105 protein-coding genes, 1 tRNA gene and 1 riboswitch (2 of these 107 running past the window's edge) are annotated in these 115343 nt (G+C 41.4%); of the genes, 61 read left to right on the top strand and 45 right to left on the bottom strand.

What is annotated here, in order from left to right; all coding sequences use genetic code 11:
- On the top strand, window positions 1–232 hold the 3' portion of the coding sequence (locus ACLOAU_RS01250) for a DMT family protein (protein WP_427860005.1). It extends 140 nt beyond the left edge of the window; 232 of the gene's 372 nt are visible here — the last part of the coding sequence; its start codon lies beyond the left edge, outside the window; the stop codon is at window positions 230–232.
- Between the two features lie 7 nt (window positions 233–239).
- On the opposite strand, the gene ACLOAU_RS01245 is transcribed toward ACLOAU_RS01250, so the two are convergent.
- The 3 genes from ACLOAU_RS01245 to ACLOAU_RS01235 all read right to left on the bottom strand — a co-directional run bounded on the left by ACLOAU_RS01245 (window position 240) and on the right by ACLOAU_RS01235 (window position 4958).
- A complete protein-coding gene (locus ACLOAU_RS01245; protein ID WP_427860004.1) occupies window positions 240–2912 on the bottom strand; it encodes a hypothetical protein in 2673 nt (890 codons plus the stop codon).
- Window positions 2913–2924: 12 nt separating this feature from the next.
- Complete coding sequence (locus ACLOAU_RS01240) at window positions 2925–3869, bottom strand: NAD(P)H-dependent flavin oxidoreductase (RefSeq protein ID WP_427860003.1); 945 nt, start codon at window positions 3867–3869, stop codon at window positions 2925–2927.
- Between the two features lie 99 nt (window positions 3870–3968).
- Entirely contained in the window at window positions 3969–4958 is a 990-nt protein-coding gene (locus ACLOAU_RS01235) for a sugar phosphate nucleotidyltransferase (protein ID WP_427860002.1), read from the bottom strand.
- Between the two features lie 263 nt (window positions 4959–5221).
- On the opposite strand from ACLOAU_RS01235, the gene glyA reads away from it, so the two are divergent.
- The gene (gene glyA, locus ACLOAU_RS01230) at window positions 5222–6502 is read left to right on the top strand and encodes a serine hydroxymethyltransferase (RefSeq protein WP_427860001.1); all 1281 of its coding nucleotides are present in this window, start codon (window positions 5222–5224) and stop codon (window positions 6500–6502) included.
- Window positions 6503–6586: 84 nt separating this feature from the next.
- A complete protein-coding gene (locus tag ACLOAU_RS01225) occupies window positions 6587–7006 on the top strand; it encodes a DUF4293 domain-containing protein (protein WP_427860000.1) in 420 nt (139 codons plus the stop codon).
- A gap of 67 nt (window positions 7007–7073) precedes the next feature.
- Here ACLOAU_RS01225 and ACLOAU_RS01220 read toward each other — a convergent pair whose 3' ends face one another.
- Together ACLOAU_RS01220 and ACLOAU_RS01215 are read right to left on the bottom strand one after the other, a co-directional pair.
- Window positions 7074–7529, bottom strand: a complete 456-nt coding sequence (locus tag ACLOAU_RS01220) for a DoxX family protein (protein ID WP_427859999.1) — start codon at window positions 7527–7529, stop codon at window positions 7074–7076.
- A 49-nt stretch (window positions 7530–7578) separates the two neighbouring features.
- Window positions 7579–8145 carry a Crp/Fnr family transcriptional regulator gene (locus ACLOAU_RS01215; RefSeq protein ID WP_427859998.1) on the bottom strand — a complete coding sequence of 189 codons (567 nt, stop codon included), beginning with the start codon at window positions 8143–8145 and terminating at the stop codon, window positions 7579–7581.
- Window positions 8146–8238: 93 nt separating this feature from the next.
- Between ACLOAU_RS01215 and ACLOAU_RS01210 the strand changes: the two genes are divergently transcribed.
- The 3 genes from ACLOAU_RS01210 to ACLOAU_RS01200 are packed head-to-tail and all read left to right on the top strand — an operon-like array spanning window position 8239 to window position 10650.
- Window positions 8239–9114 (top strand): carbon-nitrogen hydrolase, encoded by an 876-nt coding sequence (locus tag ACLOAU_RS01210; RefSeq protein WP_427859997.1) that lies wholly within the window; start codon window positions 8239–8241, stop codon window positions 9112–9114.
- Between the two features lie 60 nt (window positions 9115–9174).
- Window positions 9175–9528, top strand: a complete 354-nt coding sequence (locus ACLOAU_RS01205; RefSeq protein WP_427859996.1) for a four helix bundle protein — start codon at window positions 9175–9177, stop codon at window positions 9526–9528.
- Window positions 9529–10650, top strand: coding sequence for an agmatine deiminase family protein (locus tag ACLOAU_RS01200; RefSeq protein ID WP_427859995.1), 1122 nt, complete (start codon window positions 9529–9531; stop codon window positions 10648–10650).
- 173 nt (window positions 10651–10823) lie between these two features.
- Here ACLOAU_RS01200 and uvrA read toward each other — a convergent pair whose 3' ends face one another.
- Window positions 10824–13649 carry an excinuclease ABC subunit UvrA gene (gene uvrA / locus ACLOAU_RS01195; protein ID WP_427859993.1) on the bottom strand — a complete coding sequence of 942 codons (2826 nt, stop codon included), beginning with the start codon at window positions 13647–13649 and terminating at the stop codon, window positions 10824–10826.
- A 296-nt stretch (window positions 13650–13945) separates the two neighbouring features.
- On the opposite strand from uvrA, the gene ACLOAU_RS01190 reads away from it, so the two are divergent.
- Complete coding sequence (locus tag ACLOAU_RS01190; protein WP_114788908.1) at window positions 13946–14515, top strand: RNA polymerase sigma factor; 570 nt, start codon at window positions 13946–13948, stop codon at window positions 14513–14515.
- 215 nt (window positions 14516–14730) lie between these two features.
- On the opposite strand, the gene ACLOAU_RS01185 is transcribed toward ACLOAU_RS01190, so the two are convergent.
- From ACLOAU_RS01185 to ACLOAU_RS01170, 4 genes are all read right to left on the bottom strand, one after another.
- Entirely contained in the window at window positions 14731–15177 is a 447-nt protein-coding gene (locus ACLOAU_RS01185; protein WP_427859992.1) for a hypothetical protein, read from the bottom strand.
- A 92-nt stretch (window positions 15178–15269) separates the two neighbouring features.
- Entirely contained in the window at window positions 15270–15803 is a 534-nt protein-coding gene (locus ACLOAU_RS01180; protein WP_427859990.1) for a hypothetical protein, read from the bottom strand.
- Between the two features lie 105 nt (window positions 15804–15908).
- Complete coding sequence (locus ACLOAU_RS01175; protein ID WP_427859989.1) at window positions 15909–18179, bottom strand: aconitate hydratase; 2271 nt, start codon at window positions 18177–18179, stop codon at window positions 15909–15911.
- 219 nt (window positions 18180–18398) lie between these two features.
- On the bottom strand, window positions 18399–21170 hold the full coding sequence (locus tag ACLOAU_RS01170; RefSeq protein ID WP_427859988.1) for a bifunctional aconitate hydratase 2/2-methylisocitrate dehydratase: 2772 nt from the start codon (window positions 21168–21170) through the stop codon (window positions 18399–18401).
- Between the two features lie 431 nt (window positions 21171–21601).
- Here ACLOAU_RS01170 and ACLOAU_RS01165 point away from each other — a divergent pair, with 431 nt between their 5' ends.
- Window positions 21602–21823, top strand: coding sequence for a PspC domain-containing protein (locus tag ACLOAU_RS01165; RefSeq protein ID WP_114788913.1), 222 nt, complete (start codon window positions 21602–21604; stop codon window positions 21821–21823).
- A gap of 554 nt (window positions 21824–22377) precedes the next feature.
- On the opposite strand, the gene groL is transcribed toward ACLOAU_RS01165, so the two are convergent.
- Window positions 22378–24018: a chaperonin GroEL gene (gene groL / locus ACLOAU_RS01160; protein ID WP_427859987.1), complete on the bottom strand. Its 1641-nt coding sequence runs from the start codon at window positions 24016–24018 to the stop codon at window positions 22378–22380.
- Window positions 24019–24106: 88 nt separating this feature from the next.
- On the bottom strand, window positions 24107–24388 hold the full coding sequence (locus ACLOAU_RS01155; protein WP_240853048.1) for a co-chaperone GroES: 282 nt from the start codon (window positions 24386–24388) through the stop codon (window positions 24107–24109).
- Between the two features lie 469 nt (window positions 24389–24857).
- Here ACLOAU_RS01155 and nusB point away from each other — a divergent pair, with 469 nt between their 5' ends.
- The 6 genes from nusB to ACLOAU_RS01125 all read left to right on the top strand — a co-directional run bounded on the left by nusB (window position 24858) and on the right by ACLOAU_RS01125 (window position 29459).
- Window positions 24858–25784: a transcription antitermination factor NusB gene (nusB, locus tag ACLOAU_RS01150; RefSeq protein WP_427859986.1), complete on the top strand. Its 927-nt coding sequence runs from the start codon at window positions 24858–24860 to the stop codon at window positions 25782–25784.
- Window positions 25785–25866: 82 nt separating this feature from the next.
- Window positions 25867–26322 carry a DUF1573 domain-containing protein gene (locus tag ACLOAU_RS01145; protein WP_427859985.1) on the top strand — a complete coding sequence of 152 codons (456 nt, stop codon included), beginning with the start codon at window positions 25867–25869 and terminating at the stop codon, window positions 26320–26322.
- Window positions 26323–26343: 21 nt separating this feature from the next.
- Window positions 26344–26676 (top strand): preprotein translocase subunit YajC, encoded by a 333-nt coding sequence (gene yajC, locus ACLOAU_RS01140; protein WP_427859984.1) that lies wholly within the window; start codon window positions 26344–26346, stop codon window positions 26674–26676.
- A gap of 76 nt (window positions 26677–26752) precedes the next feature.
- Window positions 26753–27346: a dephospho-CoA kinase gene (coaE, locus tag ACLOAU_RS01135; RefSeq protein WP_427859983.1), complete on the top strand. Its 594-nt coding sequence runs from the start codon at window positions 26753–26755 to the stop codon at window positions 27344–27346.
- A 29-nt stretch (window positions 27347–27375) separates the two neighbouring features.
- Entirely contained in the window at window positions 27376–28290 is a 915-nt protein-coding gene (locus tag ACLOAU_RS01130; protein WP_427859982.1) for a glycosyltransferase family 2 protein, read from the top strand.
- On the top strand, window positions 28287–29459 hold the full coding sequence (locus ACLOAU_RS01125) for a glycosyltransferase family 2 protein (protein ID WP_427859981.1): 1173 nt from the start codon (window positions 28287–28289) through the stop codon (window positions 29457–29459). The genes ACLOAU_RS01130 and ACLOAU_RS01125 overlap by 4 nt, the downstream gene beginning before the upstream one ends.
- A 259-nt stretch (window positions 29460–29718) precedes the next feature.
- Here the strand turns inward: ACLOAU_RS01125 and ACLOAU_RS01120 are convergent, their stop codons facing one another.
- The gene (locus tag ACLOAU_RS01120; protein WP_427859980.1) at window positions 29719–30450 is read right to left on the bottom strand and encodes a 4'-phosphopantetheinyl transferase family protein; all 732 of its coding nucleotides are present in this window, start codon (window positions 30448–30450) and stop codon (window positions 29719–29721) included.
- Window positions 30451–30576: 126 nt separating this feature from the next.
- On the opposite strand from ACLOAU_RS01120, the gene recF reads away from it, so the two are divergent.
- Window positions 30577–31659, top strand: a complete 1083-nt coding sequence (recF, locus tag ACLOAU_RS01115) for a DNA replication/repair protein RecF (protein WP_427859979.1) — start codon at window positions 30577–30579, stop codon at window positions 31657–31659.
- Window positions 31660–31691: 32 nt separating this feature from the next.
- Window positions 31692–31973 (top strand): DciA family protein, encoded by a 282-nt coding sequence (locus tag ACLOAU_RS01110; protein WP_427859978.1) that lies wholly within the window; start codon window positions 31692–31694, stop codon window positions 31971–31973.
- A 173-nt stretch (window positions 31974–32146) separates the two neighbouring features.
- Here ACLOAU_RS01110 and ACLOAU_RS01105 read toward each other — a convergent pair whose 3' ends face one another.
- The 3 genes from ACLOAU_RS01105 to ACLOAU_RS01095 are packed head-to-tail and all read right to left on the bottom strand — an operon-like array spanning window position 32147 to window position 34949.
- Window positions 32147–33274: an ABC transporter permease gene (locus ACLOAU_RS01105; RefSeq protein WP_427859976.1), complete on the bottom strand. Its 1128-nt coding sequence runs from the start codon at window positions 33272–33274 to the stop codon at window positions 32147–32149.
- A gap of 14 nt (window positions 33275–33288) precedes the next feature.
- Window positions 33289–34395, bottom strand: a complete 1107-nt coding sequence (locus ACLOAU_RS01100) for a BT_3928 family protein (RefSeq protein WP_427859975.1) — start codon at window positions 34393–34395, stop codon at window positions 33289–33291.
- Between the two features lie 5 nt (window positions 34396–34400).
- The gene (locus ACLOAU_RS01095) at window positions 34401–34949 is read right to left on the bottom strand and encodes a DUF1599 domain-containing protein (protein ID WP_427859974.1); all 549 of its coding nucleotides are present in this window, start codon (window positions 34947–34949) and stop codon (window positions 34401–34403) included.
- Between the two features lie 219 nt (window positions 34950–35168).
- Here ACLOAU_RS01095 and folP point away from each other — a divergent pair, with 219 nt between their 5' ends.
- On the top strand, window positions 35169–35945 hold the full coding sequence (folP, locus tag ACLOAU_RS01090) for a dihydropteroate synthase (RefSeq protein ID WP_427859973.1): 777 nt from the start codon (window positions 35169–35171) through the stop codon (window positions 35943–35945).
- Here the strand turns inward: folP and ACLOAU_RS01085 are convergent.
- Both ACLOAU_RS01085 and ACLOAU_RS01080 read right to left on the bottom strand, forming a co-directional pair.
- Window positions 35929–36642, bottom strand: a complete 714-nt coding sequence (locus ACLOAU_RS01085; RefSeq protein WP_427859972.1) for a hypothetical protein — start codon at window positions 36640–36642, stop codon at window positions 35929–35931. The two genes, folP and ACLOAU_RS01085, sit on opposite strands and share 17 nt — an antisense overlap.
- A 24-nt stretch (window positions 36643–36666) precedes the next feature.
- Entirely contained in the window at window positions 36667–37425 is a 759-nt protein-coding gene (locus tag ACLOAU_RS01080) for a lysophospholipid acyltransferase family protein (RefSeq protein WP_427859971.1), read from the bottom strand.
- Window positions 37426–37542: 117 nt separating this feature from the next.
- On the opposite strand from ACLOAU_RS01080, the gene ACLOAU_RS01075 reads away from it, so the two are divergent.
- The 3 genes from ACLOAU_RS01075 (at window position 37543) to fbaA (ending at window position 40535) form a co-directional block, all read left to right on the top strand.
- Window positions 37543–38637, top strand: coding sequence for a hypothetical protein (locus ACLOAU_RS01075; RefSeq protein WP_427859970.1), 1095 nt, complete (start codon window positions 37543–37545; stop codon window positions 38635–38637).
- 12 nt (window positions 38638–38649) lie between these two features.
- Complete coding sequence (locus tag ACLOAU_RS01070) at window positions 38650–39363, top strand: DUF4919 domain-containing protein (protein ID WP_427859969.1); 714 nt, start codon at window positions 38650–38652, stop codon at window positions 39361–39363.
- Between the two features lie 101 nt (window positions 39364–39464).
- Window positions 39465–40535 carry a class II fructose-bisphosphate aldolase gene (gene fbaA, locus ACLOAU_RS01065; protein ID WP_427859968.1) on the top strand — a complete coding sequence of 357 codons (1071 nt, stop codon included), beginning with the start codon at window positions 39465–39467 and terminating at the stop codon, window positions 40533–40535.
- 52 nt (window positions 40536–40587) lie between these two features.
- Here fbaA and ACLOAU_RS01060 read toward each other — a convergent pair whose 3' ends face one another.
- From ACLOAU_RS01060 to ACLOAU_RS01045, 4 genes are all read right to left on the bottom strand, one after another.
- On the bottom strand, window positions 40588–40965 hold the full coding sequence (locus tag ACLOAU_RS01060; RefSeq protein WP_427859967.1) for a septal ring lytic transglycosylase RlpA family protein: 378 nt from the start codon (window positions 40963–40965) through the stop codon (window positions 40588–40590).
- Between the two features lie 239 nt (window positions 40966–41204).
- On the bottom strand, window positions 41205–41684 hold the full coding sequence (locus ACLOAU_RS01055; protein WP_427859966.1) for a DinB family protein: 480 nt from the start codon (window positions 41682–41684) through the stop codon (window positions 41205–41207).
- 143 nt (window positions 41685–41827) lie between these two features.
- Window positions 41828–43138, bottom strand: coding sequence for a 30S ribosomal protein S12 methylthiotransferase RimO (rimO, locus tag ACLOAU_RS01050; RefSeq protein WP_427859965.1), 1311 nt, complete (start codon window positions 43136–43138; stop codon window positions 41828–41830).
- A 137-nt stretch (window positions 43139–43275) separates the two neighbouring features.
- Window positions 43276–45570 carry a glycoside hydrolase family 20 protein gene (locus ACLOAU_RS01045; protein ID WP_427859963.1) on the bottom strand — a complete coding sequence of 765 codons (2295 nt, stop codon included), beginning with the start codon at window positions 45568–45570 and terminating at the stop codon, window positions 43276–43278.
- A gap of 108 nt (window positions 45571–45678) precedes the next feature.
- On the opposite strand from ACLOAU_RS01045, the gene ACLOAU_RS01040 reads away from it, so the two are divergent.
- The 4 genes from ACLOAU_RS01040 to ACLOAU_RS01025 all read left to right on the top strand — a co-directional run bounded on the left by ACLOAU_RS01040 (window position 45679) and on the right by ACLOAU_RS01025 (window position 49409).
- Window positions 45679–46302 carry an ABC transporter ATP-binding protein gene (locus ACLOAU_RS01040; RefSeq protein ID WP_427859962.1) on the top strand — a complete coding sequence of 208 codons (624 nt, stop codon included), beginning with the start codon at window positions 45679–45681 and terminating at the stop codon, window positions 46300–46302.
- Window positions 46295–47413, top strand: coding sequence for a hypothetical protein (locus tag ACLOAU_RS01035; protein ID WP_427859960.1), 1119 nt, complete (start codon window positions 46295–46297; stop codon window positions 47411–47413). Before ACLOAU_RS01040 ends, ACLOAU_RS01035 begins: the two co-directional genes overlap by 8 nt.
- Before the next feature lie 80 nt (window positions 47414–47493).
- Window positions 47494–48147, top strand: a complete 654-nt coding sequence (locus tag ACLOAU_RS01030) for a FadR/GntR family transcriptional regulator (protein ID WP_427859959.1) — start codon at window positions 47494–47496, stop codon at window positions 48145–48147.
- Window positions 48148–48188: 41 nt separating this feature from the next.
- Window positions 48189–49409 (top strand): MFS transporter, encoded by a 1221-nt coding sequence (locus ACLOAU_RS01025; RefSeq protein WP_427859958.1) that lies wholly within the window; start codon window positions 48189–48191, stop codon window positions 49407–49409.
- A 108-nt stretch (window positions 49410–49517) separates the two neighbouring features.
- On the opposite strand, the gene ftsY is transcribed toward ACLOAU_RS01025, so the two are convergent.
- The 4 genes from ftsY to rpmB form a co-directional block, all read right to left on the bottom strand.
- Window positions 49518–50483 carry a signal recognition particle-docking protein FtsY gene (gene ftsY / locus ACLOAU_RS01020; protein WP_427859956.1) on the bottom strand — a complete coding sequence of 322 codons (966 nt, stop codon included), beginning with the start codon at window positions 50481–50483 and terminating at the stop codon, window positions 49518–49520.
- 150 nt (window positions 50484–50633) lie between these two features.
- Window positions 50634–50807, bottom strand: a complete 174-nt coding sequence (locus ACLOAU_RS01015; RefSeq protein ID WP_018628658.1) for a DUF4295 domain-containing protein — start codon at window positions 50805–50807, stop codon at window positions 50634–50636.
- A gap of 84 nt (window positions 50808–50891) precedes the next feature.
- Window positions 50892–51080, bottom strand: coding sequence for a 50S ribosomal protein L33 (gene rpmG, locus ACLOAU_RS01010; RefSeq protein WP_114788943.1), 189 nt, complete (start codon window positions 51078–51080; stop codon window positions 50892–50894).
- 20 nt (window positions 51081–51100) lie between these two features.
- Window positions 51101–51337 carry a 50S ribosomal protein L28 gene (gene rpmB / locus ACLOAU_RS01005; RefSeq protein ID WP_114789674.1) on the bottom strand — a complete coding sequence of 79 codons (237 nt, stop codon included), beginning with the start codon at window positions 51335–51337 and terminating at the stop codon, window positions 51101–51103.
- A gap of 185 nt (window positions 51338–51522) precedes the next feature.
- On the opposite strand from rpmB, the gene ACLOAU_RS01000 reads away from it, so the two are divergent.
- Both ACLOAU_RS01000 and ACLOAU_RS00995 read left to right on the top strand, forming a co-directional pair.
- Complete coding sequence (locus ACLOAU_RS01000) at window positions 51523–52032, top strand: DinB family protein (protein ID WP_427859955.1); 510 nt, start codon at window positions 51523–51525, stop codon at window positions 52030–52032.
- Between the two features lie 9 nt (window positions 52033–52041).
- A complete protein-coding gene (locus ACLOAU_RS00995) occupies window positions 52042–52911 on the top strand; it encodes a sugar phosphate isomerase/epimerase family protein (RefSeq protein ID WP_427859954.1) in 870 nt (289 codons plus the stop codon).
- Between the two features lie 511 nt (window positions 52912–53422).
- Here ACLOAU_RS00995 and ACLOAU_RS00990 read toward each other — a convergent pair.
- Entirely contained in the window at window positions 53423–54373 is a 951-nt protein-coding gene (locus ACLOAU_RS00990; protein WP_427859953.1) for a bifunctional helix-turn-helix transcriptional regulator/GNAT family N-acetyltransferase, read from the bottom strand.
- A gap of 350 nt (window positions 54374–54723) precedes the next feature.
- On the opposite strand from ACLOAU_RS00990, the gene lpdA (ACLOAU_RS00985) reads away from it, so the two are divergent.
- From lpdA (ACLOAU_RS00985) to ACLOAU_RS00965, 5 genes are all read left to right on the top strand, one after another.
- Entirely contained in the window at window positions 54724–56127 is a 1404-nt protein-coding gene (gene lpdA / locus ACLOAU_RS00985) for a dihydrolipoyl dehydrogenase (protein ID WP_427859952.1), read from the top strand.
- A gap of 124 nt (window positions 56128–56251) precedes the next feature.
- Entirely contained in the window at window positions 56252–57091 is an 840-nt protein-coding gene (locus ACLOAU_RS00980; RefSeq protein ID WP_427859951.1) for an alpha/beta hydrolase, read from the top strand.
- Between the two features lie 67 nt (window positions 57092–57158).
- Window positions 57159–57593: an energy transducer TonB gene (locus ACLOAU_RS00975; RefSeq protein WP_427859950.1), complete on the top strand. Its 435-nt coding sequence runs from the start codon at window positions 57159–57161 to the stop codon at window positions 57591–57593.
- 148 nt (window positions 57594–57741) lie between these two features.
- Window positions 57742–59295 (top strand): signal peptidase I, encoded by a 1554-nt coding sequence (gene lepB / locus ACLOAU_RS00970; RefSeq protein ID WP_427859949.1) that lies wholly within the window; start codon window positions 57742–57744, stop codon window positions 59293–59295.
- Window positions 59296–59628: 333 nt separating this feature from the next.
- A riboswitch (TPP riboswitch) is annotated at window positions 59629–59734 on the top strand.
- Between the two features lie 77 nt (window positions 59735–59811).
- The gene (locus ACLOAU_RS00965; protein ID WP_427859948.1) at window positions 59812–62058 is read left to right on the top strand and encodes a TonB-dependent receptor; all 2247 of its coding nucleotides are present in this window, start codon (window positions 59812–59814) and stop codon (window positions 62056–62058) included.
- A 70-nt stretch (window positions 62059–62128) separates the two neighbouring features.
- On the opposite strand, the gene ACLOAU_RS00960 is transcribed toward ACLOAU_RS00965, so the two are convergent.
- The 4 genes from ACLOAU_RS00960 to ACLOAU_RS00945 all read right to left on the bottom strand — a co-directional run bounded on the left by ACLOAU_RS00960 (window position 62129) and on the right by ACLOAU_RS00945 (window position 64847).
- Window positions 62129–62440, bottom strand: coding sequence for a rhodanese-like domain-containing protein (locus ACLOAU_RS00960; protein ID WP_427859947.1), 312 nt, complete (start codon window positions 62438–62440; stop codon window positions 62129–62131).
- Window positions 62441–62468: 28 nt separating this feature from the next.
- Window positions 62469–63299: a PASTA domain-containing protein gene (locus ACLOAU_RS00955; protein WP_427859946.1), complete on the bottom strand. Its 831-nt coding sequence runs from the start codon at window positions 63297–63299 to the stop codon at window positions 62469–62471.
- A 100-nt stretch (window positions 63300–63399) separates the two neighbouring features.
- The gene (locus tag ACLOAU_RS00950; RefSeq protein ID WP_427859945.1) at window positions 63400–64386 is read right to left on the bottom strand and encodes a D-alanine--D-alanine ligase; all 987 of its coding nucleotides are present in this window, start codon (window positions 64384–64386) and stop codon (window positions 63400–63402) included.
- 113 nt (window positions 64387–64499) lie between these two features.
- Window positions 64500–64847, bottom strand: coding sequence for a 4Fe-4S dicluster domain-containing protein (locus ACLOAU_RS00945; RefSeq protein ID WP_427859944.1), 348 nt, complete (start codon window positions 64845–64847; stop codon window positions 64500–64502).
- 162 nt (window positions 64848–65009) lie between these two features.
- Between ACLOAU_RS00945 and ACLOAU_RS00940 the strand changes: the two genes are divergently transcribed.
- The 3 genes from ACLOAU_RS00940 (at window position 65010) to ACLOAU_RS00930 (ending at window position 69459) form a co-directional block, all read left to right on the top strand.
- Window positions 65010–66014: an acyl-CoA reductase gene (locus ACLOAU_RS00940; RefSeq protein ID WP_427859943.1), complete on the top strand. Its 1005-nt coding sequence runs from the start codon at window positions 65010–65012 to the stop codon at window positions 66012–66014.
- Window positions 66015–66221: 207 nt separating this feature from the next.
- Window positions 66222–67778: a trypsin-like peptidase domain-containing protein gene (locus tag ACLOAU_RS00935; protein ID WP_427859942.1), complete on the top strand. Its 1557-nt coding sequence runs from the start codon at window positions 66222–66224 to the stop codon at window positions 67776–67778.
- 103 nt (window positions 67779–67881) lie between these two features.
- Window positions 67882–69459, top strand: a complete 1578-nt coding sequence (locus ACLOAU_RS00930) for an IS1182 family transposase (RefSeq protein ID WP_427859941.1) — start codon at window positions 67882–67884, stop codon at window positions 69457–69459.
- Window positions 69460–69623: 164 nt separating this feature from the next.
- On the opposite strand, the gene ACLOAU_RS00925 is transcribed toward ACLOAU_RS00930, so the two are convergent.
- On the bottom strand, window positions 69624–70472 hold the full coding sequence (locus tag ACLOAU_RS00925; RefSeq protein ID WP_427859940.1) for a DUF4886 domain-containing protein: 849 nt from the start codon (window positions 70470–70472) through the stop codon (window positions 69624–69626).
- 156 nt (window positions 70473–70628) lie between these two features.
- The gene (locus ACLOAU_RS00920) at window positions 70629–72017 is read right to left on the bottom strand and encodes an alpha-amylase family glycosyl hydrolase (protein WP_427859939.1); all 1389 of its coding nucleotides are present in this window, start codon (window positions 72015–72017) and stop codon (window positions 70629–70631) included.
- Window positions 72018–72117: 100 nt separating this feature from the next.
- Between ACLOAU_RS00920 and ACLOAU_RS00915 the strand changes: the two genes are divergently transcribed.
- Window positions 72118–73344 (top strand): 4-hydroxy-3-methylbut-2-enyl diphosphate reductase, encoded by a 1227-nt coding sequence (locus tag ACLOAU_RS00915; RefSeq protein WP_427859938.1) that lies wholly within the window; start codon window positions 72118–72120, stop codon window positions 73342–73344.
- Between the two features lie 19 nt (window positions 73345–73363).
- Here ACLOAU_RS00915 and ACLOAU_RS00910 read toward each other — a convergent pair whose 3' ends face one another.
- Entirely contained in the window at window positions 73364–75997 is a 2634-nt protein-coding gene (locus ACLOAU_RS00910; protein ID WP_427859937.1) for a response regulator, read from the bottom strand.
- A gap of 191 nt (window positions 75998–76188) precedes the next feature.
- Between ACLOAU_RS00910 and ACLOAU_RS00905 the strand changes: the two genes are divergently transcribed.
- On the top strand, window positions 76189–76371 hold the full coding sequence (locus ACLOAU_RS00905) for a hypothetical protein (RefSeq protein WP_427859936.1): 183 nt from the start codon (window positions 76189–76191) through the stop codon (window positions 76369–76371).
- Window positions 76372–76484: 113 nt separating this feature from the next.
- Here the strand turns inward: ACLOAU_RS00905 and ACLOAU_RS00900 are convergent.
- Window positions 76485–76558 (bottom strand) — tRNA-Arg (locus tag ACLOAU_RS00900).
- A 377-nt stretch (window positions 76559–76935) separates the two neighbouring features.
- On the opposite strand from ACLOAU_RS00900, the gene ACLOAU_RS00895 reads away from it, so the two are divergent.
- Window positions 76936–77532, top strand: coding sequence for a TetR/AcrR family transcriptional regulator (locus tag ACLOAU_RS00895; protein WP_427859934.1), 597 nt, complete (start codon window positions 76936–76938; stop codon window positions 77530–77532).
- Between the two features lie 145 nt (window positions 77533–77677).
- Window positions 77678–79081, top strand: a complete 1404-nt coding sequence (gene lpdA, locus ACLOAU_RS00890) for a dihydrolipoyl dehydrogenase (RefSeq protein WP_427859933.1) — start codon at window positions 77678–77680, stop codon at window positions 79079–79081.
- Between the two features lie 169 nt (window positions 79082–79250).
- On the opposite strand, the gene ACLOAU_RS00885 is transcribed toward lpdA (ACLOAU_RS00890), so the two are convergent.
- Window positions 79251–80759 (bottom strand): trypsin-like peptidase domain-containing protein, encoded by a 1509-nt coding sequence (locus ACLOAU_RS00885; RefSeq protein ID WP_427859931.1) that lies wholly within the window; start codon window positions 80757–80759, stop codon window positions 79251–79253.
- Between the two features lie 228 nt (window positions 80760–80987).
- Here ACLOAU_RS00885 and ACLOAU_RS00880 point away from each other — a divergent pair, with 228 nt between their 5' ends.
- On the top strand, window positions 80988–81617 hold the full coding sequence (locus tag ACLOAU_RS00880; RefSeq protein ID WP_427859930.1) for an MgtC/SapB family protein: 630 nt from the start codon (window positions 80988–80990) through the stop codon (window positions 81615–81617).
- 17 nt (window positions 81618–81634) lie between these two features.
- On the opposite strand, the gene ACLOAU_RS00875 is transcribed toward ACLOAU_RS00880, so the two are convergent.
- A complete protein-coding gene (locus ACLOAU_RS00875) occupies window positions 81635–83812 on the bottom strand; it encodes an ATP-binding protein (protein WP_427859929.1) in 2178 nt (725 codons plus the stop codon).
- Window positions 83813–83880: 68 nt separating this feature from the next.
- Window positions 83881–84576, bottom strand: coding sequence for a LytR/AlgR family response regulator transcription factor (locus tag ACLOAU_RS00870; protein WP_427859928.1), 696 nt, complete (start codon window positions 84574–84576; stop codon window positions 83881–83883).
- A gap of 233 nt (window positions 84577–84809) precedes the next feature.
- Here ACLOAU_RS00870 and ACLOAU_RS00865 point away from each other — a divergent pair, with 233 nt between their 5' ends.
- From ACLOAU_RS00865 to ACLOAU_RS00820, 10 genes are all read left to right on the top strand, one after another.
- Window positions 84810–85004 carry a hypothetical protein gene (locus tag ACLOAU_RS00865; RefSeq protein ID WP_427859926.1) on the top strand — a complete coding sequence of 65 codons (195 nt, stop codon included), beginning with the start codon at window positions 84810–84812 and terminating at the stop codon, window positions 85002–85004.
- Between the two features lie 53 nt (window positions 85005–85057).
- Window positions 85058–85828: a polysaccharide deacetylase family protein gene (locus tag ACLOAU_RS00860; RefSeq protein WP_427859925.1), complete on the top strand. Its 771-nt coding sequence runs from the start codon at window positions 85058–85060 to the stop codon at window positions 85826–85828.
- 139 nt (window positions 85829–85967) lie between these two features.
- Window positions 85968–86324, top strand: a complete 357-nt coding sequence (locus tag ACLOAU_RS00855; RefSeq protein WP_427859924.1) for a hypothetical protein — start codon at window positions 85968–85970, stop codon at window positions 86322–86324.
- 71 nt (window positions 86325–86395) lie between these two features.
- Window positions 86396–88990, top strand: a complete 2595-nt coding sequence (locus tag ACLOAU_RS00850; protein WP_427859923.1) for a phosphatidylglycerol lysyltransferase domain-containing protein — start codon at window positions 86396–86398, stop codon at window positions 88988–88990.
- A gap of 2 nt (window positions 88991–88992) precedes the next feature.
- A complete protein-coding gene (locus ACLOAU_RS00845; RefSeq protein WP_427859922.1) occupies window positions 88993–89685 on the top strand; it encodes an AcvB/VirJ family lysyl-phosphatidylglycerol hydrolase in 693 nt (230 codons plus the stop codon).
- Window positions 89686–89789: 104 nt separating this feature from the next.
- Window positions 89790–90476 (top strand): VIT1/CCC1 transporter family protein, encoded by a 687-nt coding sequence (locus ACLOAU_RS00840; RefSeq protein WP_427859921.1) that lies wholly within the window; start codon window positions 89790–89792, stop codon window positions 90474–90476.
- Window positions 90477–90609: 133 nt separating this feature from the next.
- Window positions 90610–91416 carry a CPBP family intramembrane glutamic endopeptidase gene (locus ACLOAU_RS00835; RefSeq protein WP_427859920.1) on the top strand — a complete coding sequence of 269 codons (807 nt, stop codon included), beginning with the start codon at window positions 90610–90612 and terminating at the stop codon, window positions 91414–91416.
- A gap of 6 nt (window positions 91417–91422) precedes the next feature.
- Window positions 91423–92244, top strand: a complete 822-nt coding sequence (locus ACLOAU_RS00830; protein WP_427859919.1) for a CPBP family intramembrane glutamic endopeptidase — start codon at window positions 91423–91425, stop codon at window positions 92242–92244.
- 18 nt (window positions 92245–92262) lie between these two features.
- On the top strand, window positions 92263–93366 hold the full coding sequence (locus ACLOAU_RS00825; protein WP_427859918.1) for a sensor histidine kinase: 1104 nt from the start codon (window positions 92263–92265) through the stop codon (window positions 93364–93366).
- A complete protein-coding gene (locus tag ACLOAU_RS00820; protein WP_427859917.1) occupies window positions 93363–94073 on the top strand; it encodes a LytR/AlgR family response regulator transcription factor in 711 nt (236 codons plus the stop codon). Before ACLOAU_RS00825 ends, ACLOAU_RS00820 begins: the two co-directional genes overlap by 4 nt.
- A 219-nt stretch (window positions 94074–94292) precedes the next feature.
- Here the strand turns inward: ACLOAU_RS00820 and ACLOAU_RS00815 are convergent, their stop codons facing one another.
- Both ACLOAU_RS00815 and ACLOAU_RS00810 read right to left on the bottom strand, forming a co-directional pair.
- Window positions 94293–95090, bottom strand: a complete 798-nt coding sequence (locus tag ACLOAU_RS00815; protein ID WP_427859916.1) for a sulfite exporter TauE/SafE family protein — start codon at window positions 95088–95090, stop codon at window positions 94293–94295.
- Between the two features lie 62 nt (window positions 95091–95152).
- On the bottom strand, window positions 95153–95776 hold the full coding sequence (locus tag ACLOAU_RS00810; RefSeq protein ID WP_427859915.1) for a Crp/Fnr family transcriptional regulator: 624 nt from the start codon (window positions 95774–95776) through the stop codon (window positions 95153–95155).
- Window positions 95777–95981: 205 nt separating this feature from the next.
- Between ACLOAU_RS00810 and ACLOAU_RS00805 the strand changes: the two genes are divergently transcribed.
- Both ACLOAU_RS00805 and ACLOAU_RS00800 read left to right on the top strand, forming a co-directional pair.
- Window positions 95982–96800, top strand: a complete 819-nt coding sequence (locus ACLOAU_RS00805; protein ID WP_427859914.1) for a universal stress protein — start codon at window positions 95982–95984, stop codon at window positions 96798–96800.
- Window positions 96801–96868: 68 nt separating this feature from the next.
- Window positions 96869–97705 (top strand): universal stress protein, encoded by an 837-nt coding sequence (locus ACLOAU_RS00800; protein ID WP_427859913.1) that lies wholly within the window; start codon window positions 96869–96871, stop codon window positions 97703–97705.
- A gap of 296 nt (window positions 97706–98001) precedes the next feature.
- On the opposite strand, the gene ACLOAU_RS00795 is transcribed toward ACLOAU_RS00800, so the two are convergent.
- Both ACLOAU_RS00795 and ACLOAU_RS00790 read right to left on the bottom strand, forming a co-directional pair.
- Window positions 98002–98673 carry a BON domain-containing protein gene (locus ACLOAU_RS00795; protein ID WP_427859912.1) on the bottom strand — a complete coding sequence of 224 codons (672 nt, stop codon included), beginning with the start codon at window positions 98671–98673 and terminating at the stop codon, window positions 98002–98004.
- Window positions 98674–98769: 96 nt separating this feature from the next.
- Window positions 98770–100068, bottom strand: a complete 1299-nt coding sequence (locus ACLOAU_RS00790) for a L,D-transpeptidase family protein (protein ID WP_427859911.1) — start codon at window positions 100066–100068, stop codon at window positions 98770–98772.
- A gap of 475 nt (window positions 100069–100543) precedes the next feature.
- Between ACLOAU_RS00790 and ACLOAU_RS00785 the strand changes: the two genes are divergently transcribed.
- The 3 genes from ACLOAU_RS00785 to ACLOAU_RS00775 all read left to right on the top strand — a co-directional run bounded on the left by ACLOAU_RS00785 (window position 100544) and on the right by ACLOAU_RS00775 (window position 105130).
- On the top strand, window positions 100544–101602 hold the full coding sequence (locus ACLOAU_RS00785; RefSeq protein WP_427859910.1) for a response regulator: 1059 nt from the start codon (window positions 100544–100546) through the stop codon (window positions 101600–101602).
- 282 nt (window positions 101603–101884) lie between these two features.
- Entirely contained in the window at window positions 101885–102589 is a 705-nt protein-coding gene (locus ACLOAU_RS00780; protein WP_427859909.1) for a DUF1003 domain-containing protein, read from the top strand.
- A 30-nt stretch (window positions 102590–102619) separates the two neighbouring features.
- Window positions 102620–105130, top strand: coding sequence for a cation-translocating P-type ATPase (locus tag ACLOAU_RS00775; RefSeq protein WP_427859907.1), 2511 nt, complete (start codon window positions 102620–102622; stop codon window positions 105128–105130).
- Between the two features lie 237 nt (window positions 105131–105367).
- Here the strand turns inward: ACLOAU_RS00775 and ACLOAU_RS00770 are convergent, their stop codons facing one another.
- Window positions 105368–106261 carry a polysaccharide deacetylase family protein gene (locus tag ACLOAU_RS00770; protein ID WP_427859906.1) on the bottom strand — a complete coding sequence of 298 codons (894 nt, stop codon included), beginning with the start codon at window positions 106259–106261 and terminating at the stop codon, window positions 105368–105370.
- A 262-nt stretch (window positions 106262–106523) separates the two neighbouring features.
- On the opposite strand from ACLOAU_RS00770, the gene ACLOAU_RS00765 reads away from it, so the two are divergent.
- Window positions 106524–106679 carry a hypothetical protein gene (locus tag ACLOAU_RS00765; RefSeq protein WP_427859905.1) on the top strand — a complete coding sequence of 52 codons (156 nt, stop codon included), beginning with the start codon at window positions 106524–106526 and terminating at the stop codon, window positions 106677–106679.
- 89 nt (window positions 106680–106768) lie between these two features.
- On the opposite strand, the gene ACLOAU_RS00760 is transcribed toward ACLOAU_RS00765, so the two are convergent.
- Both ACLOAU_RS00760 and ACLOAU_RS00755 read right to left on the bottom strand, forming a co-directional pair.
- Window positions 106769–107227 (bottom strand): pyridoxamine 5'-phosphate oxidase family protein, encoded by a 459-nt coding sequence (locus tag ACLOAU_RS00760; RefSeq protein WP_427859904.1) that lies wholly within the window; start codon window positions 107225–107227, stop codon window positions 106769–106771.
- 313 nt (window positions 107228–107540) lie between these two features.
- Window positions 107541–107981: an Hsp20/alpha crystallin family protein gene (locus ACLOAU_RS00755; protein ID WP_427859903.1), complete on the bottom strand. Its 441-nt coding sequence runs from the start codon at window positions 107979–107981 to the stop codon at window positions 107541–107543.
- Window positions 107982–108240: 259 nt separating this feature from the next.
- Here ACLOAU_RS00755 and ACLOAU_RS00750 point away from each other — a divergent pair, with 259 nt between their 5' ends.
- The 6 genes from ACLOAU_RS00750 to ACLOAU_RS00725 form a co-directional block, all read left to right on the top strand.
- The gene (locus tag ACLOAU_RS00750) at window positions 108241–109284 is read left to right on the top strand and encodes a zinc-dependent alcohol dehydrogenase family protein (protein ID WP_427859902.1); all 1044 of its coding nucleotides are present in this window, start codon (window positions 108241–108243) and stop codon (window positions 109282–109284) included.
- Entirely contained in the window at window positions 109281–110081 is an 801-nt protein-coding gene (locus ACLOAU_RS00745; protein WP_427859901.1) for a hypothetical protein, read from the top strand. The genes ACLOAU_RS00750 and ACLOAU_RS00745 overlap by 4 nt, the downstream gene beginning before the upstream one ends.
- 95 nt (window positions 110082–110176) lie before the next feature.
- Window positions 110177–110467 carry a hypothetical protein gene (locus tag ACLOAU_RS00740; RefSeq protein WP_427859900.1) on the top strand — a complete coding sequence of 97 codons (291 nt, stop codon included), beginning with the start codon at window positions 110177–110179 and terminating at the stop codon, window positions 110465–110467.
- Between the two features lie 1190 nt (window positions 110468–111657).
- Window positions 111658–113496, top strand: a complete 1839-nt coding sequence (locus ACLOAU_RS00735) for a GEVED domain-containing protein (RefSeq protein WP_427859899.1) — start codon at window positions 111658–111660, stop codon at window positions 113494–113496.
- A gap of 914 nt (window positions 113497–114410) precedes the next feature.
- Window positions 114411–114743: a type II toxin-antitoxin system RelE/ParE family toxin gene (locus ACLOAU_RS00730; protein WP_427859898.1), complete on the top strand. Its 333-nt coding sequence runs from the start codon at window positions 114411–114413 to the stop codon at window positions 114741–114743.
- 11 nt (window positions 114744–114754) lie between these two features.
- Window positions 114755–115343 carry the 5' portion of a HigA family addiction module antitoxin gene (locus tag ACLOAU_RS00725; protein WP_427859897.1) on the top strand. Its footprint extends 500 nt past the window's final position, so the window shows 589 of its 1089 coding nt (coding positions 1–589); the start codon lies at window positions 114755–114757; its stop codon lies off the right edge, out of view.

Raw genomic sequence — 115343 nt, 5'->3', positions numbered from 1 at the left:
GGGCATTGCGTTTTTTGAATACTGCCTGCAGGTGCCTGCTAACCGGCTGGGCTCATCTGAAACCGGGGGGCCTTTTTCATTAGTACAGTTGAAAGTTTTGCAGGAAGTAATCACACTGGTGGTGTTTATTATTTTTTCTAAGCTGATGTTTGATAATTTCCAGCTCTCCTTAAATCATTTAATAGGCTTTGTGTTTCTGGTAGCAGCCGTATACTTCATCTTTAAAGGATAAAATTTACCTATTCACGTTCTGCATCTATTTTTAACGGGGCAATCAAAGTGCCGAAACTTCCTTTCAAATCAGTTCCCTGAACAATGATCAGGTAACTTCCCTTACTCTCCGAAGTATAAAAAGATAGTTTTGCTTCACCATTTTTATGGGTAATAATATCTGAATTCCAGTAAATGGTTTGCCTGAGATCAGGGAAGATGGTTTCCTGGTCGGGCGAAGTGTATCGGGGACTGTAAAACCGGCGTCCTACAAAAGGAGCATCAGGCTTCAATAAATACATACCCGGCATTTTTTTTAGGAAAGGGCCCACTCCACCATGGGTTGTAATTTCAACATAAATAGGCGGATCCATAAAATCTACCTTTCCTTCATTAAACCGCACCTGGTATTGCATAGAGTACCGGGGACTTCTCATCACTTCAATACCTTTAACATCTTCTGCTGAATAGTATTGTAAAACATCGATGGGATTCATTTCAAAAAACTTCAGGTCCATCCCATCTATCACAATTTCTATCCGGCTTCTGCCAATAGTAAAAGGCATGCCTCGCATACGTGGAAAGCCAGGTATTTGCTTACTCAACACCGTAAGCAAATCATCTTTGGGCGTTTGTTCCAATACCGACTGCGTGATGGTTTGATCAGATCCGCCATCCTCGTTCAGGTTTTTTGAGCCAGGTATACGAGCTTTCGCAGTCACAATCACTTCCTCAAGGTAACGGCCATCTCTTCTCAATTGTTCCATTACTGCAGACCGCCTGTCAATTGCCCTTTTGGCTGCCGTATCAAATAAGATGCTTCCCGGATCAAATATCGCTTCAGGCACGGGTATTCCCGGGTATTCTTTATTAAATACCTCCACACCTACTCCAAAAGATTTATCCCTTTTATTTACTGCTTTTATAAGCGTGCTCACACTATCGGTTACGAACAGCGGAAAATTCCTGAGATAAAACTGACCTTCATTATCGGTGAGTGTATCTTTAAAAAAGATGCCATTACGACCATCGCGACCAAATAAAGTAACATTAGTGTTGTCAGAAGGCTTGTTTAAGATATTAGTAACCTTCCCTCTTATTGCAAACTCTTTTTCATAACCATATTTTCCAGGAGTGTTCCCAAAATCATATTTCACCCAGCCTTGCGTCAGCATCAACGCATCTGTTGCTTTACTCCGCGGATTCTTTATAAAATAATAAGGCGTTTCAACCGATCCCTTCAAATCCGCGCTTAAAGCCATGTAGCTTACAATGTTTTCGGCGTTCATATTAAATGATACCTGGCTTGTATCCAATACAGCCAAAGAAAAGCTTCCTAATACAGGTTCGCCCGCATCATTTTTCACAGTCAGGGTCAATGCAACGCTGTCTTTATTACTGTAAACATTCTTTGCCGTAGTTAACTGTAACTTCAAATCATCATCATGCCACACCCATAATGCTCTTTCATTAACCGGAACTCCATTTGCATTGTACAAGGTAACCCTGGCAACGCCGCTGGGGAAAGTAGATGCGGGTAGTCTTAACTCATGATGTTGTTTCTTCCGTAAACGTCCCTTTAGAAAATTATAACCTCTTGTTTCACCGGTAATAAAACAGCCGGCTGTATCCGCGGGATCATTGGTATCAACTTTAATAACAATACTGTCCCCCTGCCCGGTGTAACCCACCTGCAAAGCCCATCCCCGAGCTGCTGCGGGCAGAATTTTATAATTCGATCCATTATCCAGCGAGGCCGTGTATGTTTCACCCGGCAGCGGCGTCATCTCCACTATGCCCATCCCCTTGTATACAGATTCAAAAGACGTCAAAATATTACCCTTGCTATCTTTAATAACACCTTTCACATCCACTCCTTTACCATAAATATTTAGTGCCTTAAAACCCAGCCTTTGTTGGTACCCCACAATAAAACTCCCTCCTTCCGGTAAAAACTGTAAATCGATAGGCTGATTATTGTCAGGTAACGGAATTTTAAGGTCCAGGTCTTTATTGGTTATTTCAATGTGAAAATTCTTTTTATCAGACTGATTTTTTAACAGGGTGTCGATATAAATATTACCGCCTGCATCTGTGATCATTCGTTTACGGAATACTGTTTTATTTTTCGATTTCAGTGCTACAGTAACCCTGCTGTTCAATAACGGAGCTTGCTCATTGGCACGCAGGCCCGCTGCAATAAAAAGTCGATCATCAATAAAACTCAACTCGTTTAAAGTCGCTTTCCACATTTCAGCTTTGGGATTAATAATTTTAAACGATGTTTGAAAAAACAAGGAATCACCAAAACTACGCATACGCTCTGTGTAGGCCCGCAAAATATAATCTCCCTGGGGGAATAACTGATCACCTAAAGTTATGTTGCTGTAAAAAAGACCCAAATCACATGTAGCACTGATAGGTTTTACCAGCTGACCGTTAACATCAATAAATTCTATATAAGCAATACGGCTGCTATCGTTCACCATATTCATATTGCCGGATACGATATAGCCCTTCAGCCACATCGTATCATTTATTTGATATTGAGGTTTATCAAAATGGATAAAGATCTTTTCTCTTCCATGAAAAGTAGCCATACTGTCCCGGGTTTCCATCTCATGCTGAAACCGGTCGAACTGCGCCTGTACCTCACCAAGAACTAAACAAAAACAAAAGCTTAGGAGAAAGTATTGCTTCATAGGAGCCGGATATTAAAGATGCGCTATTCTATTTTTTTCACTGAGAAATTCGTTCCAGACAGTTGATATAATTGTTGCCGCCGATGGCATATCGTTGAGCAAGGCGCTTACCTGGCCTATTTCGAGCTCTCCCTCCTCCAGATCTCCTTCAAACATACCCTGCCTGGCACGTCCCTTTCCTAATAAGACAGCCAACTCTTCCCGCGACACACAACGGTTTTCTGCAGCTTCTATTCTATCAGAGAAATTATTTTTAAGCAATCGTACCGGCGTTAATATTTTCATGGACAGCCGTGTATCTCCCTCCATCGCATTTATTACCTTGTCTTTAAACCGAACGTGTGAAGAAGCTTCAATACATGCTACAAACCGGCTTCCCATCTGCACAGCTTCGGCACCTAAAGCAAAAGCCGCCAGCATCTGCCGGCCTGTAGCAATACCACCAGCTGCAATAACCGGTATATCCACGGCCGCAGCTACCAATGGTATCAATACCATCGTTGTCGTTTCTTCACGACCGTTATGCCCCCCGGCTTCAAAGCCTTCGGCTACTACAGCATCGCAGCCAGCCTGCTGCGCCTTTAAAGCAAATTTGCTGCTACTGACAACATGCACCACAATAATGCCGGCCTGCTTAAAAATAGCGGTCCAGGTTTTAGGATTACCGGCGCTTGTAAAAACAATGGGAACTTTTTCTTCTATGATAGTTTGCACCTGCTGATCAATATCATGATACAACAGAGGCAGGTTAACAGCAAAAGGCAAGCTGGTGGCGGCTTTGCATTTTTTTATATGTTCTTTCAGCAAAGCAGGATTCATTGATCCGGCCCCTATAATACCCAGACCGCCGGCATTGCTTACAGCGCTTGCAAGCTTCCATCCGCTGGCCCACACCATCCCAGCCTGGATAATGGGGTACTCAATATTGAAAAGTTGGGTAATTTTTGTTTGAAACATAATTCATCCGGTTCAGGCAATTTACCGGAAGATACTATGTTTATTGCATAATTAATACAGCGGTGCCCTTTACGACTGCCTGCCCTTCAGATGATTGCACTATCCCAGGTCGATACTGGTATTATCTCCGATATTGAGGCTTCTTGACTCTCCTTTTAAACTGGTATCGCTTCCAATAAGAGAGTCTTCTAAAACAATATCGTATAGGTTGGAATAAGCGCCGACAATTGAGTTTTTAACAATAGATTGCGCCATATTAGTGTATTCGCCCAGGGTAACATTAGGACCAATAATACAGTTTTCTATAGAACAACCTATACCTATGCTTACGGGCGGGATCAAAACGGTATTCGGATATTTTGAGGGATCAGCTTCTACACCAAACTTCTTTAACAGGGTAGCATTCGATTTCAACAGGGTGTCCTTATTTCCGGCATCAAACCAGTTATCAACTTTGAATGACCTGAAAGTAACGCCCTTTTCAATCATGCAATGAATGGCATCTGTGATGCTAAACTCGCCATGGGTTAATAAGCCTGCTGTTATATTTTTTTCGAGACAGGAAAAGAGAACATCTGTTTCCACAATTTTATACACCCCTACCATGGCCATGTTAGACTTGGGAATATGCGGTTTCTCAATTACCGATTCGATAATGCCGTTACTGTCTATTTCCGCTACACCAAAGTCCCGTGGATTATCAACTTTGCGAACACCGATATAAGAACCTTCCGCCCGTAGAACCTCGTTCACATCATACTCACAGATCGTATCTCCAAGAGTGATCAATATTTCATCACCTTTAACCAGGTCTTTTGCCAAGCTAATGGCATGCCCAACGCCTCTCCGATCTTCCTGTCCAACAAAATGAGCAACGATATCGCTATGTTTATCTTTGATATAATGATAAATCTTATCGCCCAGGTAACCTATGATAAAAATAAATTCGTCAACGCCGGCATCTTTGAGCTGATCAACGATAATGCTCAAAACAGTTTTGTCCGCCAATGGTATCAACGCTTTGGGTTGCGTATAGCTATGGGGTCTCAATTTAGTTCCGGTACCTGCAACAGGGATGATTGCCTTCATATATAACAAACCCCGGGATGGGGAAAATAGTTTACTCTATGTTATAAAAAAGTGAAGGTAAGCAAAAAATGAAAAATCAGCTGCTGTATTCATGTTCCAACTTCTTTTTCTTGATCGCGGCTAAACAAGCCGGTCATTTGCACAGGTATAGATTTCCTGTGTATTTCCATCCTGTAAGGCTAAATTTATCATTTACACATAAAAACAAGGTTCTTGTGGGTAAAATATGCCGATAAAAATTTGTATAACCTTAATTTTGCGCCATGCAAAATGATACTATCCTCTTTGAACTGCTCAATAAAGAATTAGAGCGACAGCGCAACGACATTGAGTTGATTGCCTCAGAAAACTTTGTTTCTTACCAGGTATTACAGGCAATGGGTAGCGTGCCCGCCAATAAATATGCTGAAGGTTATCCCGGACGCAGGTATTATGGTGGTTGTGAAGTAGTTGATGAAATTGAGAACCTGGCTATCGACAGGTTAAAGCAAATATTTAATTTAAGCTGGGCTAATGTGCAACCACACAGTGGTGCGCAGGCCAATGCAGCCATCTTCCAGGCTGTTTTAAAGCCCGGTGATACTATAATGGGACTGGACCTGAGCATGGGTGGACACCTTACCCATGGCAGCCCCGCGAATTTTAGCGGTAAGCATTACAAGGTTATTTCTTACGGAGTAAATAAAGAAACAGGATTAGTTGAGTACGAAGACCTGGAACAAAAAGCATTGGCCGAAAAGCCTAAAATGATTATTTGCGGCGCTTCTGCCTACAGCCGTGACTGGGACTATGCCCGCATTCGTGCGGTTGCCGATAAAATCGGCGCTATAGTTTTGGCTGATATTGCACATCCGGCAGGGTTGATTGCAAAGGGTTTATTGAACGATCCTTTCGATCATTGCCATATTGTAACCAGTACCACTCATAAAACATTGCGCGGCCCGCGCGGAGGTGTTATTATGGTACGCCACGATTTTGAAAATCCATGGGGTATTAAAGATCCTAAAGGAAACACACGTACGATTACTCAATTGTTAGACCTGGCGGTATTCCCCGGTATACAGGGAGGTCCGTTGGAGCACATCATTGCTGCTAAAGCAGTAGCTTTTGGCGAGATATTAGATGACAGTTTTACTGCTTACGCTCAACAAATTGTGGCGAATTCGCAAGCTATGGCTAAGGCTTTTGTGGCTAAAGATTATAACCTGATCAGCGGTGGCACCGATAACCACCTGATGCTGATTGACCTTCGCAACAAAAATATCACCGGTAAAAAAGCACAGGAAACTTTAGACAAGGCCTTTATCACCCTGAATAAAAACGCTGTACCATTCGACGATAAGTCTCCTTTTGTTACATCAGGTATCAGGATAGGTGTTCCTGCGGTAACTACACGGGGGTTGAAAGAAGATCACGTAATACAGGTGGTGGACCTGATAGACAGAGTGCTTACTAACGCTGATGACGAAAAGCTGATTGGCGATGTAAGAGAAGAGGTAAAAGCTTTCATGAAGCAGTTCCCGTTGTATCCGGAGCTTGGATAAGTAGTTCACCGTTGAAAAGTTGATGAGCTAATAAAGGCTCCCCTTGCAGACTTGTCAACTTGTTTAACACTTCAACTTATAAAGATGATTCAAAGAAAACAAACACTGTGGTTATTGCTTTCTGCTATCAGCAGCGGATTGACTTTTAAACTTCCATTTTACAGTGGCGTTGTAGCGCCCGGAACTACTGGTGTAGAGGGCCCTGAGCTAACAGCCACAGATAATATATACTTAATATTATTGACGGTGTTAGTATTGGGCTTATCTGCTGTAACCATATTCCTGTTCAAAGACCGCAAGAAGCAAATACAATTAAGCATTTTAGGATTGATCGCTTCTTTGGGGCTGATCGCTGTATACTGGATTTATAGCCAGAACTTTTCTGCGGGCAACATAGCTATTACAGCATTACTCACTTTATTGATTGTAATAGGCTTTTTCTTTGCGATACAGGGTATTAGAAAAGACCAGAAACTGATCAAAGATCTGGACCGTCTCAGGTAAAAAAAGCAAAAAAATATACAAAATGCGGAGCCGAAAAGTTCCGCATTTTTTGTGCCAGGCAAGCTGATCACTGATTAATGATCGAAAAGAAATAAACCCAGGCTATAAAAAACAATTGTAATGGTACCCTAAACCAAAGATAGCGGGCAGAAGGCCCCCTCTCATTTGGGTTTTCGTAGTTTACTTTTTGAAGAGCTGCATAAATATTAGCCGGCAATACCAAAACAAAGAAAAGGATAAGCGACCAGGCCACCGGTACGCTTACACTATTACAAAGCAAGCCGGCCGCTGCAACTATTTCAAAAATGCCGGTTGCATAAACAATAGCTTTTCGGAACGGAATAAAAGCAGGAAGCATGGCTGTCATGCCCGCATTAAACCTGAAATGGGCTGCTCCCGTAAATAGCAACATAATAGCCATAGCTGCCTTCCCCGCCAAAGGCACATTCCAGGCACCCTCGTAAATACGTATTCCCAGGCCGGTTAGTAAGAAACATATCAGAAGTAAGATCAGTGGTTTCATTTTTTCAACAAATATCAAATCAATTGCTGTTAACAAAAATGAACCCGGGTTAAGAAATCCTTTTCCTGATCCTGCTTAATGCCTGTGGTGTTATTCCAATATAAGATGCAAGATATTTTAATGGTATTTGCTGAATTAAATGGGGTTGCTCAGACAATAGCTTCAGATACCGGGTTTCGGCGTTATCATACAATAATGACATTTCTCTTTGAGACTTCTTGAGAAACAGTCCCTCTGCTGCTTTTCTTCCTATGATATTTCCGGCATCAGTTTGTTCGTATACCTCCTGCAGGTCGGTAATGTTTATTCGCCATAAAGTAGATTCAGTCAATGTTTCCACCTGATATAAACTTGGCATTGCTCTTAAAAAAGAATCGTAAGCGCTGACAAAATTATTTGCAAAGGAAAAAGAGAAAGTTAATTCCCGGTCTTCCTGGGGTATATAAAACCGAACGATGCCTTTTTCAATAAACGAAAGGTATTGTTCCACCTGACCTTTTTTCAAAATAACGGTACGTGCGGGATAGTTAATGCATTCGAGTTTTGACCGAAAAAAGTTCCAGTCGTGCGTGTTTTGTACCTGTAGTTCATCAAAATACTTCTTTATCAGTTCCATACCATTCTTTTTATAAAGATAAAAAGGCTATATCCATTTTGTAACCTGTACTGATTTTTTGAAGTACCTTTGCACCTTCTATAAAAAAACGACATGGCAAAAGTAAAAATAGGCATGGTTCAGATGAGTTGTACTGCAGATAAGCAGGAAAATCTGGACAAAGCAATTGAAAAAACAAGGGAAGCAGCTGCTAAAGGCGCACAGATTGTATGCCTGCAGGAGCTGTTTACTTCATTATATTTCTGTGATGTAGAAGATTATAATAACTTTTCTCTGGCTGAGTCCATTCCCGGCCCTTCTACCGAAGTGTTGGGTGCTTTGGCTAAAGAACTGGGCGTTGTCATTATCGCCTCACTTTTCGAAAAAAGAGCTGAAGGCTTGTATCACAACACAACTGCTGTGCTGGACGCAGATGGAACCTACCTAGGCAAGTATCGTAAAATGCATATCCCGGATGATCCCGCTTATTACGAAAAATTCTACTTTACACCAGGCGACCTCGGCTATAAAGTATTTAAGACCAAATTTGCAACTATTGGTATATTGATCTGCTGGGATCAATGGTATCCTGAAGCGGCCCGTATCACGGCGTTGATGGGTGCTGAGATCTTGTTCTACCCTACTGCAATTGGTTGGGCAACGGAACAGGATGAAGAAACTAATAAAGACCAATACAATGCCTGGCAAACGATACAGCGCAGCCATGCTGTTGCTAACGGCATTCCGGTAGTAAGCGTGAACCGTGTTGGATTTGAACAAAATGGTGCGATGAAATTTTGGGGTGGCAGCTTTGCTACCAACGGGCAGGGCAAACTGATTTACCTGGCATCGCATGATAATGAAGAAACTGAAGTGGTTGAGTTAGACCTGAAGGAAGCAGATAATTTCCGGATGCATTGGCCTTTTCTGCGCGACAGAAGGATAGACAGTTATCAGCCTATTACAAAGCGTTACATAGACGAGAATTAAAGTCAGTAAGTTCGTAAGTCAGAAAGTCTGTAAGATCAATCAAACTATAATTATATTAATTTGTCTTTCAAATTTGAAAAACTAATGGTTTGGCAGAAAGCAGTTGACCTGTCTTTTGAAGCGGATTGTCTGGCCAGACTATTTCCTATAGACGAGCGGTTTGCATTAGCTTCTCAGATAAGAAGGGCAGCAGATTCTGTTTCCCTTAATATTGCGGAAGGCTCAACAGGCCAAAGTAATGCAGAATTTAAACGGTTTTTGAATATTGCACTTCGATCCAATATAGAAGTAGTAGGATGCCTTCATTTAGGTAAGAGAAGAAATATCATCCCTGCAGACAGCTTTAATTCTCTTTACAAACTATGTGAAGAAATACTGGTTATGATTAATGCCTTAAAAAATTCTTTAAAATAAATGACATCTAATACATCCGGCCTTCCGAACTCCCCGACATCCGGACTTCCAGACTCTCCGACTTTTCGACTTCCCGACTTATCAACACCCAAACAACTTGGCTATTCTTTTCCCGCCGAATGGCACCAGCATGAGGCTACCTGGCTGAGCTGGCCTCATAAAGAAGCGTCGTGGCCGGGCAAGCTCAATACGATATATCCATACTATGCACACTTCATTAAAGAATTAGCAAAACACGAACTGGTGCGTATTAATGTGGCAGATGAAAAAATGAAATCTTTTGCATTAAAGCATCTCCAAAAACAAGGTGTTGATCTTACTAAAGTTGCGTTCTATTTTAATGAAACCAACGATGCCTGGTGTCGGGATCATGGACCAGCGTTCCTCATCAACCCTAATGCAAAAGAACATAAAAAAGTGGTGGTTGACTGGGGATATAACGCCTGGGGCGATAAGTATCCTCCCTATGACCTCGATGATGTGGTTCCGACAAAGATTGCACTGCAATTCGGATTACCGGTTTTTAACCCGGGAATCGTTATGGAAGGCGGGTCTGTTGAATTTAATGGCAATGGCACTATACTAACTTCTACTGCCTGTCTCTTAAACAAAAACAGGAACCCACACCTGAATCAGCAGCAAATAGAGGAATATTTATACAATTACTATGGCGCAGAGCAGGTACTTTGGGTAGAAGATGGTATTGTAGGCGATGACACTGATGGACATATTGATGATACGGTTCGTTTTGTAAATGAGGATACGGTGCTAACTGTTATTGAAGAAAATAAAAACGACGAGAATTACGAATTGCTTCAAAATAACCTGAAGCAACTACAACAAATGCGTTTATTGAACGGCAAACAGCTCAATATTATTGAACTACCCATGCCTGATGCGGTAGTGTATGAAGAGCAGAGATTGCCGGCATCCTACGCTAATTTTTACATTGCTAATAAATCGGTGATAGTACCTACTTATCGTTGCAGTAAAGATGATGCTGCGTTAAAAATTATACAGGAGCATTTTAAAGACAGAACGGTTATCGGTATTGATTCTACTGAAATCATCTGGGGCCTGGGAAGCTTTCATTGCTTAAGCCAGCAGGAACCTGCTATATAACTTCATTTATATTTTTAACAAAAGAGGTTGATCCGTCCGGATCAACCTCTTTTGTTTGCTTTCTGTTGTTATTATTTTAACCATTAAGGAATTAAGTGACATTAAGAAATAGTCCCCTTAATCCTTAACTCCTCAATGCTTTTTTTAAAACACTTCCAGGATAAACGTCATTCCTAAATATATTTCGAAGTATAACTTTCTTTTACTTTTTTGATATCAGTTGGTTTCCCCGCAAATACTAACTCACCGCCACCATCGCCTGCATCGGGTCCCAGTTCAATCAGCCAATCCGCACTTCTTATTACATCTATATTATGTTCTATCACCAGTATAGAATGTCCCTGTTCAATCAACGCATTAAAAGAAGCCAACAGCTTTTTAATATCATGAAAATGAAGACCCGTAGTAGGCTCATCAAAAATAAACAGCACTTTATTACTGGCTTTGCCCTTACCCAGGAACGAAGCCAGTTTTACCCTTTGCGCCTCACCGCCCGATAAAGTATCTGAAGACTGCCCCAATTTAACATAGCCTAATCCTACATCGCTCAATGGTCTGATTGCATCTGACAATTTTCTTTCATCTGCAAAAAAGTCAATGGCTTCATCCACGCTCATTTCGAGCACATCGAAAATACTCTTGTCTTTGTATTTAACTTCCAGTATCTCTTCTTTGAAACGTTTACCGCCGCAGCTTTCGCAAACCAGGTGCACATCGGCCAGGAACTGCATTTCAACAATTTGTTCGCCTTCTCCTTTACAGGTATCACATCTGCCCCCATCTACGTTAAAAGAAAAATGTTTGGGTTGAAATCCCCTCATCTTACTTAACGGCTGCTTTGCAAAAAGATCCCTGATCTCATCGTAAGCTTTTATATAAGTAACCGGGTTACTTCTCGAAGATTTACCAATCGGGTTCTGATCCACCATTTCTATCTGCTGCACGCTCTCCACATCACCTGTAATGGCTTTATGAAATCCTACTTTATCGCCACTGAACTCGCCCTTCATTTTTTGTAAGGCCGGGTATAAGATCTGTTTTACCAGCGTGGTTTTTCCGCTACCACTAACGCCACTTACCACACAAAGCACATTGAGTGGAAACTCCACCGTAATATCCTTTAAGTTATTATGTCTCGCTCCTTCTACCTTGATTGAACGATTCCATTTACGCACTGTTTTGGGCGGCGCAATAGAAAACTCACCGCTTAGATACTTACCTGTTAAACTCTCAGGGTTTTTGATCAGGGTTTTAAAATCACCTTCAGCCACTACCTCTCCTCCTAAATGGGATGCCAAAGGTCCCATATCGATAATATGATCCGCATGCTGCATCACCATTTCATCGTGCTCCACTACCACTACCGTATTATTTAAATCGCGCAGCTCTTTCAATACTTTGATCAGGTTGCTGGTATCGCGCGAATGCAAACCGATCGATGGCTCATCCAGTATATATAGCGAGTTGGTTAAGTTACTACCCAAACTACGGGTTAACTGTATGCGCTGGCTTTCGCCACCACTCAATGTATTGGCCACCCTGTTCATGGTCAGGTATCCTAATCCAACCTTCAATAAAGTATCGAGGCGATTATTAACCTCTAATAAAATACGTTTCGCTATTTCTTTTTGATGACTGGTTAGCTTTAGCTGATCAAACCAGGTTTTTAAATCCCGTGCCGGCATTTCGCAAAGCTCTCCGATATTCTTTCCTCCGACCTGAACGTACAATGCTTCTTTGCGGAGACGATAACCGTTACAATCAGGACAGGTAGTTCGCCCTCTATAGCGGCTTAATAAAACACGGTACTGTACCTTGTATAAATTCTGCTCTACTTCTCTGAAAAAATCATTGATGCCACCTCTTGTTTTCCATAAATAATTGTATTGCTCTTTGGTAAGATCTGCCACCGGTTTATGCACCGGGAAATTATCTTTAGCCGCAGCTCTTACAAAAGCATCTTTCCGTTTACCCAATTTCTCCCCTTTCCAGGGAGCCACGGCACCCTCATAAACACTTAATCTTTTATCAGGTATTACCAGGTCGGTATCAATACCTAAAACCAGGCTAAAACCCTCGCAGGTAGGACAAGCGCCCAAAGGATTATTAAAAGAAAAAAGATTAGGCTGTGGCTCTTCAAACACAATACCATCCAGCTCAAAACGACTATTAAAATTCAGCAACTTCTTCTTCCCGCTTTTCGGAATTACTTCAACATACACATCCCCTTCACCCTCGTAAAACGCCGTACCAATCGAATCTCCAAGGCGATGAATATCATCTTCATCAAAATCTTTTGCTACAATACGGTCTATCAAAATATAGGCGCTTTCTTTTTTGCCTCTACCTGCCTGAAACTGTTTGGTTATAGCAGCAGCATCCATTTCTAAAAAGTCCTCGATCCGTTTTACCGCCATTCCCTCACCGGCATCATTGCTATCCATTGCAATCCGGCTAAAACCCTTTTGCATTAATATGTTCAGTTCTTCTTTGATATCCCGGTTACGATGCTGTTTAAATTTAACCAGGATAAAAACCTTATCTCCTTCCTGCAGTTTCCGGATAGCGCCCACCACATCAGCAACATCATCTTTTTTAACTTCCTGTCCTGATACAGGCGAAATAGTTACACCGGCCCTTGCAAACAGCAATCTTAAATAATCATAGATCTCCGTCATCGTACCAACTGTACTACGGGGCGTACGGGTAATTACCTTTTGCTCTATAGCTATGGCGGGGCACAATCCTTTAATATAATCTACCTCTGGTTTATTCATGCGGTTTAAGAATTGCCTTGCATAAGCACTAAGACTTTCAGCATACCGCCGTTGCCCTTCAGCATACAAGGTGTCAATGGTCAAAGAAGATTTTCCCGAACCAGAAACACCTGTAACCACAATAAATTTATTTCTCGGAATACTAACAGTTACATCTTTAAGATTATGAACTTTCGCCCCTTTTATCAGTATTTCGCCGCTTGATTTTTTCTGTGCCGCCATTATTAAATTTTACCTGTACAGCTTACAAAAGTAGCTGCAAAATTGTTTAGAAATACTTGTTTTTCGGGCTTTTTAGCCGGTTTTCGAAATAGAGATCACATTACCCTAAGCACCACGTCATTAAAAATATTATTATTGATAATCAACAGTTTGTTAACAAATAATTGTAACTTTAACAAAATTTTTAACACTTTTGGGCAATTTTTTGGGTGATTTGCATCCGTAGCAGTAATAGAGAGAACGGTACATGGGGAGAAACAGAAGAGCTACAACCATTTTAATCATTTCAGAAAGTAATGACTACAGATATAAAAAAGAGCGACAACGAGCTTATACACTTGTTTACAAGTGGTAACGAATCGGCCCTCGATTCATTACTGGAGAGGTACAAGGACAAGCTTTTTAATACGATACTTTTTATTGTCAAGGATAAATACCACGCGGAAGATATTTCGCAGGATGTTTTTATTAAGATTATAGAAACCCTTAAAAGTGGTAAATACAAAGAGGAAGGTAAGTTCCTGCCCTGGGCGATGCGTATTGCCCATAATTTGTGCGTTGATTATTTTAGAAAATTGAAGCGTTTTCCCTTTGCAAAAAGCAATACAGATAATGAAGTGCTGGACACTATTAACTGTACCGAACAAAATGCCGAAGACAAGATAATCAAAGTTCAAAGTATGGGTAAGGCTAAAGACCTTTTGGAACAGTTACCCGAAGAGCAAAGGGAAGTAATCATATTGAGACATTTTGCGAACCTTAGCTTTAAAGAAATTGCAGACATGACCGGATGCAGTATTAATACAGCATTGGGCAGAATGCGTTACGGATTAATGAACTTAAGAAAACTAATGACCGGGAAATAGTTTTAACAATTATTAAAGCATTGTTACTAAAACATTTCCAACATAATATTCGTTAGTATAGGAAACAACGACGACCGATAGTTTAAGATATTGTCATCTTGTGTTTCCGATAGGACAAAAGAAATTCGCTAAATCCTTGTGAATTATTCTTGCCGAAGCCAACCGGTTTACACAGGATGACGACTAATTGAAACCGCTGATTTGATCAGCGGTTTTTATTTGTCTATAACAATCTTTGTATCGCCGGATACCAGGTTAATATGACAACAGTCATGTGCTATTTTAAATACCCCATTTGCAACGGCCTGGTTATCCAAATACCCCTTAAATACAAAGTCCTCACCGCAAACCGAAGTTTCGTCCCTATAGGCATCCGAATACACCAAATAAGCACCCGGCATATAAGAAACACCAGGCGACGGTTGCCATTTGCTATTGTCAAGTATTATTTTTTGATCGCTTACTCTTATCACTTTAAAACTATCCAGCTCCACTCCCGCATAAGAACGGTTAATTACCTGCACCATTAAACTCCTGAATTCTTCAGTGCATACGCGGTTGGGTTTGCAGCCCGATTCGCAGTCATCGTTAACCCGGGAGTTTTTATTACATGCCAATATTACCAGGCCAATGAAAAGTATACTAACAATTGAAAACCTCATCGCAGTATGAATTTAAAAGTATATTATTAAAAACGCAGGCAATTACTATTTCGCAACAGCTAACCAATAAGCAAAGTCGCTATTTCAAAAAATTATCTCATTTCCGCCATATCAGACTCGTCTATTACATATTCTCTCCGTATAATATTTCCGGCAGCATCCTTGGTTTTAACCCATTGTTCATCTTTAAAAAGATTGGCCACGTCGGCTTCGCAGGTTGTCTTTCTTTCAGCATCCGGAAAAAGCCAATAATAAACGCTGCACAAGGTGTCTATTTTCTCTTTGCCACTTATAGTTACCTTAACGAGGTTTTTCTGATAACGGGGATCTGACTCGCTCAGAAATTGGGGCCCGCAATTAGCCGTACATATAAATACCGAAGTCTCATAAGCCTTTCCAGGTTCGATTACTATTCCCTGGCCGATAAACCCCGTAGTATCCTCCTTAACCGGCTGTCTTTTCAATCGCAAACCGTATTGAATGGTTACAGGCACCGCAAGCGTATTTTTATAGGCGGTTGTTACGTAATAACCCTGCTCTCCGCTACTTTCTTTTTTACAGGAACTGATGAATACCAGGTATATTGAGGTTAAGAAAAAGCAGGCCAGAGCAATACTTCGTTTCATTTACAATTATGTTTTGTACTTAAAACGTGTTGCTGTTGAATAACGCAACAAAAAAGGTGTTATTCTTTTAAAGAATAACACCTTTGAACATTTTATTGATCAATGCTAGTTCTTAGCAGCGAACTCTTTCCTTATAATATTCAGCGCGCCGCCGGCTTTAAACCATTCGATCTGTTGCTGATTATAAGTATGATTCACCTGGATGTTTTCAGCGGTACCATCAGCGTGGTGTAGTACCAGTGTTAAGGGTTTGCCGGGAGCGAATTCGGTTAAACCAATAATATCCACCACATCATCCTCCTGTATTTTATCATAATCATCCTTATCAGCAAAAGTCAATGCCAGCATACCCTGTTTTTTCAGGTTAGTTTCATGAATACGTGCAAATGATTTTACCAGAACAGCACGCACGCCCAAATGACGGGGCTCCATGGCGGCATGTTCGCGGCTGCTACCTTCACCATAGTTCTCATCACCCACTACAATACTACCAATTCCAGCCGCTTTATAATCCCGCTGGGTAGCCGGTACTGCACCATACTCCCCGGTCAGTTGATTCTTGATATTATCAGTTTTATCATTAAAAAAGTTCACCGCCCCAATCAGCATATTATTAGATATATTATCCAGGTGTCCGCGGAATTTCAACCAGGGACCAGCCATAGAAATATGATCCGTGGTACATTTGCCTTTAGCCTTAATCAGTAATTTCAATCCTTTCAGGTCTGAACCTTCCCATTGGGCAAACGGATCTAATAACTGCAAACGCTTACTGGCCGGATCAACGATTACCTGAACACCACTGCCATCTGCAGCAGGAGCCTGATATCCGGGGTCATCTACCGCAAACCCCCTGGCCGGTAATTCTTCGCCCGTTGGCGGGTCCAGTTTCACTGTTTCTCCCTTCTCATTAATCAAAGTATCTGTAAGCGGATTGAATGTTAAGTTGCCCGCAATAGCGAGCGCTGTCACGATTTCGGGAGAAGCAACAAATGCATAGGTATTCGGGTTACCATCGGCGCGTTTGGCAAAATTTCTATTGAACGAATGAACGATTGTATTTTTCTCCTTCTTCTCAGCGCCTACCCTGTTCCACATGCCAATACAGGGCCCGCAGGCATTAGCAAATACGGTAGCGCCAATTTTGTTGAAAGTATCCAGGAATCCATCCCGTTCGATGGTGTAACGCACCTGTTCAGAACCTGGAGTGATTGTAAACTCTGCTTTTGTTTTAAGCCCTTTTTCATTCACCTGTTTGGCCAGGGAAACAGCGCGGCTGATATCTTCGTAAGAAGAGTTGGTACAGCTGCCGATTAGTCCTACTTCCACTTTTGTGGGCCAGTCATTAGCCGCCGCTACTTCTTTCATTTTAGAGATCGGCGTAGCCAGATCGGGCGTAAAAGGGCCATTCAGATGAGGCTCCAGCTCATCCAGGTTAATTTCGATTAACTGGTCAAAATATTGTTCCGGGTTAGCATATACTTCTGGGTCGGCTGTTAAGTGTTGAGCGATAGCATCTGCTGCTGCAGCAATTTCTTCACGACCGGTGGCTTTCAGATAACGGCTCATGCTATCATCGTAACCAAAGGTTGAAGTAGTAGCACCAATTTCGGCACCCATATTACAAATAGTGCCCTTACCCGTACAACTCATAGATATAGCCCCTTCTCCAAAATATTCCACAATACAGCCGGTACCTCCTTTAACGGTTAAGATACCGGCTACTTTTAAGATCACATCTTTAGGAGCCGTCCAGCCATTTAATTTTCCGGTCAGTTTAACACCTATCAGTTTAGGCATCTTTAGCTCCCAGGGCAAACCCGCCATTACATCGCAGGCATCAGCACCGCCTACGCCAATAGCCACCATTCCCAAACCACCGGCATTTACCGTATGGCTATCGGTACCAATCATCATACCTCCGGGGAACGCGTAGTTTTCTAAAACCACCTGGTGAATAATACCGGCTCCGGGCTTCCAAAAGCCAATTCCATATTTGTTAGATACGGAAGCTAAAAAATCAAACACTTCTTTACTTTCTGTATTGGCATGTTTTAAATCAGCCTCAGCGCCTGTTTCAGCCATAATAAGGTGATCGCAATGCACTGTTGACGGCACCGCCACCTTAGCCCTGCCGGCCTGCATAAACTGCAATAGCGCCATCTGGGCTGTGGCATCCTGCATAGCTACCCTGTCAGGGGCAAAGTCTACATAGTCAACACCCCTGTCGTATGCCCTGGTTGCAGGATTCGTCAAATGTGCATATAGTATTTTTTCGGTGAAAGTTAAAGGACGACCCAGTAACTGGCGCGCATCGTTTACTTTTTGTTCAAATTCAGAATAAACTTTCTTAATCAGATCGAGATCAAATGCCATGTCTACTAATTTTTTTGTAGTAAAAAATTATGATTTGCGAGAGGATACAAAGTTAAGGATTGTAGGTTGCGATTGGATATTTCCCAAAGCGAAAACCAACTCCACCCCAAGGGTTGCAGAAATAGGGCCAAAACCAGTTAAACTCAACATATGCATAAAGAAAAACCCCGCTCTGCTCAAACAGAACGGGGTTGATTATATTAAATCCTAGCTGTGATTTTAGGCGGTTAACTCTTTTACCGAAGGAACAAACTTGGTAAGGTTGATGCCTTCTACAGCAGCCTTGTATTCGTCGATGCTGGGAATTCGTCCCAGGATAGCCGATAACACCACTACCGGGGTTGATGCCAGTAAAGACTCCCCTTTCTTACGCTCAGAGTCTTCTACCACACGTCCCTGGAATAAACGGGTTGAAGTGGCCATCACAGTGTCGCCTTTTGCTGCTTTTTCCTGGTTACCCATACAAAGATTACAGCCTGGACGCTCCAGGTACATCATATTTTCATACTCAGTGCGGGCGGTACTTTTAGGCAACAGATCGCTAAACTCAAAGCCCGAATATTTTTGCAACAGATCCCAGTCTCCCTCTTCTTTCAATTCATCAATAATATTATAAGTAGGTGCAGCTACTACCAGCGGCGCGTGAAACTCTACTTTTCCTTGTTGTGCTTCAAGGTTTTTCAACATTTGAGAAACAATCTTCAAATCACCTTTGTGCACCATACAAGAACCAACAAAGCCTAAGTCTACTTTTTTATCACCGGCATAATGAGATAAGGCGCGGATCGTATCATGCGTATAACGCTTAGACACATCTTTGTTATTCACATCCGGATCAGCGATCATGGGTTCTACGATAACATCCAGGTCAATCACTACTTCCGCATAGTATTTCGCATTGACATCAGGTGTAAGAGCAGGTTTTTCACCCGATTTAATTTCAGCAATACGTTTGTCTGCCTTATTAATTAATCCCTGCAACACCTGCTTGCTGTTATCCATGCCTTTATCGATCATAATCTGTATCCTGCCTTTGGCAATCTCCAACGATTCAATCAAGGTATCGTCTTCAGAAATATTGATAGAAGCTTTGGCTTTCATTTCCGCAGTCCAATCTGTAAAAGTAAAAGCCTGGTCTGCCGGAAGCGTACCGATATGCACTTCAATAATTCTACCCTGGAACACATTCTCCCCACCGAATTGTTGCAGCATTTGCGCCTGAGTAGCGTGTACTACATCACGAAAATCCATATGCTCCTTCATCTCACCCTTGAAGGTTACTTTCACTGATTCAGGTATGGGCATAGATGCCTCACCCGTAGCCAACGCTAACGCCACCGTTCCTGAATCGGCACCAAAGGCTACACCTTTAGACATCCTGGTATGAGAGTCACCACCAATGATAATCGCCCACTCATCTACCGTAATATCATTTAATACTTTATGAATTACATCTGTCATGGAATGATACTCACCTTTAGGATCGCGGGCAGTGATCAAACCAAACTCATTCATAAACTTCATTAGCTTAGGAATATTAGCCTGGGCTTTTTTATCCCATACAGAAGCAGTATGACAACCTGATTGATAAGCACCATCAACAATCGGAGAAATTACGGTAGCAGCCATCGACTCCAGTTCCTGTGCTGTCATCAGGCCAGTAGTATCCTGCGAACCAACTATGTTCACTTCTACCCGCACATCAGAACCCGCATGTAAGATCTTACCCGGCGTAATTCCAACCGCGTTCCTGTTAAATATTTTTTCTACCGCAGTAAGGCCCTGTCCTTCGTTTGAAATTTCTTTGGAAGGAGCAAATACCGCAGTTGGTTCAATACCCAAAATTTTAGCTGCAACAGTCTGTATTTTTTTACCAAATACAATGGCGTAAGAACCGCCGGCCCTGATGAATTCTTTTTTCTGAGGTGTAAGCGCCTTGGCGATATCAATCAACTCCTGTTCACCATTATATAATTTTTTCGTTTTAGTATTAATGGTCAAAACAGTACCAGTTGCCACTGAGTATACTTCTTCCAAAACAGGATCACCATTTTCGTCGCGAACCACATTACCTGCCGCATCAGTTTTCTTCACCCAGTTTTTAAGATCAATACCAATACCCCCTGTTACATCAACGGTAGTAAGGAAGATAGGTGAGATACCATTGGTGCCACCAACAATCGGAGCAATATTAACGAAAGGAACATAAGGACTTGCTTGTTTACCCGTCCAAAGTGCCACGTTGTTCACACCCGACATCCTGGATGATCCTACACCCATAGTACCCTTCTCCGCAATTAACATGACACTCTTATCGGGATGCTGTGCCTGGAGCGTCCTGATTTCTTCCTGTGCTTTTGGTGTGATCATACACTTACCATGTAACTCACGATCGGAACGCGAGTGTGCCTGGTTACCGGGAGACAGCAAATCTGTAGATATATCACCTTCACCCGCAATAAATGTTACGATCTGGATTTCTTCCGGAACCTCCGGCAATTTAGTAAAGAACTCCGCCTTAGCATAGCTTTCCAGTATATCTTTGGCAATTTCGTTATCGTTCTTAAATGCTTCTTTTAAGCGGTCTATATCTGCATCATAAAGGAAAACCTGTGTTTTAAGAACAGCAGCTGCCTGTTGCGCTATAGTTACATCATTACCCAGGGCCAGATCAAGCAGTACTTCAATAGAAGGCCCACCCTTCATGTGTGATAACAATTCAAAAGCGAAAGCAGTTGATATTTCATCTACCACCGACTCACCCAGGATAATTTCTTTCAAAAATTGGGCTTTCACACCAGCTGCACTTGTTGTACCAGGTAAAGTATTATAAATAAAAAATTTAAGAGAATCTGCACGGTCCGCGTTAGCCGAATCCCTGATTTGCGCGATAATTTCGCTTAGTAACTCAGCACCATCGATAGGTTTCGGATGAAGCCCCTGGGCCTTTCTTTCTTCAATTTCCTTAATGTAATCCTTATACATGTTCATAACAGAATTCTTTTCAATATGAAGGCAGATTTAAAAACAGTCGCTGGTACTGCCATTTATTTACCAGCCTGTGTCGATATACATTCTATTTAATGCCGGAGATCACTTTACCCCGAGCAAAATCTACATAACTTTACCACTATTACAGACAATAACTGCGAGCATATTTTTTTCGGGGGCAAGGTGTAAAGTTTTCGCTTTCAGATCAGAAGGTGTTTTAATAGTTAACGGCCATCGCTAGCTTTTGTTCAATTTCAAAATGAATTTCCGCAACCAGTTCGAGATCAAATGCCATTTTAATATATTTATATTAGTAATACCTTCATTAGCAGTGGCGCGAATTTACAAAAAATAAGGGTTCTAATTGATAGAACCTGATGAAATTATCGGCAGATTTGGTAATTTTGCAATGTAAACCAACTATAGTAAGTATGAATCGCCTAAAAAATTTTGTGGAGTGGAATGCTTTTGGAGTTTGCTCCTCTATTGGTGACAGGTTACATATTTCACCTTGTCGCATCAGGCAATATTTTATTTATTCTTCTGTATTAACCATGGGGTCTCCTATTATCGTTTACATGGTACTGGCCTTCTGGAAGAATATGAAAAACTACATCTCTTCTTCGAAGCGCAATCCGTGGTACTACCTGTAGTGCAAAATTGGTTATTGGCTTGTCGTTTTATTGTTTAAAAATATTTATACGCCCGGTTATAGAAAGGAGTTAGTAGTTAATCTTGCTAAGATGCGTGAAATATCCCGCCCGGAAATATACAGCGCTGCTTTGCTTACTACTTTTCCGCAAGCGGAATGGATGCTTCATGTAAACCTGTTGATATTGTATCTGTGGGTAATGCGAGAGATATATGCAAAAAAGAGGGGTCAACCATACCTGGAAAGGTGTCGTTGCCCACTCTAGCCCTCTAAACCGTAATAAAGATATATAGCGAAATTGCTATACAGAGCACTAATTCGCCGAATACCCCTATTTATTAGATGAATGCCTTCTTTTATTCGATGAACTCCCGAAACTCCACCTATTCACTCTTTCTCTTTGATATACCCAAAGGGATGAGAAGTAGACCAATGCCAATCACGGTTCTCATTTAATCCTTCAACACATAAAAGTCCCGCCTCGAAACCGAAGCGGGACTTTTTATATTTAACGGCCAACAGCTGTCAACCGTCATCTTTAAACCATCAACTAAATTAATAGCCCATGCCACCCATATCAGGACCACCTGGCATTGCAGGAGCCGCAGATTTAGGTTCTGGTTTGTCAGCGATTACACACTCAGTAGTCAACAACATACCAGCGATAGAAGCTGCATTTTCCAATGCTACACGGCTAACTTTAGTTGGATCGATAACACCGGCTTTGAACAGGTTTTCGTAAGATTCTGTTCTTGCATTGAAACCGAAATCACCAGTACCATCTTTAATTTTCTGAACAACGATAGAACCATCGATTCCTGCATTGTCAGTTAAAGTGCGGATAGGTGCTTCCAAAGCACGTTTTACGATAGCCATACCAGTTTGTTCGTCTTCGATCTGACCTTTTACTTTAACATCTAAAGATGCTACAGCACGGATGTAAGCTACACCACCACCAGGTACGATACCTTCTTCAACAGCCGCGCGGGTTGCATGTAAAGCATCATCTACACGGTCTTTTTTCTCTTTCATTTCAACCTCTGTAGCAGCCCCTACATATAATACAGCAACACCACCGCTTAATTTAGCTAAACGCTCCTGTAATTTTTCTTTATCATAATCAGAAGTAGTAGACTCGATCTGAGCTTTGATCTGGTTTACACGACCTACGATATCAGCCTTTTTACCTTTACCACCAACAACAATTGTGTTGTCTTTATCGATAGTAATAGAAGCCGCCTGACCTAAAGCTGAAATATCGGCACCTTCTAATTTGTGGCCCATATCTTCAGAAATAACAGTACCACCTGTTAAAATAGCGATGTCCTGTAACATTTCTTTTCTTCTGTCGCCAAAGCCTGGAGCTTTAACAGCAGCTACTTTCAAAGTACCACGTAATTTATTTACTACCAGGGTAGCCAATGCTTCACCTTCTAAATCTTCAGCAATAATTACCAAAGGACGACCGCTTTGAGCTACTTTTTCCAGGATAGATAAAATATCTTTCATTGCACTGATCTTCTTGTCGTAGATCAGGATATATGGACTTTGCAATTCAGCCTCCATTTTTTCGCTGTTGGTAACAAAGTATGGAGAGATATAGCCACGGTCAAATTGCATACCTTCAACTACATCTACAGTAGTATCAGTACCTTTCGCTTCTTCTACAGTGATCACACCTTCTTTACCTACTTTACCAAAAGCCTGAGCAATCAGATCACCGATCTGATCGTCGTTGTTAGCGGAGATAGAAGCAACCTGTTTGATTTTTTTGCTATCGCTACCTACAGTCTGGCTTTGCGCTTTCAGGTTCTCTACTACTAAAGAAACTGCTTTATCAATACCACGTTTCAGGTCCATTGGGTTAGCACCTGCAGCTACCATTTTCAAACCTTCACTGATGATAGCCTGAGCTAATACAGTAGCAGTAGTAGTACCATCACCTGCAATATCAGCAGTTTTAGAAGCTACTTCTTTTACCATCTGAGCGCCCATGTTCTCAATTGCATCTTCCAGTTCGATTTCTTTTGCAACAGTAACACCATCTTTAGTTACGGCAGGGGCACCAAATTTTTTCTCGATAACTACGTTACGGCCTTTAGGACCCAGCGTTACTTTTACGGCGTTTGCTAAAACATCAACGCCTTTTTTCATTTTATTTCTCGCTTCAATATTGAAGTGTAATTGTTTTGCCATCTCTATTTAGAATTTAAAATATTGAATAAATATTAAATGCAGAATGATATGTATTACATATTCATCACCTTACATTTATTATTTTACATTAAACAATAGCGAGTATATCGCTTTCACGCATAATTAAAAGATCCTGTCCATCGATCTGGATTTCAGTACCTGCATATTTACCGTACAATACAGTGTCTCCGGTTTTTACAGTTACCGGTTCGTCTTTTTTACCAGGACCTGCCGCGACTACAGTACCGCGTTGTGGTTTTTCTTTTGCTGTATCAGGAATAATGATACCGCCTGCTGTTTTTTCTTCAGCTGCTGCTGGTTTTACAATTACCCTGTCATGTAAAGGGGTAACAGTCGATTTTTTAGCCATTGTTTATCTTTTTAAAAAATTTGATTATTTAATAGTGAGTATATACACTCACTAAATGGTTGGCAAATGTACCCTAAATAACATGCCATGGTCAGCAAACATGAAATTTTTTCAGGTTGATGACAGGCTAAGGCTATCCTCCCGGCCCGAATGACAAGATGGCAACGTTCGTTGATCGCTGATTAAGTGAACACGTTTAAAGGTTGACAGGTTGGCAAGGCTGCTATTTATTAGTTGACTGGTTGATTAGTTGACAAGGTACTTTAAATTTATAGCCCTTGTTTAGTTTTATTACTCCCTGCTCAACAAATCAACCAGTTCACTGATTACCATTCTTCAGTCATACAGCCGACCCGGTTAACTCATCAACTATCAACCTGTCAACCATCCTCCCCGTCAACCAGCAATTTTTCAACCTGTCAACTAATAAAAGCCTTATCTTCGCCGGTTCAAAATAGTTCTTGATTCAATGATTAGCAGAAGAAACATAAGGGTAAAAGTGATGCAAACCCTTTATTCGTACACCTCCAGTCTGGATACCGACAAACCCCTTGATCCGCAAAAAACGCTTAGACAACATTTCAGCCAAACACGCTCTTTAATGGTGTATGTGGTGCATTTTTTAACCGAAATAGCCCGCTATGCCGAAAAAGACGCCTTCCGCAAATCGCATAAATATATACCGAGCGAAAAAGATCTGAATGTTAACACCAAACTGGCAGGTAGTAACCTGCTTTGGCAGATACTCGATCTCAACGAGGTTAAACTGGCTTTTAAGAACGAAAAAACCGAGCAACTGATAGATGAAGAGCTGGTGAGAAAAATATACATGCAGCTCACCACTTCTCAGCAATATCTGCATTATATAAATATACAGCAACAAAGTCTGCAGGAAGACCGCAAAATATTTGAGTATATTTTTAACGATCTGATGCTGGGTAATGAGGAGTTTGTAGCGCATGTCGAAGAAATATTCAGCAATTGGGACGACGACGGCGAAATGATTGTGCAAAGTGTTGCTGCGTTTATACGGAAACCACAAGCAACAGGCTTTCAACAAATTATTACTTCCGATAAGGAGCAGTTTGCCGTAAATTTGTTAAAAACAGCGATTGATAAGGAAGATTACCTGTTAACATTGATTACTCCCAAGTTAAAAAACTGGGATCCCGAACGTATTGCCCTTCTGGATATGGTGCTGATGAAACTGGGGGTAGCTGAGTTTTTATATTTCGAAACTATTCCACCCAAAGTAACCATCAACGAATATATCGACCTGGCAAAAGACTACAGTACGGCTCAAAGTGGTCATTTTGTAAATGGCATTCTCGATAATATTCACAAAGAGCTGGTTGAGGAAGGAAAGCTGAAGAAAAAGGATTTTCGAAAATCCTGATTTTAAGGCAATATTTTTCGCTGGGTTTGAATATTGATCTACATTCGCACTGCAAAAATTAATTAAAATCAATCTGGATAACATGAAACGTTTAGTACTGATTATTTCTGCTGCTGCTGCATTAGTTGCCTGCAATAGTAATGGTGAAAACAAAACAGCCTCAGATGCACCTTTAACAGATTCCTTAAAACAGGAGGCATTAAAGGATTCATCTAATTTTACCACAATAAGCTGGGTAGACTCCACTTTTAAAAACCTGGGAGACGTAAAAAAGGGACAGGTAGTAGAAATTCCTTTCGTGGTTAAAAACACCGGGGACAAACCTTTGATTATTTCAAGCGTTCAGCCAGGTTGCGGATGTACCGTAGCAGAAAAACCCGAAAAACCTGTTTTACCTGGAAAAGAAGAAAAAATTGTAGCCAAGTTTAACAGCGAAGGTCAAAGTGAAGGTACACATACTAAAACTGTTGTGGTAACTGCCAACACCAAACCTTTCACACAGCACACATTAACATTCCAGGTGAATGTTACCAAATAATTTTTATACAGTTAATAAATAATGATGCATTACATTTTACAAGCACAGGGACAAGGCGCCGGATCGTTTCAATTGATTTTTTTAGTAGGTATGGTTCTCGTATTCTGGCTGTTCTTTATCCGCCCTCAGGCTAAAAAAGCAAAAAATCAGAAAAAGTTTATCGAAGATTTACAGAAAGGTGATAAAATTGTTACGATAGCGGGTATACACGGAAAAATTCAACAGGTAAACGAAGATGGTACATTAAACATCGAAATCAGCCCTGGTAATTATATTAAAATTGAAAAATCGGCTATCAGCATGGATTGGACAGCACAGATCAATAAGCCTGCTGCTGTTACGCCAGCTAAATAGTTTAAAAGTTTAAGGTTTAACATTGAATATTAAACCTGCAACCTGTCTGCCGACAGGCAGGCACCAAACTTATAATATGTTACGAATTGGCCTTACAGGCGGTATTGGCAGTGGTAAAACAACCATTGCCAATATTTTTTCTACCCTGGGCATTGCTATTTATGATGCCGACAGCGCTGCCAAAAACCTGATGAACACCAACCTTCAAATAAGGCAGCAACTAACGAACCTCTTTGGAACGGATACCTATAAGGACGGCCAGTTGAACAGAGCTTACCTCTCATCAAAGGTTTTTAATAATGCTTCCCTGTTGGCACAGTTAAATGCTATCACTCACCCTATAACCATAATGGATTCTATAGACTGGTTCTCCAGGCAGCAGGGATCGTATGCTATAAAAGAAGCAGCATTAATATTTGAAAGCGGAAGTGAGAAGCATCTGGACTATATCATAGGTGTATGGGCAGAAAAAGAGTTGCGCATCAAAAGAGTACTTCAACGTGGCGGAGGCATGGATCGCGCAGCCATTGAAGCGCGCATGGAAAAACAAATGGAGGAGTCCGAAAAAATGAAGCGCTGTAATTTTGTTATAGACAATAATGGTAAGACATCTGTGATCAGGCAGGTTTTCGAAATACATCAGACTTTACTAAATTTAGCGAATGGTTGATTGCCAAAAGATTTTATCTTCGTAACGTAATGCCTCTAACTTCAATAATAACGGTAAACTACAACCAACCAGCCGTTACTATAGATTTTTTAAAATCGGTGAAACGATTTACCAATAGTGACGAAGTTGAAGTGATACTCGTGGATAATGCTCCTGTGGAGAACAGGATGACGGATTTTGCAGCTGCATATCCGGGCCTTATCTATATCCATTCCTCTAAAAATCTGGGATACGCGGGCGGCAATAACCTGGGCATTAAAAATGCCAAAGGTTACTACCTTTTACTACTTAACAATGACACTGAAATAACGGCAGGCTTTGTAGAAGCATTGGTTAAGGAAATGGAGCAGCATCCTTCTATCGGGTTATTGTCTCCTTTAATAAAATTTCATGAGAACAAGAAACTCATTCAATATGCCGGTTTTACAGCAATGAATTATATCACCGCGCGAAACGGTGCTATCGGAGATAAAGAAATTGATACAGGGCAATATAGTAACGACAGCCGGGAGACAGGTTTTTGCCATGGTGCTGCCGTGATGTGCCGCAGAACCGACCTGGACCAGGCCGGCATGATGGATGAACGGTATTTTTTATATTATGAAGAGCTGGACTGGTGCGAAAAATTTAAAAGAATCGGTAAAAAGATCTGGTTTACAGGAAAAGCAGTTATTTATCATAAAGAGTCGATCAGTGTAGGAAAAGCCAGTCCCATTAAAGCGTTTTTTATGACGCGCAACCGCATGTTGTATATCAGGAAAAATACCAACCTTACTAACACAGCCTTATTTTCGGCTTATTACATTTTTATAGCCACACCAAAACAGCTTTTGATACATTTGAGAAATGGCAGGACCGATTTGGCGGCCCAAACATTTAAAGGCATTTGGTGGAATTTAACCCATTCTGCAAACAGCAGTTCATTAGGATATTTTATACCATGATTATTCTGTTCTGGATCAGCCTTTTTATTGTTTTTTATGCATTTGCCGGTTATGGCATTTTTTTATACGCGCTAATAAAGCTGAAACGAATTATCGGCAAGAAGAAGCAGACGATTACTTTGAATGAACAACAGTTACCAACTGTAGCTTTGCTTATAGCGGCTTACAACGAAGAGGCCTACATCGAGGAAAAAATTCAAAACTGCCTGGAACTGGATTACCCGTCTCATCTTTTCAATGTCGTTTTTGTAACAGACGGCTCTAATGACCGCACGCCGCAGAAAATACAAAACTATACCCAGGTGAGGCTATATCATAAAGACGAGCGGGGCGGTAAAATGGCAGCTATAAAAAGGGTAATGCCTGAACTAACCAGCGATATTGTTGTGTTTACAGACGCCAATACTTATCTGAACAAGGAAGCTATTAAAGAACTGGTTAAACACTACCAGGACCCTAAAGTGGGTGCCGTAGCAGGTGAGAAAAAGATAATGGTTGCCGATAGCGCAGATGCCAGCTCAGCAGGTGAAGGATTCTACTGGAAATACGAATCTGCCTTAAAGAAATGGGATTACGAATTGTACAGTAATGTGGGCGCCGCAGGAGAACTATTCAGTATCAGGAGATCATTGTACCAGCCGGTTGAAACCGACACCATCATAGATGATCACATGATTGCAATGCGTATTGCTGAAAAAGGATTTGTAATTGCCTACGAACCTAAGGCTTATGCTATGGAAACTGCATCTGCCGATTCAAAAGAAGAGCTGAAAAGGAAGATCAGGATCGCTGCAGGCGGTATCCAGTCTATATTCCGGTTGAAAAAGGCCGCTAATCCATTCCGTAACCCTGTACTTACTTTTCAATATATCAGTCACCGCGTTTTACGATGGACGGTCACTCCTTTTCTGATGATACTAGTTTTCATACTCAATATCTTCATTGCTTTGCAAACTCAACACCCGTTATATATTGCATTACTGACCGGGCAAATTCTCTTTTACGGCTTAAGCCTGGTGGGCTATTTTTTGGAAAAAAGAAACCTCAAAGTAAAAGCCTTTTTTATTCCCTACTATTTCTGCCTGATGAACTATGCAGTGATTGCCGGCATGAACCGCTACTTTAAAAAATCGCAAAGCGCTGCATGGGAAAAATCGAAAAGAAAGTAAGTCCTGACAATTAAACAAAGGTAGCCTATTACCGCAGAGCACATTTCTTCGCGGTAAAAGATTTACCGCTGAGAACGGGGAGTTAAAGCGGAGTAGTTTGCGTTACATATTCCAGGTTTTACTTCGCCAGAATCAGGCTACATCTCTGCGTATCCTTTGCGTCCTTATTTCTTTGCGCCTGCCCGACTGCAACAGGCGGGGTTAAGATATCTGCAGTGTAATCAGTTTTAAATATAACCTAGAAATGACATCGGCTAATTTATAATTGACTTAACAATTCATTAGTTAATTCAATAAACCTGAGGGAGTTGTTTTGAGGATAACAAATACTGGCAAAGTACTGCCCGTATTCGTCATTCACGGCAAAACTAAACAATGCCAGTTGCTGGTAAGTAAACGCCTTTACAAAATCAGCATCTACCTTTTGGCTGATATCAATGGTGCGAAGGTCATCCAGAAGGCCCACTCCTACACTCTTTAGTAATGCCTCCTTACGGGTCCACAGCTGGTAGAACATGTTAATACTATTATCGGCCGTATTGAATAAATGAAGTTCCTCCGAAGAAAATACCGTCTCTGCCAGGACTTTCAGTTCTACATTTTTAACCTGCTCGATATCGATCCCTACCGGGTCATTACTGACAGCTATCAACACCTTATTACCCGAGTGGCTGATATTAAAAAATGGTAGTACTGCCGGGGTATCTGAATAAGCTATAGGTTTCCCATTATCTCCCGGTTTAATAATAATTGCTGAAGGATCCATTACGCCATAATACGCCAAAAGTTTTTTAGTAATAACCCGGCCGGTACTGAACCGATCTGCATCAGCCTGTTGCCGGAAAGATTTAGCCCTGGTTAATTCTTCTTTTGTTAATAATGGCAACAGGTCTTTAATATCCAGTGTTGCTATATCGCAGGCATATACATGCACCTGGCCATCTAAGAGGCCGGCAAGATCTGTCCATGTTATCTCCGTGCTATATTCCACTAGTTGGGTTATTTATCGCTATTTGAGACCTGCAAAATACCCATTTTGAACTTTCAAAGCAACACCACTGGTTATGATCGCCAGGGCACTTGCATTTTGTACCAGCCAAAGCCTATTTTTGTGTAAATGCTGAGGCTGAATTCCATATCATTATTCCAGTTTAAAAACTATACTAACAAAGTTTTTAACTTCAGTAAAAACGTAATTGGCATTTGTGGGAAGAACGGTGTGGGTAAAACTAATATCCTGGACGCCATTCACTATCTCTGCTTTACCAAAAGTTATTTTAGTACAACTGACACTGTTAATGTACACCAGGGCTCAAAGGGCTTCAGGCTGGAAGGCCGGTTAACTAAGGATGATGTTGAAGAAACAGCAACCTGCATCCTGAGAGAAAATAATAAAAAAGAGTTCCTCATTAATGGTAATGCCTACGAAAAGTTTTCACAACATATTGGCCGTTACCCTTGTGTGGTAATTGCCCCTGATGACGCTGTATTAATTACAGGAGGCAGCGAAGAGAGACGTGGTTTTCTTGATTCCCTGTTATCGCAGCTCAATCCTGAATACTTACAGAAGCTTATTCAATATAATAGGATTTTACAGCAACGCAACTCCCTTCTTAAATCAGCAGCCGAAACCGGCCGGCTGGATGAAGCACTACTGCAGATATTAACGGAACAATTGATTGTACCCGGCAACTATATTTTTGAGCAAAGAAGCCAGTTCCTGGTTTCATTTTTACCCAAAGTAAAAAGATTGTACACCGAGATCGCGCAAAAGGAAGAAAACTTATCGATACTGTACGATAGCCGGTTACTGGAAACCTCTTTTGAAGAACTATTATCGGCTACCCAGAGTAAGGATCGCATGCTACAGCGTACCACCGCTGGTGTACACCGCGATGATATCATCCTGCAGCTTAATCAACAGCCCTTTAAGAATATAGCTTCCCAGGGGCAGCGTAAAAGCCTGCTTTTTGCCTTGAAACTAACAGAGCTGCAGGTTATTACACAAGAGAAAAAAGTAACTCCTTTTCTATTGCTGGACGATGTTTTCGAAAAGCTGGATGAAGAACGCATCAGCAACCTGTTACAGAAAGTTTGCATGGAAAATGACGGCCAGGTTTTTATCACCGACACCAATCACGAACGTTTAATAAAACACCTCGAAACTTTAAATGCCGACTTTGATTTGATATCTTTGTAAGCTGGTTGAAGCGTTTGATTAAAATTTAAAGTATGGGCGAGTATTCTTTAGGCGAAGCATTAAAAGAGTTTTTAAAGAAAAGTCGTATTCGCGGCGATATACAGGCATTAGAGATCGATGCTATATGGGAGAACATCATGGGTAAAACAGTAGCCCGTTACACAGACAAATTACAGATTATCGGGGATAAGTTATTTGTTTATACCTCAGTAGCACCTCTTAGACATGAGTTAGTTTATCAGCGATCCAAGATCATTGAGCGGGTAAATGAAGCACTGGGTGGAAAAGTGATCAAAGAAGTGATTGTGAAGTAGGTTGGATGCTGGATACTGGATGCTGGATGTAAGACAACCATCGTATTCCGCCGGTATAGTGTGTACGATGTAAGTTGCACGGCGTACGGTTGAACTTTGAATATTGAACATTAAATCTCATCACCCACCAGCTATCTACCACCCCCCTATTTCCCATTCACTATTTACTATCCCTATTTCCTCACCCTCGGATCAAACACACCATACAGCAAATCAGCAATAATATTCATCAATACAAAAAAAGTAGCAGATATTAACACCGAGCCCATTACAACCGGGTAGTCCAGTTTTTCCAAAGCATCTACAGTTACTTTACCTATACCCTGCCAGCCGAATATATACTCAACAAAAAAAGCTCCGGCCAATAACTCAGCAAACCAACCGGTGATAGCTGTAATAACGGGGTTCAATGCATTTTTTAAAGCATGCCTCCACACTACTATCCATTTGCTTAAACCTTTGGCATAAGCAGTTCTTATATAGTCCTGATCCAGTACATCCAGCATGGCACTACGGGTAAGCTGTGTAATTATTGCCATCGGACGGATACCCAATGTAATAGCGGGAAGCAATAAATTTTTAAAGCTGAAAATGCGTTCACCAGTCACTTCATCTATATCAAACCAGTTACCACTAATCTGCAGCCCTGTATATTTAGTCCATACAAAGCCGAAAAGATAAGCAATGACGATTCCCATAAAAAAGGAAGGCGCGGAAATGCCGATTATACTCGAAAAGATAGCACTGGTATCGAGCCAGGTATTTTGTTTAACCGCTGCTACCACACCCAGTGGAATACCTATTACTACCGCAATAGCCATTGCAGCAATGGTAAGCATAATGGTTCCGGGTAAGGCCTGCATCAATATAGAGCCTACTTCCCGTTTGCTTTGATAAGATCTTCTTAGGTATGGAAGTTTTATGCACAGCTTACGCTCGCCTCCTATAAAAACACCCTTGAGTTGTTTGGCACTGATCTCTTCCTTTGAGTGAATGGCTATCGGTGACACGTCATTTACATATAACAGGAACTGCTTCCACTTGGGTTGATCCAGGTATAGTTCTTTCCGGATGTTCTCCTGTGTTTTGGCATCCCCTGTCTGCCCCATCACCAGGCGCGCCGGATCTCCAAAACCCTGGAATAAAAAGAATACCAATACTACCACACCGGCTAAAACCAGTATACTGTAAAGGATCTTTTTAATAAGGTATTGCACCATGGGAGATGTATGATTATGGTGTACAATATACGATGTATGGTGTACGATAATATCTTCATCGTCAAATCGCACATCAAACACCCGACAACATATACTTACAAACTTACTTTATCAAAGTTTTTATAACTCCATTTACCTTCGATCGTTCCTTTGCTCAACACATAAACGGTAGGATTAGTACGCGCGGCTGTCCGAATCATAGTATTGTCACCGCTTAAAATCTCTACCGCATTAAAGGCCGTTTTATCAATGGCCGGCTTTAAACGCGCGGCCGCACTGCTTACTATATATACAGGCACATTCTTTTTCTGCGCATCGGCTACAATCCGGGCAAATCCTTCCTGCCATTTTTCCAGCGGTGTTTCGGCGCCTTCAACAAATAGCAATACTACTTTTCCAGCATTAAGAATTTCCTGTGTTATATCTTTTCCATCTGGTGCAGTGAGGCCAAAGGCCTTAATGGGTGGTTCGTTGTTAACCCCGGGCCTGATCACTTTATCATAACGATCAACAAATTTATAAGTACTATCATCAAAATCTTCGGGGAATGTTTCGGCTGTAAACTCAACCTTCTTACCAGCCTTTTCATATACAAATGTGATGATGGTGCTATCGGGTATAGCATTCGCAGGCATTTGCATTTGCTGAGGTATATTATTTCCCTTTTTAAAAGGTAAACAATCTGCCACAGGCAGGTATTTTAGCGTATACCACTGTGCTGCAAAGCTGAATACCGTTGCCAGCAGCAACAAGATGGTGGTTGCTCCCCTTGCAAATACCGGCTTAATATATTTTGTATTAAAAAAGATCAGCAGTATTAGCACCAGTAAAATAATATCCTTGATAAAAGAAGTTTGCGCGGTGATAGGAATACAATCGCCAAAACAACCGCAGTTTTTAAACTTACCAGACAAGTGTGCATAGCCCGTTAAGAAGGTAAAGAAAACGATCAGCAATAACAACAGCCAGCTTACGGTTTTAATGCGCCAACCCAACAGTAAGGCAACTCCGGCGATGATCTCAAAAGCGATCATAATAACTGAAAGTGCGAGGGAAATTCCATCCAAAAAACTGGTACCCCAAACCAGGAAAAATTCCTGCATTTTATAACTAAGCCCTATAGGATCATTGGCCTTTACCAGGCCTGAGAAAATAAAGAGAATACCCACTATAACACGGGCAACATTTACAATTACCTTCATGGTATTTATTTATGTCCGGCTTCGCTGTCAAGTATCAATGCGAACACCGAATAGTTAATAATATCGTGATAATTGGCATCAATGCCCTCACTGATCAATGTCTTACCATCATTATTAATGATTTGTCGTATACGAAACAGTTTCATCAATATCAGGTCTGTAAGCCCCTCCTGGCTCATGCTGCGCCAGGCTTCCCCGTAATCATGATTTTTGCTTTGCATCAACTCTTTGGTAGCTGCTATATGTTTTTTATAAGCTTCCACTACCTGATCTTCCGGCAAATCCCAGGGTGCATCCGCAGGTAATTCCAGCTGTATTAATCCTATAACGGAATAATTGATCATCCCTAAAAACTCACCCGCAATATCGTCAGCAATCAGTTGCTGTTTTTTTTCTTGGATGGTTCTGATACGTTGCGCCTTAATATAGATCTGGTCAACAATGGAGATCGTGCGCAGCACACGCCAGGCTGTTCCGTAATCTTTATTTTTTTTGAAGAAAACGTTTTGACAGGATGCGATCACCGCATCATATTGTTCGTTTGTTTTTATCATGTAATGTATTTGATGGAGCGGGCACCTGGTAAGTAAGTTAAAAGCCTGCCGGTTGCGAAGCGCTAACAGTTAACTTTTCAACCAATAAACTTGTCAACTTTTCAACCAATCCCTACCTTAGCTTCTAAAGAAGCAATTCCGACAAAAATAGCAAAACAAATATTGATGTTCACACTTAATTGTAAAGGCAAGTTACTCACTATCAATAAACCCATTGTTATGGGTATACTGAACATCAACGAAGATTCTTTTTACAGCGGTAATCGCTATACTGCCGACGGCGAGTTATTGCTCAGAGCGCAGCAAATGATCGCAGATGGCGCGGCTATACTGGATATAGGCGGGCAAAGCACCCGACCGGGCAGTGAAGTCATATCGGCAGACGAGGAGTTAGCCCGTGTGATACCCGCTATAGCATCTATACACAAAATTTTTCCTGAAACGATCATTTCTGTTGACACGTTTTATGCAAAAGTGGCAAAGGAGGCTGTGCAGGCAGGCGCATCCATTATAAACGACATCAGCGCCGGCAGCCTTGATGAAGAACTGATCGATACGGTAGCTTCACTAAATGTGCCCTATATTTTAATGCATATGCAGGGCACTCCGCAAACCATGCAAAATCATCCTCAGTATGAAAATGTATGCAGGGAGGTTCTTGATTTTTTAATTCAAAAAATCGCTTTATTAAAAAGTAAGGGAATAAAAGACATTATCATTGATCCGGGCTTTGGCTTCGGAAAAACCGCCACCCACAACTTCACATTGCTAAACAACCTGGGACTCTTTAAAATGCCAGGTCTCCCGGTACTCCTGGGTGTAAGCCGGAAAGGATTTATTTACCGCACCCTGGGCACTGATGCGGAAGAGGCACTTAACGGAACTACTGTTCTAAATACAATAGGGCTGATCAATGGCGCTGATATTTTGAGAGTACATGATGTAAAGCAGGCAGCGGAGGCCATTCGGCTTACAAGCGCTATAGATCCTTGTTAACAATTTCTTCAATCGCTGTTTCGCCGGTCATTTCTGCCAGGTTCAGCAGGCGTAAATTCTTTATCTTTTCCCATTTTTCAACCGGTTTAACTTTAGTTTCTTCAAACTCATTCATACCGGTAATCGTTTGTTTTTTGCGCGTAGAAAAATTATAGCTGGTAATAGAAGACTCTCCAGATGCCCGATGGAAAGACGATACATCAAGACCAATCAATTCAAATTTTTTATTCTGATAACGGAAAATATAATCATAGTCGGTTACATACCAACTACCGCAACTTAACCAATAGTGTAAACGGATCTTCAATAAACCCTTGGATATTTCTATCCCGCCTTCAGAAAAGGGGTCTTCCAAACAGGTACTTTCCTCATCATTTATAGAAGGAAGAAAAACATCAGAAGCCAGTTCCTTTGTATAACCGGTTCCTGTTTTAAAAAGTATAAGTAGCCTGCGTGGATTCAGATCCAGTTGACCCATACCCAAACCATCATTCTTTTTTAAATTTGACGGATCTGTATTCCTCAAAACCAACACCACATCTGCTTGCTGATCTTTATTCAAATCGCCTTTTAGTGCTGTATCCAGCACCCACCCTTTGGGAATATAATTGTGAAGTTCTTTTTTATACGAACCAAGCTGGGCTTCCGATGGCGCAGCTATCAAACATGCAAGAAAAAAAAGAAAAAAATATTTCATAACGATATAGGAAGCATAGGCCCTCTAGTGACGATCAGCCGTCAATACCTCAGGCATAAATTTTTTGCTTTGCTCAATTGCATCCATCAATTGCTCGGTTATTTCCTGTGCCGAAGCGTCATAATCTATTTCAAGGGGCTCTTTAAAAGTCACCGTAAGCAGGGTTCCTTTTTTACGAAGCGTTACCCCTGTTTTATTAAATGCTTTAGAAAAACCATTAATCACAACCGGTATTACAATAGGTTTATGATGTTTAATAATAAGCGCGGTTCCCTTTCTTGCAGGTGCATAAGGTGTGGTAGTTCCCTGGGGGAAGGTAATGATCCAGTTATTTTTAAGTGACCTTTCTATCTTACGGGTATCGCTGGGATCCAGGCCCGCCCGTTGCTCTTTGCTGCTCTCATTCCAGGTACGGCGTACCGTGAGCCCGCCCGCCAGTAAAAACAACCGGCTCATCCAGCTGCTTTTCATAGTTTGCTCGGCTGCTACATAATTAACCCGGGTAAAAGGATTCAACATATAGGAAGGAAAACCGAGTCGTTCTCTTTTACCCCATTTAATAGCCGAAAAAATATGGAACATGGTAATCACATCCAGGAAATAGGTTTGATGATTACAAACAAACAGCACATTGGTCTTAGGCAAAGCCTTTACTTTATCTGAGCCGTGAATACGCAACTTGTTTATAATAGCGATCCCGGGATAAGTGCATATCCCTACCAGTAGGTGTACCAGCTTTTTTACCAGGCTCGTACTCTTTAATCTATCTGTAAACTTTCCCATTAGCGCTGGCAAAATAACGGTTTAAACTAATTAATTATTCATTAACAGCATTTTTTTTATACATAGTCCTATAATAAAAATTAAGTTTTTATCATATTGCTTTCCTAATTTGTGGTTATGAATGATTTGGAGATACTTAATAACCGGCCATCCAAGAAAAAGATTCTTTACCCGGTTAACAATGAACTGGCCAGCTACCTGGTGCGCCAGGGAAGAGAAGTAAGCCTGCCTGTATCGCATACTGATTTGCTAAATTTCACCTGGTCGATACCTATAAAAGATGAACAGGGCAACAGTACCTACTGGGAAAAAGCTATATATGACAAAAGAGACTGGGACTACCTGCGCGAGGGACTGGTAAAGATCTATGCAATACTGCGAACCGAGGGCGACATGAGCTTTGCCGACCAGCTGGATGTGGCCAGGATTGACTATTGTTCATTTGGCAATTCGCTCCCCTTTCGCATCAGGATCGTTAATAAGTTCAACTCCAATTTTGACCACTATTATATTAAGATCACCGATGCCTCCCGGATTTACGGCCTGGAACTGGAGCATTTTCTATCTCCTAACCGGCTTACTTTTTATACAGACAGAGGCACACTGGTGGAAGAACATATTCCAGGGCTGCCGGGAGATGTTTTCCTGGAACAATACCTGGATAGAAGTGAAACAAATAAAACCCGGCTTGCAAAAGAGTTTGTTAAATTTAATGAGCGCTGCTTTGTACGTTTGCTGGGAGATATGCGGGCCTATAACTTTGTAGTAGTGGCTACACCTGACATTGAAAGTTACCAATATCGTATCAGGGCTATCGATTTTGATCAGCAATCTTATGAGGGTAGGAAAAATCTTTATATGCCCCAGTTTTTTAAAGAAAACAATGCATTCGTAACTACGGTAATCAGCCAGCTAAATACAGAGTCCATTGAACAGTACAAGGCGGAAGAGTGGTCAGCTATGGCCTACCGCGTGGCTGTAACAAGGTTCAGACTGATGGAACTATTAAACATCATGTCGCGGGACACAGTAGCCCCTCCCGAAAAACAACAATTGCTGATCGACCAGTTAAATGAGCATTTCAAAACACCGGCTTTTAGCAGGTGCAAATCAATGGGGCAAATATTGAAGCTTCATTTAAAATATATGCTTCGCGGTAACCTGAAACTGATACAGGAAAAAACCAGGAGCCTGGTAAAGCGGATCAATTAAAGAAACACTATTATGTATCAAAAACACATTCTTACGCTAACCTTCGTCATTACTGCTGTACTATATTCATTCGCACAAAACTCAACCGAATTCAATACCGCAGCCTTGAGAAAAGCGGTTCAGGACACAACTTCACCAGAGGGTTATCAAGCGCTGTTGAAAAAATTTAATGAAACGCCACAATACCTTTATGCAAACGAGGGTGCGATTATTTACTATGCAAAACTTTTCCAGAAGGGACCTGATCAATTTCAAAGGGTCGCCGCAAAAAAGACATTTAATGAGCTAATGCTGCAAAAAAAGTTTGACGAAGCGATCATTGAAGGAGAACGATTGGCAAAAATAAACCCGGTTGATTTAAAGCTGCTGGTAATGTTGATGGCAGCTTATATCGAAACTAAAAGGGAGGCGGAAATTAACTTAACCAAAGCTAAATTACAATTACTATCAAATGCTATTCTGTCTAAAGGACATGGAAATACAGATGCTACCACTTTAAAAGTTACCAGCGTGGAGGATGAATATACCATTATGGCTATGCTTAAATTAAATGGCAAATCAAGGAGATCGGAAAGCCGGAATAATTCCAATATCGACCATTGGACTATAGTAAAAAAATATTACAGTCCCCGATGGGGGTTTATAGAAGATAAAAACGGGCAATCAGAAGACAAAGAGAGCAGCTTATTTGTAGAAGTGCTAAGGGCGCCCAATCCGGGCTATTAGCACCTAGAATTTATCCCCCTTCGTGTATGTATCACATATTATTATTATCTTAGCGAGCCTGCTTTAAGGTATATATTATTAATAAAAACAATAAGAACAAAATGGCCAAGTACACAGCCGGAGTATTACACGGCAAGGAGCTTGAAGCTCTTTACAACGATGCTAAAGACAATAATTTTGCCCTGCCTGCAGTAAATGTGGTAGGAACGGATAGCGTAAATGCAGTATTGGAAACCGCTGCGAAAGTAAACTCGCCGGTAATGATCCAGTTCAGCAATGGCGGCGCACAATTTTTTGCCGGAAAAGGCATGCCTAATAAAAATCTTGAAGCTAATATTTACGGTGCTGTAAGTGGTGCGCTTCATGTACATACGGTAGCCAAATACTACGGCGTACCTGTGGTTTTACATACAGACCATGCTGCTAAAAAATGGTTACCGTGGATTAGCGCTTTGATTGACGAAGGAGAAAAATTTTATAAAGAGAAAGGACAGCCGCTGTTCAGCTCTCACATGTTGGATTTGAGTGAAGAGCCTATTGAAGAAAATATCGCTACTTCCCTGGAGTTCTTCAAACGTATGGATCCATTAGGTATGAGTATTGAAATTGAGCTAGGCGTAACTGGTGGTGAAGAAGATGGTGTTGATAATACTGATGTTGACAACTCTAAATTATATACACAGCCGGAAGAAGTAGCTTACGCTTACGAACAACTGAGCACGGTGAGCAATATGTTTACCGTAGCAGCAGCTTTTGGTAATGTACATGGCGTTTACAAACCAGGTAACGTACAGTTAACGCCTGTGATTTTAGACAACAGCCAGAAGTACATCGCAGAGAAGTTTAAAACAAGCAGCAACAAACCAGTTTATTTTGTGTTCCATGGTGGTAGCGGTTCTGAGCAAAGCCAGATTCGTGAAGCAATTGGTTATGGTGCTATTAAAATGAACCTGGATACTGATATGCAGTGGGCGTTTGCTGAAGGTGTTTTTGACTATTACAAAAAGAACGAAGCATACCTGCAAGGCCAGTTAGGTAACCCTGAAGGTGACGACAAGCCTAACAAAAAATACTACGATCCGCGCGTATGGTTACGCAAAGGTGAAGAGACTTTTGTTAAACGTCTTGAAGTTGCTTTTGAAGATCTGAACTGTATCGGTAAAAATGCATAAGCAATAAAAAACCCCGCAATGCGGGGTTTTTTATTAAACATTTAAGTAATTCTTATAAAGAATTATTGTCATCTTTTTTGCCTTCTAATATTTTAACTTCTACAGGAACCAAACCATTGCCTGCATGGGCAATTTTCTGAAAAGCAGATTTGCTTAAATCTACCCTCCCCTTTACATGTGGGGCCATCCTGTCGTTCACTACAACCTGTACACTTTCTCCGGTCTTTTTATTAGTAACCAATAAACGTGTACCTAATTTGTAGATATTAGATGCTGCTGTCAAAAGATAGTCTCTGTATATATCACCTGTTGCGGTTTTACGACCATTGAACTTACTGTGATAATACGATGCTTTTTGCGAAGTACTTTGAGCGAAGCTTTTAGCATAACTGAAAATAAAAGCAAAAAACAGAACTAACCATTTCTTCATGTGAGATATTTTAGTTAAACAATAAACGCTGAAAAACAAATTTTATTTTACAACGCCCTTATAACGTTATTTTACTAACATGCAAAATACGGTTGCAAAGGTAGGACGAAACGCGCTTACAGCCTGCCAATATGGGTGACAATCTGGCTTAAAATTATCATAAACAATTGAAAATCAATATGACGATCTAACAAAACAGGAAGCTACGCTATTTTATGAAGCATTTTTAACCCTAAATCTTAGAAAACTGAAGACACTGAAATAAGTTTCCTGATCAGCACAATTTGCCCCAAATGATAATAACTATGCTCCAAAACACCTTGTATATTCCTAAGGTAAGTGTCGTATTTTTTGTCTACAAATACCTGGTCAAACAGTTGGTCATCCATTGTAGCCACTGCATCGGCAAATTTTCCTGCATGATCCAGGAGTGATTGTACCAGGCTTTCCCAATCAGCATCGGTTTCAATTGGGGGTAGATCAAAACTATACTGATCGCTTATCTCCAGTCGTCCGCCATTAAAAACATTCAGGATACCCTCCAGGTAATAGTTAATATGATAGGTTAACGCAGCGATGGTATTTAAGTCGCCTATTTTTTGAACAGCCTGCTCCCGGTTTACTGATAGCAACTGGTCTTTATAATTGGTATTGGCAATCCATCGGCCGTCTAAATAAACTTCTCTGAGCCGGTTGGCGAAGAAAACATTTCTTTCCATACTTATATTATTTTATGCAAAGTACGCAAAGAAAAAAGACGTGGTATACACGTCTTTTATTTGTTGCATTTAAACCTGATTCTTAAAATTTGACTCCTGTTAATTCCTACTCCCTATTCACTATTTTCTACCCCTTCTTCCTATCACGGCACTACCACTCCTTCCAAATCATAATCATATGCCTTTTCAATCCTCACGTTGTAAAACTCACCGATCTTTAATCTCTGCTCGCTGGTAATGATTACTTCATTATCTACTTCAACACTATCAAATTCAGTACGGCCAATATAACGACCGGCTTCTTTTTTATCGATGATGGTTTTGAAAACCCTGCCTATTTTTTCCTGGTTCAATTCGTAAGAGATTTCTTGCTGATGCTCCATCACTTCCTGGGCCCTGCGCTCTTTTTCTTCCTGTGGTACATCATCTTCAAACTGGTAGGCGCCCGTATTTTCTTCATGCGAATAAGTAAATACGCCTACCCTATCAAAGCGGTGTTTATCAAGGAAAGATTTTAATTCGTTAATATCTTCCTGCGTTTCACCCGGGAAGCCTGCTATTAAGGTAGTGCGCAAACAAATACCCGGAACTTTTTCCCTTATGGTCGCAATCAACTCATCCATCTCTGCTTGTTTGATCTGCCGTTTCATCGCATCCAGCATACGGTCAGACGCATGTTGCAATGGTATGTCGAGGTAATTACAAATATTATCGCGTTCGCGCATTACATCGAGTATCTCCAACGGAAATTTAGTCGGATAAGCATAATGCAGCCTGATCCACTCCAGCCCCTTCACATCTGCCAGGCGATGTAACAATTCAGACAACATTCTTTTTTTGTAAATATCCAGTCCATAATAGGTTAGCTCCTGCGCAATCAGCATCACTTCTTTCACCCCCATACGCACCAGCTTTTCGGCCTCCATCACCAGCTCGTCAATTGGTTTGCTGATATGTTTACCACGCATTAACGGAATGGCGCAAAATGTACAGGTACGGTTACATCCTTCAGAAATTTTCAGGTAAGCATAATGTTTGGGAGTGGCCAACAGGCGCTCCCCTACTAATTCTGTTTTATAGTCTGCTTCAAATTGTTTTAAGATAGAAGGCAGTTCCATAGTACCGAAAAAGGCATCTACTTCCGGGATCTCTTCTTCCAGGTTATTTTTGTAACGTTCGCTCAGGCATCCGGTTACATACACTTTATCAAGGCGGCCGCGTTTTTTCAGCTCCACCTGCTCCAGAATTGTATTGATGCTTTCCTCTTTGGCTTTATCTATAAATCCACAAGTATTAACTACCACTATATTATGATCCCGCTTCGTATTCTCATGCACTACATCAATATCATTAGCCAGCAGCTGACCGCTCAGCACCTCGCTATCCACCATGTTTTTGCTACAACCCAGCGTAATGATGTTGACTTTATCCTTTTTTAGCGTTCTTACTTTCAATATCTGTTTTTTTAAGGAATGCAAAGGTACATCATTTATCAGACTCGCTGGCCAATCGCCCGGTTGGTCCCGATCAATATCGCAGTTCGCTCATTATCAACGATATTTTACCCGCTCATTAAGTTCCGACATCGTCATTAGTCTATCATCAGTTCGTCAGCAAATATCCACCCCGGAGCTCCTGCTCCCGGATGATCGGGAGGACAGTTATTATTTTTCGCCGTAACCCTGATAAACCTTGCGGATGTATTACCCAGCGATACTTTAAAATCATACTGAAGGTAATTATCGTGAATATCAAAAGGTGTGTTTACTGTTTTAATTTCCGTAAAATGTTCACCATCAACAGATACTTCAAACCTTACCCACTGGGGCAGAAAAATCCAGCTTCGGTAAGATTGCAGGCAACCCAAAGAAATTCGGTGCAGGCTCACCGTTGCACCTAAATCAACGGTGGCAATGAGATCATCTCCGCTGAAGCCATGCCAATACTTTCCCGGGGCCGCAGTTCCTTTAATTCCGTCCAACAATGAATTAGGACCATTTGCGGGGTAGAATTTCGAAGGCTGATGAACGTAAGTAATGCTTTTTCCAACTCCCTTGTGTATTACAAAAGACTGTTTGGAGGCCTGTACATTTCTTACCTGCTGATCGGTCACCGTAGATGCTTTTAATACCATCGAAGCCTCGATCAGCAAAGGTTGAGTATAAGCAGCTGAACCCACAACAGGTTCATTGCCATCTGAAGTATAAACAATGGTACTTCCGGGAATTTCATTAGACAATTCAACAAACAACTTCCCATCCTTGATTACAGGATTAATAGCTACGGCAAAATTACCAGCGCTGTAACGAAGTCCCAGCTGTTCATATCGTTTATAATGATGGGGTATCCTGCTCATAAATGATGATAAGCTGCGGCCTTCTTTAGGAGTCCAGACTGCTTCGGCCAACGCCGGCATACGGGGTAAAACCATGTATTCGATCCCCTCCGGCTTTGTAATGAATTCAGTCCACAGGTTGGCCTGTGCGCCTAAAACAAATTTACTTTCTGCTTCGGTCAATTCTTTAGAAACCGGTTCGTAATTATATACGTTCTTCAGGCTGTTCATACCGCCAAAAGCCAATGGTTCTCCTTCAGGCCCCGCCTGGTAATGATCAAAATACAAGGGGTAATCAGGAGTCATAATCACATCATGCTTCATCTTTGCAGCCTTTATTCCACCTGCCTCTCCTCTCCAGCTCATGACCGTTGCATCCTCAGCCAGGCCGCCTTCCAGTATTTCATCCCAACCAATCATTTTCTTGTGTTGGCTGTTTATAAATTTGCCGATACGCTTAATAAAATAGCTTTGTAATTCTTCTTCATTTTTTAGTCCTTCTTTTTTGATCCGTGCCTGGCAGCGTGCACAGTTTTTCCAGGGAGTCTTATCTACCTCATCTCCGCCAATATGAATATAAGGCGACGGAAACAGGTTGGTCACTTCCCGCAATACGTCCTCCAGGAAATGAAACACAGAGTCGTTGCCCGCACAGTAATTGGATGAGATCCCGTTATAGTTTCCTCCGGTAAGTGATAACTGAGGTTGTTGTGCACAACTCAGCCAGGAGTAAGAGGCTATTGCTGAAGCCACATGACCAGGCATTTCAATTTCAGGAACCACCATTACATTTCTTTCTGCAGCATAGCTAATAATGTCTTTTACCTGCTCCTGTGTATAATAGCCGCCATAAGTGGCGGCCTCTCCGGGCTTTGCCTGCGGACGCACACCCCATACCAGGTTATTTTGATCTACCCTCCACGCACCTGTTTTAGTAAAATCGGGATATTTTTTTATTTCAATACGCCAACCCTGGTCATCTACCAGGTGCCAGTGAAAACGGTTCATTTTATAAGAAGCCAACAGGTCTATATACTCTTTTACCAACTCAGGACCGAAAAAATGGCGGCTGACATCCAGGTGCATTCCCCTCCACTGAAATCGTGGATAATCCGTTATTTTCATACAAGGTACCTGTAAAGGAGCATTGGTACGAATAGCAGGCAGGGTCTGCAACAAAGTCTGAATGCCATATATAATCCCGGCCTTTGTATTAGCTTTCATTGTAATAGAAACAGGCTTAATATCAAGCAGGTACCCCTCTCTTCCAATTGTTTCTAAAGGGGCAATAACCAATTCAATTTTCCGGCTGCCGTTTGCACCTGCTTTTAAATCGATACCCGAAACCCTTTTAATATGAGCCTTTAGAAAAACTGCAGCGGATTGTAATTCTTGATCAGCTGAATTATATAGTAACACCGTAGATTGATCTATAATGAAGGTCCCGGTTCCCTTTTCCAAAGAAACCGGCTTAGGGATCAGGTTGAGTGCCTGCTGGCCAAATAAATAAGTAGTTATCAAAAGAAAAAAGATCAGTAAGCTTTTCTTCATACCATTTTATTTGGGGATAAATATACAAGGAAGTTACCGGCTTAAAAGCTGCCTTATTTTCTTTTAAAAAGTGGCCCCTGATCGTATATTTACATATAAAGTGTCGAAATGCTGCTTATACGGTCTTTAATTAAATCTTACGGCAATTACGAAGTGTTGAATATGGCAGACATTCATTTTCCCAAAGCAAGCTACTGGATAAAGGGTGCTAATGGAAGCGGGAAGTCAACCTTCTTGAAAGCCATTGCCGGCATTACTCCATTTAAAGGTGATGTATTGCTGAATGGGAATATCTCTCTACAAAAAAATCCCGTAGCATACAGAGCGGCCATTAGTTATGCACCTGCCGAACCTGCTTATCCTTCATTTTTAAAAGGCGAGGAACTGGTTCAATATTATATGCACACGAAAGGTGGTAACCGGTCTCAGGTCGCAGATCTTAAGTCTACGCTCAATATTGATAACTACCTGGGCAATCCTTGTGGAAGCTATTCAAGTGGCATGTTGAAGAAACTCTCTTTATTGCTGGCTTTCCTGGGCATCAGCGAATGGATCTTCCTCGATGAACCTTTTACTACCCTGGATGCAGCAACACAACTTTCGCTACAGCAACTCATACAAAACAGTACAGACAAAGGTTTTATCATTACCTCTCACCATGACATTCCGGTCGATGCAATTTCCTTTAAATCTATTTACGGTATTCACCATAAAACACTAAAACTTGAATAGCATCTCTCACATACTATACCGGTCTGTCGTCACCCCTTTCTATAAACAAATAGCGGGCGCCATTTACTTTTTGTTTTTTGTGCTGTTTGGTATACAACCCAACTTTAAGCAGGCACTGGATACCCATTATTATATCATCCAAAGTATCGCGTATAACCCAACCGCTTTCAGCGTATTTATATTATTATGTTTATTGTACTCTTTTAAATGTATTTCTTTTTACGCCGGCAGGATCCTCAAAAGCGAATACCTGTTTTTACAGGTCATTAACGGCATTCCTTTTAATAAACGGGTTCGTCATTTTTATTTCACAGCGTTAATACTATTACTCCCTGTTATACTATATACTTTGTGCATTGCAACCGTTTGTATATGGCAACAACAATGGTTGAATATAATAGCCCCGGCTATTTTTTTATTGTTCCTCCTGGTAATAGTTACGCTTTCTTTTGACAGACTCACGAGTAAACCTGCCTTATTGAAAGAGATTTCATTACCCGGTATTATCACCTTTCCGCCAAGGCTTTGGCAATTTATGTTGCGTTATATCTTCTATGAACAATTTTGGGCATTATTAATTCTCAAGCTACTTGGTTTTTGTTGCCTGTATTTTTTTGTCATTACGGATGCTTCCGTTTTTGAAGGTCGCATGTTATGGCTCATTTATACACTTTGTCTTGCGGGGCATTGTGTCATTATTTACAAAACTTTTTACTTTTTAGAAAATAAATTATCCTTTTACCGGTCTTTGCCACTGCGGCCATTTCATATATTAACGGCTCTTTTTCTCTGTTACCTGGTATTGCTGTTGCCCGAGTTCTGGGCTTTAAGAGCCCTTGCGCTACAACATCACCAGGTATACGAATATAGCTGCATGCTCATTGCTGGCCCCGCCATTCTCTCTTTATTACATGTTCTGTTATATACAGATGATTTTAAAATGGACGGCTACCTGTCATTGGTATTCCTGGTATGGATACTCTTTTTCTTCTTAAGCTTTACTGAAAACAAATGGTTGTTACCCGTTATTGCCGCGGCTGGCGTATGTATTGTTTTTTGTACGTCGTTCAGGAATTTTGAGAAAAAAGCCGCTATAGAAAAACTGGAGTAATGAAATGATAACAAAAAAGTACTGCCGGATATAAAAAGAATGCTACCTTTGAAGTCATCTGATGATATGATGATTAAATAATGGAACCGATTCAACGTAAATCCCTGGCACAGGAAGTAGCAGACGCTATTAAGGAAAAGATTCAAAAAGGACTTTTCCCGGTGGACGCAAAGCTGCCCACAGAACCCGAACTGATGAAAAGCTTTTCAGTGGGGCGGTCCACTATTCGTGAAGCGACTCGATATCTGGCGCAGTCGGGGTTTGTACAGGTAAAACAAGGCATCGGGAGTTTTGTAATCAGTACGTCGGGCAACCATGGCCTCGATGACAAGATAGAGAAAGCGGGATTTGCAGCCATCTTCGAAGTAAGACAACTCATCGAAATGCAGATTATTGAAAAAGCTGTTAATAACAGAACACAACGGCATTTAGCTGCTATGCGCAAACACCTGAAAGAGCGGGCTATATTTGCAACAGCAGGCGACCTGGCCGCCTGTATAAAAGCAGATATTGCCTTTCATACAACAGTGGCCGAAAGTTGCGGCAACTCTATATTAACTGAATTGTACAAAACGCTATCAACCCATGTATCCAGGTCTTTTTCAGAATCCTACACGGATACGCAACCTTTTATATACTCTCAAAAAGAACATGAAATGCTGCTAAAGCATATAGAAGGCGGCAATAAAACAAAAGCACTCGATTCTGCTAAAAAAATAATTGGACATTTATAATTTTTTAACCTAAGTCATCAGATGACCTGATGTTTAAAATCATGAAAGCAACAACTTCAACCACAGCAACACTAACAGCCAATCAAACAGTTTATCCCATTCTTTTTGCAATCAGCTTGTCTCACTTATTAAACGACCTCATTCAATCGGTTATACCAGCTGTTTATCCGCTGCTTAAAACCAATTATGCTTTGAACTTTACACAAATTGGTATTATCACATTGGTATTTCAGCTTACGGCTTCTATACTACAACCTTTTGTGGGCTCTTATACCGATAAAAAGCCTAATCCTAAATCGCTGGTGATTGGCATGACCTTTTCAATGATCGGGTTATTGTTTATAGCTTTTGCCAGCAACTTCTACTATATCCTCGCGTCAGTGTGTCTTATCGGGATGGGGTCTTCTGTATTTCATCCGGAAGCCTCAAGAGTAGCACACCTGGCCTCAGGTGGTAAAAAAGGTTTGGCCCAATCTATTTTTCAGGTGGGCGGCAACGCAGGAAGTGCTGCCGGCCCCCTACTCGCAGCGCTGATCGTAATTCCATTCGGACAAAAATACATAGGCTGGTTTGGCATATTGGCATTGCTGGCGATTGCAGTATTAAGCTTCGTTGGAAAGTGGTACCAGCAAAATATACAACCTAAGGTTGAAAAGCAATCTGCGTCAATCGCTCCGGGCGCAAATCGGGCTATCTCTAAAAAAAGGGTAATTATATCTATCATTATTCTTCTTGTACTCATCTTTTCAAAGTACTTCTATATGGCTTCCATGACCAGCTATTTTACATTTTACCTGATAGATAAGTTTCATGTAACTGTACAACATTCGCAGATTTATCTTTTTATCTTCCTGGCTTCGGTAGCTGCCGGAACTATTTTGGGCGGACCATTGGGTGACCGCTACGGTCGTAAGCTGATTATCTGGATATCGATACTGGGCGCTGCACCTTTCACGTTGTTACTACCGCATGTCGGTCTCACCGCAACTGTCATTCTTTCTGTACTGATCGGACTGATCATATCTTCGGCGTTCTCTGCCATATTGGTTTATGCAACAGAACTGATCCCCGGAAAAGTTGGGATGGTGGCAGGTTTGTTCTTCGGCTTTGCTTTTGGTATGGGTGGTATTGGCTCGGCAGTGCTCGGTTCGCTGGCTGATAAAACCAGTATAGAATATGTTTTTTCTATTTGTGCCTATTTACCGTTGATAGGAATTATAACTGGTTTTCTGCCCAATATCGAAGGAAGGAAATTTAAATAACAGCATCATTCGGCTATCAATGGAAGGTATTTATTGTGCCTTCTGCGCTCCAACAAAAAGTGGCTGTCCGTTTAACGAGACAGCCACTTACTAATATAGAAATATTGCTTATTGTTCTTTTAAACTAAACAAGCTATCCACGAACTCGTGTTTATCAAACACCAGCAGGTCTTCGGCTTTTTCACCTACACCTATAAATTTAACCGGTATTTTAAATTGATCTGCTATAGCCAGCACTACGCCTCCTTTAGCAGTACCATCCAGTTTGGTAATAGCCATTGCCGTTACATCTGTAGCCGCCGTAAAATGTTTGGCCTGCTCTAAGGCGTTCTGCCCGGTAGAACCGTCCAAAACCAGCAATACTTCATGAGGAGCTTCCGGAATAAACTTCTGGATCACCCTCTTGATCTTATTAAGCTCATCCATCAAATGTGCTTTATTATGCAAACGGCCGGCAGTATCAATCAGCACCACATCACTTTGACGGCTTACCGCACTTTGCGCTGTATCAAAAGCAACAGCTGCGGGATCGCTTCCCATGGCTTGTTTTACAATAGGTACTCCAACCCTCTCACTCCAGATCGTTAACTGGTCAACTGCAGCAGCGCGAAACGTATCTGCCGCACCTAGCAATACCGATTTGCCGGCTTTCTTAAAATTATGGGCCAGTTTGCCAATAGTAGTGGTTTTTCCTACCCCGTTTACGCCCACAACTAAAACAATATACGGTTTAGCAGGCATCGGGCTGTCGAATGTATAACTATCTGCGCTGGGCGCATCCACCAGTATATTTTCGATCTCCTCCTGAAGCATCTTGTTCAATTCAGATGTGCTCAGGTATTTATCGCGCGCTACTCTTTCTTCAATCTTCTTAATAATACGCACGGTAGTTTCCACGCCTACATCAGCGCTCACCAACGCTTCCTCCAGGTTGTCCAGCACTTCTTCATCTACGGTACTCTTGCCGGCAATTGCTTTAGTGATCTTACTAAAAAAGCCTTCCTTGGTTTTTTGCAAACCCTGGTCCAGCGACTCTTTTTCCTTTTTCCCAAACAGCTTTTTTAAGAAACTCATACTATAAGTTTAAAGTTTTCCATTTAAAATTCAATATACAACACTCCTTTCGAAATACTGAATGCAGAACTTTAATAACGTGTTACCGAAAACAACAAAAGCCATCCGCAGTTACGAATAGCCTTGCTAAAATATTATTGTAAGCCAAAATTACTTTTGAGCTAAAAAGTCTTTTACCTTCTCTTTGTGAACAATCTGCTCTTTAAAAGTATAAGCACCTGTTTTAGGGCTACGTATAGCACGAATCACTTTAGTCCAGTTCTTACTTTCTGCTGCTGCTTTGGCGTCTTTTACCTTCGCGTTTTTAGAAGCTGCTTTTGCCATTGTGTGTTAAGTTGAAAAGTTAATATGTTGATATGTTGATAAGGTGTAGCGTTAACTAGTTAACCTGTTAACTTATCAACTAAATTACTTGATCTCTTTATGAACAGTCACTTTCTTTAAAATCGGGTTGAATTTTTTCAACTCCAATCTTTCAGGATTGTTCTTTTTATTTTTTACGGTAATATAACGGCTTGTACCAGGCTGACCGCTGGTTTTGTGCTCTGTGCACTCCAATATTACCTGAACTCTATTGCCTTTCGCTTTCTTTGCCATGGTATGTTGCTTTTAAAAAATTAGATTTTCTCGCCTTTCGCGCGCAGTTGTTTCACTACAGAGTAGAGGCCGTTTTTGTTGATAGTGCGGATAGCATCAGTAGACAATTTCAACGTGATCCATTTATCCTCCTCAACCAGGTAAAACTTCTTAGTCTGTAAATTTGGTAAGAATCTACGCTTAGTTTTAATATTAGAGTGAGATACTTTATGACCACTCACCGGCGTCTTACCCGTAACCTGACATACTCTTGCCATAATAAAAAATTTTTGGATTGCAAAGGTAAGGTATTTCCGGGGGAAACAAATCTATTTTTTATAGATTTTTTTTAACTATTATTCCGGAAGGGTTTTACAAATATAGCACAGGCCTTCGAATGGAACGCATTGTATGTAAACCGATCAGCTATTTAACCCCGTATCTTTTTATATTTACCTAAAAAATGCGTCCTCAAACAGGAGACTACCCCGTTTTTTACGATACATATATCAGCCTTACTACTGGTGCTGATGTACAATATTTGCTTTCTCAATCATTGAAGAACCTGGACGACTTCCTGCACTCCATTCCTGAAAACCTATCCGACTTCGCCTATGCCGAAGGTAAATGGACGGTAAAAGAAGTTGTACAGCATTGTATTGATACCGAGCGCATTTTTGCCTACCGGGCACTATCGCATGCGCGCGGTGAGCGACAGTCCCTTCCGGGCTTTGAGCAAAACGACTACGCTGCAACAGTTGTTGTAACCCAAAGAAGCCTTACCCGCCTGATAGAAGAATTTATATTGGTAAGACGAACCACCCAGCTTTTGTTTGAAGGTTTTTTACAAGCGGACCTCGAACGGGTTGGCATCATTAATGGACAACCCATTAAAACCTTTTGCTGGGGATTTATCATTGAAGGTCACTGGCTTCACCATCAACGCATTCTGAAAGAAAAATACCACCTCTAAACAAACATCATGACAAAAAGGATTGCATGCTTTGTTGCCTGCCTGCTGGCTTCTCCCCTTTTTATGTTCGCACAGGATATGCCCTTGCTGGGTGTTTGCGCCGACCTGGATAAAGCCGCCGTTGTAAAAAAATACAACTACGCATTTTTACAGCCTACAGTAGCCGATGCGTTGCACCCCTTACAGGCAGATAGTATTTTCAACAATGGAGAAAAAATAAGAAGATCCGGCGCCAAAGTATTAGCTGCCAATGTTTTTATTCCCGGTTCTATTAAAACAACCGGGCCCGAAGTAAACGAACAAAGAATATTAGCTTATGCTACCACTGTTTTCGAAAGAGCACAAAGCCAGAACATTCCTGTTATCGTGTTTGGTAGCGGCGCTTCCCGCATGATCCCCGAAGGTTTTTCCAGGGATTCTGCATTTAAACAGTTTGTATCTGTTGGTAAAAAGCTGGCGCCATTGGCCGCCCGGTACAATATTGTACTGGCACTCGAAAGTCAGAATAAAGAAGAATGTAATTTTTTAAATACAGTAAAAGAATGTATTGATGTGGCAAAGGCAGTCAATCATCCCAATTACAAAATATGCGTGGACATTTATCATATGATGCGTGAAAACGAGCCGGCATCCGTAATCACAGAAGGGGGCTCTTTAATTTACCACTGCGATATCGGAGAAAAGGCCACACGCTCTGCTCCCGGTATATCGGGCGATGACTTTACGCCTTATTTCAAAGCATTTCAACAAATAGGTTATAAAGGAATGATTGCCCTCGAATGCCGCTTTACTGACCTGGAGAAGGAACTACCCATCGCCGCTAAAACGATCAGGGAGCAATGGCAAAAGGCGCTAAAGCCGGACTCCAAAAACCTGTAAAATAATCAACACTATGTGTCATTTATTATAGAATGCTGTTAGAAGCCGGGAGCCGGAGCGTGTGCCCACACCTGCTATTCAAAGACGCTCTTTTTTCATGAAATATTTGCATTTTTACCATTTTACAAATCAAGTACCATTTGGATACTGAGGCCGGAGCGCGTGTCCGCACGCGCTATTCAAAGCCTCTGTCTTTCACGAAGTATTTGCAATTTTTTTACCCTCTTACAAAGAGGGTACCATTTGAATATCACAATGCTTGTATGGCATAAGCAATCCCGCCACTTTTTTAATTCCCATTTTAATAATACAGGTTGATAGCCGGCTTTAGTATGGGTGAATAGCTGAAGCGCCCGATTTACGGGCGGTGTTATAACAGGCTGCTCCTATTCAAGCCCCTTTTTGATGTAGTATTTACGTATTTACAAATCAGGAACCATTTGGATATTGGGGCCGGCGCGCGTGTCTGCACGCGCTATACATATACCATCACTTTATAAAAGACCTCTGTTTACAAATCAAGTACCATTTGAATATTACAACGCTTATATGGCGTAGGCAACCCCGCCACTTTTTTAAATCCCATTTTATAATACAGGTTGATAGCGGGCTTCAGCATGGTATTACTTTCCAGGTAAATTGTTGAAGCGCCTGATTTACGGGCAGTGCTTATAACAGCCTGCCCCAATAACCAACCAATACTTTTCCCCTGTGCCTTCGGCGATACTGCCATTTTAGCCATTTCAAAATCATAATCCGAACCATTCATTTTTATCAGGGCGCATACGCCCACCGGCTCCCCCTGGTAAAGCGCTACCAGTATTTGTCCCCCTCTATCTAATATGTATTCTTCAGGATTATCCAAAGCTTTATAATCAGCCTCTTCCATTTCAAAGTAGGTGGAGATCCATTCCTCGTTTAAGGCCTTAAATGCGTCTTTGTATTGCGCTTGGTAGGGAACAATGATCACCTCCTTGCCTTCCCGCAGCTTCTTTTGTTCCTGTACTCTTTTGAATAATGATTTCTGTTCTAATAAAAACTCCCATTCAGCAATAGCCTCCCAAAGATTATGGCTGGCTTCCATCATTAGGTTTTCTACAGCTTCTGCAACATCAGCATTTTGCACCTTCGTTTGCTCTGCAAGCTTTTTTCCTTTTTCAGTAAGTCCGGCAACGTTCTTTCGCTTGTCGTTTGATTTCAGATTATCCTTAACCAGCCCTGCCCGGGCCATTTCCTTAATAATTTTCGTTACTGAAGGCTGGGAATGCCCGATCAGCTCAGCGATTTCGGTAATGGTTTTTGCACCTTCTTCCGATAACACGAAGAAAACGGGAAACCATTTAGGTGAGAAATCAACATTATACAACTCATATATCTTAGAAGCGTCGTCAGTTATCTTCGCCGTCAATAGGCGTAACCTGCTTCCAATAGCCATTTTACCTGTTTTATCAAATATATTCATAACAATATAATAAACTACATAACTAGTTATGCAAACTTACGATTTTTTTCCTTCTGCATGCTTGTTTTTGTTTGGCTATGGCAATTGCGCAGGAAAAAAATTTTTTCTTCCAGGCATACAGGGTTGAAGAGCACAGGCGGCCCCTTTGCCGTTTACTGTAATTCAGCTAAATTCGCAGGGTTTAATGCTCATCGTTCGGACCTTGTCAATCTTTCGAAAATAAAGCTTCCGACAAAAAAGGTTTAAAAATGTGCCTTTGAAGAGTTCTTAAACAAAAGGGAGGGTTTTTTAAACTGCCGGTACCTTAAAATTGTTCTTACTATCAAATTAAATATAAAAATTAATAACACATGGCATACGATGTAGTAGTGTTGGGAAGCGGTCCGGGCGGTTACGTAGCGGCTATCAGGGCATCTCAACTGGGTTTAAAAACCGCAATTATTGAAAAGGAAAGCCTGGGAGGTATTTGCTTAAACTGGGGTTGTATTCCTACTAAAGCTTTATTGAAAAGCGCGCAGGTATACAATGATATTAAGCACGCGCAGGATTTCGGTATCGAAGCAACGGGTAAGCCCAATTTCGAAGCTATTGTAAAACGTAGCCGTGGTGTAGCAGATAAAATGAGCAAAGGTGTTCAGTTTTTGATGCGTAAAAATAAAATTGATGTTGTAATGGGCTTTGGAACCCTGAAAGGCAAAGGTCAGATTGAAGTGAAGGGCGCTGATGGAAAAACACAGATTGTAGAAGGGAAACATATTATTATTGCTACAGGTGGCCGCAGCCGCGAATTACCTGCTTTAAAACAGGATGGTAAGAAGATCATTGGATACCGTGAAGCAATGGTGCTGCCTCAACAGCCTAAAAGTATTATTGTTGTAGGTAGTGGTGCGATAGGTATTGAATTCGGTTATTTTTATAACAGCCTCGGCTCTAAAGTAACTGTGGTTGAATTTCTACCTCGAATTGTACCGGTTGAAGATGAAGACATTTCGAAAGAGCTGGAAAAAAACCTCAAAAAACAGGGTATTGATATTTTAACCAGCAGCGAAGTAACTTCGGTAGACACCAGCGGTAATGGTGTGAAAGCTAAAGTAAAAACAGCTAATGGTGAAGTAGTACTGGAAGCAGATGTTGTGTTAAGCGCTGTAGGCGTTGCTGCCAATATTGAAGGTATAGGTTTAGAAACTGTAGGTGTTAAAACTGAAAAAGGAAAAATCAACGTAGATAAATTCTACAAAACAAATGTAGCAGGCGTTTACGCTATCGGAGACTGTGTTCCTGGCCAGGCGCTCGCACACGTAGCAAGTAAAGAGGCTATCATTTGTGTTGAAGCTATTGCACATGCTGAAGGCAAGTACAAGCACCAACCGGAAGCTATTGATTACAACAATGTACCAGGTTGTACTTATTGCTACCCCGAAATAGCCAGTGTTGGTTTTACAGAAGCAAAAGCAAAAGAAGCCGGTTACGAAATTAAAGTGGGTAAATTCCCGTTAAGCGCCAGCGGTAAAGCAAGCGCTGCAGGCCATGCGGAAGGTTTTGTGAAAGTGATCTTCGATGCCAAATACGGCGAATGGTTAGGTACACACATGATTGGTTACAATGTTACAGAGATCATTTCTGAAACAGTAGTAGGCCGCAAGCTGGAAACAACTTATCATGAAGTATTAAACGCTATTCATCCGCACCCCACTATCAGTGAGAGTGTAAAAGATGCTATTGAAGTAGCTTATGGTGAAGCGATACATTTATAACAGAATTGGGTTAATAAGTAAGCCTCCCCCTCCGGGGAGGTTTTTTTATGCCTGCCCTGTTCTTATCTTTAAGCAGTTCTGCCGGGGTTACCCGATCATTCCTATAACTCATCAAAAAACAATAATGAAAAAAGTAGCTATCCTGCTGTTATTATCCTATGTAGCATTATTTTCAAAAGCTGCTATTGTTGATACGGTTAACATATACAGCAATGCGATGAAGAAAAGCGCAGCCTGTGTGGTGATCAAACCCCAAAGCTATGCGCAGGCCGATCATTTTCCAGTTGTATACCTGCTACATGGAGCCGTTGGAAAATATGCCACATGGATTATGCGTGTGCCTGAACTACAGGCTTACGCAGATCAATACCAGCTGATGATTGTATGTCCCGATGGAAGCCCCGATAGCTGGTATTTTGACAGCAAAGTGAACCCTGCCGTACGATACGAAACCCATATCAGCACCGAGGTTCCGGCTTATATTGATACACATTACAAAACGCAGAAAAACCGCTATAGCAGAGCCATTACGGGCCTAAGTATGGGCGGTCATGGCGGCCTGTTTCTAGGGCTGCGACATGCTGACATTTTTGGAGCCTGCGGCAGTATGAGCGGTGGCGTAGACATAAGGCCATTTGCCCAAAAATGGAATATTCAAAACCTCATCGGCAACCCGGACTCTGCTGGTTTCGACTGGAAAGATTACACTGTATCTGAGGCTATCGAGCGGTATCCAAAAGATTCGGTCGCTATTATTTTTGATTGTGGCGTGGATGATTTTTTTTATGAAACCAATAAAGCCCTGCATCAAAAAATGCTGGACCTAAAAATTCCACATGACTACACCGAACGGCCGGGTGGGCATGCCTGGCCTTACTGGAAAAATTCGATCAAATATCAACTCTTATTTTTCAGAAGCTATTTTGATGAAATGAAAAGCCGGAATTCCATTCAGCTAGGTTGATGAACCCGTAAATAAATCAGTTAAGTATGATAAGGTTTTATTATATTAGTCATCTATATAAAATCTTATGAGTCAAAAACCACCAATATACACTTTCTTACTTTTAGTGGCAGGCTTGCTATGCCACACAGAGCTAACGGCACAAGCTGCAAAAGCGGACACCGTTATTTACAAGCCAGACTCCACCATTTATGAGAAGGTGGATCAAAAAGCGGCTTACCGCGGCTCCTGGCTCAACCATGTACAACGTAATATCAATATGCGCGTACCCGTAACCAACGGAGCGCCCGATGGTACTTACACGGTTATAATAGGATTTGTAATCAATACAGACGGCACCCTCAGTAATTTTTCGAAGCTTACTGATATGGGGTATGGCATGGAAGAAGAAACGATTCGCATTATTAAAAAATCAGGCAGGTGGATTCCGGCTTTATTGAATGAAAAGGCTGTCAGATCTTACAGAAAGCAACCGCTTACTTTTTTAGTTCGCCGGCTGTAAATACGCTTTACACAGGATTTAACCCGCATTTCTGATGGTTTATAATGGCTTATCTATAACAGTACTTCTTCATGGGGAATGTTAATTGTACACTGTTTCACTGCTATTTCACGCGTTTCCAATAAATTTGCCGCTAAAAATCTGGCCGATGCCTTTCAATCAATTATTAGTTGTATACCTGATTAGTTTACTGCTTGTTTTATTACCGTCGTTTGGTTTGTCTAAATTATTCAAGAAAGCCGGTCGCGAGTCATGGAAAGCGTATGTACCTTTTTACAATACCTGGATCATGCAGGAAATCGCACAGCGCCCTAAACACTGGGTATTCTGGCAATTTATACCCGTTGTGGGTTGGTTTATCACACCAGGTATCTTTATAGAATTCGCGAAGGTGTTTTGCCGTTTTTCTTTTTTAGATCATGCCGCAGCGTCTTTGCTGGCCCCTTTCTATTTTCCGTGGCTTGCTAATAATAAAGATGCCCGGTTTATAGGTGCAGAAGGTGTAAAGAAACATAAAAAGCCGGGTTGGCGCGAGTGGGTAGATGCCGCTATTTTTGCAGTGATTGCCGCTACCCTGATCCGTACATTTATTTTTGAAGCGTATACCATTCCATCCAGTTCAATGGAGAAAACCTTGCTGGTAAGGGATTTTCTTTTTGTAAGCAAATTCAGCTACGGCCCGCGGATTCCCAACACGCCTTTGTCTGTGCCTTTTGTACACAATTATCTTCCCAGCGTTAATACCAAATCCTATTCTACCTTGATAGAATTACCGTATACCCGCTGGTTTGCAGCACCAGTAAAAAGGAACGATTGTGTAGTATTCAATTTCCCTGCCGGAGATACGGTCATACACCGGCCGGAGTTTGAGTCGGCTAATCCTTATTACGATATTAAAAGAAGAGCTGCAGCGGGGTCAGAAACTGATCAGTATATTCTGGCTAATCCCGGCGAATTCCCTGTGGTATCGCACCCGCTGGATAAAACAGACAACTATATTAAGCGTTGCGTGGGCATTGCCGGCGATTCATTAAAAATTGTTGATGGTATTGTTTATATTAATAATAAACCTGGCTTTGTATCTCCTACTTCTGCAACTTATTACACTTTTAAAACAAAAAACAACCTGCAGATTGATGAGGATTTTCTCAAAGATGCAGGTATCGCGCTGAATATGGAAAGCGGCAGTCCTGATTTCAGTGCCTGGCAGGATGGTATTTACCACATCAACCTCACCCTTCCCGAGCTGGAAATATTAAAGAAACTACCGGCAGTAGACGCATCCAGTATTGTTAAAGAAGTAGCACGCGGCGATGCAGGGTCTGAAAGTCTTTTCCCTTATTATGATGTTGCCCACGCGTGGACAGTAGATAATTACGGATCAATCTGGATCCCTAAAAAGGGAGGCACTGTAACTTTAAACGCCGAAACATACCCCATGTATGAGCGTGCAATCCGTACTTACGAAGGCAATACCCTGGAAAACAGGAATGGCGCTTACTTTATCAATGGGCAGCAAACCAATACCTATACTTTTAAAATGGACTATTACTGGATGATGGGTGATAACCGTCACAAAAGCCAGGATAGCCGTTTCTGGGGCTTTGTACCCGAAAGCGCTGTGGTGGGTAAGGCCTGGATGATCTGGTTCAGCTATGATAACGGACCCAGATGGAAAAGGCTGTTTAATATCATTAAGTAGGATACTGGATACTGGATATTTGATAGTAGTATGATATTTTGGCCCTTCATCGACCAATAAAGTATCCGGCATCTGCGGATTTATAACCTTTATTTTAACCATCAGGGCGCAAGGATACTATGTATCGGATCAAGTGAGTTGCCGGTCCCTACGCACTTCTGCGCCAGACAACCAAGCCTATCTTTCACACATGCCTTATGCTGTATGTCATCGTTCACTAATAACTAGTCAACTTATTAACTCATCAACCTTTCAACTTGTCAACCTTTCAACCACTTAAGCAGCCAACTTATCAACTAAAACAGCTACCTTTGCACCGCTTTTAACAAAGCACAGTGTTTCCCGGGGTGCCGACCCGCCAGCAGGCGGAGAAGCTGAGATAATACCCGTAAACCTGATCAGGGTAATGCCTGCGCAGGGAAGGAAGATCTTTCTAATCCTTTCTCATTTCAGCATTTCCCTCTCATTAATTTTTTAACCCGCCGGCCCTGAGGCATGGCAAAAAAGAAAAAACAAATGAAGAGGATTCTCATGTTCATTGGCCTGTCATGTACAGCCGGTTCAAATCTTTTCGCTCAAAGGGACACTATCCCATCTGACAGTGTTCAGCTCCTAACCCCTGTTGAAGTACGTTCTACCCGGCTCAACGAAAAATCGCCTTTTGCCGTAAGTAATATTGGCAAAAAAGAAATTGCTAAACAGAACCTCGGACAAAACTTTCCTTACCTGCTTAACCAGATCCCTTCGGTTGTAACCAGTTCCGACGATGGTGTAGGTGTGGGCTATTCTTCAATGCGTATCAGGGGTACCGACATAGCACGTACCAACGTAACCTTTAATGGCATTCCTGTCAACGATCCTGAATCACAGGGGGCTTTCTTTGTAAACTTTGGTGATATTGCATCATCCACCAGCTCGGTTCAGTTACAACGCGGTGTGGGCTCTTCCACCAATGGAGCCGGAGCATTCGGGGCCTCATTGAATATTTACAATATCGAGCAAAACAAACAGGCATCAGCCAGCATCAGCAATGCCTATGGCTCCTTTAATACCTGGAAGCACACGCTGCAGGCCGGTACAGGCTTATTACGCGGAGGATTTCAGTTTGATGTGCGTTTATCCAAGATCAACTCAAGCGGGTATATACAGCGTTCAAACAGCGATTTAAAATCTTTGCAGTTCTTAGCCGGATGGACCTCGAAGGATGAAATGACAAATATTAAATTCAATCTTTTATCGGGGAAAGAGAAAACCGGGCAGGCCTGGAACGGAATTGGTACCATTTTCTTCGATGGGCAAGGTCCGGATGGTCTCAACTATAGCGACCAATTAGATCTGGCAGGCAGGCAAACCAATACGCTGGGGAAAATGGCCAATGGGAACTACTATGATGACCAGACAGATAATTACCAGCAGGACTATTACCAGCTGTTCCTGAATCACAAGTTCAATCCTTACTGGTCAGCAAACCTTAGCTTCTTTCTAACACGTGGCAAGGGTTACTATAACGAATACAGAAAAGGCGACCCGTTTTCAGACTATAAATTAGAAAATCCTGTTATCGGAGATTCAATAATTACTTCTACCAATCTTACCCGTCAGCTTTGGCTGGACAATCATTATTATGGAACTGTATTTTCTGTAAACTATAGCAGGAATAATACAGATATCAATATCGGCGGTGCCTATACTCAATATGATGCCAAGCATTATGGATTTATAAGATGGGCCGATGTTGGAGTACCTGTAAATTATAGATGGTATAACCTGCCCGCTTCCAAAAACGACTTTAATATTTATGCAAAACTGCAGCAACAGATCGTTACCAACCTGTATGGCTTTGTTGACCTGCAACTGAGATCTGTAGATTATACGATCGAAGGGTTCAGGAAAAATCAGGGCTTACAATCCGGCGGGAAATACACTTTCTTTAATCCAAAAGCTGGTGTTAGCTATACTATAAAGCATGCTAACACAGCCCAAAGTAAAATATACGGGTCAGTTGCTATAGCCAATAAAGAGCCTAACAGAAATGACTTTGAAGCCAATATAACCGAAGCTCCCCAACACGAGCAACTAACCGACTTTGAGCTCGGTTATCAGTTTAACACCAAAAGGTTTGAAGCCGGCATTAACGGTTATTATATGAAATATAAAAACCAGTTGATTGCCACCGGAAAGATCAATGATGTAGGCGCTGACGCCCGTATTAACGTTGACAACAGCTATCGCGCAGGTATTGAAATAACCGCAGCATATCGCCCCACCTATTGGCTACAAGCCAGTGCCAATGCCACTTTCAGCCGGAATAAAATAAAAAACCTGGTACAATATGATGTTGACTACGACAATGAAGGCCAGATCAGTGAGTCGTTCAGCAATACCGACATCTCTTTTTCACCTAATACGGTAGCCGGAGCCGTGGTAACATTTGAGCCATTTACCAAGCCGGAAAGCAAGCAGCATTTTTACTTTGATCTGCTGGAAAAATATGTGGGCAGACAGTACCTGGATAATTCTCAAAACAAACTCAGGAGCATTAATCCTTATGCGTTAACAGATGCCAGGTTTCGCTACCAGTTTTCATCTAACGTCTTTAAAGACATCAGCATTATATTGATGGTAAATAACGTTTTCAACAAGAAGTATGAAAATAACGGTTATACCTACAGTTATTTGTATGATGGTGTTATGACTACAGAAAACTACTACTTTACCCAGGCCGGCACGAACTGGAATGTTGGACTAACATTCGGCTTCTAAAATAAAAAGACCTGCGGAACCGAATTGCTCCGCAGGTCTTTAAAAATAATATTTACTGTAAGCAGCTTCCTTACTCCGCCTCAAATGCATCTCTCCAGGCCAGAACACCACCCTCTACATTCACTGTTTTTTTGAAGCCTTGTGAATCCAGGTAAAGGCAGGCGGCAGCACTTCTTTTACCGCTTCGGCAGTGGATAATAATTTCCTCATCTTCCTTGCCTTCAAGCGGGCCCAGGTCTCCGTTTTGTATATTACCCAGTGGAATCAATGTTCCCCCGATATTGTACTCTTCGTATTCAGCCGGCTCCCGGCAGTCGATGAGATTTACTTTTTCACCATTGTCAATTTTTTCTTTCAATTGCTGAACGGTAATGGTTTCCATAATATTTAAAGTTTGCTTTTTTATTTATTTATTCATTGTCTACGCTGTCAGCAGGAGAAGGAGAATGCCCGCTTAAGGAATCTACTACCGGCGCTGTAGCGCTTACCCATACATCCATCACCTGCCCGGCCCTGATACTGATGATGTGTCCCTCATCATCAAAACGATCGGGGCTTTGCCTGTAAACATAAGCATTCACGGTATCACGCACGCCCGGATCGGGAATAATGGACGCCAGCTCAATACCCTTCTCCTTTAATAAAGCCCTGGCCTGTCCTAATGTAAGGCCAATAAGGTTAGGGATCGCATACGCGGTATTACTCAATTCCGAACCAATTACGAGGTCCACTTTACTGCCCATACGTATCTGGGCACCGGGTTGTATGAGCACCCCGTTATATAATTGCTCTAATACTGAGTTCTTAGCAAAATCGGGCCTGAATGTAGTATCTCCCAGCTTTAAACCCGCTGCTTCCAGTTCCCTTAACGCATTGCGGAAACTTCGGCCAACTATGTTGGGCATTTGTGTGTAAGGCGGCTGCGACATATTATAGGTAAGATAAACCGTGCGGCTTGATTTCACCACTTCGAGCTCATCGGGCACCTGCCTGATTACCTGAAGCGGCGCGATCGTATCCTGGTAAACACTATCCTGGATCTCTACCGTAAATCCTGCTGCACTCAGTATCTTTTGTGCTTCTGCCAGCGATTTGCCGGTTACGCCCGGAACTGTTTTGGCATCGTCATGGTTGGTAAACCAACCTAACGAACTGATCAGTGCCACAAATAAGATCACCGCTAAAAGAAATCCAACCAATAGGTTCACCCAAAGCGGCTTACCCGTAATAAATCTAAACATTCGACAAATTTATATAGTAAACGTACATAATTTTTTGTTGCCCCGTTAAATTACCTCTTCCCGCAGAAAAATTTATGCCAGTTACATATCCATCAATCAATTATACAAAACATTCCTCCACCAGCAGGCTGTAAAAGTCTTTCAGGTTACCACCCGCTGCAGCTACCTGTTGTGGAATCAAGCTGGCAGCACTCTGGCCGGGTATTGTATTCACCTCCAGCATAAAAGGAGCCCCAACAGCTTCACTATAAATAAAATCAATGCGTATCACGCCTCTGCAGTTGAATATCGCATATACCTGCCGGGCTGCAGCTCTTATTTTTTCTGCAATCAACTCATCTACCTGGGCTGGTGTTACTTCGGTGGATTTGCCTTCATATTTTGCTTCAAAGTCGAAGAAGACCTTTGACTCATCAGCTTTTACTTCCGTCATGGGCAGGGTAATGATCTCACCCCTGGACTTATACACGCCGATAGTGAACTCACGCCCCACGATCATTTCTTCTACCAGCACCTGGGTATCTTCTTTAAAAGCCTTTTCTATCGCAGATTGCAGCTCTTCCGGCTGCAACACTTTGCTCATACCAATGCTGGATCCGCCACTATTGGGTTTCACAAACAGCGGCAATCGCAATTTTTGCAGTATCTCTACAACATCAAGTGGCGAATGATCAAATAATAAAACCGATTGGGCTACGTTGATACCCGATTTGCCGGCAACACCGGTAGTGTAGCTTTTATTCATAGTAAGCGCAGATGTGGCGGCACTACATCCTGTGTAAGGTATCTTCAGCATATCGAAATATCCCTGCAACTTGCCGTCTTCTCCTGGCGTACCGTGTAAAGCAATGAGTACCGCATCAAACCTTATCTTTTGATCTCCCTGCTGAACGGTGAAGTCATTCTTATCCACAGCTACGGGGTCACCTTGGTCAGGTTCATAAAACCATCCCTCACGGGTAATATTGATCTTGTAAACATTATACTGTTCGCGATCAAGATTATTTTGAATAGTGGTCGCGCTTTTATAGGAAATCACGGCTTCGCCGGAATACCCGCCTGTAACCAATGCTATATTTTTTTTCATGCTGAATACTGTATTTATGGCTTAACCGGCCCTTGTTTGTTATGAAAAACCTCACAGGTAGAATATCCTGTGAGGTTCTAAAGCGTGGCTAATAAAGGACACGCCATAATTTTTTAAACGTGTAATTTTTCTTTTTTCTCCATCAGCTGATCTACTGTCTCCTGGTACATTTCGTCGGGTACGCAGCAGTCTACCGGGCAAACAGAAGCACATTGCGGCTCTTCATGAAATCCCTGGCACTCTGTACACTTATCGGGCGTTATGTAATAGGTATCCACTGCTAATGGTTCGTTTTTAAAATGGGCGTCTACCACGTTACCGTTCATTAGGGTAAACGCTCCGTTTACCGATGTACCATCTGAAATAGCCCATTCTACTCCACCCTCATAAATTGCATTATTCGGACACTCTGGTTCGCATGCCCCACAGTTTATACACTCATCTGTAATTTTTATTGCCATATCCTATTGTTTGTTTTATGAAACTATATTTGTTCGTATAATCTGCAAAATTACTGAATGGACTTGAAATAGGCGATATCAACCATCAAACAAAAATTCAGGTAAACGGTTTATGACCATTAAATTCGCCTTTTGAAGAGCGAGGCAACAAAAAATAAATAAATGACTTTACAAAAACGTATAGAAATACTGGTGCAACTGGGACAGTATATGCAGAAAAATAGCGAAGACTGGCAGCAGGTAAAACAAAACGCCTATTTGCATAACGGCTGGTTTTTGCCCGAATTTATTGATCTGAGCATTAACAATATTGTGCGCCAATTCCTGCAGCGGGAAGCCTTACAGAACTGGATCAGCCAATACCCGGGTTTAACCCGGGAGCCAACTTCAGCCCGACTGGTTGGTATTGTTATGGCGGGAAATATTCCCCTGGTAGGTTTTCATGACTTCCTTTGTGTGTTCATCAGCGGCCATCGCAGCCTCATTAAACCCTCGTCAAAAGATGAAGTATTGATTAAACACCTGGTGGAGAAAATGATCGAATGGGCGCCGGAACTCAATGAATATACTGCCTTTGCTGAGCTGCTTAAGAACTGTGATGCCTATATTGCTACCGGCAGCAACAGTAGTGCGGGACATTTCGAGTATTACTTTAGCAGATTTCCCCATATCATCCGTCGCAACCGCACTTCTGTAGCCATTATTAAGGGTAATGAATCGAAGGAAGAACTGGAACAACTTGCTGACGATATTTACCTTTACTTTGGCATGGGCTGTCGTAATATTACCAAAATATATGTGCCCCGCAATTACGATTTTGAATCGCTGATCAATATTTTTAAGAAATACGATTACCTGGCCGATCATCACAAATACAAGAACAATTACGATTACAACCTGGCGTTGCATCTGCTCAATCATAACTATTACATGAGTAATGCCTCGCTGCTCTTAATTGAAGCCGATAGCCTGTTCTCACCGGTAAGCCAGTTGAATTATGAAATATATGATAATATTGAAACGGTTAAAGATGAATTAAACCATAACAATGATGTTCAATGCGTGGTAGGTAATGGCTTTATCCATTTCGGCCACGCCCAACGCCCCTCGCTGACCGACTATGCCGATGGAGTTGACACGATGCAGTGGCTGACCACTCTTAGATAAGGATTTACCTTTAACATTTAATTGATGATACAAACGAAATAAAAGCTTATCGTTCAACGTCAAACAAAACAAATCGCAAAGTACGAAGACTTTAGTAAAACTTTGTTAAACTAAAACCTGTCAAAAAGAAATACATCTGACAATTTGTTATTTTGTGAAAGAATAGGAATAGTTTTTGAATAACTCATTAAAAAAGTGAACAAGAGTATGAAAGTTAAACAGTTAGTACTGGTAGTAGTTGTAAGTGTACTATCAGCTTTTGCAGGAGTTTACATTTACGGAAAATTTTTCAGGAGCAGCTCCGCCGGGCTAGGACTTCCGGTGGATGGAAAGCTGCCTGTTAATTATGCCAGTTTTTTTGACAATAAGGGTAATGCGGCAGAGCCTACCGATTTTACGAAGGCCTCCCAATCTGCAGTACCTGCCGTGGTGCATATTAAAACCAAGATACCGGCTAAGCAGGTTACCAACGATTTACCCAACAGCAGAGGCGGCCGCGATCCGTTTGAAGATTTCTTCGGAGATTTTTTCGGCGGTGGCATGGGTCCGCAAATCATTCCTGAACAAAGAGCTTCCGGTAGTGGGGTTATCATAAGCCAGGATGGTTATATTGTAACCAACAACCACGTTATTTCTGACAGAGATGGAAAAGGAATCGCTCCTGAGATCAAAGTTACCCTGAACGAGGGAAGAAAAACCTACACCGCCAAAGTAGTGGGTCGCGACCCAAGTACCGACCTGGCAGTTCTGAAAATAGAAGCCACCAGCCTGCCCTACCTGATTTATGGCAATTCGGACAATCTGCAATTAGGTCAGTGGGTATTGGCTGTAGGTTATCCTTTTAACCTGGAAGCTACCGTAACAGCGGGTATTATTAGTGCGAAAGGCAGAAGCATTGGTATTAACAGCCAGCAAAGCCAGTCGCCTGTAGAATCGTTTATCCAAACAGATGCTGCAGTAAACTCAGGAAATAGCGGCGGCGCCTTAATTAATACAAATGGAGAACTGATTGGTATTAACTCGGCGATCCTTGCTCCTGGCGGTACTTATGCCGGTTATTCTTTTGCTATACCTTCTACTATTGTTAGAAAAATAGTGAATGATATTGTTAAGTTCGGCGATGTGAAGCGTGGATACCTGGGTGTTACTTATTCACCTCAGTCTGCCCAGAATGAGGAGTACCTGAAAAGAGCAGGACTGCAGGATGGTGTTTATGTACTAGGAACAGATCCTGACGGAGGCGCCGGTAAAGCAGGTATTAAAAAAGGTGATATCATCACCAAAATCAATGGCAGGGATATTGTTTCCGGACTGGAAATCAGCGGAGCCATTGCAAGTGCACAACCTGGCGACAAGGTGAAACTTACTTATGTACGGGCAGGAAAAGAAAGCACCGTTGATGTAACATTATCAGCACAATCTAAAATGGTGCAGATCACTTCGGCTGAAGCTATTGGCGACCGGTTAGGTGTGGATCTGAAGAATGTTGAAGCGCAGCGCGCTACCCAGCTAAAAATAAAAGGTGGTGTTGAAGTAACCAATATAAAATCTGATGGTCCGTTAAGAAGAACGCGTATGGAGAAAGGATTTATTATTACTTCAGTAAACGGAAGAGAAATTAAGAATGTAGATGAGTTTGCACAAATGTTAGCGCAGGCTAAAGGTAGTACCATTGAACTGGTGGGTATTTACCCGGGATATAGCGGAAGGTACAGCTACCAGATCAATTTGTCGGGAGATGAAACGGATGGCGGCGCATTCTAAAAGAACTTCGTAAACTAATAATAGGGGCTGACCAAAAAGGTCAGCCCTTTTCTTTGTGAGAAAGGGGCTGAGTTGTAATTTTAGTTACCACACAAAAATTACAATGGCTAAAGTAAAAACTTCTGTAGTATTTAAGCAATATAGTCCTCAACAAAATTTATTGTTACCACCTTCACTGGAAGAGTTAATAGGCAAGGATCACCTTGTAAGGGTGGTTAATGAGGTAGTTGAGTTGATGGATATCAGCGACCTGATCAACTTATACAAAGGTGGCGGCACCAGTAGCTATCACCCCCGGATGTTACTAAAAGTGTTATTATATGCCTATTGTGTAAAGATCTATACTGGCCGCAAGATAGCCAAGGCACTGAGCCAGGACATTCATTTTATGTGGCTTTCAGCTATGAACCGTCCTGATTTTCGTACGATTAATAACTTCCGCAGCAGCAAAGCCAAACAGGTAATAGAAGCATTGTTTAAAGAGCTGTTGGAGTTTTTGGTAGCTCATCAGTATATCAAGCTGGAAAATTATTTTTGCGATGGAACAACATTGCGTGCAGATGCCAATCAGCATAAAATGGTATGGAAGAAAAATGCAGAGCGGTATGGTCTGAAGGCTGTAGAAAAATGCCAGGAGTTGTTTAAGCAAATAGATGAGCTGAACCGGCAGGAAGATAAAGCCTATGGGCAAGCTGATCTGGAAGAACATGGACAAGCTGCTACCGTGAGCCGGGAAGCAATAGCCCAAAAGGCAGCTACACTCAACGATGTCATACGCAATACTGTTGTAAAGAGCAAACGACGCAAGGCCACCACACTGAAAAAGAAGTTAAAAGATGCTGAAGGCAAGATAGAAAAGTATAACAATCAGATTCAAAAAGCCGGCAACCGTAGTGGTTACAATAAAACTGATACCGATGCCACAGCTATGATGATGAAAAATAAGGTAGAAGTACTGCCAGCCTACAATGTACTGGCAGGTAGCGAGGATCAGTTTATTACCGGGGTGAGCGTTCATCAATCGACCAACGATGGAGCCTGCTTTAATGATCACCTGCACGCCATAGCCAGCCAACAACCTTGCCAGCCCGACAGGATTATTGCTGACAGCATCTTTGGTACAGAGCAGAATTATGAACTGCTACAACAAAATGAAATAGCCAGTTATATGAAGTTCCCGCTATATCACAAAGAACAAACCAAAGCTTATCAGCAAAATTCTTTTCTAAAGGACAACTTTATCTATGATATACTCACAAATACTTATAGCTGCCCTAATAAGCAACTACTTATTTTTAAAGGCAAACACCAACAAACGCATAAACGTACCGGTTACAAATCAGAGGTAAAAGTTTATGAATGTAATAATTGCTCCGGCTGTCCTTTTTATCAACAGTGTTGTAAATCGACTAAAGGGGAGAACCGAAAGATAGAGATCAACGAAAAACTGGAAGCCTTTAAGCAGCAGGCAAGGCAAAACCTTCACACAGAACTGGGACAGTCCTTGAAAAAACAAAGAGGCACAGAGATCGAAAGCTGTTTTGGAGATATAAAACACAATATGGACTTCCGTCGCTTCCACCTGCGAGGTCTTCAAAAAGTAAAAACAGAGTTTATATTGGTAGCTATGGCACACAACCTGAGAAAAGTATCAATAAAAAAACTCAATAAAGCAGCCTGATAAACAAAAAAAGTACGTTTATCACTCATAATATCCCCTATTACTGCAGATATTATTGTGAAACCGAAAACTTAAATAAATAAAGTACAGCCCATATAAGTGAACTGTACTTTTTCAAATATTGAGACGTTTGACCTTTTTAGTCAGCCCCATTGAACACACTACTAAAGCTTTATTTTAGACACCCGGAAAGGTTTTTTAACGGCTTTGTGTGCAGCGGTTTTAGCAATAGTGGCCTGCAAATCAGAAAGCTTTTCGGGCTTGTAAGCATTCTTACGAACATCTGCATTAAATAACTTTTCATACCAGGTACAGGCTGCAGTAAAACGGCCATAATCGAGGTTGAGATGATACCCATCTCTTGTATAATGATCGCCAATGCTAGAGGTACGTCCATTTTGAACAGCAGTGCCGGAAGGAACAATAAATTTAAACCAGCCCGATTTGCTGAGCTTTTTTGAAACATCCACTATCTGTTCATACATTATTTTTTGCTGCCTGTTATAATTGGCAAACCCTGTATGTTTAGAGTCCTGCTGATAGGCCCATGTTTGATGATAGATTAAAGCAGCACCAGGCGCTTTTGACTTTACATAATTGACCAGCATGGGTAAATGTTTCATAATTACATCATATTTCCCGGAGAGCGGACTGGCTTGTTGTAAACTGATATAGTCCCAATCCTCATCAGCAATTGCCTCTTCAATACTAACATTCTTCCTGTTCAGCTTTTCGCCATCCAATTGTGTTTTGTGATAATCGTAGGCTTTTTTGTTGCTATCCGCATTTTTAACGTGCAGGTCAATGGGAGCGCCTCCTATATACATGTTGCCAATAATAATCTTTTTATTCCCGGCTTTTGCCAGGTCATATAAATAGTTCTCCACGGCATCCTGGGAGAAGCTGTTACCAATAGCCAGGATTTTTAGAACATCAGGATCTTTATTCTTTTGGGCCGCCAAAGAATATACCTGGAAGAAGATGATGGTAATTAAAACAATACTTTTTTTCATAGGGATAAAAATATAACTTTTATATTGTTGACACGCATCCATACAGCCGCTGTCATTAGGCGGATAGAATGTAATGACCGGGCACTATGATCACCCGGTGCAATACGTCAATAAAAAAACCTGGCGAGCCAGGTTTTAATAATGTTTGATCTTTCTTTATTTTTTTACATACACCAGGTACTCCCAGGGTTGCATTTCGAAGCTTTTAGACGAACTGAAATCGTTGGGTGTTTGAGAAAAAGCATTTTCAAATGAACCATTAAGTGCGTTGTCGGTAATATCAAACCTTGCAGCATCTCCCGAAAAGTTCAAAACCACTACAACTTCGTCGTTACCATTTTTACGCAGGTAAGCAAATATTTTATCGTTTGCTGTGGTGGTTAATTTCAGCGTTTGCACCGACGGATCGCCTCCTCTTAACGCAGCATGAGTTGCATGCAGGTTCAATAATGTCTTATAGAAATCATGCAACTCATATTTACCGGTCCACGGAATAGGATCTTTATCAAAAAACTTCAGTCGTTTATCTTTTAATGGCAACTCCTGGCCACTGTAAATGAGCGGAACACCATTCCAGGTACAGCTGAACACTGCAAGTGCCTTAGCCATATCTCCATATTTTTCATATTCTGTACCATTCCAGCTATTTTCATCGTGGTTAGTAGTAAACCAGGCCCTCATACTGCTATCACCAATATTGCTGTATTGCTGTAACAGATCTAACAATTCATGCAAAGGCTGATGATGCTGGTAAAAATCTTTGGTCTTGTGCATCCATTTCCAGGAGTAGCTGGCGTCGAATACTTTGCCATAGTCCGGAGTTTCCAACTCATCAAACTCACCCAGCCAGAACAAGGGCTTCACGGCATCTACCTGTGGCCGGGCTTCCTGCCAGAAATCCACTTCCACCCATGATGCCAGGTCGCACCTGAACCCATCTATATCACATTCAGTTACCCAGAACTTCATGGCATCAATCATCGCTTTGCGTAGATCCGGATTTTTAAAATTCAGTTCAATAATATCATCCATTCCACTAGCTACCTGAAAAGTACCCGTAGCAGAATCATGCAGGTAATAATCAGGGTTAGACCTGGTCCATACGTGATCCCAGCCGGTATGATTAGCCACCCAGTCAATAATCACTTTAAAACCCTGGCTATGAGCTGTGTCTACCAGTTTTTTAAAATCTTCGAGAGTCCCGAATTCAGGGTTGATAGAAGTATAATCAGAACATGCATAATAGCTCCCCAGCGAACCCTTCATCTTCTCCCTGGCAATAGGTGTTACAGGCATGAACCATAAAACCTGTACCCCCATGTCTTTTAGCCTGGGTAATTCTTTCAAAAATGCATTAAAAGTACCCTCCTGCGTATATTGTCGCACATTTACTTCGTAAATATTGGTCGCATGTTTCCAGTCTGTGTTTGTCGTTGTTGCCATTGTACCGGTTTTATTTTGTTGATTGTCTTTTTCTTCTTTAGGCATTAGCTTGCAAGAGCTTAACAACATCATACTTAATGCTAAAACTGCGAGTTTGCTCATAAAGAAATCTTTAAAATTGAAGATAGGGAAATATTTGTATTGAGTCGTATTGCTTTTACAACGGCTAATTTATCTGATTTTCCTGGTTATCTTTGCATTTATGAAGCAGTTTGATGTACCGGTTTTTTACAGGAGTTCTCTTATATCTACCATAAAAAAACTGAGGAAGGAAAAAGATAAATTAAAAAAAGATTTTACCCCTACCCTGCTGGATTTTGGACCGGTACAAATACATCTTGCCCGCCATTTTGGGTTTTGTTATGGTGTGGAAAATGCGATAGAAATTGCGTTTAAAACAGTGGAAGAAAACCCCGGGAAACGTATCTTCTTATTAAGTGAAATGATACATAATCCCCAGGTAAATGCCGACCTGAGCCGGCACGGTGTTCAATTTTTACAGGATACTTATGGCAAAGAACTGATTCCTTTCGATAATCTCACGTCGGATGACATTGTGCTCATACCTGCTTTCGGAACCACCCTTGCAATTGAAAAGAAATTAAACGACATTGGCATTCCTACAGAAAAATATAACACTACTTGTCCTTTTGTAGAGAAAGTGTGGAACCGCAGTGCAGCCATCGCCAAAAAAGATTATACTATCATTATACATGGCAAGCCCTCGCACGAAGAAACAAGAGCTACTTTTTCGCATGCCGCAGCCGATGCTCCTGCAGTGGTGGTAAAAGATATGAAGGAAACTCAACGACTGGCATTATACATAACAGGCGAACTGAACGCTGCCGGCTTTTACGAAGAATTTAAAAACCAGTACAGCGAAGGTTTTGATATAACCAAAGATTTTGAAAGAATTGGTGTAGTGAACCAAACTACCATGCTGGCAAGCGATACACAAGCCATTGCTGATTATTTAAAACAGGTGATGGTAGACAAATACGAACTATCGAGGGAGAACCTGGCAGAACGGTTTGCAGACACCAGGGATACCCTATGTTATGCTACCAACGACAACCAGACATCTGTTTCAGCAATGCTTCAAACAGATGCCCACCTGGCTATTGTTGTGGGCGGCTATAACTCATCTAACACTTCTCACCTGGTAGAGCTTTGCGAAGAGAAACTGCCCACTTATTACATTAATAGCCCTGACAAGATTGTATCTCAAAAAGAGATCATCCATTTCAATTTTCATACTAACCAGGAATTACTTACGGCAGACTACCTGCCTCAGCAGGAACCGGTAAAAATATTAATTACCAGTGGCGCATCCTGCCCGGATATACTGGTTGAAAAAGTAATTGAAAAAATAACCGGCTTTTATTCCCATGCGCTCCCGGTACAAGCTGTGGCACAGCAATTAGTTTAACGGCAGCCATTCACCTAGCTTAATAAGATGTTTCCAGCAATTGCTCTAATTGGCTTATCCCTTTTGACAGGATATTTTTGATGATCCGGTAACTCCTCAATGCATTATCGGGTAGTTCGTCTTTTATTGCTTTTTCCTCAAGCAGCTCAAAATGCGGCATCAGCTTTTTGCCTATCGTAACGGCAGTAGAGGATTTAAGCTTATGAGCCAGCATTTTTATTTCTTTATAATTCCTCTCATTGATGGCCTGATCCAGTTCCTTCATTTGCCCCGGCACCTGCGATAAAAACAACTCAATCACCTCTTTCTCAAACTCCTTATTATTATCAGAAAGCTCTCTCAGGTAACTCAGATCAACCACACTGGTATCGGTTGAGAAAAGCTTTTGCGACGGGCTGGTAGCCAGCTTCGGGGTAGGCTCTATAGGTGCACTGAAGTCTCTCGAAACCAGGACGCTTATTTTCTCAAACAGCTGACGTGTATTAACCGGCTTGGTCAAGTAGTCGTTCATACCTGCTTCCAGGCACCTGTCTTTTTCTCCTGCCAATACATGAGCGGTTAATGCAATAATAGGTAAATCAAGGTGTAGTTCTTTCCTGATGATTTTTGTGGTATCATACCCATTCATGTCAGGTAACTCGATATCCATTAAAACAATATCGTAAAAATTTTCTTTTACTTTTTCTATAGCCTGAAAACCATTTTCTGCTACATCTATTTTCACATTGGTTCCCAGGAAAATTCCATTAATCAGTTTTATATTAAGCGAGTTATCCTCTACCAGCAATATCCTTAAATCATCTAAGAACGAAAGATCCGTTACGGTTTCAATGGGTGTTGCATTGCTCAGCTCGGCTTCATTAAAATTAGCAAATTCCATGGTAAAGCTGAATATAGACCCTACTCCCAGCTCGCTGGTCACCGTAATTTCGCCGCCCTGGCTTTGAACAATATGCTTGGCAATACTCAGGCCCAGCCCCGTTCCTCCATACAACCTCGTTGTTTCCACACCGGCCTGCTCAAAACGCTTAAAGACCCTCGATAATTTATCTTTTGAAATACCAATTCCAGAATCTTTGATCCTGAATTCTATAACCGAAGTTTTTTCATTGGCAGCGATCATTTTGGCGAAGATCAATACACTTCCCTTTGGTGTAAATTTAATAGCGTTCCCTACAATGTTGGTGATTACCTGCGTTAACCTTACAGGATCGCCAATTACCACTTCGGGCACATTATTATCACACTCATAACTCAGGGTAATACCTTTGCTTTTTGCTTTGGGCAGGTATAAAACGCAAATAGAATTCAGGATACCATCGATGCTTACAGGATGCTCTTCAAAGACCATCATATTCGATTCCAGCTTGGAAAAGTCGAGGATATCGTTTAATAATCTCAACAGGTTCTCCCCTGCTGACCTGATAATGCGAACATATTCGTTCTCCTCCGTACCAATATCTCTTTTGCCCAGCAGTTCGGCAAAACCCAGGATGGCATTGATGGGCGTTCTGATCTCGTGGCTCATATTGCTGAGGAAGGATTCTTTTAATTTAAGCGATTCCTCCACCAGCTTTTTAGCCTCGATCAATTCATTTTCAAACTGTTTTATATTGCTTATATCATCAAAAACAGAGATCGCATATTCCAGCTGATTTTTTTCATTGTAAAGCGGGATAGCACTTACCCTCAAAGGAATCTGCCGGCCGTTTACCTCAACCGTCGTTTCGTTAAAGCCTATATTTTCTTCGCCATGAATTGCATGGGTAATAAAGAGTTTATCCCTGAGATCATCTTTTAAAGCGCCGCTGAACGTATAGGTATGATCGAGTGCTTCGAACACTTTACCGTCTGAAAGCAACTGCTTATCCAGTAAGGTAACTGCTTTTTGGTTCGCATGGTATTCATTGCTTTTGGTATTTACGATAATAACACCCACAGGTAATTTATCCAGTATACTTTCAAGCCTTATCTGCGATTTCAATAACAGTTTCTCCGTATCTACCAGTCGCTGGTAAATCTTACGGATGTAAACGAGCGTAAGCATAATGATCAACACAGCTACCAATACACTGGTGATTACTACATAGATCACCATATTAAAATTATCATTTTCCTTCTTCAGCTTATCTGACTGCAGCGCTTTTTCGGTGTTGATAAAGTTCAATACATTATACCGGAGTTTGTTAACCAGTCTGGTTTCATCACCTCCGTTTAAAAAATTCCAGGCCTCCAGGAACGAAACATACTTACGTTTAACAATGATGCTATAAGCTACTTCCTTCTGATCGCTGATCAAGCCTGCAATGCTATCCAGCAATAAACGTTGCTGGTACATCATGGGCAGGCTTTTTAACGAATTAATACGGGTATGCAGTATGCGGCTGGAAATTCCAAAAGATTTCAGAAAGGAGGAATCATTGGTGATGATATAGCCACGATAGGCAGATTGTACGTCCTGTATGTCGTTAAGAATATCCTGCGAACGCGTAATGATAATACCGGATAAATTAACATCCCGCATAGATTGTTTATACCTGATGGTTCTTGAATTGGCAAAAATCCCCAAACCTATCAGAATAAGCGCACTGACACTCAGGGCAATAGTAATTTTCACCTTTTCCGACAATGCTATGGGTTTTCCTGAACTCACTTTTATTAAGTTATTCCAATATTCTTCAGGTTTAGCTTTGCTACAATTGCTATAAGCTACGCTAGACTTGGTTAGAAGGTAACTGTAAATGTATGAATTAATTAAAACATCACCAATATTAGTTACGGCGGGAGAAAATTAATCTTTCTACATTTGACATGAGAAACACCCGTAACATTAAGTCAATAGTCATGAGGAACCCTTTTATATCGCTGCTCAAAATTGTCCGGAAACTTTTGGCATCCGATCGTAAAAAAACAGGTAAAAGCAGGCAACGCCTATTAATAGAAAAAAAATGGTGGATGGGAGATGATCTTTTTATTGATAAGCCGTTTATCAATACCGCCTTAGAAGACAAGCGCCTGACCAGTTAGGATTAGACTGGCTCGTTGGCCCACTCGCGGCTCATTATATTAAAATATTTTAAAACACATAGAAAATTAAAATAAAAAAGCAGCTACTTTAATGTAACTGCTTCATTTTAGTGTGACCGCGTTAGGATTCAAACCTAAAACCTTCTGATCCGTAGTCAGATGCTCTATTCAATTGAGCTACGCAGCCATTTCCCCGTAAGGGAGAGCAAAGGTAAGGAAAATAATAATTCTAACAAAGCAATTTTTCAGAAAAACAAAATATCAGGCAATAAATAACGCAATGGCGGCACCCACCTGAAATAGCAAATGACCGATGTGTGTCTGTAATATGCTTTCATTTTAAATAATTTAGCAGCGTACAGCACTGCCCTATCACCCAAAAAAACAGGCCATCCGTTGACAGCAACCACTTTTATCCAATTATTGCCAGACAAAACAGGTTGTTTGCGTTTGTACCAGTGATATGCATTTGCCTCAGTAAGGCACAAAATATCCCGGGATAAATAAAAAAAGACCGATCGGTCTAATATTATTATATCTTTGCATCACGTTACACACGGTTTTATGAAAATGTCAAAGTCGGAGAGCACAAAACAGTTCATTGTTGAAAAAACCGCTTCTGTATTCAACACTAAAGGTTATGCCGGTACTTCAATGAATGATATTATGGACATAACAGGTCTTTCAAAAGGCTGCATCTACGGCAATTTTGAGAATAAAGATGAAGTAGCCCTAGCTACGTTTGATTATAACTTCAACATAGTTACCGAACACATAAAAGAACGGATACAGAGAACAGAAAATGCCATTGATAGATTATTAGTTTATCCGAATACTTATAAAAATTACTTTAGATATCCCTGTTTACAGGCAGGATGCCCCATAATAAATACTGCTACAGAGGCTGACGATACACATCCTAAACTGAAAGAAAGAGCTGCAAATGCACTCTTATACTGGAAAACATCAATAGAACACCAAATAAAAAGAGGCATGGCAAGAAACGAGATAAAAACTGATACAGACCCAACAGAAATAGCCGTGATTATGATTTCAATGATCGAAGGTGCATTTATGCAGGCAAAGGTTACGGGGAAAATAGCAGAGTTGAAGATAGCAATGGCATTTTTAGAAAAAATGATAGGTAACCTGGCTGCTTAATTTTTTTTATCAAAAAAAAGACCGATCGGTTTATTTAAATCAATATTGCTAAAGACCACAATAACTATTGAAGGAGCTTTTAAAAGACAATGTAAAATAGTAGCCAGCGAAAACGTATTTTTTAAATAACAAATAATATAATAAAATGAACGAATTTGATATCGCCGTTATAGGCTCAGGTCCCGGCGGATATGTTGCAGCAATAAGGAGCGCCCAGCTGGGTTATAAAACCGCTTTAATAGAAAAGTACGACACTTTAGGTGGCACCTGTACCAATGTGGGGTGTATTCCTACAAAAGCATTGCTGGATAGTACACACCACTATATTGACGCCATACGCCGGTTCGAAAGTCATGGTATTCATTTTTCGGGTGTCAATTTAGATTTTGACCAGATGTACAAACGAAAAGCGGATGTGGTGAAAAAAAATACCCAGGGCTTAAATTTTTTAATGAAAAAAAATAAAGTTACCGTTTTACAGGGTACGGGGTCATTTGTAGATAATGAAACAGTAAATATAAAGGGTGCCGGCAACCAGGATATTCCAATCAAAGCAAAGAAATACATTATCGCCACTGGTTCCAAACCCTCCACTATTCCTGGTATAGCTATAGATAAGAAAAGAATCATCACTTCTACAGAAGCACTGAACCTGGCAGACCAACCCAATAGTATCATCATTATTGGCGGCGGTGTAATAGGTGTAGAAATGGCATCCATTTTTAACCGGATCGGAACTAAGGTTACCATTCTGGAGTATGCAGAACATCTCATTGCTGCTATGGACAGAGACCTGAGTACCGAATTATCTAAGATCCTGAGCAAAGAAGGGATAGAAATCAGGCTCCGGGAATCGGTATACAAAACCGAAAACCTGGAACATGAAGCCAGGGTGTGGTTCAAAAACAGCCAGGGCCTTGATGATATGTTAAGTGCCGATTACATACTTGTCGCCGTAGGAAGAAAACCTTATACGGAAAACCTGGGTTTGAAAAACACCGGCGTTGAATTAAACGCCAATGGAACAATAAAAACCAACAAGCTTTTACAGACTACGGTACCCCATATCTATGCTATAGGAGATGTTACCGGGGGTGCTATGCTGGCGCATAAAGCAGAGGAAGAAGCAGTTTTTGTAGTGGAAAAAATAAATGGTCAAAATCCGTATATTCATTATAACAGGATACCATCAGTGGTTTATACCTGGCCCGAAATCGCCTCTGTTGGTTATACCGAAGAAGAACTAAAGAAACAGGATATAAAATATAATATCGGAAAATTTCCGTTTGCCGTTAATGCAAGGGCACGTGCAGGTATGGAAACCGAAGGATTCGCAAAAGTGCTTTCCGACCCTTTATACGGTGAACTTCTCGGTGTGCATATAATAGGGCCCAGGGCTTCCGACCTGATAGCACAGGCTGTGGCAGGTATGGAGTTTGAAATCACCGCCAGGGATATGGCATCTGTTTGCTACGCCCATCCAACTTATTCGGAAGTTATGAAAGAGGCCTACACCATTGCATCGGGAAAAGCCTCCGTCAATATATAAGCTATTGTTGAATCGTTCACGCACAGGTTGGCCAATATTTCCCCTGCCGGGAAAAATAGAGAAGTGTTTTATGGGTTCTGAAGTGATCATCCAGGTACTCAAACGGCTGCATAATTTAAAAAAGTAAAACCCTCCTGTTAAAGGAGGGCTTACTAACCCTATTAAACAACTATCCTCTGAAATCATTAATACCATAAAAGTAAACCTGGTTGTTGCCGGGATACTGTCCCTGGATCTGGAAATTGCTACCCTGCTTACCAACCGCTGCTTTAAATTCTTCCACAGATTTAACAGTAATATCATTCACTTTTGTGATAACAAATCCGGGTTTCATAGCAGTTTGATCGCTGATCACCCCGTCACCAATATCTTTTACTTTTACGCCGCCTGCAATATTAAGTTTAGCGGCCTCGGCCTTACCAACAGTTTCTAAGGTTGCACCCAGCGATTTAATGGCTGCGTCCTGTTGACCGGCGAAGGTTCCTAATTTTTCCTTCAAGGTTGCAGTAACCGTTTGCTCCTGGCCACCCCTGGTAAAACTGATCGCTACCTGGTCTCCGGGTTTATGGGTTGCCACCTGTTCAGATAGCTGCGCACCGGTTTCAATGGACTGACCATCGATTTTTGTAATTATATCGCCTTTCTTAATACCTGCCTGCGAAGCGGCTCCCTGGGGGTCGGTTTCTGCTACCCAAACGCCATTGATATTATCCGGCGCGCCTAGTTGTTTCCGCGTAGCATCATCCATATCATCGGGTGCCATACTCACACCCAGGTATCCACGTTGCACCGCGCCAAACTTCATAATATCGCCTATTACTTTTTTCATCAAATTAGATGGAATGGAATAGGCATACCCGGCATAAGATCCTGTGGGAGATGCGATCGCTGCATTAATTCCTACCAATTCTCCCTTGGTATTTACCAAAGCCCCGCCACTGCTGCCGGGGTTCACCGCCGCATCCGTTTGTATAAAAGCTTCCACCGGCGCTGATCCCTGTTGATTGATACCGATGTTCCTGCTTTTAGCACTTACAATACCCTGGGTTACGGTAACATCCAGGTTTAGCGGGTAGCCTATTGCCAGTACCCATTGACCCAGGTGAACATCGTCTGAATTTCCTATGTTCATTACAGGAAGATCTTTAGCGTCGATCTTAATTAAAGCCAGGTCTGTATTGGGATCAGTGCCTACCACCTTACCCTTATAGCTTTTACGGTTATTGGTAGTTACAGAAATTTCGGAAGCGCCGTCTACAACGTGATTGTTGGTAACTATATAGCCATCGCTGCTAAGGATTACCCCGGAGCCTGAAGCTTTTTGCTCCGGCCGGGTCATAGATCCGCCATCACCAAAGAACTTTTTAAACATCTCATCTCCTCCAAAAAAGCCACCAAAGGGGCTGTCATTTTCCATGTCCCTCCCGGCAGTTTGTTTAAACTTAGTGAGCGTTTTTATATGAACCACAGAAGGAACGCCTGCCTCCGCGGCACTTTCAAAATCCACGGGCGGCGTAGCGGCTTCAACAAAACCGGTTCTTTTAACGAACGGTTCGCCAGGCTGCATAATACTGTTCTTAACCACCTGCCCGTGACTGAAAAACGCCCATCCTCCAATTGCTATAACAGCCAATACCGCCAAAATCATTGTTGCCAGTTTACTAATAGATATTTTCATACTTGATCATTTTTTTTGTTTTCAATACAATCACGCTATAAATTTATTGTCGCATACAAACCAAACACAAACGGAAATCGCTATACTGGCATAATGAGTCGTTTAAAACGTAAGTTGAGTAGCCAGCCCGGCTTTGCTGGTTTATGATAACAGTGTGTAGTGATATACTAAATTTGTAGCAGACATATTTAAAAGCGGCCTTATTTAACTTTAAAAAACGATGTAGCTATGGATTATGAACTATTGAGCCGCCTGTTGCTCGCCGCCCTATGGGGTGGTCTTGTTGGTGCCGAAAGAGAGTACCGGAGCAAGTCAGCAGGGTTTCGCACCATCATTATGATCTCTATGGGTTCCTGCTTTTTTACGATGATGTCTACCCTGATCGGTAGCGGTGGCAACCCCGATCGAATTGCCTCTAATATTGTAACGGGTATTGGTTTTTTAGGAGCCGGTGTGATCTTCAGGGGAGATAACCGGGTTAACGGTATTACCACTGCCGCAACAATCTGGGCTGTTGCTGCGGTAGGCATGGGTATTGGCGCGGGTTATTATTTTGTGGCTGCCTGTGCATCCTTTCTTATCCTGTTTGTGCTGGCAGCATTACCTTATATTGAAAAACTCATAGACAATTCTAACCAAAACCGTTTATATGTTATACAGTATTTCTTTGAAAAGAATGCCAAAAAGAAACTGGAGCAACTCTTTCACAACAGTGAATTGAAATTTAAACTCACCAAACAGATCAAAGAAGATGGGCTGATGACCACGCACTGGCAGGTACGGGGTAAAGCGGATCAACATAATGCTATTGTTACAAGCCTGGAATCGGACGATACTATTAAAAGATTCGAATACTGAGAATATAGTCTTCGGAATTAACTGCTATAGGTATTATATAAATGCCGGGCTTCCATCAGCGCCTTATCACAGGCGAGTTTCAGCTGATCAAAGTAGGTGTCGAAAGTTACCTGCGAAAGTTCATTGTATTCCAACGCATCCAAATAAGGTTGCAGTACATGATTAAGTCCCATCACAGATACAGTAGTTTTCATATTATGCGCTTCCTGTTTAACCGTACTTATGCGTCCATCTTGCCATGCCGCCCTTATAGCAGCCAATGCTTCCGGTACTGTTTCAATAAATAAACCCGTTACTGTTTTTTCATAATCTTTGTTACCCATGCTTACCTCATGAAGATAGTCGAGGTTAATATAGGCATAGGCACTCTCCTGCTTTTGGTTAACGGACTCTTTAAAATGACTATGCGAAACCGGTATATATTTAACCAACAATTGGTATAATGCAGCTTCCCTTATAGGCTTGGCGATATAATCATTCATACCACAGCTCAGGCATTTTTCTTTTTCACCCGCCAGGGCATGGGCAGTCATAGCAATAACAGGTATCGAAAGCTGCAAGGTATCGCGTATATAGCGGGTTGCCGAGTATCCATCCATTTGAGGCATCTGGATATCCATTAAAACAAGGTCGTATACCCTCAATTTTAATAAATGAATAGCTTCTCTCCCATTACCCACCAGGTCGTAGTTAATTTGCCAGCTATTAAACAGGTGCTGTATCAGGCTTTGATTCACCTCATTATCTTCCACAACAAGTATCCGGATATCGGTCCAGTCTTCAAACGAAGCCTTTATGTTTTCAGTAACAGGCTGAGTATTGATCTTTTGCTCATCCGAAGCAATGGTGTAAGGTATTCTTAAATAGAAAGAAGTGCCTTTACCCGGCTCGCTGTTCAGGGTTATCGTTCCTTTCTGAAGCGTTACCAGTTCCCTAACAATAGATAACCCCAGCCCTGTACCCCCAAAATCCCTGGTAATGCTTTCATCCCCCTGTTGAAAACGGTTGAAGATCTCTTTTTGTTTTCCCGGGTCGATACCTATTCCGGTGTCACTTACTTCTATCCCAATATTAGCGTTATGATCTGTATCTTGTTCATTTGTAATGTTTACTTCGATGTTTCCCTCCCTGGTAAATTTAAGGCTGTTGCCAACCAGGTTTACCAGTATCTGTGTAAGCCGGGTAGCATCCCCTTCCAGTATTTCGGGTACGTTATCGGCTATATGCGTACGTAGCTGTAATTTCTTTTCTGCAACCCGGGCTGTGAACATTACTTCAACGGAGTGAATCAGCGACCGGATATTAAACGGCGCCGATTCAATAGCCATCATACCCGCTTCAATTTTAGAAAGATCCAACACATCATTGATAATGGTCAACAATCCTTCTCCCGATTTACGAATGGTATCTACATACTGCCGGGATGTTTGATCCAGTTCACGTTGCTCCAACAGGGCTGTAAACCCCAAAATCGCGTTCATAGGTGTCCTGATTTCATGGCTCATATTAGCAATAAAATGCTCCTTTAATGCAGCACCCTGCCTGACTTTTTCCTCCGAGCGGGATAGTTTCTGAATGATATAAATAATATACCAGAAAATCAGGGCCGCAGCGAGCAACACCAAAACGGTTAATAAATCATTCAGTTTCTGGGCGCGCGTCCCGCTTTTATCAACCGCCCCGGTAATTGCGGCCAGGTGATCATCCCGTGTATTTTCAATCTTTTTTATCCAGAACTCAATGTCATCGGAAAGCCAAACAGACAAATGGCGCTCAACCACCGTGTCTGCGGCCAACCAACCAGCCTGCATATGGGTCTCCCACACTTTTCGACAAAGCACTGACTTTAGCAACACAGCGTTGCTTAAAGAGTCGATGTATTGCGAAGTACTATCACCGGTAATACTTTTCTTCAGCTCTTCTTTCGCTTTTGAAATCTCTTGCTCCAGGCTGTCCATCCTGGTTTTAGTGCGGGAAAGATTTCCGGTGTCCAAACCCTTTACCAAACGTTGCAGGGCAACAACATGCCCTGAGATAAGCGTTAAGTTTTTGCGGATCTTAAATTCCTGCAAAAGCCTGCTGTCGCCGCTTACGAGCCCTTCAATGCTTTTGGATGAGTTATATTGAATATAAACCAATATAAGCGTCCCTATTGTAAAGGCACCCAAAATCAGGAAGATCAGCTTTTGTTTCATAAAACCGTTCAATCAGTTTATACAGGCATTATTAACACAGTGTATGAGGCCCAACCTCCGGGCCAGCATTATAAAATATTCATTCGCTTATTCAAAGCCGACCGGTAAGTATCTGCTACGGGTACGGGTATATCATTAATGATGAGTGCGCCATCCTGCACGGTGTCGATCTTTGATACGGCTACAATATAGGAGCGATGGGTACGGATGAACCGGGAGGCCGGCAAGCGTTCCGAAACAGATTTCAATGTAGTATGAATAGCGTAGAATTTGCCCGGCACGTACAGCTTCACATAGTCACCCATTGCCTCGGCAAATAAAATATCATCCATCTTAAGCCGGCGTACCACGTTAGAGTCGCGTATAAAAACAAATTCATCATCGCTTTGCTCTACATCAGTGCTATTGCTTTCCACCAGCTCCCTGGCTTTGTCTATTGCCTGCAAAAAACGCGCAGGTGTAACCGGTTTTACAATATAATCTGCCACGTTCAATTCAAATGCCTCCGCTGCATATTCTTTCTTCGAAGTGGTAAAAATGATGACCGGTCTTTTGTTGCCCATAGTCTTTGTTAGTTCCAGGCCCGTCATTCCTGGCATTTCAATATCTAACAACAACAGGTCAACAGGCTGCTCCTGCAAAAAATTGTAAGCATCCGTAGCGCTTTCACATTCTCCTATCACTTTGAGATCTTTCACCTGGCTGGCCAGTTGCTGTAATATGGCACGGGCGATTTTATTGTCATCTACGATAAGTATCCTCATTTCACAAAATATATGGGTTCTGTTCACTTTTTCTGCAGAAAGATTGTTTTTAAACTTTGTCCCCCTTTTTCACGGGCTGTTTCTACCCCATTCAACGATCGTTTCCGCCTGTTGAGCGATCGAGATATAATACACCTGTTTAGGTATAATAGCTTCGCTTAATAAATTTAGTGGTTTTTGAACAGACATTAACACGGCACGGCCTGGCAATCAATAAAAGAATTAAAACAGCAATGAGAATCATTTACATTATATTATTTCTCGCTGATGCCATTACCCTGGTATTTTTCTTTTTTGGCTTTTTAAAAGCTTTAGATTCGGGCGGTGGGTTAATACATTGCCTTGGCGTGCTGGCCGGTGTATTGTTCACCATTTTGTTATTGATTTTTATACTGCGGGCTTACTTGAAACTTCCGCCGGAGCAGTAAACAGATTGCCCTGTTTCTTGTAACCGATATTTTTAAACTAAAACAAAACTTTTATGAAAAAAATTTTGGTGGGATCTCTTATCTTATTGGTTGTTGCAGGCTTCTCTTTTGTCAGCTTAAACAGCCGGCAAAAAAAAGCGGTTGTACTTTCGTCCGCAACACCGCTCCGATACATTTATCTCACTTTTGATGATGGCCCTTTAAATGGCAGTGAAAATATTGACAGCGTTATACTGGCCGAACGTTTAAAAATAAGTGTATTTCTTGTGGGAGAGCATGCCTTGCAGACAAAAGAAATGGGCACTTACTACAAAATGTATGAGCAAAACCCCTTTGTAGAAACTTATAATCATAGCTACACTCATGCTAATAATAAGTATGCATTATTCTATAGTAACCCGGCGGGCGTACTGGCAGATATCCAAAAAAATGAAGCCTTGCTGAATCTGCGGTATAAAATCGTAAGGCTACCGGGTAGGAATATATGGCGTATTGGCGACAGAAAAAGAGATGACGGTACCAGCGGCGGCACAGCTGCAGACCTGCTTGCGGCCAACGGTTACAAAATATATGGATGGGATATCGAATGGCAACATCACGCGAACGACGGAACGCCGGTACAATCTGTTGATGAAATGGAAAAGGCAATAGAAGACCGGCTAAATAGCGGCGGAACTTTTACCAAAAACCATATTGTAATACTGATACATGATGAGATGTTCCAGAAAAAATGGGAAGAAAGTGAATTGAAGCAATTGATCGACCGGCTCAGGCAACATGATAATTATGTTTTTGAGCATATCCGTTTTTATCCCAATCGATAAATGGCAATGATCCACCGACTGTTTTTGCCTTTTCAGCTAGTTGCAAATGGTGGACGCTTTTACCCGTTGTAGCTTTAAACTAATAACGGAGCAAAATAATATCGATTGAAATTCTTTTACCAATTAAAATTTTAAAAAAATGAAAAAAATTCTATTCGCAGTTTTAAGTTTCATAAGCTTTAGTGCCGCAGGTTTTGCACAAACAGCTGCCCCTGCAAAAAGTACTACTGCAGCAACACAGGTAACCGGTACCGCCAGTCATCATTCAGCTGCAACGGCGGTAAAAACTCCAACTGCTACCACCCACGCAACACCATCAAAACCGGCAGGCAGCGTTGCCAAAAAAGCTACAGCAGCCGCCCCGGTAAAAAAAGACGGCACACCCGATATGCGTTATAAAGCCAATCAAAATGCGGCGAAAACCGCAGCACCCCAACACATGAAAAAAGACGGCACACCCGATAAAAGATATAAAGAGAATAAACAGCATAGTTGATTGATAGTGTTTGCAAATCGGCCCGGCTATAGCAGCCGGGTTTTTTACTCCCTTTAAAACAACACAACTGTATGCAAACAACCTGGGCCCGGTTTTCGTCGCTTTCAAAAAAAATATCTCCCAAAGCTCACTGGCGGGAACTGGTAGCTTTACTCGTGATTTTATTGGCCATTTTCTTCTTCAGAAGTGAGCGGAAGGAATTGCACCAGATTGTACCGCAATTACAACAGGTGGGCGGTGGATGGCTACTGTTGCTATCAGTATTAGGCGCAGGCATTATTTTTTGCCAGGCAGGAATGTACCACCAAAGTTTTGCAGCGATTGGTCTTCCTTTTAAACTATTACACGGCGTTGAGCTCTTTTTAAAAAGAAATTTCCTCGGTGTCTTCCTCCCAGCGGGAAGCCTCAGTGCCCTGGCTTATGCTCCCCGGCAGATCAGGAAAGCCGGCTACAGCAAGATGCAGGTACACCAGGCGAGCGGACTTTTTGCATTTGCAGGTTTATTATCTGTGTTTATTGCGGGTGTTCCCGTCATCATTTTTTCTTTTTTTAACGGCACCCAAACAGGTAATACCTGGATTGGCTTACCTGTATTATTACTGGTTATTTTCCTGATTTACTTTCCTGTTGATTCTATCCGGAAAAAAGGCGCTGTTTATCGTTGGATAAAAAGCAAATGGCCATCGCTGACACCGCAGATCGATGAACTATTTGACGCTAGTGTGATTGTACGTAAGTACGGTAATGTTGTCGGCTATTCTGTTGCTGTAGAAATACTCGGTATGCTTACCATTTATTGCTCTATACTGGCCCTGGGTCAGCCGGGCTCCTTCCAGGCTGCTGCATCGGTCTATATCGCAGGGATCCTCATGTCGGTTATTTCACCGTTTATGCGGGGCCTGGGAGCAGTTGAACTTTCAATGGTTTATATTTTGGAACGCTTTGGTTATAGCTCAGTAACAGCCTTATCGGTCACCTTGCTTTACCGGGTTTTTGAGTTCTGGCTACCGTTAATTGCAGGTCTAATTTCTTTTGCGTGGGGAGGCCGCAACCTGTTGTTAAGAGCGTTCCCCGTTGTACTTACCTTTTTGCTTGGCCTTATTAATATTATTTCAGCGGTAACACCACCTATAAAGGGACGGTCTCAGCTACTTCGTGAGTACCTGCCCCTAACTGCCATCCATGCTTCGCACCTGTTGGTATTGTTTATGGGGTTGGCGCTACTGATCACTTCTGTTTCACTCTTTAAAGGGTTGCGAAGTGCCTGGATTTTTGCCTTAATACTCACGGCATTGTCGATAGCCGGTAACTTAGCCAAGGCGCTCGATTATGAAGAAGCTATTGTAGCATTGGCAACCCTGGTAATTCTTATTGCAACTGCATCACAATACCGGGTACAAAATAGCAGCAAATGGAAAAAAGCCGGTATCAGGACGGCCTTACTGGGGTTCCCGTTTCTTTTATTATTTGCATTCATCAGTTTCTATTTCATCGATCAGCGGCATTTCGGTGAAGATTTTACCTGGGCAGACTCTTTATTACATGCGCTGAAAAGCTTTCTCCTGGTTGAGGATAGTACGCTGCATCCTGTAACCAGGTTCGGACATGAATTTATATGGATATTGAGGGGGCTTGGCTTTATTTTATGGGGCTTGCTTATTTTTTGCCTGATCAGGCCCTACACCAAAACGAACCAACAGCACGAACGTCACCGTGATAAAGCGCTGTTCCTGCTCAGCCAGTTCGGTAATTCGTCGCTCGACTATTTTAAGGTATATGCCGATAAAGTATTTTTCTTTTCAGAAATCCACGACGGCTTTATTGCCTATAAAATTTCGGGCGGCTTTGCTATAGTTTTAGAGGAGCCTGTTTGCGATATAGCGCACAAGCTTGACATTCTTACCGAATTTGACCAACGGTGCCGCCAAATGGGTTTAAAGCCCGCATTTTACCGTGTAGATGAAGACAGCATTCCCTGGTTTAGCCGTTTAAAGAAAAACAAATTAATAATCGGGCAGGAAGCAATTATTGACGTGCATAGCTTCTCGCTCGAAGGCCGCGATAAAAAATCGCTGCGCAACGGGCTAAACAATCTTAATAAGAAAGGATATAGCACCCACATTACCCGGCCGCCCCACACATCCTGTTTTCTTGCGCAATTAAAGAACATATCCGATGAATGGCTACGCTCTTATGATATAAAAGAGGCGGTGTTTTCACAGGGTATGTTTGATGAGAAAGAGCTCCGGCAACAGGACATCATTACATTGAATGACGAAAGCGGTAACATAAAAGCATTTCTCAATGTCATACCGGATTATGCCGAAAGTGACTGCACCTATGACCTCATACGTAAAACCAACGACGCGCCGGGAGCCGCGATGGACGCACTGGTAATCAAATTGACGGAATACGCGAAAGAACAGGGCAAACAATACATCAACCTGGGCCTGGTTCCACTGACGGGGATCTCACAGCCAGACAATACGGCCGAACAGCTTATAAAAATGGCCGCAGATAAAATAAAGAGATTTCAGCACTATAAAGGGCTCAGGGAATTTAAAGACAAATATGCAGCTATATGGGAGGACAAATATCTTATTTATGATAATGATTTTGACCTGCTTCAACTACCTATAGCTATTAACAATGTAATGAAACCATGAAAATGATGATTAAAACTTTTCTATTTTGCAGGCTTATAATATGGATGACGCTACCCATCATCTTCTATAGCGTCCGGTGTGCGGGGCAAAACAGCACACTTCCTATCAAAGACTGGAAAGGGAAGCAGGATTCGTGCATGGTTTTATATATAAGCGGAGACGGAGGTTTCAATAGTTTTTCGGATAGTTTTTGTTCCGGCATTAATCGCACCGGGATCAACGTTCTGGCAATAGATGCGAAATCCTATTTCTGGAAAAGAAAAACGCCGGAACAAACTACAACAGATATTGAAAAATATATCAGTGCAATTTTGAAAAGAAAAGATCAACAATTTGTGATGATCGGGTATTCATTCGGGGCTGATGTAACGCCGTTTATTGTTAACAGGTTTTCGCCCGAAATAAAAAAGAAATTAAATTCGGTGATCTTATTATCACCATCACCGTCTACGGACTTTGAAGTGCATTTGAATTATTTTTTGGGTGTCGACAAAAAGCTAAATATGGATGTAGTAAAAGAAATCAATATGATGACCCTGAAAAAAAAGATAGTGCTATGCGGAGAAGACGAAGATGAATTTCCACCCAATGGCGTCAAATTAAAAAATTGTATGGTTCAGAAATTACCCGGTGGCCACCACTATGATGAAAATATGGATCTCTTAATCAAAAGAGTAATCCAGTTTTTAAAATAATATCTTACCTTCTCATCAAACCAGGCTCCTCTGTTATCATCCGATTTCGCATCTGCATTTTAAAAGTCGAGGTAAGTAATAAGATCAAAGTATTTGTTTTTATCATGAAAGAAAATCACTTCATACATCGCGTAGGCTGGTTAAGAGCAGGCGTGCTGGGCGCCAACGATGGCATTTTATCTACAACCAGCCTGGTAATAGGTATAGCTGCCGCTGCGGCGGAGCGAAATACCGTTATCCTGGCAGCTATTTCAGGGCTAATTGCGGGTGCCATGTCTATGGCCGCAGGCGAATATATATCTGTCAGCTCTCAACAGGATACAGAAAAAGCAGATATAGCAAGGGAGACCGAAGAGTTGGAAAGAATGCCCGAACAAGAACTTTTAGAATTGACAGCCATATACGAAAAAAGAGGCCTGTCAAATGTTCTCGCCCGGGAAGTGGCAGCGGCATTATCAAAACACAATGCACTGGAAACCCATCTCAGAGACGAGCTGGGAATGACTGAAGTATCTGAAGCCAAACCGTTGCAGGCTGCCTTTGCTTCTTTTATCTCATTTGTAATAGGCGCGTCTTTACCTCTCCTGGTAGCTCTATTAGCCCCTTTAAAACAAATGATCTACTGGCAGTATATCTTCTCAATTGTATTCCTGATCTTATTAGGCTCTGTAGCAGCCCGTACCGGAGGGTCCCCGATAGTCAAAAGTGCTATACGAATTGTTGTTTGGGGCACGATTGCCATGGCGGCATCTGCTTTAATAGGACGCCTTTTTGGTATCGCCATTTCATAACCAGTTACAAAGAGGCTCTTTAATAGTAAATAAGCTTTGTTGCCCATCTTTCCTTCTTCGTTGCCATTCCATCCCTATTCGTCGATTACAATTGAAAGTGCAGTTATGTTGCAGCAATTTGCTTAAAAAAACAATGAGCAAACATAAACGATCAGGCTCTTACGCCTGGTTAGAGGTCATCATCTATTTTACCGTTATCATCGGTATATCATGGATTGCCAGTCGCATCGAAGCCATGGACAATATCTTTGTATACTTTGGCACCTCCCTGCTCCTAAGCTATGTGCTGCTTCGCCGGGAAGGAATGACGTTGTGGAGCCTGGGTATCAGACCTGGCCGAAGCGCAGACTACCTGAATTTTGCGGGTGGCATTGTGCTGGGTGCACTGGCACTGGCCTGTAGCGCCGGCTTAACCATCTGGCTCAATCACGGGAAGCTGGTATTCACAGGAGTACCAGGGCCGGTATTTCTGCTAACACTAATTCTTATGCACTTCGGGTCTGCCTTCGTACAGGAATTCACTTATCGCGGCTACCCATTTCAACGCCTTCTTCGATCTTACGGCCCCTGGATCGCCCAGGTTGGCATTACTTTGCCTTTTGCTATTATGCATATTAACCTTAATGCACCACCAGACCTAAACTCATTTTTAATAACATGGCTAACAACCGGCATTGGCTCTGTTCTTTACGGATTGTGTTACTTAAAAACAGGTAAGCTTTTTTTATCGGTTGGTGTACATATGGGTTGGAACCTTGCACAGTCTATAATACCCCGGTCTCCACAAAAGAGCGAAGGCGTGCTTTTCCAACTGATTACTGATGCAAAAGCTTACAACCCTATTCATGTTTTATGGCCTTACATCGTTGTATCCATTTTACTCATGGTGCTTATCAGCCGATTACCACTTACCACCCATACAACCTCATCAGCTAACTGATCTTGTATGCATCATAACCCAACACAAATAAGCGGGCAACCATTAAACAGGCCCTTTTCTATTGCGATGCGTGTACTGCTCTTTTACGCGATCTCAGTTATTATCCTCATCTCAATTGACCTCGTGAAGCTGGACAAATCGCCCGAAGCAACAGCTTTGAACCTGCTGCTCATCGCTGCTTTAAGCTACCTGCTCAATATTGTATTCCTGAACAGGGATCATATAACTCCCGCAAAGGCCGGCATTGCTACCAATCGGGCAACAGCAACACGGCTGGTAACCGGATTGCTCATTGGCCTTTGTTCTGCAATACCGCAACCTATCAGCCTGCTTGCCTGGGGGCATTTTAAGCTGGAATGGAGCGCACCTGAGATACAAACCGTATTCGTGTACATTGCTATATATTTTTTTGCGGCCCTGCGCGAAGAACTTGTTTTCAGAAGCTATGCTATCGAGCAACTCCGGCATCAATTGGGTTCGCGGCTGAGCCAGGTAGTAATCATGATCATTTTTATTCTGGAACACAAAGCCAGTGGCATGTCATGGACTGCATCGGTGCTCGGCTCGGGAACAGGGGCACTGCTCTTTGGTTTTGCCCGGCTGCGAACAGGAGATATCGCGCTATCCCTGGGTATTCATTTTGCCTGGAACTTCGGGCAATGGACCTGCGGCTTTAAAGGATCACCCGGGGTCTTGCGGGCTGTTGTTGCACCCGGGTATGCCCACCAGGCTGAATGGATCGGTTACCTGGCTTTCCTGTTTGCCATGGCAGGAGCAGCCATTTTCATTCATATTTCTTTTCAAAAGCAAATTAAACCCAATAGCTGATATCATTTACCTTTAATTATGAAGTGGTGGTATAAAACCAGAATTATTGATCCTGCACCCCAACAGAGGGTTGTCTATCACCTGTTGTTCTGGTTACTTCTTTTTGCGGTACGCTCTTATCTCACAGGTATCAGCTTTAACGTCTATTCCGATCTGTCAAACGGTTATGTCACCTTATTAAATCTTTGCAGCACGGCTCTTATTGCTGCGGCCTATTATGTGGTTGCAGGCCCGGTTCGCCAACTAATAACGAACAAGAGAATGGGACAGGCTATTTCAGGCATAATGCTGATCATCGTGTTTTATACAATAGCTGATGCTGTTACCGAGGTCCTGATCCTGAGGTCTTGTGAAAACTGCATGCACCTGCTTAAAGATCACCAGCCGGCCTATTACGCGCTTCTCTCTCTAAACCTTCCCACTATCATCGCTAAACGACTGCTGGGATTGGGCACTCCGCTGTTTTTATTACTGGCATTAAGTATTCCATTATGTATTAAGCTTGCACGCGAAGCCTGGCGTGCACAGGTTAAAAGTCTTCAATTGGCTAAAGATAATGTTGAGCTGGAGTTTAATTTCTTAAAATCCCAGATCAATCCACACTTCCTGTTTAATACTATGAATAATATCTATGGGCTGATCCTGAGAAAAGACACCACCCGCTCCGCCGAAATGGTTGCGCGACTGTCCACATTATTCCGCTACATGCTTTATGATACGGATAAAACTTACGCGCCATTAGATAAGGAACTAAAGCTGCTAAGTGATTATATTGAACTGGAGAAAATAAGGTTAAACGATACCGCGGTTGAAGTAGAGGTTGGCACCGATAATCCCCAGTACGAGATCCCTCCATTACTGTTCATACCTCTGGCAGAGAATGCCTTTAAATTCACGGTAGATCAACCCGGTGCCGGGATCTTTATCTCGTTACAGGTAATAAAAGGGCGGTTAGAGCTCATTGTAGAAAATACGGCTTCTCAGCCTACGCTTACCGAACAACATGGTATCGGCATCAGCAACCTGCTTAAAAGACTTGAACTTTACTATAAAGGCCGTTACAGTTATGCAGCGGCTTACCGGGAAAGAACCTATTTTGCAAATTTAATCATTGACTTATGACCCATAAGATCCGGTGCCTTGTAGTGGATGACGAACCGATAGCCCGGGATATCATCAAAGCCTATATTGAGCAACTGCCACAACTGCAATTTGTGGACGCCTGCAAGAATGTGGCCGAAGCTTATGAAGCGCTGCAGCAATACGAAGTAGATGTCATTTTCCTGGATATCCGCATGCCGGTTACAACCGGAATTTCCTTCATGCGTTCTTTAGCACAACCTCCGCTTATTGTTTTTACAACGGCCTTTTCGGAACATGCCGTGGAGGGATTTGAGCTCAACTCTGTAGACTACCTGATGAAACCTGTTACCTTTGAAAGGTTCTGCCAGGCTGTTCAAAAAATACAGGAGCGAATGTTGCCCCACACTGCCCGCGTTCCATTAACGGATAGTCCTTCTTATTTATTTATAAAGCAGGATACCCGCTTACTTAAAATAAATTTCGACGACATTATTTATGCCAAAGCCGAACGCGATTTTTGTTCTATCTTTCTAATGAATGGAAGGCGGCTGCTGGCAAGTATGCATCTGAAGTTATTAGAAGCTTCCTTGCCGGCACAACGATTTCTAAGAGTGCACCGGTCCTATATCGTTAACCTTCACAAGGTACAATCCATCCAGGGCAATGTATTAGTGGTTGAGCAGGCCACCCTTGAGATAGGTAGTAGTTACCGGGAAAGTTTATACCAGGCTCTAAAGATCAGGTAGTAAAAAATTACTAAAAATGCTTCAACCCGTTTGTTAGTTACTTCATAGAAAACCTCTGTCATATTTAACTTTCATCCGTGGAGGGTAGTGCTTTCCAGGCATTTCAATAATGGTAACCATACGTCAGGCTGATTGTGTTATTGGGGCAACCACCATAATAACTGCAGTATGTGCTCCAATAATCACAATTTAATAGTGCCTCTTCTTATTTTGAGAAATTTAGTGGTATACCGTTTCTTTTAAAATAATATAGACGCCCATCACCAACACAAACCACCCAAAGGCAGGTTTAAGTTTTTTACCGTTAATTTTTGTCGACAAAAAGCTGCCGGCGAAAATCCCGGTTACTGCCATGGCACTTACACGCAGCAGAAAAAACCAATTAATGTTGGCGTGATGAAGTGAAAAAACAAACCCGGCCAGTGAGTTAACAGCAATGATGAGCAAAGAGGTACCTATGGCTACTTTCATAGGAAGATTCAGTAAATTAACCAATGCAGGTATAATCAAAAAACCGCCTCCCGCCCCAATTAATCCTGTCACAAAGCCCACAAAACCACCTTGTATAGAAGCCAGGCGGTATTTCAACTTTCCTATTGCTGCTGCTTCCTCATTACAGCCCTTACATCTGCTGATCATTTTGCCGGAGGCAAAAACCATCAGCACTGCAAAAAGCAACAACAGCAATATGCTTCTGGTAACAGTAAAACTACCTACCGAAAAAATTTCAAGGGGGATGAGCGGAATAACAAAAGCGCGGGTAAGAAATACCAATGCGATGGATGGCAGACCAAATACAATGGCCGTTTTAATATTGATGAGGCGCTTTTTGAAGTAAGAGTAAGAACCGGCCACGCTTGTAACACCTACAACGAAAAGCGAATAAGTAGTAGCCAACACAGGGTCAACTCCAAACAGGTAAACCAGCACCGGCACCGTTAGTATACTTCCCCCTCCCCCAATCAACCCCAGGGAAACGCCGATAAAAACGGCAGCTATATAACCCGTTATATCCATAGAATTTCTTTAATTGATACAACAAATATGTACCAATAAAAAAAGCCTTACAGTTACATTGGTTACATAAGCTTAATTTTGTTTCGACCTAATTGTACCACTCCATTTTCTTCAAGTTGTTTTAGAAGCCTGGATACCACTACCCGGGCGGTTCCAAGCTCATTGGCTAACTGTTCGTGGGTAATATGCAGCGTTTGTCCACCTCCAATCTCTTGTTTTTTAAACAGTAGCAATAACAGGCGTTCATCCACCTTTTTAAAAGTAATGGCATTAACAATATCTAAAAGCTCCTCAAAACGTTTGTGGTATAGGCGGAAAATATAATCCAGCCATTGGGGATATTCCCTGATGAATACAGACACTTTATTCATAGGCAGGAAGAGGATCTCGGCATCTTCTTCTACTTCAGCCTTCACCTTGCTGGTTTCATTATGCATGCCGCCCAAAAAAGACATGATACAGCTTTCGCCGGATTTTATATAATAAAGCAGGATCTCTTTTTCATCGTCGTCGGTCCTGATAACCTTCAATGTTCCGCGGATAACAATAGGGATAGAACGAATGGATGAATTTTCATTCAGTATAACGGTACCTGCTTTATATTGCTTAACGATACTGAATTGATACAGCTTCTCCACTAATTCGGGTGATGTTTTAAACTCGGCAACCTGGCTAAGTGATTCCATTAAACAAATATAGATAATTTAAAAAAGCACTTAGCTATACAAAACCTTGTACATTGAAATTGCCACATCAAAATCTTCAAATTACAGTTACCCCTGTAACAGGCGAACACAGTGATAAAAATTAGTTTTAATTATGATCGCAATCATTTATTTCAACGCCTATACAGAATAGCTTAGATCAATTAATGCAAATAAATTTTTTTGTATGAAAACTATTCTTGTCACAACCGATTTCTCGAAGGCATCTGTCAATGCCGCCAGGTATGCTGTAGAAATAGCAGCTATCCTCAATGCTTCGCTTCACATTTTCCATGTGTATCAACTTCCTGTCAGCTACGGTGATATTTCTTTCGCTGTAGCCAGTGGTGAAATCGAAAAAGATGCCCAGGACCTTATGAAGGCGTTTCGATCGCAACTAACTAACGCCAACGTTACCAATGTTGAGATTAAAACAGAAGTACGGCTTGGAGATTTTTTAGATGAACTCGCAAAAGTCTGTAAAAAAATTGATCCTTACCTGGTTGTATTTGGTATACATAAATCAACCGCAGCTAAAAGATTCTTTTTTGGTAGCCAGGCTATATTCGCCATGAAACATATAGAATGGCCACTGGTTCTCGTACCCGAGCATGCACATTTCAGGAGTTTAAAAAATATCGCAATAGCGTGCGACTTAATTCAGGTTGCTGCTACGGTACCGGTAGAAAAGGTGAAAATGCTGGTAAATGACTTTGGAGGAAAATTGCACATATTGAATGCAGGCAGCAATGCCAGATACCATCCGGATATTGTTTTCGAATCAGGCCTGCTTCGTGAGGTTTTGCCGGGTGTCGATCAGGAATATCACTTTATCGAGTCAAGAGATATCGACCAGGGCATTACAGACTTTGTAGATAAAAGAAATATTGACCTGCTATTGGTAACACCGAAGAAACACGATTTTTTCGAACGCCTTTTTTTAACCAGCCATACCAAAGAGCTTGCCTTAATATCCAATGTGCCGGTAATGTCACTTCACATATAGTTTATCTTATCAACCCCGCTAAACGGCTTCTGTACCCAACCTCGTTTAACACATAAATATCAAAAAATATGAAAAAGATTCTGGTACCTACCGACTTCTCGTCTAACTCTAAAAGCGGGATTAGGTTTGCCATTAACTGGGCAAATTATCAAAAAACAGAACTGGTTTTTGTACATGTTCTGAATACGATGAAGCCATCTACCTGGACTGACGACTACTTTGAAAAGTACGCGAAAAATGAAGAAAACGCCTGTTATGAAAAACTAAAAAGTTTTATTACAGGCATCTATAAAAATATGCATATTGAGCCGGGCAAACATAGCTTTGCTGTGGTACAGGGTATAAGTCCTGATTTATCCCTGCTGGGATATTGCCTGGACAAAGCGGACATCAGTTACATTTGTCTGAGTACAAGAGGCAGTGGTAAACTGGGTAAGTTGCTGGGAACAAATACCGGCAACTTAATAACCAAATCTCCGGTTCCTGTAATGGCTGTTCCCCATCACTACAAAATAAAACCCATGAAGACTGTATTGTATGCTGCAGATCTTCAAAATTACTCCAGGGAACTCGAAAAGGTTTTAGCGTTCGCAAATCCATTTAAAATGCAAATAGACGTGTTGCATTTCACCTGGCCCAACGAAGTTACTTTTGATGAGAAAACGATCAACCTGGCCTTCAAAAAACCATATAAATATGGGATAAAAATTCACTTTGAAGGAAATGACGGGATACATTCCTTTGTACAGAACATCCAACGCCAGATATCACTAATCAAACCTTCGGTGGTAATCATGTTTACAAATCAAAACAGAACACTATTTCAAAGAATTTTTCTTTCCAACAAATCAGAAGAGCTGTCTTTTCAGATAAAAGTGCCGTTATTGGTGTTTAGCAAAGGTTGAGGTTTTAAAAAGCCGGTTAACTTTACACACATTCAAAAACGCTCCCATCCGAAGCAATCAATTTTTTATTGCCAGGCCATATTAAAAGCCCGGCAATAAGAAGCGCTATCTGAAGGTAACCAGGTCGTGGCTATTTGTTAACTGCAAATCTCGTGTTTTTAAAAATATTATGTAAGCTTATTATAGCTACAAAAAGCAGGCTCATGAGCGAGCCCGTTTTCTGAAAACGATCCTTGTTTGGCAATCCTGGAATCAATCGATGTTACATCTATAAACCTATTTAAAAGTACATTTTTCTAGTCAACAGGATATTCTTTCACTCCCACTTTTAAATTATTTCTCACATTGGACACTCCAGGCGCATTCCATGCCGCATCTGCTGCGTTCTGCTTCTCTGTAAAAGATCGTACGGTACCGCTTAAAAAAACTTCCGTTCCAATAACTTCAACTTTGATATTGCGTGCATCTACCGTTGCACTGCGTTCAAAAGCCTTTGTGATTTTGTCACTTATATCTGCTGCTACTACTTTAGGCTTTATTAGAATCAGATTTCGAACACTTTTTACACCTGTCAGATCCTGGATGGCTATCTGAGCACTATTTCGCTGGTATTCCCACTCCACTTCGCCTTCCAATGTTACAATTCCATCTTCCACCTTAATTTTTATCTTATCTTCTATAACAAAGGAATGCCATAGTAAGGCATCCAATACTGCTTTGGCAATTTCAGCATCAGTACGTTTAAAAATCGGAGACGTGCCCACCAGTATATCTTCGGCAACCGCCCGCACACCAGAGACCTTTTTGGCATCCCGCTCTGCAGCCAGTTTTTGCGCATAAGATTCTACCTGGCCTGAGAGGGTAACTACTCCATCCTTTACCGCCACCCCCAATCCAGCCTTGCTTACACTGGGGTCCCAGCTTAATTCTTCCATTACATCCTTTTGAATTTGAAAATCGCTTTTCATAATTTTAAGTTTAAAATTTAAGTAACTATGTTAAAATGTTAAATACCTGATTTCGCATACTATTCATATGCAGAAGAACAATCAACCATATACCAGCTAAAACAACTTGTATACATCCGGAAAATAGCTGATGGTTCCATCCACATTCACGTCTGCCATCATATACAAAACAAAAACAGGAACAGGCTTTGGCACTTTTTTAGTTATGGGTTGCTGCCCCTTTATGCTTGCTTTTAAAAATGCCTCATCAAGTTGCTTTTCCAGGAAACTGTTTGCCAATAATATAGGTTTCTCAACCCGTATACAACCATGGCTGAAATACCTGGACCTGGCCTGGAAATCTGATTTAAGATTTGTATCGTGCAGGTATACATTATAGGAGCTTGTCAAATTAAATTTAATGACACCCAATGCATTGTCGCAACCAGTAGACTGACGAAACCGGAAAGGAAAATTGCTCTTTGTAAACTTTCGCCAATCCAGCGAGCGGGGATCTACAACCCCTCCTTTACTATCTATCACCTGCATCTTCAATACGTCCAGGATCATCAGGCTCTTTTTGCAAACAGGGAGAATCTCGTTAACTGCAATGCTTCGCGGTACATTCCAATAAGGATATAAAATGACCTGGTCACAGTAAGTAACAAACCGGGGCGTCATCGTAGATGGCTTTCCCACAACAACAGCCATATCTAATTGTAGAGAATCGTTCTCATAATATTTTAGCTCAGCAGATGGTATATTAACTACTACCAACTTATCGAAGTGAAAATGACTAAACCATCGATAACAATTTAAGCTGGTCCTGACAGCTTCGGCTTTTACAGAATCGCCCAAATAAATTTGCTTCTTCAGTTCGGCCTTGAGCAGCGTGTAATCTTGCTGACGGGGCTCCAGAGACCGGGCCATTGCATTCAGATCGGTAGTGCTATTGAGCTTATTTAGAAGGTCTACAATATATTCAATATCTCGCCTCTCATATTTCCCACTCACCTCATCACTCCCTATTAAGTTTCTAATTCGCTTGTCGCCCTGGTATAAATCAAGAAAGTACGTTAAGGCGGCATTAGTGAATTTTCTATCGTAGTCGAAAGCCTCTACGGGTGACAAATTTGAGAAGTCTGCTTTTAAGGGCAGCATCGATAAATATTTCTGGGAGTCCAGGCCGTTAAATGCCGATTCTTCCCTGAATATTCTAATCAACTCTTCCCTGACATTTCCATTTTTTTCACTGTCCTTTTCAAACCAAAACAGATCCCCTTTCCACTCTTTGTAAAACAACTCCACCTTATCCGTACTTGATAATAAAATGCGAACCTCTTTCTGGCCTGCCGCGCCATTTGAAATTGTAATAAATGTCAAAAGAAAAGCCGCTATTATTGCTTTTCTACTCAAGGGTATTTTTTTGTATTTACATTGTGTCGGCATGGCCTTATAAAGGTATCAATACAAGTATTACCAAATGAATGATGTATATCAATCACCGGCCTGACATCGGTCACATACTCCCGGTATATTCTGATTTATTTTACGAAGTAGTTATAGCAAGGCTCGGTTGCAAAAAGGCTATAGTTTAAAAGCGCTTAATCATGCTGTACAGCGCGGCAAATAGTTAGTTTTTAATAAACTGAAAGCTGGAAGATAAAAAATGCTATCACTCAGCATTGCATAAATTTCAATATATTTGAAGTACCAAAAACTAAAAATAGTAATTAGCCATTAAAAACCAGACCTCGATTTTTGCAGAGTGTTTAAGCCGGACAAGTTGTTTTATTACAAAGGGTGTTTTTGTTAGCATGGGTAAAGCAGGCTGCTAAAGACTATTTCGATTTTAATAATTGTCGTAAAAGCGGTATAAACTTTTTACATAATGGCAAGAATATTACTTATCGAAGACAATCCCGAGATCAGGGAAAATATGACTGAAATCCTGGAGCTTGCCGGCTACAACGTTGATAATGCACCTGACGGCAAGGCCGGCGTGGATTTGGCACTGGCCAAAAGGCCCGATATCATTATTTGCGATATTATGATGCCCGTATTGGATGGATATGGCGTTCTACACTTAATCCAAAAGCATCCTGAATTAAATGGCGTTCCTTTTATATTCCTGACAGCGAAGTCTGAAAGAGATGAAATCAGGAAGGGAATGGAATCGGGGGCTGACGATTATATCACCAAGCCTTTTGGAGGTACTGAATTACTTAATGCTATAGAAACAAGGTTAAAGAAAGCACAACAATTGAGGGAACATTTCACGAGCGATATGGATGGTGTGAATCACCTGATTTCTGTTACCTATGGTAAAGATTACCTGGAAGAATTGAGAACGGGTAGAGATGTAAGCCGATACAAGAAGAAACAGATCGTGTATTCGGAAGGCAACCACCCTTCCCGTCTGTTCTATGTTCAAAAAGGCAAGGTTAAAACCTTCAAGCAAAATGAAGATGGCAAGGAATTCATTGTAGGATTGTACACGGCGGGAGATTTTTTAGGTTATATTCCTCTTATGGAAGGGAGAATTTATCAGGAAACCGCTGAAGCATTGGACGACACAGAACTGCTGGTAATTCCCCGATCTGAGTTTGAAGAATTGCTGGGAAGCAACCCGCAGGTAATGAAAAAATTTATGAGTATACTGGCCTCTAATATCAATGAAAAAGCCGGCCAACTATTGGCTATAGCCTACAACTCTTTACGAAAAAAAGTGGCCGATACTTTGATTACACTTGACAGGACATATAATAAAACGCATGATCAAAATTTTTACATAGACATTTCACGGGAAAACCTGGCGGCAATGGCAGGCGTAGCTAAAGAATCGCTGATCAGGATGCTGGGCGAACTAAAGGATGAAAAATTAATTAGTATAGAGGGCGCCAGGATTAGAATTATGAACTATAACCGGCTGGAACAAATGTTTAACTAATACATTTGGATAAATAGATCTAAAACAGAATAGCTATTTAACCTCCCGGATTACAAAAACTGTGCTAAAATGTATGTGCCATTCTATACAACACGGATGTTGATCTGCGGAACTTCAATACTGACACGCCCAGTGTAATGCCATTGCCGGATGCTCATTATTAAAACAGCTCAAAGGCATTAAAAAAATCACATCCTGAAGTTTTAATGATCTATACGATGTTACTATGCACATAAACCAATAGGGTTGCAAATAAATCACAATTAATCAGAAATACCGGTTATGAAAATAAGCCATATCAGCAAACAGGAAATTGCACGCGGAGAGGCCATACGTGGACTAGAAATACGAACCGGGATCTTTGATCTATTGAGAAATAAATTCCCGGATTTCACTAAAGATGACTTTATATCAATTGATGAGCTCAACCAATACCGAAGGATTTACCTGACTTCTTTGATAACTCTTGAAAAGGGCGAGCTCGCAAAAATTGATAGCGATGTAATGGAGGCAATTAAAAACAATTCCATTCTTTCTGAAAATATACAGGATGAAATAGAAGCAGATCTAACACCTGGACAAAGGATAGCAGATAAAGTGGCAGCATTTGGAGGTAGCTGGACTTTTATTATTACTTTTTTTTCTTTCATTTTAGTTTGGATGTTGATTAATATTTGGTTTCTAGCTGCGAAACCGTTCGACCCCTATCCTTTTATTTTACTCAATCTTATCCTTTCCTGTTTGGCCGCTATACAGGCACCCATTATTATGATGAGTCAAAACCGGCAGGAACAAAAAGACAGGCAACGTAGCGAACACGATTATAAAATAAACCTGAAAGCTGAGCTGGAAATAAAATTGCTAAGCGAAAAAATTGATCATTTACTGGTACATCAAAACAAAAAGCTCCTGGAAATTCAGGAAGTACAAACTGATTACCTGGAAGACCTGATGAAGGAGATCAAAAAAAGCGGGCATAAAAAATAATATACCCCCCCAATAACCAACCCAACTTAAATGCCGGCCAACAATTTTAACATAAGCGGTTTATCTGACAATGAGGTCCTTCAGTCCAGGAAAAATCACGGAGCCAACCTATTAAGGTATAAAAAGGAAAATGTTGTTTTTGATAATATAAAACGTTTTGCTGCAGAACCAATGGTTATTTTACTACTGGCAGCGGCAGCTATCTACTATATTAGCGGAAGCATAGGTGATGGAATATTTCTTTCGGTAGCGGTTCTGTTTCAGGTATCTATCTCTTTGTTTCAATATTCCCGAAGTAAAAATGCCTTAGAAAAACTGAAAGCCCTCTCGCAACCTAACAGCAAGGTAATTCGAAACGGAAATATAATGGAAATAAAAAGCCAGGATTTAGTCATTGGCGATAGCCTGCTGGTGGAAGAGGGTACGTTGATTACGGCGGATGGTGTCATTATTCATTCCAATGATTTTTCTGTAAACGAATCTATACTCACGGGAGAGTCTTTTGCTGCTTTTAAGGATAAAACACAAAAAGACCATTTTATTTATAGTGGCACAACCGTAGCCAGCGGACTGGCTGTGGCTACTATTACTGCAATTGGTAACGAAACCAGGTTGGGTAAAATAGGAAGCAGCCTGGCTGGCATTGAGGAAGAGAAAACACCGTTAGAAAAACAGATCGCCCGTTTCGTAAAGAATATGGCTATTACCGGTACAGTAGTTTTTGGTATTGTATGGGTAATTAATTTTTGGAATACACAGCAACTGCTGCAAAGCTTATTGCAGTCGCTTACTTTAGCCATGAGTATTTTGCCGGAAGAAATCCCGGTTGCGTTTACCACTTTTATGGCTTTAGGCGCCTGGCGTTTAATGAAACTGGGTATTGTGGTAAAGCAAATGAAAACCGTGGAAACACTGGGCAGCGCCACCGTAATTTGTACTGACAAAACAGGAACGCTTACCGAAAATAAAATGAGTGTGGCAAAGCTGTTTTTATTGTCGTCCAATAAAATATTTGAAACCAAAGATACATTGTCAAAGGATGAAAACACACTCATCCAATTGGCCATGTGGGCCAGTGAACCCAACCCATTTGATCCGATGGAAATTGCCCTGCACCAAACATACAAAGAGGTAGTAACCAAAGACGAACGCCCCGATTACCGGCTGGTTCACGAGTATCCATTGAGCGGAAAGCCACCCATGATGACTCATATTTTTGAAAATGAGCCAGGTAAAAGAATTATTGCAGCCAAAGGCGCTCCGGAAGCATTAATGGCGGTTGCCAATCTGAGTCCAAAAGAAAAACAGCAGGTAGAAAAAGCCGTAAACCATCTGGCTACGGATGGGTACAGGGTGTTGGGTGTAGGTGTAGCTGATTTTCCCGGGTCTGATTTTCCGGCAAAACAACAGGATTTCCCTTTCCGGTTTAAAGGCCTTGTAGCTTTTTACGACCCACCCAAACCTAATATCCAGAAGGTGTTGGCTGATTTTTATGAAGCCGGAATTATTGTCAAAATCATAACGGGCGATAATGCGGCAACAACAAAATCTATAGCCAGGCAAATTGGTTTTAAAGGATATGAACAAAGCATTACCGGTGATGAGCTGATGGCTTTACCGGAAGATGAGGTAAAAAGCTGTGTTATGAACACCTCAGTTTTTACCCGTATGTTTCCCGAGGCTAAGCTAAAAATCATCAATGCTCTCAAATCAAACAATCAAATAGTGGCAATGACGGGCGACGGAGTTAATGACGGCCCTGCGTTGAAAGCCGCTCATATTGGCATTGCTATGGGCAAAAAAGGAACTGAAATAGCCAGGCAGGCTGCTTCCCTGATTCTATTGGAAGATGACCTTTCTAAAATGGTAGATGCAGTGGCCATGGGCAGAAAAATTTATACCAATCTCAAAAAAGCTATTCAATACATCATTTCCATTCATATCCCTATTATACTTACCGTATTTGTACCACTGGCGTTGGGCTGGATTTATCCTAACATTTTTTCCCCGGTGCATATCATTTTCCTCGAAATTATTATGGGGCCCACCTGTTCTATTATCTATGAAAACGAACCTATGGAAAAAAATACCATGCAGCAGCAACCAAGAGCATTAACCACTACTTTTTTTAGCTGGGGGGAATTATCTACCAGTGTACTGCAGGGCTTGGCAATTACTGCGGGAACCTTACTAATGTATGAGTATGCCGTACAAAAAGGATATAATGAAGCGTTAACCAGAACCATGGTATTTACGGTTTTAATAACAGCAAACATCTTCCTAACATTAACCAATCGTTCTTTTTACTATTCTATTTTTACTACATTGAAGTATAAAAACAACCTGGTACCGTTAATTATTAGCATTACCGTTATCATAGTAGCGTTTATACTTTATATAAAACCGGCCACCCGGTTTTTCGGGTTTGAGCGGCCAGGATCTTCCCAATTAATGGTTGCGCTATTAACAGGATTTGTTTCCGTATTTTGGTTTGAGATAGTAAAATGGGTAAAGAGAAATAAAAGGAAGCAGCATTTGTAAATACGCTTCATAATAAACCTACATCAATTTTATTGAAATGCATCCAACTGGTTTGTAAAGACAATAACCTTAGCATAGCCCTGGCCAGTGTATCCACTGGCTGGATGGAGAGGGTAAACTATAGGTAACAATAATTTTAAAACCTGTTTATTATCATATCTGTTCATGCCTTTATTTTCCAATTCAACAGCATCATTAATTGTTCGCAGTCCGAATGGCGATGCCTCAATAAAGCAGCTAACGATGAACGTTAAAATCAGAAACCGCTTTCATTAATGTAGCGCCGCTCCAGCGTCCATCTATAGCAATACGCCGGATAGTGAACATCTGGCTCCCTTTTTCGTAAGGACCATTTAGCTGGAAAGCCATTTTATAGTCATTCTTTTTAAGTTGCTGAACGGCATTGCTGTTCCAGCTGCCATAAGGGTAAGCAAAACAACTGATGGTGTTACCCGTAATATCCCCAAGCAGCTTACCTGGCTTCACAACCTGGTCATACCAATCCCCCTCTTTCAAAAAACGCATATCAGGATGACTCCACGTATGGCATCCGATTACATGACCGGCTTTACAAAGACCTTGCAACTGTTCCCGTGTCAGGTAATAATTCTTATCAATGGTAACCGTCATAATAAAAAATACCGCCTTATAATTATAACGGTTCAGTAAAGGCAATGCATTGCTAAACTGTCCGCGGCTTCCATCATCAAATGTTAAAATGAAACATTTTTCAGGCAACGGTTCATGTCTTTCCATATAACCCAGCCATTCTTGGGGCAAAAGGGTTTGATAGCCCGATTCATGCAATATTTTCATATGCTCAGCAAATGTTTTCACCGGCATAATATAGGCCTTGTCAGACCTGGAGTCAGAAGCTTTCCAATCTCTAACCTGGTGGTAGCACAGTATAGGTGGCTGGTAAAAAGTGTCAGCGCCACACAAAAAAACACCTGTCGCGCCGGCATTTGCCAGCAAAGCCGGTCTTACCATGATAAGCTTCGAAGTTCGGGAACCCGTGCCCGTTCCAAAAACATATGGGCCCATCCACCCCATAATCAATAATAACAGAATAAAAACTTTGTACAAACGCCCGGTTATTAAAACCGGGAAAATTTCCTTTACCTGTTCCATAGCATCTTTTTTAGCATTGTAGATATTCAAACAAATATCTGTTTCATCTATGGCCTTAACAATAACATTCGTAATGGAAAATGCTGATTAATATCATTTCCCCCGTATTATAAACTCGCTTGAAAATAAACAAAACAGGTAGCAGAAACAGGAACACCGATATCCGGGTATAAATGTTAGTTGAAACAATGATCTCGCTCATTGTTTCAACTTTCAGGCAGTAGTAGCTTTAATGTAAGTATTAACCCAAAACAGTTGAGTAATGCATCCATTCAAATCCATACAAAAAGAGCAGCTATTCGCGTTCATAACAACAGCATTCATCCTGCTTTCCGGCTTTCGTTTCTTTGGTCCAATAGCAAAAAAGATATTTATCGAAATCTTCTGGAAGTTGTATGATATCATTATTAAAGGGTAGCATGTTTCATCTACACCGGTGCGTTGAGGTGCTCCGGCGCAGATACCGGCTATGTACCAACGTGGTAATAATGACACGAATAAGAACGATTACTTTATAGGATCATCAACAAAAAAGTCACGACCGGTCATCAGCTTCAGTTCTATACAGAAAAGCACCCCCTGCTCTTTATTTTCAGAAAGATCAAATGGCCAATAAGAAGATTGCTCTAAATTGATTGCCACGCTTGCCAACACCCGGTCCTGCAACACTTTTATTGCCTGCAGTTGATTGTCCCTGCTTGTAAGCTCCTTAAATTCACCCCAACAAACTACACTTTGCCATTTCAACATCGAATCCACATTTTCCACCTGGAAGCAAACATTGGGATTTTCACGCAAAATTTTTAGTTTTAATCCTTCAGAAGTGCGACCAAAAATACGTTCGCTTTCATAAGCATAGCAAATGGGCACAACATAGGTTAAACCGTTAGAATGGCAACCGATATGACCGTAAATTCTATGATTCAATACACTCTCTATCTCAGCCTTATTTAATTCATGAAGCATAATGTTGAATGATTAGGGTTAGAATTTGTTACCTTTTTGCGAACTGGTATTAATCTGGCTGTTTGATTTAAGCTAAAAATATACCGGGACTGGAAATCTTAGGTAAAATTAGCCTATTGCCATTTGAAATAATATATTTTTTATCAATTTGCACAATGAGAGACAGTTGATCCCATCTTCATGCTACCCTATACCGCTTCATTACCGGATAATTTATTACTAATTACAAAATAAAAGGGTGCTAAGTGCACCCTCCGGGCCAGCCAGGCTCAGGTACATAGTATATCCACGCGCCCAACAAGCCGCCATGGTATTAACTTACGTGAATTGTTTTTTCAGTACCGGTTTTACCATTGTCATTTTTGGGTAGGTGCAGTGTCAGTATGCCTTTATCATACTTTCCTTCGATCCCTTCTTTATTTACATCTGGTGGCAGTGTAATTGTACGGGAGAAAGTAGAATAGCTATATTCCCTGCGCCGGTAGTTCTTTTCATTCCCCTCGTTTTCTTTTTCTGACGCAGCGCTGATGGTTAACACATTCTCATTTACCCGGATGTCAAAATCGCTCTTCTCCAGGCCCGGCGCAGCCACGGTTACGATGTATTCATCCTTTTCATCAGATACATTTAAAGCAGGAACTGTATCCTGGTTAAAAATATTGTTCCTTTGAAACCATTCGCTCCATGGAGTAAAGAAATCGTCAGCAACTGCGGGAAATACATTTTTGAGACTGATTAATGATTGTTTGGACATAATTAAGCATTTTAAATGATCAATTTATTGATTGTTGCTATTACCTTATGGGTAAAGCTTCGATTTAAAATTAGTAACAACCTGATAGCCATAACAATGATACAGGTTAGATTAGACAATGATCTTTATTACTCCTGCCCAATAATAAAACCGAGCACCAACGCTATCAGGCTAGATGACAACAATCAGCGCAGACCATAATCGATATCATTGGCAAGGGCTGCCCTGATCCGGTAGATTGCAGGAAAATAATTCAAAAATGAAAGCATTAGTATACCACGGACCAGGAAAAAAGACATGGGAAGATAAACCCCAGCCAACCATTCTTAAAGCAACCGACGCTATCATTAAGATTACAAAAACAACTATTTGCGGAACCGATCTCCATATATTAAAAGGAGATGTGGCTGATGTTACAGAGGGGCGCATACTAGGCCATGAAGGAGTTGGGATTGTAGAAGAAACAGGCGAAGCAGTTACCCACTTTAAAAAAGGCGACCGCGTTCTGATTTCCTGTATCACCTCCTGCGCCAGGTGCGTTTACTGTAAAAAAGGAATGTACTCACATTGTGTGGATGGAGGATGGATACTGGGGCATTTGATAGACGGCACCCAGGCCGAATTTGTCAGAATTCCTTATGCAGATTCAAGTCTTTACCCTATTCCTGCCGGTAGTGACGAAGACGCCCTGGTGATGCTAAGTGATATATTGCCTACAGGATTTGAATGTGGGGTGCTGAACGGGAAAGTGCAACCCGGTAGTACCGTAGCCATCGTAGGGGCGGGTCCCATTGGGCTGGCTGCATTGCTTACGGCACAATTTTATAGCCCTTCGGCAATTATTATGATCGACTCGAATGAGAACCGCCTTTCAATTGCCCTGCAATTTGGCGCTACACACACTATCAATTATGAACAGGAAAACAGTACCCAAAAAATAATGGAGTTAACAGGAAACACAGGAGTTGATACGGCTATTGAAGCTGTAGGAGTACCTGCCAGTTTTGCACTTTGCCAGTCTATTATTGCCCCGGGCGGTACCATTGCAAATATTGGGGTACATGGCAAAAGCGTTGAATTGCACCTGGAGCAATTATGGTCGCGCAATATTACCATTACTACCCGGCTGGTAGACACGGTTACAACACCCCTGTTATTAAAGACGGTAAGCTCCAAAAAAGTGGACGCTAAAAAACTAATAACGCATTACTTCAGCTTAAATGACATTATAAGCGCCTACGACACTTTTGAAAAAGCAACCGCTACAAAAGCATTGAAAATAATTTTAAATAACGATTTATGAAAAAGGTAATTCTTGTTTGCGATGGCGAAAATTATTCCCACGGCGTATTTGAGTTTATCAAACAAAGTCAACAGCATGAAGCCTTATTCGTTAAAGGAATATTTTTTTCATCTATCGACATAGTAGCATCTGTTGCCCGTGATTTTTGGGAGGAGAAGGCCAGTATCAATGGTGTAGCTTCTATGGCAGTCGAGCGTTTTGCCAACCAGTGTAAAAATAACAATATCCAATTTGCTATAGAAGAAAGGGATGCCTCCTACTGGAGTAAAGTGTTCTGGCAAAAAGAGTCCAGGTTTGCCGATTATATTATTCTAAGCCAGGCAATGATTGGGAAAGATATAGATTCACAACAGCCCAATGCATTTATGCAGGAACTGTTTCGCTGGGCCGATTGCCCCATCCTGGTTGTTCCTGAAAATATAAGAAAAATAGAGTCTCTTATTGCCACCTACGACGGCTCCCGGGAATGTATGCATGCAATTAAAGAATTTACCAAAATTTTCCCCCGGTATTGCAACCTGCCTGCAAGTTTTGTTTATGTAAAAGACGAGGACAATGCAGACATCCCACAGTCAACATTGTTAAAAGAGTTTGTCAACATCCATTTTCAAAATGCAGTAATACAAAAATTACACTGGGACTATCAAAAGCTATTTTCTACCTGGATCGAGTGCCATAAAAACCCGTTGATTATAGCAGGCTCCTACAACCGATCTATTGTTTCTTACCTGCTTGAAACAAGTTTCTCGGATCTGGTAATAAAAGATCAAATAGCACCTATCTTTATTGCTCATTGATAGGTCTTTATATTAAACAGAATACGACGCAATTGTACACAGAATGAAATATCTGATTTGCCAACAGGAAAACCAGGCTTTCAAAGATTTCCAGTTTGGCAACCCCAATAAACAAACCCGTGGTGGTTATTACATGCGATCGCAGGATTAATGGAGCTTTCAGCAAAGATCAATGGAAACCGCTTGTTCTTGCTACTAAAGATATCGCCATGTTTTCAGGATTACAGCAAAATTTTGATATCTCCAAATCACGGGAAGAACCACGTTTTAATCAAAAGAAGGCTGAGATTGCAGCGAAAGAAGCACTTGACTACCTGATACAACGTAAAATAGTGAAGCGAAGGGCTGGAGGAGCCACTTTAACTCCGGGCTTCTGCATGTATTAGTGTAAGTAGTTCCTCTTTTTGTATCTTACTAATATCTGTAAACCCGTTATTATATTTTTTGAAGCGGCTTCGTTCAACCGGACTCTCCCTTGCTTTAGAATATCCTATCCTAACCAGTCATAAATCTGCAGAACAACTACGTTATGATGATACGTCAAATCAATCTCAGCTATTTGTTACCTTTCGTTAAAAAAAACCTTCACTGTACAAAGCCGGGGCATAGTTATATTTTTTGTAGAAATGCATGGCAATTTTTCAATTTGAAGGAATTCTCGCACTCGGTATTTGCTAATAAATGTAAAGGCGGGCTATTCACTTAACCATAAAACAATTGGCAAAGACTGATTATATCCTCAGCAGACGATATTTCACATGGTTATCTTTATGTATAGAAGGCAGATGGTGACTCCGGATTTTTCCAAATCAGGGTTTCGACTCTCTTTTTTAATGTCATCAAGAACATCAATATATATATATCACCAACTCTATGTAAGGTCTACCTCGAGCTACTAACAAGTATATTGCTTAGTACATACACCCCAGTAATGCCTATGAATACCTGAAGTGCTATTCCCAGTAAGAAACTAAAGATTATTAACCCCAATGCCTGACGGAGATGATATTTTAATAAGCTGTTAGCAAGAACAACATAAGTGTTAGGGCTGTTTTCAGTCCGAAAATAATAAGAATATATAGGTAAGTTTATCTATATAATCAGTTACTTCATCGAAACTTTAGCTTCATCGACCGAAAATTAGCATTGTATATTGTTTTACGTAAATATGTTTGCTGAATACTTTTATTAAAGCATTCTAATCAAGACTTTTTACCTTAAAACAAAACAAATGTATTCTTTTCAATTTGTAAAGCGAATCCGTTATGGTATTTGCTATTCTCTTAACGAACACTATAGCCGGCCAAAGATACACATTGGACTATATCTTAAATGCAGCTAAAACTATTGCAAGCAATGTCGTAAGTACAACAGGTGGGACCTTAATCTTTACTTCAGTATTAAAAGTCGAGATACTCCTATTCCCGACTTTCCCAATGAGTTTACCATACCTCTTACTTATTCGAGCAATGACGAAACAATTTCTCCGGTGTTAATCGTTGGTCTTTACTTGCTTCATTATCCATCTACGTCAACGATTACCTGATGATTCTTCCAAAAAGTAAAAAAAAAGTTAATGAAATACAATAAAAAATATCTTTTGATAAAGAAAATATTTGAGAGTTATCCGAAAACATTTGTCTTACTACTGACGCTTATTGTTTTATCAGGAGTAAAGGCCCATGCCCAATACCCCAATGCATACCTTCCGGACATTGATTGGTATTATTATAATGCACAAACAGTATTTGCCACTTACCCCGGGTATACGTTGGGCACACCTGCCGGCGCCAGTATCAATGGGGATCTCGGAGGCAATCCATTCACTGCAAACTTCGCTAATCCGGCTAATCTTGGTAATGGTGGTTATGGTGGCACTGCCAGTGCCACTACAGGTAACGGTGTAACAATAGCGCCATACAGTTGGGGTGCTTATGTGTTTCGTACCAATGTTAATTATTATGCGCCGACCCAGGGGAATTATATTGATCTTAGCTGGCGAGGCAGCGGCACCAGCGGTGCAGCCACAGCCATTCCAGCAGGTAGTACAGCTACTGTAACTTTTACTAATAATCTAAGTGTATTAGACCAGTTAATAGTAGGCGATATAGGTGACGGCGGAGGCGAAACGGTAACTTTTGAGTTTTTGGATGCCGCTGGCAATCCTGTAGACATAAGCGGCAATATTCGTGTAATACATTTAACCAATGATGCTGCAGGTGCAAGTGCACCGCTTGCCTACCCTTCCACTACATCTATATCCCTTAACGCAACTACACCGGTTACAGGAGTAACTAATGAGGGTTGGGCGTTTACCATGCTCACTAATAGCGTTAAGAGCATAAAACTTACACAAACCGGGTCTATATCCTCAACTGCCCGCAATTCCTGGTCGTTTACATTTGCCAAAAGTGCTCCTGATCGTGGCGATGCTCCCGCCAGCTATGGCAATCCATCAGTGTATTCTTTAGGTGGTCTTCTGCGGCTTGGCGCTTATGGAGGCGATACAGAATACAATGCTATTTATAGCGCCAATGCTGATGGGGATAATACCAATAATATTAATAATGATGAAGATGGAGTTAGTTCTATTACCCCCATACCCAACAGCGGTGCCAGGGGGCAGGTAATACCTACTTACACAATTACCACAACAGCATCTAACCGAAGTGGCACAAATGCAACTGCTATTGCATGGATGGATTGGAATGGAAATGGAATGTTTGATGCCGATGAGGCTGCTACATCAGTCAATGTCCCTACAGGAAGTAGCAATATGCCTGTTACATTTACATGGAACAATGTCATACTCAACGGCCCGGTAAGTGCCTCCGGAACTTTTGCACGTATTATCATAGCTACAAGTACTTTAAGCACTTCCGATGCGGCAACTGCTATTTCGCCCGGGGCAGGCATAGGTGAGATAGAAGATAACTTTATACCATTTGCAGCAGCGCTTCCCGTAACCTTTGGTAATATACAGGCAAAAATGAAAGGCAATAAACTTTTTGTAAACTGGCAGTCTTTGACAGAAACAAACAATGATCACTTCGAGATTGAGGCATCTGCCGATGGTAACAGGTTTACTAAAATAGGAGAGATTAAAAGCAAGGCTGATGGAGGTAATTCCTCGGTATCATTAGACTATAATTTCAATACAGATGCATTGGGTGGAGCGTTGTCTTTAAGCGGTGGCATACTGGCCTTGTTAGGATTAGGCCTGGGATTGAAAAGAAGGAATCTGGCAGGTGCAATTGCTATAGTGGTGCTTAGCATAGCAGTATTGGTTGCAGGCTGCAATAAAAACGACGGAAGCTTGCAAGAAAATACAGGTAAGGTCTATATCAGGGTTGCCCAGGTAGATATTGACGGTACAAAGTCCTACTCAAAAGTAGTAACTGTAGTAAAAGAATAAGATTATTAAATTTTAGTTTGGAATATAGAAAATGGATTCCCGGTTTGTCTAAACCTGGAATCCACTTTTTTAAGGTAATTGTGATTTCAAGACATATGAGACAAAATATTAGAGTATTTCCCCACTAACTTAAAAAATAGAAATACTGACGAATTACAAACTGACGCTCTCAAAAGCCATATGCTTGAGTAAATCAGTTACAATATTTTCTCCGAAATACCGCCAGGTGAAAGTAAGATGATTTTACTTTTTGCATGTATTACTACTTAGAGGAAGGTTAGGGCCTTCAATTGATTTAGCAGTTAAGAATAGGAAGGTTATTTTTCCTTAGTTTCCCGATTTCTAATAAAACAGCCTGTCCTAGAAAGAACAGGCCATGCCAACCAATAAAACACAATCTTTTTTGCTATGTGCCAGGTTCTTGTTTAATAATACTTACAACCTTATGACTGTTCAACAACCCCTGAATTTATCAACGTGAGCCGGAATATGATGCACAATTTTATCATTAGTGAGTAATATGCTAAAATACCAGAAGCCTCAATGTATTTTTCAATTCACAGGCTTTGTGCCTAAAATCAGCATAGGTAGCGCTAAGTGTCATTTTTCAAGATCATTGCAATACGAATATAAAAATATCAAGAATACGAATAATAGTATCGCTTAAGTTTCAAGACATAGGGAGCGGTCGCAATTTGGTGTAAATTTTACCAGCCAACATGCAAAACTGTGGCAAGGTTTCGAATTAATCGGATCTCACTTGAAAGACACAGGTACGCCTTAGAAAAATTACATTGTATTGAAAAGCAATATTATAATTTATATTTGCGATAGTAGCCATTATATAAAATGGCCAACGCCTATAAAATAAAAAACTTACACTTAATGTTAACTAAAAAACAACTACCTTTGCGGTGAAAATCACATTTGCAGAAAAAAAATTACAAAAACTGGCTAACGATGACCGGAAAATGCATAAAGAATTAGGTAAACAACGTGCCACCATTCTGAGACGCAGGCTTGGCCAGTTACAGGATGCCACCACACTGGAGGAGGTTAGGTACCTGGCAGGCAACTACCATGAACTAACCGGTGACCGAAAAGGACAATGGGCCTGTGACCTTGACCAGCCCTACCGGCTGATTTTTACAGCACACGAAAACCCTATTCCTACTAATGAAGATGGCCGATACATCTGGTTAGAGATAAAAGGCGTAGAAGTGATTGAGATTACCAATTACCATTAAGAAACTTTTTTATGACGAGGCAAAATGAATATTACCCACAAACTAAACCACACCCGGGTGAAACCCTGGCCGAAAAGCTGGAAGAAATGGAAATGGGGCCTAAAGAATTTGCCCTGCGTACCGGCAAGCCAGAAAAAACCATTATTGCGGTAATGAAAGGTGAAAGTGCTATTACCCCGGATATGGCCGTACAGTTTGAAAATGTTACAAGAATACCGGCTAATTTTTGGATGAACCACCAAAGGGCCTACGATGAGTTTATAGCAAGGGAGAAACAAAAAGCGGTTATTGACGAAGCTGTGGCATGGGCGGAGCAATTTCCACTGGCAGACATTATTAAGAAGGGTTGGCTGCCACAGGTAAACACCTTACAAGAGAAAACCATGGAAATGCTTGCGTTTTTTGGATTTTCGAACCACACGGCCTGGGAGGACTATTATTTCAGACAGCAACTGAAAGTGGCGTTTCGCATTTCGCTGGCACAAACCAACGAGCCTTACGCTATTTCGGCATGGCTTCGTAAAGGTGAACTGCAAGCGGCTGAACTGGAAGCTGCTGAATACTCGGAGCAAAAATTTAAGGAAGCCCTGCATGAAATAA

This window comes from Paraniabella aurantiaca (assembly GCF_050309965.1).
GTDB lineage: Bacteria > Bacteroidota > Bacteroidia > Chitinophagales > Chitinophagaceae > Niabella.
The sequence above is the reverse complement of the archived record's forward strand: the minus strand, read 5'-3'. Positions and strand labels throughout refer to the sequence as shown.

Excerpts from the sequence above, each read along its gene's own strand:
- ACLOAU_RS01130 (WP_427859982.1), top strand. The coding sequence starts at position 27,376 with ATGCCTCTAACTTCAATAATAACGGTAAACTACAACCAACCAGCCGTT.
- lpdA (WP_427859933.1), top strand. The coding sequence starts at position 77,678 with ATGAACGAATTTGATATCGCCGTTATAGGCTCAGGTCCCGGCGGATAT.
- ACLOAU_RS01240 (WP_427860003.1), bottom strand. The coding sequence starts at position 3,869 with ATGTTTCAAACAAAAATTACCCAACTTTTCAATATTGAGTACCCCATT.
- ACLOAU_RS01165 (WP_114788913.1), top strand. The coding sequence starts at position 21,602 with ATGAATCGCCTAAAAAATTTTGTGGAGTGGAATGCTTTTGGAGTTTGC.
- ACLOAU_RS01170 (WP_427859988.1), bottom strand. The coding sequence starts at position 21,170 with ATGAACATGTATAAGGATTACATTAAGGAAATTGAAGAAAGAAAGGCC.
- ACLOAU_RS01080 (WP_427859971.1), bottom strand. The coding sequence starts at position 37,425 with ATGGGAAAGTTTACAGATAGATTAAAGAGTACGAGCCTGGTAAAAAAG.
- ACLOAU_RS00980 (WP_427859951.1), top strand. The coding sequence starts at position 56,252 with ATGAAAAAAGTAGCTATCCTGCTGTTATTATCCTATGTAGCATTATTT.
- ACLOAU_RS01155 (WP_240853048.1), bottom strand. The coding sequence starts at position 24,388 with ATGGCTAAAAAATCGACTGTTACCCCTTTACATGACAGGGTAATTGTA.
- ftsY (WP_427859956.1), bottom strand. The coding sequence starts at position 50,483 with ATGAGTTTCTTAAAAAAGCTGTTTGGGAAAAAGGAAAAAGAGTCGCTG.
- recF (WP_427859979.1), top strand. The coding sequence starts at position 30,577 with ATGCTGAGGCTGAATTCCATATCATTATTCCAGTTTAAAAACTATACT.
- ACLOAU_RS00860 (WP_427859925.1), top strand. The coding sequence starts at position 85,058 with ATGAAAAAAATTTTGGTGGGATCTCTTATCTTATTGGTTGTTGCAGGC.
- ACLOAU_RS00830 (WP_427859919.1), top strand. The coding sequence starts at position 91,423 with ATGCATCATAACCCAACACAAATAAGCGGGCAACCATTAAACAGGCCC.
- ACLOAU_RS00755 (WP_427859903.1), bottom strand. The coding sequence starts at position 107,981 with ATGTCCAAACAATCATTAATCAGTCTCAAAAATGTATTTCCCGCAGTT.
- groL (WP_427859987.1), bottom strand. The coding sequence starts at position 24,018 with ATGGCAAAACAATTACACTTCAATATTGAAGCGAGAAATAAAATGAAA.
- ACLOAU_RS01185 (WP_427859992.1), bottom strand. The coding sequence starts at position 15,177 with ATGAGGTTTTCAATTGTTAGTATACTTTTCATTGGCCTGGTAATATTG.
- ACLOAU_RS00960 (WP_427859947.1), bottom strand. The coding sequence starts at position 62,440 with ATGGAAACCATTACCGTTCAGCAATTGAAAGAAAAAATTGACAATGGT.
- ACLOAU_RS01210 (WP_427859997.1), top strand. The coding sequence starts at position 8,239 with ATGGCAAAAGTAAAAATAGGCATGGTTCAGATGAGTTGTACTGCAGAT.
- lpdA (WP_427859952.1), top strand. The coding sequence starts at position 54,724 with ATGGCATACGATGTAGTAGTGTTGGGAAGCGGTCCGGGCGGTTACGTA.
- ACLOAU_RS01180 (WP_427859990.1), bottom strand. The coding sequence starts at position 15,803 with ATGAAACGAAGTATTGCTCTGGCCTGCTTTTTCTTAACCTCAATATAC.
- ACLOAU_RS01015 (WP_018628658.1), bottom strand. The coding sequence starts at position 50,807 with ATGGCAAAAGCAGCTTCTAAAAACGCGAAGGTAAAAGACGCCAAAGCA.
- ACLOAU_RS00845 (WP_427859922.1), top strand. The coding sequence starts at position 88,993 with ATGATGATTAAAACTTTTCTATTTTGCAGGCTTATAATATGGATGACG.
- ACLOAU_RS00815 (WP_427859916.1), bottom strand. The coding sequence starts at position 95,090 with ATGGATATAACGGGTTATATAGCTGCCGTTTTTATCGGCGTTTCCCTG.
- ACLOAU_RS01110 (WP_427859978.1), top strand. The coding sequence starts at position 31,692 with ATGGGCGAGTATTCTTTAGGCGAAGCATTAAAAGAGTTTTTAAAGAAA.
- ACLOAU_RS01200 (WP_427859995.1), top strand. The coding sequence starts at position 9,529 with ATGACATCTAATACATCCGGCCTTCCGAACTCCCCGACATCCGGACTT.
- ACLOAU_RS00745 (WP_427859901.1), top strand. The coding sequence starts at position 109,281 with ATGAAAAAGGTAATTCTTGTTTGCGATGGCGAAAATTATTCCCACGGC.
- ACLOAU_RS00905 (WP_427859936.1), top strand. The coding sequence starts at position 76,189 with ATGAGGAACCCTTTTATATCGCTGCTCAAAATTGTCCGGAAACTTTTG.
- ACLOAU_RS00850 (WP_427859923.1), top strand. The coding sequence starts at position 86,396 with ATGCAAACAACCTGGGCCCGGTTTTCGTCGCTTTCAAAAAAAATATCT.
- ACLOAU_RS01220 (WP_427859999.1), bottom strand. The coding sequence starts at position 7,529 with ATGAAACCACTGATCTTACTTCTGATATGTTTCTTACTAACCGGCCTG.
- ACLOAU_RS01085 (WP_427859972.1), bottom strand. The coding sequence starts at position 36,642 with ATGAAATATTTTTTTCTTTTTTTTCTTGCATGTTTGATAGCTGCGCCA.
- ACLOAU_RS00735 (WP_427859899.1), top strand. The coding sequence starts at position 111,658 with ATGAAATACAATAAAAAATATCTTTTGATAAAGAAAATATTTGAGAGT.
- ACLOAU_RS01175 (WP_427859989.1), bottom strand. The coding sequence starts at position 18,179 with ATGGCATTTGATCTCGATCTGATTAAGAAAGTTTATTCTGAATTTGAA.
- ACLOAU_RS01190 (WP_114788908.1), top strand. The coding sequence starts at position 13,946 with ATGACTACAGATATAAAAAAGAGCGACAACGAGCTTATACACTTGTTT.
- folP (WP_427859973.1), top strand. The coding sequence starts at position 35,169 with ATGGGTATACTGAACATCAACGAAGATTCTTTTTACAGCGGTAATCGC.
- ACLOAU_RS00760 (WP_427859904.1), bottom strand. The coding sequence starts at position 107,227 with ATGCTTCATGAATTAAATAAGGCTGAGATAGAGAGTGTATTGAATCAT.
- ACLOAU_RS00780 (WP_427859909.1), top strand. The coding sequence starts at position 101,885 with ATGAAAATAAGCCATATCAGCAAACAGGAAATTGCACGCGGAGAGGCC.
- ACLOAU_RS00800 (WP_427859913.1), top strand. The coding sequence starts at position 96,869 with ATGAAAAAGATTCTGGTACCTACCGACTTCTCGTCTAACTCTAAAAGC.
- ACLOAU_RS00795 (WP_427859912.1), bottom strand. The coding sequence starts at position 98,673 with ATGAAAAGCGATTTTCAAATTCAAAAGGATGTAATGGAAGAATTAAGC.
- coaE (WP_427859983.1), top strand. The coding sequence starts at position 26,753 with ATGTTACGAATTGGCCTTACAGGCGGTATTGGCAGTGGTAAAACAACC.
- ACLOAU_RS00855 (WP_427859924.1), top strand. The coding sequence starts at position 85,968 with ATGAAAAAAATTCTATTCGCAGTTTTAAGTTTCATAAGCTTTAGTGCC.
- ACLOAU_RS01060 (WP_427859967.1), bottom strand. The coding sequence starts at position 40,965 with ATGAAGAAATGGTTAGTTCTGTTTTTTGCTTTTATTTTCAGTTATGCT.
- ACLOAU_RS00880 (WP_427859930.1), top strand. The coding sequence starts at position 80,988 with ATGGATTATGAACTATTGAGCCGCCTGTTGCTCGCCGCCCTATGGGGT.
- ACLOAU_RS00775 (WP_427859907.1), top strand. The coding sequence starts at position 102,620 with ATGCCGGCCAACAATTTTAACATAAGCGGTTTATCTGACAATGAGGTC.
- ACLOAU_RS00770 (WP_427859906.1), bottom strand. The coding sequence starts at position 106,261 with ATGGAACAGGTAAAGGAAATTTTCCCGGTTTTAATAACCGGGCGTTTG.
- ACLOAU_RS00940 (WP_427859943.1), top strand. The coding sequence starts at position 65,010 with ATGACTTTACAAAAACGTATAGAAATACTGGTGCAACTGGGACAGTAT.
- ACLOAU_RS00885 (WP_427859931.1), bottom strand. The coding sequence starts at position 80,759 with ATGAAAATATCTATTAGTAAACTGGCAACAATGATTTTGGCGGTATTG.
- uvrA (WP_427859993.1), bottom strand. The coding sequence starts at position 13,649 with ATGGCGGCACAGAAAAAATCAAGCGGCGAAATACTGATAAAAGGGGCG.
- ACLOAU_RS00870 (WP_427859928.1), bottom strand. The coding sequence starts at position 84,576 with ATGAGGATACTTATCGTAGATGACAATAAAATCGCCCGTGCCATATTA.
- ACLOAU_RS00840 (WP_427859921.1), top strand. The coding sequence starts at position 89,790 with ATGAAAGAAAATCACTTCATACATCGCGTAGGCTGGTTAAGAGCAGGC.
- glyA (WP_427860001.1), top strand. The coding sequence starts at position 5,222 with ATGCAAAATGATACTATCCTCTTTGAACTGCTCAATAAAGAATTAGAG.
- ACLOAU_RS01000 (WP_427859955.1), top strand. The coding sequence starts at position 51,523 with ATGCGTCCTCAAACAGGAGACTACCCCGTTTTTTACGATACATATATC.
- ACLOAU_RS01145 (WP_427859985.1), top strand. The coding sequence starts at position 25,867 with ATGAAACGTTTAGTACTGATTATTTCTGCTGCTGCTGCATTAGTTGCC.
- ACLOAU_RS00825 (WP_427859918.1), top strand. The coding sequence starts at position 92,263 with ATGAAGTGGTGGTATAAAACCAGAATTATTGATCCTGCACCCCAACAG.
- ACLOAU_RS01025 (WP_427859958.1), top strand. The coding sequence starts at position 48,189 with ATGAAAGCAACAACTTCAACCACAGCAACACTAACAGCCAATCAAACA.
- ACLOAU_RS00810 (WP_427859915.1), bottom strand. The coding sequence starts at position 95,776 with ATGGAATCACTTAGCCAGGTTGCCGAGTTTAAAACATCACCCGAATTA.
- ACLOAU_RS00750 (WP_427859902.1), top strand. The coding sequence starts at position 108,241 with ATGAAAGCATTAGTATACCACGGACCAGGAAAAAAGACATGGGAAGAT.
- ACLOAU_RS01040 (WP_427859962.1), top strand. The coding sequence starts at position 45,679 with ATGCTGCTTATACGGTCTTTAATTAAATCTTACGGCAATTACGAAGTG.
- ACLOAU_RS01215 (WP_427859998.1), bottom strand. The coding sequence starts at position 8,145 with ATGGAACTGATAAAGAAGTATTTTGATGAACTACAGGTACAAAACACG.
- rpmB (WP_114789674.1), bottom strand. The coding sequence starts at position 51,337 with ATGGCAAGAGTATGTCAGGTTACGGGTAAGACGCCGGTGAGTGGTCAT.
- ACLOAU_RS00915 (WP_427859938.1), top strand. The coding sequence starts at position 72,118 with ATGAAGCAGTTTGATGTACCGGTTTTTTACAGGAGTTCTCTTATATCT.
- yajC (WP_427859984.1), top strand. The coding sequence starts at position 26,344 with ATGATGCATTACATTTTACAAGCACAGGGACAAGGCGCCGGATCGTTT.
- ACLOAU_RS00805 (WP_427859914.1), top strand. The coding sequence starts at position 95,982 with ATGAAAACTATTCTTGTCACAACCGATTTCTCGAAGGCATCTGTCAAT.
- ACLOAU_RS01070 (WP_427859969.1), top strand. The coding sequence starts at position 38,650 with ATGTATCAAAAACACATTCTTACGCTAACCTTCGTCATTACTGCTGTA.
- ACLOAU_RS00945 (WP_427859944.1), bottom strand. The coding sequence starts at position 64,847 with ATGGCAATAAAAATTACAGATGAGTGTATAAACTGTGGGGCATGCGAA.
- ACLOAU_RS00820 (WP_427859917.1), top strand. The coding sequence starts at position 93,363 with ATGACCCATAAGATCCGGTGCCTTGTAGTGGATGACGAACCGATAGCC.
- ACLOAU_RS00785 (WP_427859910.1), top strand. The coding sequence starts at position 100,544 with ATGGCAAGAATATTACTTATCGAAGACAATCCCGAGATCAGGGAAAAT.
- ACLOAU_RS00965 (WP_427859948.1), top strand. The coding sequence starts at position 59,812 with ATGAAGAGGATTCTCATGTTCATTGGCCTGTCATGTACAGCCGGTTCA.
- ACLOAU_RS00875 (WP_427859929.1), bottom strand. The coding sequence starts at position 83,812 with ATGAAACAAAAGCTGATCTTCCTGATTTTGGGTGCCTTTACAATAGGG.
- ACLOAU_RS00995 (WP_427859954.1), top strand. The coding sequence starts at position 52,042 with ATGACAAAAAGGATTGCATGCTTTGTTGCCTGCCTGCTGGCTTCTCCC.
- ACLOAU_RS01055 (WP_427859966.1), bottom strand. The coding sequence starts at position 41,684 with ATGGAAAGAAATGTTTTCTTCGCCAACCGGCTCAGAGAAGTTTATTTA.
- ACLOAU_RS01030 (WP_427859959.1), top strand. The coding sequence starts at position 47,494 with ATGGAACCGATTCAACGTAAATCCCTGGCACAGGAAGTAGCAGACGCT.
- ACLOAU_RS00925 (WP_427859940.1), bottom strand. The coding sequence starts at position 70,472 with ATGAAAAAAAGTATTGTTTTAATTACCATCATCTTCTTCCAGGTATAT.
- ACLOAU_RS01045 (WP_427859963.1), bottom strand. The coding sequence starts at position 45,570 with ATGAAGAAAAGCTTACTGATCTTTTTTCTTTTGATAACTACTTATTTA.
- ACLOAU_RS00935 (WP_427859942.1), top strand. The coding sequence starts at position 66,222 with ATGAAAGTTAAACAGTTAGTACTGGTAGTAGTTGTAAGTGTACTATCA.
- ACLOAU_RS01235 (WP_427860002.1), bottom strand. The coding sequence starts at position 4,958 with ATGAAGGCAATCATCCCTGTTGCAGGTACCGGAACTAAATTGAGACCC.
- ACLOAU_RS01095 (WP_427859974.1), bottom strand. The coding sequence starts at position 34,949 with ATGATAAAAACAAACGAACAATATGATGCGGTGATCGCATCCTGTCAA.
- ACLOAU_RS01125 (WP_427859981.1), top strand. The coding sequence starts at position 28,287 with ATGATTATTCTGTTCTGGATCAGCCTTTTTATTGTTTTTTATGCATTT.
- ACLOAU_RS00975 (WP_427859950.1), top strand. The coding sequence starts at position 57,159 with ATGAGTCAAAAACCACCAATATACACTTTCTTACTTTTAGTGGCAGGC.
- ACLOAU_RS00930 (WP_427859941.1), top strand. The coding sequence starts at position 67,882 with ATGGCTAAAGTAAAAACTTCTGTAGTATTTAAGCAATATAGTCCTCAA.
- fbaA (WP_427859968.1), top strand. The coding sequence starts at position 39,465 with ATGGCCAAGTACACAGCCGGAGTATTACACGGCAAGGAGCTTGAAGCT.
- ACLOAU_RS00765 (WP_427859905.1), top strand. The coding sequence starts at position 106,524 with ATGCATCCATTCAAATCCATACAAAAAGAGCAGCTATTCGCGTTCATA.
- ACLOAU_RS00955 (WP_427859946.1), bottom strand. The coding sequence starts at position 63,299 with ATGTTTAGATTTATTACGGGTAAGCCGCTTTGGGTGAACCTATTGGTT.
- nusB (WP_427859986.1), top strand. The coding sequence starts at position 24,858 with ATGATTAGCAGAAGAAACATAAGGGTAAAAGTGATGCAAACCCTTTAT.
- ACLOAU_RS00835 (WP_427859920.1), top strand. The coding sequence starts at position 90,610 with ATGAGCAAACATAAACGATCAGGCTCTTACGCCTGGTTAGAGGTCATC.
- lepB (WP_427859949.1), top strand. The coding sequence starts at position 57,742 with ATGCCTTTCAATCAATTATTAGTTGTATACCTGATTAGTTTACTGCTT.
- ACLOAU_RS01075 (WP_427859970.1), top strand. The coding sequence starts at position 37,543 with ATGAATGATTTGGAGATACTTAATAACCGGCCATCCAAGAAAAAGATT.
- ACLOAU_RS01100 (WP_427859975.1), bottom strand. The coding sequence starts at position 34,395 with ATGAAGGTAATTGTAAATGTTGCCCGTGTTATAGTGGGTATTCTCTTT.
- ACLOAU_RS00990 (WP_427859953.1), bottom strand. The coding sequence starts at position 54,373 with ATGAATATATTTGATAAAACAGGTAAAATGGCTATTGGAAGCAGGTTA.
- ACLOAU_RS01225 (WP_427860000.1), top strand. The coding sequence starts at position 6,587 with ATGATTCAAAGAAAACAAACACTGTGGTTATTGCTTTCTGCTATCAGC.
- ACLOAU_RS00920 (WP_427859939.1), bottom strand. The coding sequence starts at position 72,017 with ATGAGCAAACTCGCAGTTTTAGCATTAAGTATGATGTTGTTAAGCTCT.
- ACLOAU_RS01245 (WP_427860004.1), bottom strand. The coding sequence starts at position 2,912 with ATGAAGCAATACTTTCTCCTAAGCTTTTGTTTTTGTTTAGTTCTTGGT.
- ACLOAU_RS00895 (WP_427859934.1), top strand. The coding sequence starts at position 76,936 with ATGAAAATGTCAAAGTCGGAGAGCACAAAACAGTTCATTGTTGAAAAA.
- rpmG (WP_114788943.1), bottom strand. The coding sequence starts at position 51,080 with ATGGCAAAGAAAGCGAAAGGCAATAGAGTTCAGGTAATATTGGAGTGC.
- ACLOAU_RS00865 (WP_427859926.1), top strand. The coding sequence starts at position 84,810 with ATGAGAATCATTTACATTATATTATTTCTCGCTGATGCCATTACCCTG.
- ACLOAU_RS00950 (WP_427859945.1), bottom strand. The coding sequence starts at position 64,386 with ATGAAAAAAAATATAGCATTGGTTACAGGCGGGTATTCCGGCGAAGCC.